General features: G+C 62.9%; 93 protein-coding genes and 6 pseudogenes (2 of these 99 only partly in view). 29 read left to right on the plus strand and 70 right to left on the minus strand.

Going from position 1 to position 115343, the window contains the following annotated elements:
- The 3 genes from W823_RS49440 to W823_RS49450 all read left to right on the plus strand — a co-directional run.
- Positions 1-381, plus strand: the end of a protein-coding gene (locus W823_RS49440) for an SDR family NAD(P)-dependent oxidoreductase (RefSeq protein WP_023960782.1). It extends 399 nt beyond the left edge of the window; the window shows 381 of its 780 coding nt (coding positions 400-780); its start codon lies off the left edge, out of view; the stop codon is at positions 379-381.
- Positions 382-421: 40 nt separating this feature from the next.
- A complete protein-coding gene (locus W823_RS49445) occupies positions 422-1285 on the plus strand; it encodes an alpha/beta fold hydrolase (RefSeq protein ID WP_023960784.1) in 864 nt (287 codons plus the stop codon).
- A gap of 147 nt (positions 1286-1432) precedes the next feature.
- Complete coding sequence (locus W823_RS49450; RefSeq protein ID WP_023960786.1) at positions 1433-2077, plus strand: TetR family transcriptional regulator; 645 nt, start codon at positions 1433-1435, stop codon at positions 2075-2077.
- Positions 2078-2149: 72 nt separating this feature from the next.
- Here W823_RS49450 and W823_RS49455 read toward each other — a convergent pair whose 3' ends face one another.
- From W823_RS49455 to W823_RS0130120, 7 genes and pseudogenes are all read right to left on the minus strand, one after another.
- Positions 2150-3649, minus strand: a complete 1500-nt coding sequence (locus W823_RS49455) for an aldehyde dehydrogenase (RefSeq protein WP_023960788.1) — start codon at positions 3647-3649, stop codon at positions 2150-2152.
- A gap of 13 nt (positions 3650-3662) precedes the next feature.
- Positions 3663-3782, minus strand: a pseudogene (locus W823_RS57840) (SDR family oxidoreductase); the annotation flags it as partial.
- A gap of 193 nt (positions 3783-3975) precedes the next feature.
- Positions 3976-6402, minus strand: coding sequence for a CaiB/BaiF CoA-transferase family protein (locus tag W823_RS49460; RefSeq protein ID WP_023960792.1), 2427 nt, complete (start codon positions 6400-6402; stop codon positions 3976-3978).
- 1 nt (position 6403) lies between these two features.
- On the minus strand, positions 6404-7855 hold the full coding sequence (locus W823_RS49465) for an aldehyde dehydrogenase (protein ID WP_023960794.1): 1452 nt from the start codon (positions 7853-7855) through the stop codon (positions 6404-6406).
- 54 nt (positions 7856-7909) lie between these two features.
- Positions 7910-9052, minus strand: coding sequence for a transporter (locus W823_RS49470; protein WP_051406622.1), 1143 nt, complete (start codon positions 9050-9052; stop codon positions 7910-7912).
- A 37-nt stretch (positions 9053-9089) separates the two neighbouring features.
- A complete protein-coding gene (locus W823_RS0130115) occupies positions 9090-9521 on the minus strand; it encodes a Zn-ribbon domain-containing OB-fold protein (protein ID WP_031332899.1) in 432 nt (143 codons plus the stop codon).
- Entirely contained in the window at positions 9514-9837 is a 324-nt protein-coding gene (locus W823_RS0130120; RefSeq protein WP_031332900.1) for a hypothetical protein, read from the minus strand. The genes W823_RS0130115 and W823_RS0130120 overlap by 8 nt, the downstream gene beginning before the upstream one ends.
- 144 nt (positions 9838-9981) lie before the next feature.
- On the opposite strand from W823_RS0130120, the gene W823_RS49475 reads away from it, so the two are divergent.
- Entirely contained in the window at positions 9982-10785 is an 804-nt protein-coding gene (locus W823_RS49475; protein ID WP_031332902.1) for a crotonase/enoyl-CoA hydratase family protein, read from the plus strand.
- 17 nt (positions 10786-10802) lie between these two features.
- On the opposite strand, the gene W823_RS49480 is transcribed toward W823_RS49475, so the two are convergent.
- The 8 genes from W823_RS49480 to W823_RS49515 all read right to left on the minus strand — a co-directional run bounded on the left by W823_RS49480 (position 10803) and on the right by W823_RS49515 (position 19164).
- Positions 10803-11408 (minus strand): TetR/AcrR family transcriptional regulator, encoded by a 606-nt coding sequence (locus tag W823_RS49480; RefSeq protein ID WP_023960798.1) that lies wholly within the window; start codon positions 11406-11408, stop codon positions 10803-10805.
- Positions 11409-11608: 200 nt separating this feature from the next.
- Complete coding sequence (locus W823_RS49485) at positions 11609-13126, minus strand: class I adenylate-forming enzyme family protein (RefSeq protein ID WP_023960799.1); 1518 nt, start codon at positions 13124-13126, stop codon at positions 11609-11611.
- Between the two features lie 182 nt (positions 13127-13308).
- A complete protein-coding gene (locus tag W823_RS49490) occupies positions 13309-14472 on the minus strand; it encodes an acyl-CoA dehydrogenase family protein (protein ID WP_023960801.1) in 1164 nt (387 codons plus the stop codon).
- 67 nt (positions 14473-14539) lie between these two features.
- On the minus strand, positions 14540-15487 hold the full coding sequence (locus tag W823_RS49495) for an acetyltransferase (RefSeq protein ID WP_023960803.1): 948 nt from the start codon (positions 15485-15487) through the stop codon (positions 14540-14542).
- A 31-nt stretch (positions 15488-15518) separates the two neighbouring features.
- On the minus strand, positions 15519-16697 hold the full coding sequence (locus tag W823_RS49500; RefSeq protein WP_023960805.1) for an aromatic ring-hydroxylating dioxygenase subunit alpha: 1179 nt from the start codon (positions 16695-16697) through the stop codon (positions 15519-15521).
- A gap of 110 nt (positions 16698-16807) precedes the next feature.
- Entirely contained in the window at positions 16808-18037 is a 1230-nt protein-coding gene (locus W823_RS49505) for a cytochrome P450 (protein ID WP_023960807.1), read from the minus strand.
- A 19-nt stretch (positions 18038-18056) separates the two neighbouring features.
- Positions 18057-18287 carry a ferredoxin gene (locus W823_RS49510; protein ID WP_023960809.1) on the minus strand — a complete coding sequence of 77 codons (231 nt, stop codon included), beginning with the start codon at positions 18285-18287 and terminating at the stop codon, positions 18057-18059.
- Between the two features lie 7 nt (positions 18288-18294).
- Entirely contained in the window at positions 18295-19164 is an 870-nt protein-coding gene (locus W823_RS49515; protein ID WP_023960811.1) for an SDR family NAD(P)-dependent oxidoreductase, read from the minus strand.
- A 468-nt stretch (positions 19165-19632) separates the two neighbouring features.
- Here W823_RS49515 and W823_RS49520 point away from each other — a divergent pair, with 468 nt between their 5' ends.
- The 4 genes from W823_RS49520 (at position 19633) to W823_RS49535 (ending at position 25985) form a co-directional block, all read left to right on the plus strand.
- Positions 19633-21111 (plus strand): acetyl-CoA acetyltransferase, encoded by a 1479-nt coding sequence (locus W823_RS49520; protein WP_023960814.1) that lies wholly within the window; start codon positions 19633-19635, stop codon positions 21109-21111.
- Positions 21112-21277: 166 nt separating this feature from the next.
- Positions 21278-22468: an ABC transporter substrate-binding protein gene (locus W823_RS49525; protein WP_023960816.1), complete on the plus strand. Its 1191-nt coding sequence runs from the start codon at positions 21278-21280 to the stop codon at positions 22466-22468.
- A 74-nt stretch (positions 22469-22542) separates the two neighbouring features.
- Positions 22543-23250 (plus strand): ABC transporter ATP-binding protein, encoded by a 708-nt coding sequence (locus tag W823_RS49530; protein WP_023960818.1) that lies wholly within the window; start codon positions 22543-22545, stop codon positions 23248-23250.
- The gene (locus tag W823_RS49535; protein WP_031332904.1) at positions 23247-25985 is read left to right on the plus strand and encodes a branched-chain amino acid ABC transporter permease/ATP-binding protein; all 2739 of its coding nucleotides are present in this window, start codon (positions 23247-23249) and stop codon (positions 25983-25985) included. The genes W823_RS49530 and W823_RS49535 overlap by 4 nt, the downstream gene beginning before the upstream one ends.
- Here W823_RS49535 and W823_RS57435 read toward each other — a convergent pair.
- The 11 genes and pseudogenes from W823_RS57435 to W823_RS49570 all read right to left on the minus strand — a co-directional run bounded on the left by W823_RS57435 (position 25932) and on the right by W823_RS49570 (position 38848).
- Complete coding sequence (locus W823_RS57435; RefSeq protein ID WP_369792644.1) at positions 25932-26561, minus strand: SDR family NAD(P)-dependent oxidoreductase; 630 nt, start codon at positions 26559-26561, stop codon at positions 25932-25934. The two genes, W823_RS49535 and W823_RS57435, sit on opposite strands and share 54 nt — an antisense overlap.
- A 2-nt stretch (positions 26562-26563) precedes the next feature.
- A complete protein-coding gene (locus W823_RS49540) occupies positions 26564-28087 on the minus strand; it encodes a class I adenylate-forming enzyme family protein (RefSeq protein WP_023960822.1) in 1524 nt (507 codons plus the stop codon).
- Positions 28084-30246 (minus strand): molybdopterin-dependent oxidoreductase, encoded by a 2163-nt coding sequence (locus W823_RS49545; RefSeq protein ID WP_023960824.1) that lies wholly within the window; start codon positions 30244-30246, stop codon positions 28084-28086. The genes W823_RS49540 and W823_RS49545 overlap by 4 nt, the downstream gene beginning before the upstream one ends.
- Positions 30243-31871: an FAD-dependent oxidoreductase gene (locus tag W823_RS49550; RefSeq protein ID WP_023960826.1), complete on the minus strand. Its 1629-nt coding sequence runs from the start codon at positions 31869-31871 to the stop codon at positions 30243-30245. Before W823_RS49550 ends, W823_RS49545 begins: the two co-directional genes overlap by 4 nt.
- Complete coding sequence (locus W823_RS49555) at positions 31871-34123, minus strand: molybdopterin-dependent oxidoreductase (RefSeq protein ID WP_023960828.1); 2253 nt, start codon at positions 34121-34123, stop codon at positions 31871-31873. The genes W823_RS49550 and W823_RS49555 overlap by 1 nt, the downstream gene beginning before the upstream one ends.
- The gene (locus W823_RS49560) at positions 34120-36258 is read right to left on the minus strand and encodes a molybdopterin-dependent oxidoreductase (protein ID WP_023960830.1); all 2139 of its coding nucleotides are present in this window, start codon (positions 36256-36258) and stop codon (positions 34120-34122) included. The genes W823_RS49555 and W823_RS49560 overlap by 4 nt, the downstream gene beginning before the upstream one ends.
- 21 nt (positions 36259-36279) lie before the next feature.
- The gene (locus W823_RS58470) at positions 36280-36522 is read right to left on the minus strand and encodes a hypothetical protein (RefSeq protein WP_200866403.1); all 243 of its coding nucleotides are present in this window, start codon (positions 36520-36522) and stop codon (positions 36280-36282) included.
- A pseudogene (locus tag W823_RS57440) lies at positions 36494-36704 on the minus strand (AMP-binding protein); the annotation flags it as partial. The gene W823_RS58470 and the pseudogene W823_RS57440, both read right to left, overlap by 29 nt.
- A 245-nt stretch (positions 36705-36949) precedes the next feature.
- Positions 36950-37126 (minus strand): hypothetical protein, encoded by a 177-nt coding sequence (locus tag W823_RS57445; protein WP_369792645.1) that lies wholly within the window; start codon positions 37124-37126, stop codon positions 36950-36952.
- Positions 37119-37262 carry a hypothetical protein gene (locus W823_RS58210; protein ID WP_161634033.1) on the minus strand — a complete coding sequence of 48 codons (144 nt, stop codon included), beginning with the start codon at positions 37260-37262 and terminating at the stop codon, positions 37119-37121. The genes W823_RS57445 and W823_RS58210 overlap by 8 nt, the downstream gene beginning before the upstream one ends.
- A gap of 263 nt (positions 37263-37525) precedes the next feature.
- Entirely contained in the window at positions 37526-38848 is a 1323-nt protein-coding gene (locus W823_RS49570) for an oxygenase MpaB family protein (protein WP_023960837.1), read from the minus strand.
- 202 nt (positions 38849-39050) lie between these two features.
- Between W823_RS49570 and W823_RS49575 the strand changes: the two genes are divergently transcribed.
- Both W823_RS49575 and W823_RS58990 read left to right on the plus strand, forming a co-directional pair.
- On the plus strand, positions 39051-39857 hold the full coding sequence (locus W823_RS49575; RefSeq protein WP_023960839.1) for an SDR family oxidoreductase: 807 nt from the start codon (positions 39051-39053) through the stop codon (positions 39855-39857).
- 5 nt (positions 39858-39862) lie between these two features.
- Positions 39863-42115 carry a TetR family transcriptional regulator gene (locus W823_RS58990; RefSeq protein ID WP_255326278.1) on the plus strand — a complete coding sequence of 751 codons (2253 nt, stop codon included), beginning with the start codon at positions 39863-39865 and terminating at the stop codon, positions 42113-42115.
- Positions 42116-42133: 18 nt separating this feature from the next.
- Here the strand turns inward: W823_RS58990 and W823_RS49585 are convergent, their stop codons facing one another.
- Complete coding sequence (locus W823_RS49585; protein ID WP_031332909.1) at positions 42134-42898, minus strand: SDR family NAD(P)-dependent oxidoreductase; 765 nt, start codon at positions 42896-42898, stop codon at positions 42134-42136.
- 158 nt (positions 42899-43056) lie between these two features.
- Between W823_RS49585 and W823_RS49590 the strand changes: the two genes are divergently transcribed.
- Positions 43057-44370 carry a TetR/AcrR family transcriptional regulator gene (locus W823_RS49590; RefSeq protein ID WP_031332910.1) on the plus strand — a complete coding sequence of 438 codons (1314 nt, stop codon included), beginning with the start codon at positions 43057-43059 and terminating at the stop codon, positions 44368-44370.
- Between the two features lie 18 nt (positions 44371-44388).
- On the opposite strand, the gene W823_RS49595 is transcribed toward W823_RS49590, so the two are convergent.
- From W823_RS49595 to W823_RS49640, 12 genes are all read right to left on the minus strand, one after another.
- A complete protein-coding gene (locus W823_RS49595; RefSeq protein WP_031332912.1) occupies positions 44389-45480 on the minus strand; it encodes an ABC transporter ATP-binding protein in 1092 nt (363 codons plus the stop codon).
- Positions 45481-45642: 162 nt separating this feature from the next.
- Positions 45643-46329 (minus strand): hypothetical protein, encoded by a 687-nt coding sequence (locus W823_RS49600; RefSeq protein WP_023960847.1) that lies wholly within the window; start codon positions 46327-46329, stop codon positions 45643-45645.
- Positions 46330-46378: 49 nt separating this feature from the next.
- A complete protein-coding gene (locus tag W823_RS49605; RefSeq protein ID WP_023960849.1) occupies positions 46379-47338 on the minus strand; it encodes an MlaD family protein in 960 nt (319 codons plus the stop codon).
- Entirely contained in the window at positions 47335-48309 is a 975-nt protein-coding gene (locus tag W823_RS49610; RefSeq protein ID WP_023960854.1) for an MlaD family protein, read from the minus strand. Before W823_RS49610 ends, W823_RS49605 begins: the two co-directional genes overlap by 4 nt.
- 47 nt (positions 48310-48356) lie before the next feature.
- The gene (locus tag W823_RS49615; protein WP_235189611.1) at positions 48357-49253 is read right to left on the minus strand and encodes an MlaD family protein; all 897 of its coding nucleotides are present in this window, start codon (positions 49251-49253) and stop codon (positions 48357-48359) included.
- Positions 49254-49401: 148 nt separating this feature from the next.
- Entirely contained in the window at positions 49402-50415 is a 1014-nt protein-coding gene (locus tag W823_RS49620; RefSeq protein WP_369792646.1) for an MlaD family protein, read from the minus strand.
- On the minus strand, positions 50400-51398 hold the full coding sequence (locus tag W823_RS49625; RefSeq protein WP_235189612.1) for an MlaD family protein: 999 nt from the start codon (positions 51396-51398) through the stop codon (positions 50400-50402). The genes W823_RS49620 and W823_RS49625 overlap by 16 nt, the downstream gene beginning before the upstream one ends.
- A gap of 14 nt (positions 51399-51412) precedes the next feature.
- Entirely contained in the window at positions 51413-52030 is a 618-nt protein-coding gene (locus W823_RS58995) for a hypothetical protein (protein ID WP_235189613.1), read from the minus strand.
- Entirely contained in the window at positions 52006-52491 is a 486-nt protein-coding gene (locus W823_RS59000) for an MlaD family protein (protein WP_235189614.1), read from the minus strand. The genes W823_RS58995 and W823_RS59000 overlap by 25 nt, the downstream gene beginning before the upstream one ends.
- Before the next feature lie 4 nt (positions 52492-52495).
- The gene (locus tag W823_RS49635) at positions 52496-53278 is read right to left on the minus strand and encodes an ABC transporter permease (protein WP_235189624.1); all 783 of its coding nucleotides are present in this window, start codon (positions 53276-53278) and stop codon (positions 52496-52498) included.
- 86 nt (positions 53279-53364) lie between these two features.
- A complete protein-coding gene (locus W823_RS0130140; protein ID WP_023960864.1) occupies positions 53365-54270 on the minus strand; it encodes an ABC transporter permease in 906 nt (301 codons plus the stop codon).
- Between the two features lie 120 nt (positions 54271-54390).
- Complete coding sequence (locus tag W823_RS49640) at positions 54391-55779, minus strand: aldehyde dehydrogenase family protein (protein WP_023960866.1); 1389 nt, start codon at positions 55777-55779, stop codon at positions 54391-54393.
- Between the two features lie 192 nt (positions 55780-55971).
- On the opposite strand from W823_RS49640, the gene W823_RS49645 reads away from it, so the two are divergent.
- Entirely contained in the window at positions 55972-56787 is an 816-nt protein-coding gene (locus W823_RS49645) for an enoyl-CoA hydratase/isomerase family protein (RefSeq protein WP_023960868.1), read from the plus strand.
- Here W823_RS49645 and W823_RS49650 read toward each other — a convergent pair.
- From W823_RS49650 to W823_RS49660, 3 genes are all read right to left on the minus strand, one after another.
- The gene (locus W823_RS49650; RefSeq protein WP_235189615.1) at positions 56774-58108 is read right to left on the minus strand and encodes a TetR/AcrR family transcriptional regulator; all 1335 of its coding nucleotides are present in this window, start codon (positions 58106-58108) and stop codon (positions 56774-56776) included. The genes W823_RS49645 and W823_RS49650 overlap by 14 nt on opposite strands.
- A 39-nt stretch (positions 58109-58147) precedes the next feature.
- Positions 58148-58966 carry an alpha/beta fold hydrolase gene (locus tag W823_RS49655; protein ID WP_023960870.1) on the minus strand — a complete coding sequence of 273 codons (819 nt, stop codon included), beginning with the start codon at positions 58964-58966 and terminating at the stop codon, positions 58148-58150.
- A gap of 76 nt (positions 58967-59042) precedes the next feature.
- Positions 59043-59777, minus strand: coding sequence for a nitroreductase (locus W823_RS49660; RefSeq protein ID WP_023960872.1), 735 nt, complete (start codon positions 59775-59777; stop codon positions 59043-59045).
- 156 nt (positions 59778-59933) lie between these two features.
- On the opposite strand from W823_RS49660, the gene W823_RS49665 reads away from it, so the two are divergent.
- From W823_RS49665 to W823_RS49680, 4 genes are all read left to right on the plus strand, one after another.
- Positions 59934-61253 (plus strand): oxygenase MpaB family protein, encoded by a 1320-nt coding sequence (locus W823_RS49665; RefSeq protein WP_023960874.1) that lies wholly within the window; start codon positions 59934-59936, stop codon positions 61251-61253.
- Positions 61250-62398 (plus strand): CaiB/BaiF CoA-transferase family protein, encoded by a 1149-nt coding sequence (locus tag W823_RS49670; protein WP_023960876.1) that lies wholly within the window; start codon positions 61250-61252, stop codon positions 62396-62398. The genes W823_RS49665 and W823_RS49670 overlap by 4 nt, the downstream gene beginning before the upstream one ends.
- Positions 62399-62535: 137 nt before the next feature.
- On the plus strand, positions 62536-64563 hold the full coding sequence (locus tag W823_RS49675; RefSeq protein WP_023960878.1) for an NAD(P)/FAD-dependent oxidoreductase: 2028 nt from the start codon (positions 62536-62538) through the stop codon (positions 64561-64563).
- Between the two features lie 33 nt (positions 64564-64596).
- The gene (locus W823_RS49680) at positions 64597-66450 is read left to right on the plus strand and encodes a long-chain fatty acid--CoA ligase (protein ID WP_023960879.1); all 1854 of its coding nucleotides are present in this window, start codon (positions 64597-64599) and stop codon (positions 66448-66450) included.
- Positions 66451-66534: 84 nt separating this feature from the next.
- On the opposite strand, the pseudogene W823_RS49685 reads toward W823_RS49680, so the two are convergent.
- The 4 genes and pseudogenes from W823_RS49685 to W823_RS49700 all read right to left on the minus strand — a co-directional run bounded on the left by W823_RS49685 (position 66535) and on the right by W823_RS49700 (position 71442).
- Positions 66535-67679 (minus strand): annotated as a pseudogene (locus W823_RS49685) (acyl-CoA dehydrogenase family protein).
- Complete coding sequence (locus tag W823_RS49690; protein WP_369792653.1) at positions 67676-68818, minus strand: acyl-CoA dehydrogenase family protein; 1143 nt, start codon at positions 68816-68818, stop codon at positions 67676-67678. Before W823_RS49690 ends, W823_RS49685 begins: the two are co-directional and overlap by 4 nt.
- Positions 68819-68960: 142 nt before the next feature.
- On the minus strand, positions 68961-69287 hold the full coding sequence (locus W823_RS49695) for a hypothetical protein (protein WP_023960883.1): 327 nt from the start codon (positions 69285-69287) through the stop codon (positions 68961-68963).
- Positions 69288-69474: 187 nt separating this feature from the next.
- Positions 69475-71442 (minus strand): phage holin family protein, encoded by a 1968-nt coding sequence (locus W823_RS49700; RefSeq protein WP_023960885.1) that lies wholly within the window; start codon positions 71440-71442, stop codon positions 69475-69477.
- Positions 71443-71481: 39 nt separating this feature from the next.
- Between W823_RS49700 and W823_RS49705 the strand changes: the two genes are divergently transcribed.
- A complete protein-coding gene (locus W823_RS49705) occupies positions 71482-72261 on the plus strand; it encodes an MBL fold metallo-hydrolase (protein ID WP_255326280.1) in 780 nt (259 codons plus the stop codon).
- Between the two features lie 47 nt (positions 72262-72308).
- Here the strand turns inward: W823_RS49705 and W823_RS49710 are convergent, their stop codons facing one another.
- Together W823_RS49710 and W823_RS49715 are read right to left on the minus strand one after the other, a co-directional pair.
- On the minus strand, positions 72309-74024 hold the full coding sequence (locus W823_RS49710) for an alpha/beta-hydrolase family protein (RefSeq protein WP_023960889.1): 1716 nt from the start codon (positions 74022-74024) through the stop codon (positions 72309-72311).
- A 190-nt stretch (positions 74025-74214) separates the two neighbouring features.
- On the minus strand, positions 74215-74901 hold the full coding sequence (locus W823_RS49715) for a CPBP family intramembrane glutamic endopeptidase (protein ID WP_023960891.1): 687 nt from the start codon (positions 74899-74901) through the stop codon (positions 74215-74217).
- Between the two features lie 304 nt (positions 74902-75205).
- Between W823_RS49715 and W823_RS49720 the strand changes: the two genes are divergently transcribed.
- The gene (locus W823_RS49720; protein WP_038254021.1) at positions 75206-76891 is read left to right on the plus strand and encodes a GAF domain-containing protein; all 1686 of its coding nucleotides are present in this window, start codon (positions 75206-75208) and stop codon (positions 76889-76891) included.
- Positions 76892-76896: 5 nt separating this feature from the next.
- Here W823_RS49720 and W823_RS49725 read toward each other — a convergent pair whose 3' ends face one another.
- Positions 76897-77544, minus strand: a complete 648-nt coding sequence (locus W823_RS49725; RefSeq protein ID WP_031332930.1) for a response regulator transcription factor — start codon at positions 77542-77544, stop codon at positions 76897-76899.
- 304 nt (positions 77545-77848) lie between these two features.
- On the opposite strand from W823_RS49725, the gene W823_RS49730 reads away from it, so the two are divergent.
- The 5 genes from W823_RS49730 to W823_RS49750 all read left to right on the plus strand — a co-directional run bounded on the left by W823_RS49730 (position 77849) and on the right by W823_RS49750 (position 84909).
- Positions 77849-78232 carry an SHOCT domain-containing protein gene (locus tag W823_RS49730; protein WP_023960897.1) on the plus strand — a complete coding sequence of 128 codons (384 nt, stop codon included), beginning with the start codon at positions 77849-77851 and terminating at the stop codon, positions 78230-78232.
- A 51-nt stretch (positions 78233-78283) separates the two neighbouring features.
- Positions 78284-80920: a LuxR C-terminal-related transcriptional regulator gene (locus tag W823_RS49735; RefSeq protein ID WP_081729857.1), complete on the plus strand. Its 2637-nt coding sequence runs from the start codon at positions 78284-78286 to the stop codon at positions 80918-80920.
- Positions 80921-81116: 196 nt separating this feature from the next.
- A complete protein-coding gene (locus tag W823_RS49740) occupies positions 81117-82499 on the plus strand; it encodes a DUF2252 domain-containing protein (RefSeq protein ID WP_023960902.1) in 1383 nt (460 codons plus the stop codon).
- A 69-nt stretch (positions 82500-82568) separates the two neighbouring features.
- Positions 82569-83210, plus strand: a complete 642-nt coding sequence (locus W823_RS49745; RefSeq protein ID WP_023960904.1) for a hypothetical protein — start codon at positions 82569-82571, stop codon at positions 83208-83210.
- A gap of 37 nt (positions 83211-83247) precedes the next feature.
- Positions 83248-84909, plus strand: a complete 1662-nt coding sequence (locus tag W823_RS49750) for an MFS transporter (RefSeq protein ID WP_051406639.1) — start codon at positions 83248-83250, stop codon at positions 84907-84909.
- Positions 84910-84973: 64 nt separating this feature from the next.
- On the opposite strand, the gene W823_RS56780 is transcribed toward W823_RS49750, so the two are convergent.
- From W823_RS56780 to W823_RS49790, 9 genes and pseudogenes are all read right to left on the minus strand, one after another.
- On the minus strand, positions 84974-85279 hold the full coding sequence (locus tag W823_RS56780; RefSeq protein WP_023960908.1) for a three-helix bundle dimerization domain-containing protein: 306 nt from the start codon (positions 85277-85279) through the stop codon (positions 84974-84976).
- Entirely contained in the window at positions 85257-86723 is a 1467-nt protein-coding gene (locus tag W823_RS49755) for a hypothetical protein (protein WP_023960910.1), read from the minus strand. Before W823_RS49755 ends, W823_RS56780 begins: the two co-directional genes overlap by 23 nt.
- A gap of 158 nt (positions 86724-86881) precedes the next feature.
- The gene (locus tag W823_RS49760) at positions 86882-88222 is read right to left on the minus strand and encodes a diacylglycerol kinase family protein (RefSeq protein ID WP_023960912.1); all 1341 of its coding nucleotides are present in this window, start codon (positions 88220-88222) and stop codon (positions 86882-86884) included.
- A complete protein-coding gene (locus W823_RS49765; RefSeq protein ID WP_023960914.1) occupies positions 88219-89937 on the minus strand; it encodes a SulP family inorganic anion transporter in 1719 nt (572 codons plus the stop codon). Before W823_RS49765 ends, W823_RS49760 begins: the two co-directional genes overlap by 4 nt.
- 11 nt (positions 89938-89948) lie before the next feature.
- On the minus strand, positions 89949-92693 hold the full coding sequence (locus tag W823_RS49770; RefSeq protein WP_369792648.1) for a cation-translocating P-type ATPase: 2745 nt from the start codon (positions 92691-92693) through the stop codon (positions 89949-89951).
- 36 nt (positions 92694-92729) lie between these two features.
- Positions 92730-93569 carry a polyphosphate kinase 2 gene (ppk2, locus tag W823_RS49775; protein WP_051406640.1) on the minus strand — a complete coding sequence of 280 codons (840 nt, stop codon included), beginning with the start codon at positions 93567-93569 and terminating at the stop codon, positions 92730-92732.
- A 27-nt stretch (positions 93570-93596) separates the two neighbouring features.
- Positions 93597-94033, minus strand: a pseudogene (locus W823_RS49780) (hypothetical protein).
- Between the two features lie 153 nt (positions 94034-94186).
- Positions 94187-94471: an SHOCT domain-containing protein gene (locus W823_RS49785; RefSeq protein WP_023960919.1), complete on the minus strand. Its 285-nt coding sequence runs from the start codon at positions 94469-94471 to the stop codon at positions 94187-94189.
- A gap of 16 nt (positions 94472-94487) precedes the next feature.
- Positions 94488-94931, minus strand: coding sequence for a DUF6325 family protein (locus W823_RS49790; RefSeq protein ID WP_023960921.1), 444 nt, complete (start codon positions 94929-94931; stop codon positions 94488-94490).
- Positions 94932-95805: 874 nt separating this feature from the next.
- Between W823_RS49790 and W823_RS49795 the strand changes: the two genes are divergently transcribed.
- Positions 95806-96636, plus strand: a complete 831-nt coding sequence (locus W823_RS49795) for a WS/DGAT domain-containing protein (RefSeq protein WP_161634034.1) — start codon at positions 95806-95808, stop codon at positions 96634-96636.
- On the opposite strand, the gene W823_RS49800 is transcribed toward W823_RS49795, so the two are convergent.
- Complete coding sequence (locus tag W823_RS49800) at positions 96619-98223, minus strand: MFS transporter (RefSeq protein ID WP_023960925.1); 1605 nt, start codon at positions 98221-98223, stop codon at positions 96619-96621. The two genes, W823_RS49795 and W823_RS49800, sit on opposite strands and share 18 nt — an antisense overlap.
- 98 nt (positions 98224-98321) lie before the next feature.
- Here W823_RS49800 and W823_RS49805 point away from each other — a divergent pair, with 98 nt between their 5' ends.
- Positions 98322-99005: a TetR/AcrR family transcriptional regulator gene (locus W823_RS49805; RefSeq protein ID WP_023960927.1), complete on the plus strand. Its 684-nt coding sequence runs from the start codon at positions 98322-98324 to the stop codon at positions 99003-99005.
- A gap of 527 nt (positions 99006-99532) precedes the next feature.
- Here the strand turns inward: W823_RS49805 and W823_RS49810 are convergent.
- The 3 genes from W823_RS49810 to W823_RS49820 all read right to left on the minus strand — a co-directional run bounded on the left by W823_RS49810 (position 99533) and on the right by W823_RS49820 (position 102851).
- The gene (locus W823_RS49810) at positions 99533-100909 is read right to left on the minus strand and encodes a glycosyltransferase (RefSeq protein WP_023960929.1); all 1377 of its coding nucleotides are present in this window, start codon (positions 100907-100909) and stop codon (positions 99533-99535) included.
- On the minus strand, positions 100906-101847 hold the full coding sequence (locus W823_RS49815) for a hypothetical protein (RefSeq protein ID WP_235189616.1): 942 nt from the start codon (positions 101845-101847) through the stop codon (positions 100906-100908). Before W823_RS49815 ends, W823_RS49810 begins: the two co-directional genes overlap by 4 nt.
- 65 nt (positions 101848-101912) lie before the next feature.
- Positions 101913-102851, minus strand: coding sequence for a WcbI family polysaccharide biosynthesis putative acetyltransferase (locus tag W823_RS49820; RefSeq protein ID WP_031332947.1), 939 nt, complete (start codon positions 102849-102851; stop codon positions 101913-101915).
- A 131-nt stretch (positions 102852-102982) separates the two neighbouring features.
- On the opposite strand from W823_RS49820, the gene W823_RS49825 reads away from it, so the two are divergent.
- Positions 102983-104074, plus strand: coding sequence for a glycosyltransferase (locus W823_RS49825; protein WP_023960935.1), 1092 nt, complete (start codon positions 102983-102985; stop codon positions 104072-104074).
- Positions 104075-104155: 81 nt separating this feature from the next.
- Positions 104156-105016: an LLM class F420-dependent oxidoreductase gene (locus tag W823_RS49830; protein WP_031332950.1), complete on the plus strand. Its 861-nt coding sequence runs from the start codon at positions 104156-104158 to the stop codon at positions 105014-105016.
- A 71-nt stretch (positions 105017-105087) separates the two neighbouring features.
- Here W823_RS49830 and W823_RS49835 read toward each other — a convergent pair whose 3' ends face one another.
- From W823_RS49835 to W823_RS49845, 3 genes are all read right to left on the minus strand, one after another.
- Positions 105088-105318 (minus strand): hypothetical protein, encoded by a 231-nt coding sequence (locus tag W823_RS49835; RefSeq protein WP_152538129.1) that lies wholly within the window; start codon positions 105316-105318, stop codon positions 105088-105090.
- A gap of 127 nt (positions 105319-105445) precedes the next feature.
- Positions 105446-106084 (minus strand): HAD family phosphatase, encoded by a 639-nt coding sequence (locus tag W823_RS49840; protein WP_031332953.1) that lies wholly within the window; start codon positions 106082-106084, stop codon positions 105446-105448.
- A gap of 49 nt (positions 106085-106133) precedes the next feature.
- Complete coding sequence (locus W823_RS49845) at positions 106134-107969, minus strand: long-chain fatty acid--CoA ligase (RefSeq protein ID WP_031332955.1); 1836 nt, start codon at positions 107967-107969, stop codon at positions 106134-106136.
- Positions 107970-108210: 241 nt separating this feature from the next.
- Here W823_RS49845 and W823_RS49850 point away from each other — a divergent pair, with 241 nt between their 5' ends.
- Together W823_RS49850 and W823_RS49855 are read left to right on the plus strand one after the other, a co-directional pair.
- The gene (locus tag W823_RS49850; protein ID WP_023960945.1) at positions 108211-108918 is read left to right on the plus strand and encodes a YoaK family protein; all 708 of its coding nucleotides are present in this window, start codon (positions 108211-108213) and stop codon (positions 108916-108918) included.
- 184 nt (positions 108919-109102) lie between these two features.
- Positions 109103-109899 (plus strand): annotated as a pseudogene (locus W823_RS49855) (crotonase/enoyl-CoA hydratase family protein).
- Positions 109900-109908: 9 nt separating this feature from the next.
- Here the strand turns inward: W823_RS49855 and W823_RS56785 are convergent.
- The 5 genes and pseudogenes from W823_RS56785 to gltB form a co-directional block, all read right to left on the minus strand.
- The gene (locus W823_RS56785; protein WP_023960947.1) at positions 109909-110394 is read right to left on the minus strand and encodes a hypothetical protein; all 486 of its coding nucleotides are present in this window, start codon (positions 110392-110394) and stop codon (positions 109909-109911) included.
- 30 nt (positions 110395-110424) lie between these two features.
- On the minus strand, positions 110425-111306 hold the full coding sequence (locus W823_RS49860; protein ID WP_023960949.1) for an acyl-CoA thioesterase II: 882 nt from the start codon (positions 111304-111306) through the stop codon (positions 110425-110427).
- Between the two features lie 363 nt (positions 111307-111669).
- Entirely contained in the window at positions 111670-113088 is a 1419-nt protein-coding gene (pyk, locus tag W823_RS49865) for a pyruvate kinase (protein WP_023960951.1), read from the minus strand.
- Positions 113089-113206: 118 nt separating this feature from the next.
- On the minus strand, positions 113207-114712 hold the full coding sequence (locus W823_RS49870) for a glutamate synthase subunit beta (protein WP_023960953.1): 1506 nt from the start codon (positions 114710-114712) through the stop codon (positions 113207-113209).
- Positions 114705-115343: pseudogene (gene gltB / locus W823_RS49875) on the minus strand (glutamate synthase large subunit); it runs 3932 nt beyond the window's last position. The gene W823_RS49870 and the pseudogene gltB overlap by 8 nt, the downstream one beginning before the upstream one ends.

Here is a 115343-nt window from a genome sequence, read left to right on the forward strand (position 1 = left end):
CAGTCGTGTGCCAGGGTGATGAAACCAGGATCGAGCATCGTGAACATCTCGAGCATGCTCGGTCTGGTCAAGTCAGTGTTGCCGCAGGCCGCGTACGCGTCGAGCAAGGCGGGATTGATCGGATTGACCCGCGATCTGTCGCACCAGTGGGCGCAGCGCAAGGGCATCCGTGTCAATGCCATCGCCCCCGGCTTTGTCGACACTGACATGATCGCGGAGATGGACTCTGACACGCTCGCAGAGTTCCTTCGGGGATGTTCGTTGGGTCGAACCGCCACCCAGCAGGAGATCGATGCGGCTGTGGTCTTCCTCGCGGGTCGCGGCGCCGGTTACATCACCGGTTCGACCCTCGCCGTCGACGGCGGCACCTCGGGACACTGACTGCGAGCACACCAAGGCATGGCACGAGAGGAACCAGGACATGCAGACGACAGACAGCCAAATACAACTACCCGGGGACGGCATCGACCTCGCCGCCGACAGGTGGGAACCGGCCGGAGCCAGCCGCGGCGACGTCTTGCTGCTCCATGGTGGCGGCCAGACGCGGCACTCTTGGCAGAACACCGGCATTCGACTGGCCCAGCACGGCTGGACTGCGTATTCGATAGATGCTCGCGGTCACGGTGGCAGCGGATGGTCGGATGACGGCGACTACAGCAGCTCCGCACATGCCCGTGACATACGTTCGGTCGCACGAGCCCTCGGCAGCAGCCCTGTTCTCGTCGGGGCCTCCATGGGAGGTCTGGCAGCACTCACCGCCCAGGCGGACTATCAGCTCGGCCGGGCGCTGGTTCTCGTCGACATCACGCCGAAGGCGGAGACGGCGGGACTCGAGCGTATTCGACAATTCATGGAATCCGGCCTCGACGGCTTCGACACCCTCGCCGACGCCGTCGATGCCGTTGCCGCCTACAACCCTTCCCGCACTCGGCCTCCGCGTGAAGAAGGGCTGCAAAAGAACCTCCGTCGGCGTGGTGGCCGTTGGTACTGGCACTGGGACCCCCGGCTGCTCGAACACAAGGACAACGGACCGGACCTGGCTGCCGCGCGTGAGCTTCGAGCTCGCCGCGCAGCAGAATCGATCACGGTGCCCACGCTGTTGATCCGCGGCGCCCAATCCGACGTGGTCAGTGACGACGGTGCTCAAGACCTGCTCAAGAGCATCCCCGGGGCGCGGCACATCGACGTCAGCGGCGCCGGCCACATGGTCAGCGGCGACGACAACGACGTACTGAGCCAAGGATTGGTGGAGTTCCTCGACAGCGACGTGCCGCCCACACGGTGAGAGCCCGCACCCACCCCACCTACCAGCTAAAGGTTTTGGCCACCATCCCTCGGCGACGTCCTGGCCGGATCTGGTGGTGGGAAGGACTAGTATTCCTAGGCATGCAATCTGCCCGCGTCACTTCCCCCTCGCGCGAGTCTGTCTGACATGCCTCGGCCATCAACACCGCTCATCAGCCGCGCTACCGTCGTGGAGGCCTCGCTGGAGATCATCGACGCTGACGGACTCGAGGCCCTGAGCCTGCCGCGCATCGCCAAGCAACTCGGTGTTCGCGCTCCTTCGCTCTACCATCACTTTTCGGACAAATCAGAGATCTTGTCCGCCGTTGCCCGACATATCGCCGGTGCCGACGTTGCGCGTCCCCGGCGGAAGCCGGGACCCAACTGGCCTGAGTATTTTGTTCAGCTCGGGTTGAATTTTCGACGCGCCATTCTGCGGCATCGCAACGCTGCGCCGCTGCTCCTGAACTATCTGCCCCGGGACGTTCTCACCGGGAGTTACGAGGAAGTGGCGCAGTTCTTGCTCGACTCCGGAGTTCCGATCGAACTGCACGTCCAAATCCTGGACGGCATGGAGACCATCGCCATCGGAGCGGTGATGATGGAAGCCGTACGCAAACAGAGCACGCGATCCACCATCTTCCCCAACGTGGACAAGCATTCTCAGCCGTTGTTGACCGAGGCGCTGGCAGCCAACGAGTACACGTCCAAGCAACTCTTCGAAGAGATGATCCGCAGTTTCCTGCACGGCATCATGCGCGATCACGATCTCGGTATCGCCGAACCCGCCTAGTCGGTCTCGAAATACCAAAGCGGCGGTACACACCGACAAGTGGTGTCTACCGCCGCTCGGCGATGCCAGGTTCTAACCGGACGTGGGCGCCGGCATGTGAACGGTCTTGATCTCGAAGAACTCCTCGAGACCTTCCACACCGCCTTCGCGACCGATACCGGACTGCTTGTAGCCGCCGAACGGCAACGTGAAGTCGATGATGGCCGCGTTCACGCTGATGGTGCCGGTCCGAACCTTCTGTGCCACCTCGAAACCGTGATCGAGGTCTTTGGTGTAGACCGCGCCGGAGAGTCCGTAAATGGAATCATTTGCGATGGCGATGGCGTCGTCTTCGTCGTCATACGTGATGACCGAGATGACGGGCCCGAACACTTCTTCCTGAGCCACTTTCATGTCGTTGCGGACGCCGTCGATCAGAGTCGGCTCGATGAAGAAGCCCTGTTCGATGCCGGCCGGGCGTCCTCCGCCGAGAACCACCGTCGCGCCATCTGCCTTGGCCGACGCGATGTAGCTCTCCACCCGGTCGCGCTGCCGCTCCATCGCAAGTGGACCGAGGAAGTTCGTCTGCTCCCAAGGATTGCCCATCGGGATGGCGCCGTAGGCCGCTTTCAACGCTTCCACAACTTCGTCATGACGCTTGTGCGACACCAGCACCCGCGTGAGAGCAATACATGCCTGCCCGCTCTGCATGCAGCCGCCCATCGGAAGGGATTGCAGCACATCGTTGATATCGGCGTCATCGAGGATGATCGCTGCCGATTTGCCGCCGAGCTCCAGCGAGACCTTGGCGACCCGGTCTGCTGCCAACGCCATGATCCGGCGGCCGGCCAAGGTACTGCCCGTGAACGTGATGTGGTCGACCTCCGGGTTGGTGACCAATGACTCCGACACCTCGCGATCAGCGCACAGGACACTGACCACACCGCGCGGGATCAGCCCCTCGGCCGTGAGTTCACCGATGATGTCGGCGAAGACCGAGGTGGACAGTGGCGCCTCGGGCGCGGTTTTGAGGATTACAGAGCATCCTGCGGCCAGAGCTGGAGCGACCTTGAAGGCCACCGTGCCGATCGGGCCGTTCCAGGGAATGATCGCTGCGACCACTCCGGTGGGCTCCTTGAGGATGCGAGAGACTCCCCCATCGCCGCGGGTTCGATCCTCCCGCGTCTGGAAGCTTCTCGCCTCGGCAGCCACTGCCCGGAACAGGCCACCGACCATCTGCTGGGTCATGGTGCTGACCACGACGGGGATGCCGACCTCGACCACCCCGATCGGGACGAGTTCGTCCGCGCGCGCCTCGAGGCGGTCGGCGATCGCGTCGATGACGTCGGCCCGCTCGGCCATGGACTTCGAGGACCACTCGCCCGAATCAAACGATTCGCGAGCAGCTTTCACGGCAAGGGCGACGTCTTCCACTGTGGCACTGCGAATCTTGGCAGCGTTCTGTTCGGTCCATGGATCGACCAGCTCGATCCAATCGTCTCCGGTGGAGTTCACCCACTCGCCGCCGATGAACACCTGTTCGCGATCGGCGATTCCCGGTACGGAGTCGGCGGCGGTTTCGGTGATGGTCATGTTGCTCCTTCGATCAGCGGTTGTTGTAGCCGGCGTCGACGGGAAGGGTCACGCCGGTGACGTAGCGGGCCTCGTCGGAGGCCAGTAAGACGATCGCGTTGCTGATGCCGACGGCTTCGATGAGTTCGACCGGCCGCACCGGTGATGAAGGCGACCTTGCCCTCGAGTCGTGTCATTGACAATCCTCTTTCGTTGGCCCCGTCGCCTTCTGTCATCGTAAACCTACTGCCTATTGGTTTATGGCCGTTTTCTCGGACGAACTCGAGAAATCGCAGATTTTGTTCTCCCCTGCGTCCCTTGCCTCCCGCACGCGACAACCGGGCGGGCTACGGCCTTCTCGTCGTCACTGAAGCGTCCAACGGAACTGCGACCTGCAGCACTCCGCTCGCGATGAGTTTTTCTATGTCATCGTCGTCGAGGCCGAGTACTTCGGCACAGATCTGCCTGCTCTGCTGACCGGCAAGCGGCGCCTGGCGCAGCGGTGGGTCGGGTATGTGCCGAAACCTCGCCACCCGAGTCGCGGCAGGCAGTTCCGCGGGCAGTAGTTCGTGGGCCAACCGGCGGTAGGCGTCCCGTGCCGTCAGCTGTGGATCCTCGAGCAAGTCGGGTAGGCGGTGCATCATTCCTGCGGGAACTCCTGCTGCCTGCATCCGAGCCGTCACGTCTGCGGGCGAACGCATTGAGATCCATTGTCCGAGTGCTTGATCAATCCGGTACCGGTCCTTCACCCGCCCGGAGGCGGATTCAAGGGCGGTGTCCGAAGCCAGATCCGATCGACCGATGACCTCGCACAAACGGGGCCATTGCGAGTTCTCGACCACTGAAACAACACACCACTCGTCGTCCCCGGCACAGGCGTATACACCTGCCGGAGCAGCGTGGGGATTGCTGTTCCCCGGCACGGTCACCGTCCCCGGCGACAGCGCCTCGGTCACCAATTGCACGCCCAGTTGCATCAGGGCGGTGTCTGCCTGAGCGACCTCGATCGCTCGGCCCCGACCCGAGGTGACTCGCTCGATCAACGTTGCCAACACTGCGACCGCGGAAACCTGCGCGGCGATGTGATCGGGGTAGACAGTCGAGCCGTCACAGAGTGATTCGGCGTCGTCAGGGTAACGCCACAGCGCAGAGACCCCGCACGAGGCCCGTACCAGCGGCCCGTATCCCAGCCGGGGGCGCCACGGGCCCGAACTCCCGAAGGCGCTGCCCTCGGCAACGATGATGCGAGGATTGATCGCTGACAGATCTTCGTACGACAGACCCATCGCGTCCAGCGTTCCCGGCTTGAAATTGGCCAGCACCACATCTGCCTGCGCGGCAAGCCTTTTGAACAGAGCCAGACCATCCTCGGTGCGCAGGTCCAGTCCGATGCTGCGCTTGTTCCGGTGACCCCAGGCCACCGAGGCCGCCAGTGCTGAGCCGCGTTTCGACTGTCGAAGCCCGTCGGGGTAGTTCGCGTTCTCCACCTTGATGACGTCCGCACCGTTGTCGGCGAACTGCCGACTGAGTTCAGCACCGAACACGATCACGCCGAGATCGAGGACCCGCAGTCCGGCCAACGGTGCCGCCGACCGACTCGTGGTCGCCGGTGGCTCGGCCCTCAGACCCTGCACCAGCGGGAGTGCACGGTTGTGTTCCCCCAGTGAGGGTGCCCGGCGGGCGAACCCGACCCGGAGCCCGTCGATCGACACGTAGCCCGACGGGATCGTGGCGCGTACATCGGGCGCGATCTCGGCGTCGACCAGCGACCCGGCCTGCGCGAAGTGTTCGGCGGTCAGCACTTCGGCAAGTGTGTGGACCCCTCCGACCGGAACTCCCCTGCGCGCCCCTTCGGCGACCAGCTCGGCCTGCGTGTGGTCGGCGAACAACGCGGCGATGAGCGGACCGAGTCGGTCCGCCGCGGCGAATCTGGCCGGGATGGTGTCGTATTTCGGGTCGGCGAATGCTGCGGGCTCCCCCAGCCATTCGAACATCCCGCGCCATTGCCGCTTTGCGAGCAGACAGATGCGCACGTGCCCGTCGGCGCAGGGGAAGACCGGGTAGAAATTCGCGGCGTCGGGGCGGCCGCGGGGATAGTCTTCGGAGCGACCCGCTGCTGCCGACCCTTGTGTACCGAATCCCGGATCGAAGCCGTGGACGGCGACCTCGTATGCCGCGATGTCCACCACGTCACCGACGCCGGTCTCCAGCCGTCTGAAGTAGGCCAACAACGCCGACCACGCGGCATGAACTCCGACGGCCCCCTCGATGAGCCCGGCGGGCGGTAGCAAGGGCTCCCCACCTGGCGCGCCGGACCGCGACAGCACACCACTGAGTGCGTACAACGTCGACTCGGTGGCGATCCAATCGCGGTAGGGCCCCGTCTGACCGAACCCGGTGATCGACACGTACACCAGAGCGGGGTTCACAGTGGCGAGGTGGTCCGGTCCCAGGCCCAGGTCGGTCATGGTGCCGGGCCGAGCTGATTCGAGCAGGATGTCGGTGTCGATGATCAGATCCCGGAGCTGATCACGATCAGCAGCTGCCGACAGATCAAGTGTGATTCCGAGCTTTCCCGCGTTACGAAGCGCGAAAGGGATGCTCACACCGTCGATCATCGGCGGCGCCTGTCGCGAACTCGAGCCGTTCGGTGATTCCACCCGGATCACCTCGGCGCCGAGATCGGCGAGGTACCGGCCACAGGATTCACCGAGTCCCTCGACGAGATCGAGGACTCTGATTCCCGACAGCGGACGAGCCGCAGTGTTGCCCATGTCAGCGTTCCTTGAAGTACACCGACTTGGCTCGGGAGTACGGGGCCAGGCCTTCGGGCCCCAGCTCCCTTCCCAGGCCGGAAGCCTTGACACCGCCGAAGGGCGCGGCCAGCTCGAGGGCGTAGTGATTGACACCCACCGTGCCCGTCTCGATACGGGCGGCCAGCTCGTAACCGTGCGCCTCATCTGACGTCCAGATCGTGCCGCCGAGACCGTATTCGGAATCGTTGGCGATCGCCACCGCATCGTCCTCGGTGTCGTATGGGGTGATGGTCAGCACCGGGCCAAAAATCTCTTCCTGGGCGATGATCGCGGAATTGTCCACGTTCACGAATACTGTCGGCTCCACGAACCAGCCCTGAGGCTGGTCGGTGGGCACACCGCCGCCCACCGAGATCTGGTAGCCGGCAGCGCGCCCAGCCTCGACGTATCCCAGGACACGTTCGCGTTGTGTCGCGCTGACCAGAGGTCCGACATCGGTGGTGCGATCGAGTGGGTCGCCCACCCGCAGTCCGCGAACGGTCTCGGTGACCGCCTCGACGACATCGTCGTATCTGCTTCGAGGCGCCAGTATTCGCGTACTCGCGTGACAGGTCTGGCCGTTGTTCACCAGCGATACCTCCGCCAACCCGGCCGAGAATTCTGCCAGGTCCGCATCTTCGGCGACGATGGCGGCGGATTTCCCGCCCAGTTCGAGTGTGACCGGTCGCAGCAGCCGACCACAGGTCTCACCGATGGCCCGGCCCGCTGCCGTCGATCCCGTGAACGCGACTTTGTCGACGCCCGGATGCGCGACCAGGTGCGCGCCGTCGTCGCGCCCGGCAGGAACGATGTTCAGCACACCCGGCGGCAGGCCGGCCTCGTCCGCGGCATCAGCGAAGATGTATGCGTCCAAGGATGTTTCGGGCGCCGGCTTGAGTACAACGGTGCACCCGGCGGCCAATGCCGGGGCAATCTTCATCATCGCCAGTGGCTGGGGGTAGTTCCATGGGGTGATCGCTGCCACCACACCAACAGGTTCTCGCCGGACCACTGTCCGCCCACCGAAAAGCCCGGCCCGGGTCTCTGAGGCGTCGGTCCCGCGGATCAACCCTGCGTAGTAGCCGAGCATCGCTGCGGGGCTGTAACCGTTGACGCCGATCGACAGTGAGATCGGCATACCGTTCTCCCGACTGACCAGAGACGCCGTTGTCTTCGCCCGCGACTTCAGTGCCCCGGCGAACCTGTCGAGCACGTCCGCGCGGTCAGCGTTGCTCAATGCCGCCCACGGGCCCTGGAGCGCCGACCGGGCGGCAGCGACCGCCGCGTCGATATCTGCTGCGCCGCCCAATGCCACCGAGCCGAGCACCTTCTCGGTGGCTGCCTCGACGACGTCGCTGTGTGATCCCTGAATCGGACGCACCCAGCGGCCTCCGATGAACAGGTGGTTGCGGTCGAAACTGTTGCTGATCAATGGGTTTTCCGTTTCCGATACACGAGGTGGATGGCGATACTTCGGCGATACCTGTCAGAGCACGTCGCGGTGCGCGAACAGCGTCGAGGACACCAGCGGTGCCATTGGTCCCCCGATGAAGAGCGAGGTCTGGGCACCGGCCACCTGATTGGTAGACGTTCCACGGATCTGCCGCACCGCCTCGACCGCCAGGCCCATCCCGTTCACGAACGAATCGGCGATGTTGCCCCCACTGGTGTTCACCGGCAGCTTGCCGATGCCTGCTGTGAGGTTGTCGACGGTCATCACGTCCCCTGCCGCAGGCCCGCCGGGAACCAGCCCGTGGTCGATCAAAGCGGCCACGGCGGGTCCGCTGAAGTTCTCATAGACCTGGACCACATCGACGTCCTCCGGCCCCAATCGCGCGCTCTGCCAGAGCCTGTCGGCGACTCCCGGACGACCGCCCGCGCCGGCGAAACCTGCCGAGACATACTGATCGTCGTTGTCGATGATGGATGAATAACCACCGGGCGCACCCTGGGCGCCGGCGAGTAGATACGCCGCGTCCGGACGGATCGATTCGGCGCGCTCGGCCGACACCACCAACAGAGCAACTGCGCCGTCACTTTCTCGCGAGCAATCGAACAGGTGGAAGGGTTCGGCGATCAGCCGGGAGGACTCATATGTCTCCGCATCGAGCGGCGTTCCATAACCCTGCGCGGTCGGGTTCTGCTGCGCGTGCCGATAGGCCGCCAACACCAAGGCGCGCAGGGCTTCCCGCGGTACACCATCATGCTCGAGCAGACGCTGGGTGCGCAGGGCGCAGATCTGTGCCGGTGATCCGACACCGTGCGCCAGATAGTGCGACCCGTAGAAGTACTTGGCGTACCCGAGTCGGCCGGTGTCGGCCTGAGACATGGCCCGGTAGACAACCACACAGTCCGCCTGACCGGTCGCGATCGCCAACGAAGCGTTGTTCAAGGCAGCGGCGACACCACCACCGCCGCCGCCCCACATCATGTTCGACCACTTCACGTCATCGACCATCAGCGCGCCGCCCAGCATTGCGCCGTCCTGCCCTCCTCCGGCGTAGGACACGAATCCGTCCACCTCGCGGGGCGAGATCCCGGCGTCGGCACACGCGTCGACGATGGCCTCGAGCGTCATCCGAAACTCACCGTGCGGCGATTGTCCACGCTTGTAGTGTTTTTCGGACATTCCGACCACCGCCGCGCGCCGCGGAGTTCCACCGCACTCATACTGCTGTCCTCACATCGGCCCGACGCCAGCGCAACAGCGGCCACGTAGAACCTTCGTCGTGTTCGAATTCACCGGCCACGGTGTCGCCGATGCTGATGTTCTGCGTCTCGTCGCCGAGCAGGATTCCCAGCACGCGACGGTTCCCGGCACCCGGCAGTTCGACGAGCACCGTGATGTAGGGCGTCCGATCGGCCAATTCGGTGATGAACGGATACCAGCTGCGACTCCAGCTGTAGACCCTGCCCACCGGTTCGACCTCTTCCCACAGCGGATCGAATGCATGGCAGGACCCGCACATCCATTGCGGACCCCAGATCCACTCGGCGCACACCCCGCATCGCTGCAGCAGGAGCTTGCCCTCCAGCAGGCCATCCCAATAGGGCTGATCGAGACCGTCTGCCGACGGGCCCCAAGGTTCCTCAGTCATTGCCAGCGACCCCGGGCACCGCGAAATTGCCCAAGGACGCGGCCTTCCAGGCACCGTCACGGAGCTCCCAGGTCGAGCGCAACCCGATGGCGCCTTCGTCGGCCGTCACGTAGACTGCTTCACCGATCCGGAGGTCACCCTCGGCACGAGCGTCTTTGATCTCATATGAGAGCACTTTCCCGCGGGGCACTTGGACACCTTCGAAGACGGCAGGGATGTTCGCCTGCACCATGTCCGCCAAGGCAGCTTTCATGTCACCCGCGGCAACACTCTCGACATGCTTCACGTAGAGATCCCTGAACTCTGGCACGCTCACCTATTCACTCCTTCGCACCCGCACCGCGGATCGATCGCCTGTGAGTTAACCTTATGCCTATAGATAAATTGGGTCAACGCCCTGGTTCCGTCCACGCGATCTGGGTATGGTGCGGGCACACCGACATCCGCGAGAGGAGTGCTGATGAGCACCGAGTCGAACGAGGCCGTACGAGTCGAGTCACGAGGTCACGTCCGGATCATCACGATCAACCGTCCGCAGACGCGTAATGCAATCAATCGGGAGGTCACCGACCTTCTCGGACAGGCGCTGCACGACGCCGACGGTGACGAAGACATTCGCGCCATTGTTCTCACCGGCGCCGGGACGGCCGCATTCTGCGCAGGCGCCGACCTCAAGGCACTCGCGGCCGGCGAGCGTATCGATGCGACCGATCGGGAAGCCAGACGATGGGGTTTCGCCGGCGTCGTGGAGCATCCGATCAGTACGCCGATCATCGCTGCGGTCAACGGATTCGCGCTCGGCGGAGGTACGGAGCTGGTCCTCGCGGCCGATCTCGCAATCGCGGTCGACACCGCGAAGTTCGGACTGCCGGAGGTCAAACGCGGAATCTACGCGGCCGCCGGCGGCGCATTTCGACTTGCCAAGCAGTTACCCCCGAAACTCGCGATGGAGTACGTGCTGACCGGGGAATCGATGAATGCCGCACGCGCGTATGAACTCGGCTTGATAAACCGGGTGGTGGCGGCGGAGGAACTGCTCCCGGCAGCGATAGAGCTCGCCGAGCAGATCGCGGCGAATGCCCCGGTAGCCGTTCAGGCGACAAAGCGGCTCGCGCGCGGGATCATCGACGGCGACATCCCGGACGAGCGGGCCGCCTGGGACGCGAACAAGGTCGAGGCTCGAGCGGTGTTCAGCAGCGCCGACGCCGCCGAGGGGCCCCGCGCCTTTGCCGAGAAGCGGGATCCGGTGTGGTCAGGCCGGTGAGTCCGGCTCGACGGAACTCACGGCCGAAGTGAAGGGAGCACAAACGTCCTGATGAGTTTGCGGTGCCCAGGATCATCGGCATTGCTGAAGTCGAGCCTACCGACCAAGATGAACTGCAGCAGAGCAAACCACTCGTTGATCTCGTCGATGCTCACGTCTGTCCGGATCTCGCCCCGCTGTTGACCTTCGAGCAAGATGGGCTCCCACATCTCCCGCGTGAGCTTGGCAGCGAGATCCGAGCTTCCCACCAGAGCTGTGGCCAGTTCCATCCGCTCCGGGCTGACCAGGATCCGAACGATCGGATCGCGACGACCGTTGTCGATGAGGAAGATCAGACCTTCCACGATTACGTCGTCGAATGTCGGCTGGCTCTGCACGAATTCGCGGGCACGAGCGAACAGCAGTCGCGAGCGCATCTCGATCAACGCCGAGATGAGTGAATCGCGATCCTTGAAGTAGCGGTACACCGTCGGTCTCGACACACCCGACTCCCGGGCGATGTCGTCCATGGTGGTCTTGTTGATTCCGTAACGGAGAAACACCGACTGAGCCGCCATCAGTATCTGCGACCGGGCCTCATCGATGTCCGCAGACAGAACGATCCCGGTTTTGCGGCGAGCCATGTCGCTCCTTGCCCTCGACGCGGCTTTCGCACCGCTCCAATACAACTGTCAGAATTCGTCCATCATCTCATGATGGCTTGACCAGTGGCCCACAGCCAGTGCCGATGACCTGATCAACGTCAAACATGCGCAAACGGCGAGACCCGACAGGTCTCGCCGTTCGAACGATCTCCACCGGCCGTCACCGCGACCGGATCAGATCACCTGATCTTGTCGAAACGAGTGTTCACGTCGCTGTACTCCTTGCGAATCGCCAGTTTTGCGAGCTTTCCACTCGGCAGCCGCGGCAGCGGGGTATCTCGGATCACGACGTAACGCGGCACCTTGTAGTCCGAGACCAGCGTGTTGCAGTGTTCGATGATCGCCGCCTCGTCCACACCACCGGAGACGCTGACGATTGCTGCCGGCGTCTCACCGAAACGTTCGTCCGGTGCTGCGATCACCGCAACCTCTTCGACTCCATCGATCTGTGAGATCACCCGCTCGAGTTCGACGGGAGAGATGTTGATGCCTCCGGAGATGATGAGATCCTTGAGCCTGTCCACGAATTGCACCCGGCCTTCGGAGTCCCGGGTTCCGAGGTCCCCGCTGTGCAACCAGCCGTCCCGAATGGCCGCCGCCGTGGTCTCCTCATCCTGCCAATAGCCTGGCGTCACGAGCGGGCCACGGACGACGATCTCGCCCTCCTCCCCCGCATCAGCGAACGTCCCATCAGATCGCATGACCGTGACCTCGGTGAAAATGTTCCCCGTGCCGCATCGATCCGGGTAATCCATGGCCTCGTCACGCAAGGTGGCAGTGGCGACGCCGCCGGCTTCTGTCATCCCGTAGATCTGCCGCAGGAGTACACCCTTGTCGGCCCATCGCTTCAGCAGCGGCGTGGGGACGGCGGCTCCACCGACGATTGCCGTCAGCAGCGAGCTCAGGTCCGCATCAGCGAACTCCGGCGCGCGCGAGATCGCCTCGAAGATCAGCGGCACACCGAAAATCGCTTTGACCGAATGCTTTTCGATGAGCTGCACTGCTCGTGCCGGATTGAGCTCTCGCTCGACCACCAGGGTTCCACCGAGAACGGTGGTGATGAGCAATCCATAGACCAAGCCCGGGGTGAACGCCAAAGGCAGCACGAGGAGCGTGGTGGTCTGCGGCCGGAATCCCGGATCGGTCAGCGTGTTCTCCAGCACGATGTTCAGCAACGTGCGGTTGGTCAGGATGACGCCTTTCGACACACCCGTCGACCCGCTCGTGAACAGGATGGTCGTCGGTTCGTCCTCGGGGAGGTCCACCCGGAAGTCGTCGTCGGCACCCGCGCGCAGCACCGCGAGGTCACCGAACCCGACGATGTCGTACGGTTCGCCCAGCGAACTGGCAGCCGACGCCTCGGTACGCAAGTCCTCCGCAGCAACCACTTTGGTGATCCCTGCGTCGTCTGCGACCTTGCGCAACTCTGCCGGCTTGAGTCGACTGTTCAGTGGCACCAGCACCGCACCGGCCTTGAGAATGCCCAGCGCCATCGCAGGCCACTCAAGCGAATTGGCCCCCAGCAGGCCGACCCGATCACCGGGTGTGACGCCTTCATCAACCAACCTGCGTGCAATCCGGCTGGTCCAGCCCGCGAGTTCGCGGTACGTCACCGACTCGTCGTCGACGATGATCGCGCTCCGGTCGCTTTCTGCCCGCGACCACCAGTGCAGAGCCGATCCTATTGTGGCGGCCATGTGTTCTCCTCGAGGTTGTGCATCGGCAACGTGACGCAGAGTGCGTAATCGAATTCGGCCGATACGGATCGGGTGTCCGGGTACGGAAAGCGCCCGAATTTAACTACAGTCAATAGTTTACGAAGTGGCGTAGATCACTGTCAAGGCTCGATCCGAGCCGTCGCAGCTGAAGTTCTGCCAGGTCAAGAAGCGGCGGGCGCGGCAAACAGATCACGTTGGATGATCTCCTTCATGATCTCGTTTGTGCCGCCGTAGATGCGCTGGATCCGGGCATCAACAAATGCCCTGGCGACGGGATACTCCTTCATGTAGCCGTATCCACCGTGTAATTGGACGCCGGCGTCTACCACATCCCACTGCAGCTCGGTGGCAGCGAGCTTTGCTTTTGCCGCGTCGACAACACTCAGCTCACCTCGATTGTGCTGCCGCACGGCGCGATCGAGAAATGCTCGCGACAGATCGATACGGGTCGAGAGGTCCGCGAGCACGAACCCAGTGTTCTGGAACTCCGAGATCTTCTTGCCGAAGGCGGTCCTCTCGGTGACGTAGTCAACCGTCCACCGTAAGACCGCCTCGGCCGACATCTGGGCCGCCAGCCCGATTCCCAAGCGCTCGAGGGGGAGGCTGTCCATCAGGTGCCCGAACCCACCGCCGATGTCGCCGAGCACGTTGCACTCGGGCACCCGGACGTCCTCGAAAACCAGCTCCGCTGTGTCCTGAGCAGCCAGCCCCACTTTGTCGAGCTGCCGGCCGCGGTGAAATCCGGCCATCCCGTCCTCGACCACCAGCAAGGTGAAGCCCCGCGACCCTGCGCTGGGATCCGTGCGGGCCACAACGATGACCAGATCTGCAAGAATTCCGCTGGTGATGAAGGTTTTCGAGCCGTTGAGAACCCAATCGCCCCCGTGCTTGACCGCGGAGGTGGTGATTCCACGCAGGTCGCTGCCGGTACCGGGCTCGCTCATGGCGATCGCACCGATGGATTCCCCAGAAGCGAAGCCTGGCAACCAACGTGCTCGCTGCTCGTCGTCGGCCAGGCGCAACAGATAGTTGAGCACGATGTCGTCATTGGTCGAGAACCCCGACTGGAGCGAAGCCGCGCCCACACGCGCGAGCTCCTCGATCACGACAACCCGGAACCGATAGTCCTGCTCATCGGCTCCGCCGAATTGTTCGGGAATCGACAATCCCAGAAGCCCTAACTTGCCCGCCGCACGCCATGTGTCGCGATCGATCAGTCGTTGTTCGTCCCACCGTGCAAGATTGGGTACCACCTCGCGCTCGACGAACCCACGCACCGTGTCGCGGTACGCTTCGTGATCGGCTTCGAACAGGTCGGACTGCATGATTCTCCTTGCGATACAGCTGAAATGAGTTGTGTGTGGTCAAGGCAGGGCACGGCTGTGTTCGAGCTCAGAGGCCGAATCGGACGTCGGTACGATCGTGCTGGAACCGGGTCAGCCGACACGCGTTGACCAGCTCGGCGTTGTCCGAGTCGACATACGCGATGACGCCTTCGAGTCCGGCATTCGCGGCCTCGATGAACGCTGATGTCAGCAGGGCCCTGGTCAGGGCTGGTTCGTCGTTCGCCGGATCACGCGAAACATACTCCACCACAGCACATCTACCGAATTCCATCGAGATGACGGGCTTTTTGTTTAATGTGACTGCGCCGACGACCGACCCGCCGCCGTCCACGGCGACCAGAACGGTCTTGTTGTCGTGGTCCAGATCGCTCAACAGGCCCGGGCATGGCATCGCTGCCCCCTCCGCGCGTTCGACGAACGTTGCCAGAGCCCTGACTTGTTCCGGGCTCGTCCCCGCTGGACTCACCCGTGAGAGAGGCAGATTGTCGTCGAATGGTTCATCGACCAGCCGAATCAACTTCCACATCCGTTTGGTTCGCGGAATGAAGTGCCGGTCCGAGAGTCGGCCGGCGGCAGGGTGATTGCCCTGGGCCCAGGCTCGCAGCGACCGGGCACCACTTCCCAGCCAGCCACCTTCCGCTCCGACGTCGAGACCAGCCCGCTCCACGAAGAGCGTGACCACCCCCAGGGACCGGAGCTCGGGTGCCACCACGAGTTGGACGTCACCCACGCCGTGGCGATCGATGACCATACGCAGCACGCCGGCGAGGCATTCGGGATCTTCGTCCTCACCCGCACGCGTTTGGCGCGCGAGCATGCGAATCAACAGCAGCTTCTTGTTGGCATCCGGTTGCTTGATGTCATTTTCCACATCGGCGAAGTCGATCCCTGAGAACTCGGCCTCCGAATCATAAGCAACGGCGGACTCGAGGAGGTTCCGCACTTCCGTCAGTTCGGAGTCGCCGAGCTCGGTATGCCACTGATATGTGATCATCTCCGCGCACCTTCGGATTTCGGAGCGTCCATCACCTGGCTGCAGTACCGTCGGCGATCAGCTTCTTGACCTCGCGCCGGAAGACCTGATTGGCCACCTCGTTTCGGCCCAGCATCATCTTGCCGGCATTGGCGCTGCCCATTCCGATCTGGGACTGACGCAACAGTGGAAAATCCTCTTGGTGCAGTACCGCCAGCAGGATGTCCCAGTTCTTGTTCCATCGCTTGTTCCAGTGTTCTTCGGTGAATCCACTCACCTCGACCTTGGGCACCATCAGCCTCTGCTCCATCACCGACCGACCCGGATCTGTCGGGTGAGGTCGGAATGTCAACAGCTGGAAGTGATCCGGCTGCCGAAGTAGCGTGCTGTTGGGCAGCAGAAAATGCGTTTCCGTGACGTACTTGTCGAGCAACTCGTCGCCGGGGTCCTCTTCGAGCCAGCGGTCGATCGTCTTGCGAGGTGCTATGAATCGGCAGTGCCTGCCGAAGTCTTCGAAAGCCATCACGTTCGTGTGGATGATCTTTCCGGCGGTGTTGGGGTGGGCGTACTGGATGTGGTAACCGTCCAGGAACGCGTCCTGCATGATCTTCCAGTTGACGGGTTCGTCGAAACCTGCCGATCGGAACGAGACGAGCTCCGCGAGTTCGTAGCCCGCCAAGATTTCGTCCATCTCCGGACCGAGCCAGGACGCCACGTTGATCTGGGCGTCGGCGTTGTCCACGATCCACACGAAGCCGTGACGCTCCTCGGTGGGCAGCTCGACCAGCCCGTGCTCGGAGCGATCGACTTCACCAAACGTCGAATCCCGTGTGATCGCCCGGAGTGAACCGTCGGGGTCGTACGACCACCGGTGGTAGGCGCACGAGAAGATTCTGCAACGCCCCTTCTCCTGCTCCTCGAGCAGCGCACCCCGGTGGCGACACAGATTGACGAAAGTGCGTACGCTGCCGTCCTTCTGCCGGACCACCAGGATGTTGTTGCGCGGCATCTGCAGCGTCATGAAGTCGCCGGCCTTCACCAATTCCGACGAATGGGCGACGATGGACGGAACCCGCCCGAAAACCTGGTCGCGCTCCTGCTTGGCAAGCTGGGGATCGGTGAACTCTTCGGGCGCAAAGTCGACGATGTCGTCGAATTTGTCGGTCGTCTCGTTGCGCAACAGCTCCAGGGCCCGACGTATGCGGTCCTGGCGCGGTAGTGAAGTGGTCATGTGATCCTCCCGATCGCAGGGTGCAGCGAGTGCAGCAGCACGCGCCGGCTGGGCTGACGATTTAAATCTACAGCCTTTAGTTTAAGCGGACAAGTCTCCGGGCGGTCCGGTCAGGAACCCGGTGTGAACGTGATCGGCAGACGGATACACCCGCGAACCTGGCTCGCATGCAGGATCGGTGGATCACCGTCGACAAGCCGATAGTCGGGAATCCTGCGATGCAGTTCCTCGAGTGCGAGTTTGAGTTCGATCCGAGCCAGATGCGACCCGATGCACCGATGCGGCCCACCCCCGAATGACAGATGTCGGTTGGGGTGACGCTGGATGTCGAGCTCAGCGGGACTGTCGAACTCCTCTGCGTCGCGGTTGGCACCGCAGAGCATCAGGATCACCTGGTCGCCCTCAGCAATGTTCACGCCACCGAGCGTCGTGTCTTTTGTCGCACGCCGGCCCGGGATGACCGCGGCCTCTATCCGGAGGATCTCTTCGACCGCCGAGGGGATCAACGACGAGTCAGCGATGATGTCCTGGCGCTGCTCGGGATTGTTGACGAGATGGATGATGCTCCACGCCAGCGAACCCTGGACGGTGTGCAGGCCACCGATGAGAAGCAGGAAGAACATGCGGGTCAGCTCGTCGTCCGTGAGCAACCGCGGACCGTCCTCGAGGTTCACCTCGGTGTGGACAAGCGTGGACGTGATGTCGTCACTGGGGTTGACCCGGCGCTCTGTCACCATCTTCTGGAAGTAGCCCAGCATCTCCATGCCCGCGAGTGCCCGTGCCTGGTTCGACTCCTCTTCGGTTCCACCCGGCTTCCCCATCAACATGACGTTGGTGGCTTCGGTGAAGACCTCGGCATCGTCGAGCGGCCAGTTCATGAGGGCGAGAAAGACCCGCGTCGGCAGTTCGTGGGCGAACTCGCCGATGAACTCGGCTTCACCCCTGGACTCGAACTTGTCGATGAGTTCATTGACCACGACGCGGATGCTCTCTTCGAGCTCTTTCATCCGGCCGGGACTGAACAGTGGCTGCATCGCCTGGCGGTATCCGGTGTGGTCAGGTGGGTCGATCTCAACCGGGATGAACTTGCCGAACGACTCATCGGTGACGAGGTTGTTGGGGTAGCTCGAGAACGTCTCCGGGTCGCGGAGTACCTCCTGGATCTCCCGGTACTGGGTCACGATCCAGTGTCCGCCGTGTGCGGTCGAATAGACTACCGGCCCTTTACTTGCCAGCTCGGCAACCTGGGCCTGCACGGTGTCGACAGGCTGAGCAATGGACTGATCGTAGATGTCGAAGTCGACGACCAGGTCGGCCGGAGCTTGTTCAACTGTTGTCATGGGTTCCTCGGTTGTTTGTTCAGGCGTGAGACGTGCGTCGAGGCACGAGATCAAGTGCCCGCTCGGGGCAGACCGCGACGGCATCGCGGGCGGAATCGATGGTGCCGGGACCGATGTTCGGGTCCAGGATCACCGGATAACCTTCGTCGTCGCAATCGACGAGTTCTGGCCTTGTGCCATAACACATCCCGTGACCGGCACAGGCCTTTCGATCGACCTCGAGTGTGAACGCCGATTCGTCGGCTGACATCGGCGTCCTAATTCTCCACCGGCTCCGGACGAAGATCTTCGTCGAACCACATTCCGACGCGGGCCAGGGTCCCACCATCGGTTGCGGGCAAGACCACACCCGACATGTAGGCGGAGTCGTCGGAGATCAGGAACAGAGCCGCTCTGGCATTGTCGAGCAATGACGGCGGGCGATTGAGTCGAAGGGAAATCGGCGATACCACGGGATCCCAGGGGCCGGAGACCTCTTCGTAGGACTGGCCGACGACCGGTTCGCCCGCTTTCATCAAGAAGTTCGGCGACATCCCGTGCGTGGGCGCGATCGCGTTGACCCGGATGCCGTACTTACCGAGGTCAAGACTGAGGCCACGCACCAGCGCGTTGACTCCGGCTTTGGTCGCCGAGTACATCGAGATGCTGTGGTAGGCAAGCAAAGACGCGGCTGACGATGTGGCCAGAATGGTTCCGCCGCCGTTGGCACGCAATGCGGGCACGGCGGCCTGTGCCGTGTAGATGACACCGCTGAGGTTCACGCCGCACACTGCATGCCAGTCGTCTTCGGTCAGGTCCTGGAACTCAACCTGCTCGCCTCCGGCGACCGAGGGAACTCCGCCACGCGAGACGATGCCGGCATTGGCCCAGGCCACGTCCAGTTTTCCGAAGTGCTCCACCGTCTTGTCGACAGCTGCGACGATCTGACTCTTCTGCGCCACGTCTGCAGTGATCGCAATGGCCTCGCCACCCTGCTGCTCCACCAGCTTGGCGGTGTGTTCGGCCCGTTCGGAGTCGATGTCTACAACGGCGATCTTCGCGCCTTCACCCGCAAAGAGTTGCGAAGCCTGACGGCCGAGGCCCGACCCCGCTCCGGTGATGAGTACAACCTTGTTTTCGAGCTTCATGTTGACATTCCTCTGTCGTTGGGACGGGCCCACGACGACGCGGGCCTCATCTTCGATATGCGCGGCGCCGAAGGGGCATGTGGTCGGCGCCGGGTGCTGCCCGCCGTAGTGGCCTAGATCACTTTTGGCTGACATCGCGAAACCTTACTCCCATAGGTTTGAGACGTCAATCGCGATTTGTCATCTGCTGCGGACGCACAAACGACCAGGCCAAGGGCGTATCGACGCAGATGTTGACGCCTTTCGCGCGTCGCATGCCACCGAGTCTAAGAACATTGAGACTAAACTCGTTATTTGTAACAGAGTCACAGCGCCACACGGCTCGAGAGGGCGATCGGGAGATACTCACGCTGCATTGGTGGCCGAGCGCACAATGCTCACAAGCCGAGAAGTAAACTCATGCCATTAGTTTTACAGCAGCCGAGCGACGGTGCTGCTCGACCCGCAACACAACCTCGGAGGTTGACGATGGCCATTGACCCGACCACGCCGGTGCTGATCGGCTACGGACAGGTGAATCAGCGCGATGACGCCTCACCCTTACTCGAACCGGTCGACCTGATCGCTGCAGCGGCACGCGCCGGCACCTCGGAGTCGGTGCTACAGGCGGTGGACTCGATCCGGCTCGTCCGAATGCTGTCGTGGCGCTACCGCGACCCTGGCCTGTTACTCGGCCAACGACTGGGGGCTGAACCCACAACCACCGAGTACATCGGCGACGGAGGCAACGGACCCCAGACCCTGCTCAATCGAGCATGCATGGACATCACAGCCGGAAAGTCGAACGTGGTTCTGATCGGCGGTGCCGAGACCTGGCGAACCAGGATGCGCCTGAAACGACAGGGACAGCGACCGGACTGGACACGGCAACCTGACGAGCTCCCCAAGGCGCAGAACACTGTGGGTTCGGTGCCGATGAACGGCCCCGCCGAAGATCAAAGCGGGCTTGATCGGCCCGCGCACGTCTATCCCTTGTTCGAACAGGCGATCAGACTCGCGTCGGGCCGCACCTCGGCCCAGCACTCCCATGCCATAGCCGAGCTCTGGTCGACCTTCAACGCGGTGGCTGTCGACAACCATCACGCCTGGGTTCGCACGCCCTTCACCGCAGAGGCGATCGCGACGCCGTCCCCCGACAATCGACTCATCTGCGACCCGTACACCAAGCTGATGAACTCGAACAACTCCGTCGAACAGGCGGCTGCGCTGATTCTCACATCGGTCGCCACAGCCCGATCACTCGGTGTGTCGCAGGACAACTGGATCTTTCCCGTCGCGGGCACCGATGCTCACGACACCTATGCGATCAGCGAACGCCATCGACTGGACAGGTCTCCTGCCATCAGAATCGGGGGTCGACGAGTCCTGGAGTTGGCCGGCGTCGGAATCGATGACGTCGACTTCGTCGACGTCTACTCCTGCTTCCCGTCGGCTGTGCAGATCGCAGCCGCGGAATTGGGCCTACCGATCGACGCACCCGACCGCCCGTTGACAGTGACCGGCGGGCTCAGCTTTGCCGGCGGGCCCTGGAACAACTACGTCTCGCACTCGATCGCGACGATGGCCGAACGTCTGAGGGAGAATCCTGGAAGCAGCGGCTTGGTGACCGCCAATGGCGGATACCTGACCAAACACGCCTTTGGCGTATACAGCAGCACGCCGCCCACCGATGGATTCCGTTGGGAGGACGTGCAATCGGACGTCAACCGGCATCCGACGGTGGTCGCCGACCACACATGGGTCGGCAACGCCACAATCGAATCGTGGACCGTCGCCTACGACCGGGACGGCGCGGCGAAAACTGGTCTGCTGGCGGTGCGAACACCTACGGGCGCGCGGACCCTCGCTGCGATTCACGACGCAGACCAGGTCCGGCACCTCCTCTCATCCGAACCGGCTGGGACGAGCGTCGAAATCAGCGAAGGCAGAACAGCGACTCTCAATTGAGGCACTCAGTGCCATACACCTACTGACATGAGTCAAAAACTGGCCTGTCAGAGAATTATTGATCAAAGACTATCCAAATTAAAACTAATGCCTGTAGGCTTCGCTCTCGTCACATGGTGACGTACACCACTCCGGACACATCGTCCGAAGATCAGGAGCGAAGAACATGCGTATCAGATCCGGAACCCTCGTCATCGCGGCCAGCGCCAGCTTGGTGCTGGCACTGGCCGCCTGCGGCGACGACAGCTCGAGCGACGACCCCACATCGTCCAATCAAACCTTCACCGGCGACCCGGTCACAGTGATGACCATCGCCCCTGTCGACACCGCCGCCATCAATCAGCCCGAGATCCACGACGCGGCCAAAGCTGCTGCGGCGTCGATAAACAACGCCGGCGGCCTGAACGGACACGAAGTCAAGGTCATCAACTGCAACGACGGCAACGACACGAACAAGGCCGCCGAGTGCGCACGCCAGGCCGTTTCGGAGAACGTGGCCGCGGTTCTGGGCGGTTTCACGACCAACGGGGCCACCATCAACCCGATTCTCGATGAGGCCGGTATCCCCTGGATCGGTGCCCCCGGCTTCTCGCCGAATGAACTGGCGGACAAGAACTCCTTCCCTCTGCTGTCCGGCGCCCCCACGTTCGCCGGCATTGCCGCCAAGGCAGCCAAGGACGGTTGTGCTTCCGTCGCGACCGTGCTGTACGACACCCCGACGACCGGCAAAGCTGTCGACCTGATCAACCTCGGACTCACCGCCGCCGGTAGCAAACCTGCGACGAACATCAAGGTCCCCACGACGACAACTGACTTCGGCAGTGTCGCCAAATCGGCCGGCGAATCCGATTGCGCCATCATCGGACTGCCCAACGATCAGACTGTCGCGGTCGCAAAAGCGGGTGAGAGTGTCGGGGTCGACACCCGCTACTACATCCTCTCGGGAGGATTGAACGACACAGTGCTTTCCCAGGCGGGCAAAGCATTCGAAGGTGCGGGGTCGGCGAGCAACTTCGTCGTCGCCAGTAACCCGGTCTGGGACGAAGCCAAGGCATCCACCGACGATGTGGATTGGACCGGTCCTTACAACCAGGACACGTGGGCCTCTTACAAGGTGTTCGCCGAAGTGATGGCGGCCCAGCCCGAGATCACAGCGGCAACGGTCACCGCAGCGATGAATGGCGCCAAGGACATCGACGCGGGCGGGCTCATGGCTCCGGTTGACTTCACCACCGAGTTTGCTGTTCCGGGACTGAACCGGGTCTTCAACCGAAACGTCGTCTACATAACGGCCGACGGCGGGGAGGTCGTCCAAGACGGCGGCTTCGAAGACCTGGGTCCCTTCTTCGGTCAGTAGCAGTCCCCGCGGTGCGGCCCCGCCTTCGAACACTGGTGGGGCCGCACCTGTTCTCCAGCACAGAAAGCAAGCCAATGAGCACAACCGCCACCGCCGCACCCGCGGTGATTCTCGACAACCTGACAGCTGGGTACGGCGGGACCCCGGCCGTCCACGAACTCGACATCCAGGTCGAACCCGGCCAGATCGTCTCGCTGCTCGGTGCCAATGGCGCCGGCAAGACCACCACACTGCTGACGATCGCCGGTGAACTCGCCCCGATGGGCGGATCCGTACAGGTACTGGGCGACCCGAAGCGTCGCAGTCTGGATCATCGCGCCCGGCACGGGCTCGGCTATCTCACCGAAGAACGCTGTGTCTTCATGAACCTGACGGGGCGAGAGAATCTTTCGCTGGGGCGAGGCTCCGTGGCCGCAGCTCTGGAGTACTTTCCTGAGCTACAGGAGCACCTCGGAAAGAAGACCGGTCTCATGTCCGGCGGGCAGCAACAGATGCTCGCCCTGGGCCGCGTACTCGCCGGGAAACCGAAAGTGCTGCTGGCCGACGAACTCTCGCTAGGACTTGCGCCGCTGATAGTGCAGCGACTGCTCAAGGTCCTACGACAGGCGGCCGACAGTGGCGTCGCGGTGGTCTTGGTCGAGCAGCATGTCCGGCACGCCCTCGAAATCGCCGATCACGCGTACGTTCTGCGCCGCGGCCGAGTGGTACTCGACGGCCCCGCGGCTGACCTTCGTAGCTCAGCAGATGAAATCGCACAACACTACTTGACCGGGGAATCATGATGGAGATACTCACTTTCGGCTTTCTCGGACTGGGCACCGGCTCCGTCTACGCCCTGTTGGCGATGGGTTTGGTTCTCATCTACCGCGGGTCCGGCGTGATCAACTTCGCTCACGGCGCATTCGCACTGTTGGGTGCGTACGCGGTGTTCGAACTGCGCACCGAGGCCGAACTGCCGTTTTATGTCGCGCTCGCGGTGGCCATGATTGTCGTGGCAGTGACGGCGATCCTGGTGCACTTCTTGGTCATGCGTCCCTTGCGCACGGCGAGCCCACTCGCCAGGGTGATCGCCACCCTGGGTGTGCTCACGCTCGTGACACAGGCGGTGTTGCTGAAGTACGGGGCTGAACAACGCACCGTCGACGTTCCGGTGTCCACCGACTCGATCAGCGTCACCGACGACCTGCTCATCGGTAAACAGAACCTCTACCTTCTCCTCATCACGGTGGTCTGCGCAATCGCCCTCGCTGCGATCAGCAACCGCACAAAGGTCGGCCGGGCACTATCCGCCTCGGCCGAGAACCCCAGGGCTGCTGCGGCCCTCGGCTGGTCTCCCGACATTCTCGCCTCGCTGACGTGGGGCCTCGCCGGGGCCCTCGCCGCCGTCGCTGGTGCGTTCTTCCCGGCGACGTCGTCAGGATTCATCTCGGTCACCCAGATGAGCGCCCTCATCATCGGTGCGCTCGCCACCGCACTGCTCGCCGAGTTCAGGTCCTACGCGCTTGCCGTGGTGGGCGGTCTGCTGATCGGGATGGGACAAGCGCTGGCCACCAGGTACATCGACCAGACCGGTGTCGCAGATGCGGTGCCCTTCATCGTGATCATCGTGGTTCTGGTGGTGCGCGGTCGTGGTCTGCCCGTGCGCGGCATGATCACGGACCGGCTCCCCCGAGTCGGCACCGGCCGGATCCGCCCGGTGTCGGTCTTGATCGCAGCTGTGATCGCGGTGGTGGTCGTACGTTTTGCCGTTCCAGACGACTGGCAGCCGGCGATCATTGTCTCCATCACATTCGCCATCGTGGGACTGTCCGTGGTGGTCATCACCGGATACGCCGGACAACTCTCGCTGGCCCAGTTCGCACTGGGCGGCGTTGGCGCCTACGCCGCAGGCCGTCTGGCCGCCGCACAAGGCTGGCCGATGGAACCGGCTCTCGTGGCCGGCGTCGCGGTCGCCATGGTCGTGGGCTTTGTCATCGGGCTACCGGCCCTGCGCACACGCGGTGTCAATCTAGCGGTGATCACCTTCGGGCTGGGCTTCGTCATCTACCAACTCGTGTTCGCCAACAGCGATTACACGGGCGGCGATGCCCAGACCAAGATCGACTCCCCTACCTTCCTCGGTCTGAACGTCGACCCGGTCACCAATCCGGCCAACTACAGCACCATCTGCCTTGTCGCGCTGGTGGCAGTGGCCCTGATCGTGGCCAACCTGCGCCGCAGCCGTGTCGGGAGGCGACTACTCGCCGTCCGGACGAACGAGCGGGCGGCAGCAGCGGTGGGTGTCAACGTCTTCCAATCGAAGTTGTACGCCTTCACCATCTCCGCAGGCATTGCCGGTCTCGGAGGCGCCCTGTACGGGTTCAGTTACTCCACGATCCTCTACCAACAACTGTTCCCCTCCGACATGTCGATCAACGTCCTGGTACTCACCGTGATCGGAGGTGCAGGCTACGTTCTCGGGCCAATGGTCGGCGCACTGTTGGCCACCGGCGGAATCGGGGTCCTCTTCTTCGGTGACGCCACCACCAGCGCTGACTCCGGTTTCGTCAAGTACCTACCGCTGATCACCGGATTCCTGTTGCTTGTCACGTTGATCGGCAGTCAGAACGGTATCGTCGATCGGGCGCAGACGCTCTTGACCGAACTCTGGCGGCGAGTGCCAGCCGGGCGTCACACGTCTGCGGCAGAACCTCATCCCGCCCCGTCGACCGGAGTCAAAGCGCAGGTCACGCCACATACGCTCGAGATCGATGGCGTCACACAGCGTTTCGGGGGCTTCACAGCCCTCTCCGATGTGTCGATGATCGTCGGTCCCGGCGAGGTCGTCGGATTGCTCGGCCCCAACGGTGCCGGCAAGACAACGTTGATCGATGCAGTCACCGGTTACAACCGGATCACCGCGGGATCGGTTCGATGGGACCAGCAGGACATGACGTCGTGGTCGCCCCACCGACGCGCCCGCGCCGGCCTGTCGCGGTCGTTCCAGTCGCTCGAACTGTTCGACGACCTGACCGTTCGCGAAAACCTGCTCGCGGCGTCGGATTCTCGGGATCTGTTGGCGTACGTGACCAACCTCTTCTACCCGGGGCCATCGCGGCCGACCGACACGGTGCTGGCAGCCATCTCCGAACTCGGCCTCACCGACGTGCTGGACGTGCGAGCCGAGGAACTCTCCTACGGGCGGCGGCGGCTGGTCGCGATCGCCCGCGCCGTGGCCACGAGGCCGTCAATCCTTCTGCTCGACGAACCGGCAGCCGGCCTCGACGAAGAAGAGAGCCGCGAGGTCGGACATCTCATCCGACGCCTGGCAGACGACTGGGGTATCGGAGTACTACTCATCGAACACGATGTGCCGATGGTGCTACGTACTGCCGACCGTATTCATGTCCTCGACTTCGGTCAGACCATCGCCGCGGGCACGCCCGACGCGATCCGAAGCGACGACGCGGTACGCGCAGCGTACCTAGGAGAACCTGCCTCGTCGACGGAGGACGAGGCAGAAGTCATACACCGGTAGGGCCGCCGAGCCAGACGCCGATCTCCTCGCCCGATACGTGGCTTCCATTCTCGCTAACCAAGAAAGACACCATGGAAGCCACGGATTCGGCGGGGATCTCGGGCCAATGGCGTACGCTCCCGTACCTGGCGACGGCCTGCGCTCTGCGGCGGGGCTGCTGACGAAGACCATTCTCCCCCAGCCTCTGTCGTACATCGCAGGCAGTGCCGCATGAGTGCAGTAGAAGGCTCCGCTGAGATTGACGGCGATCACCCGGTCCCAGTCCGCCGGGGACATAGACCGTGCCAAGCGCGTGACATTGATACCCGCGTTATTCACCAGGACGACGGGTGGGCCGAGGGTTCTTGTCGCCTCTGAGATCAGTTCTGCGGCCGCGGCCGCATCGGACACGTCAGCTTTGATCGCAGTGGCCCGGCCCCCACGGTCGACGATCGACTCGACCACCTCATGAGCCTGTGGCGCGCTCGAGGAGTAGTTCACCGCCACCGCGAACCCATCGGCCGCGAGCCGGCGGGATATCGCTGCCCCGATGCCACGACTCCCGCCGGTGACGACCGCCACTCCCTTTTCCACCACAGTCAGCGGACTTTCGAATACGTCTGTGGCACATCCGAGTATGTCTGCCGAAGGCTCGGTTTGGAGATCTTCCCACTGGCCATCCGCGGCAAGGGGCCGTCGGTGAACACCACGTACCTCGGTACCTTGTAGTCGGCGAGATTCTTGTTGCAATGCTTGACAACATCTGCCTCGGTCAGACCGTCGACCCTTCTGATGATCACGGCCGGTGTCTCGCCGAACTTGTCGTCGTCCACGCTGATCACCGCAACTTCTTCGACACCCGGCAGCAGGCTGATCACGTGTTCGATCTCCGCCGGGGAGATGTTCAGCCCGCCGGAGATGATCATGTCCTTGAGTCGATCGACGAACGTGAGATAGCCTCTCTCGTCCAGCTTTCCGAGGTCACCGGTGCGTAGCCAACCATCGACCAACGCGGCTCGCGTTGCTTCGTCGTTGCGCCAGTAGCCCGGCATCATGCCCGGACCGCGTAGCAAGATCTCACCGGGCTCATCGGGGGCGCAGTCCTCGCCGTCCGCATTCACGACCCGGATTTTTGTGAAGATCCCACCCCACCCACATTTGTCAGGATGTGCGGCAGCCTCGTCACGGGGCATCACCGTCGCCGATCCCCCGATCTCCGTCTGCCCGTACAACTGCCGCAACTGCACGCCTCTGGCCAGCCAGGTGCCGACCAATGCCGGTGACACGCGGGCACCCCCGACGTGTGCGGTGGTCAGGTGACTCAGATCCGCCTCACCGAAGCCGGGCACCCGGGAAATCTGCTCCCACAGGATCGGTGGTCCGGTGAAGGTCGTCGCGCGGCTGTCCACCAACACACGTAGTGCAGCCACAGGATCGAATCCGGGCTGCAGGAGCAGGGTTCCGCCGTGAAGCACGGTGCGAGCAATACCCCAGATGATGCCTCCGGCGGTGAAGAGCGGGATCGCCATCAGCGGACGCAGGCCGTTCTGCTCAATCGGTTCCTGCATCGCCCACTGATGCATCATCCCGGCGATGGTGGCGTGGGTGAATATGACGCCTTTGGGGTCACCGGTTGTTCCGCTCGTGAACACGATCGCTGTGGGATCCGACAATTCGACCATCGGCGTGGGGGATACGGCACCGTTCGCGCTTCGCAGGGGCCGCACATCTTGCTCGAGTTCGGAGATGGCGAATGTGTCCCGAACGGTGCGAACTTCGTCGAGCCGGCTGCGCAATGCCGCCTCGCAGTAGATGACGACCGGGTCACAGCTGTCCACGAGAGCAGTGAGTTCACGTGCGAGGAACCGGTGATTGAACGGCGCCACGATCGCGCCCACCTTCATCGCCCCCAGCGCGGCCACACACCACTCGAGCGAATTCGCTGCCAGAAGACCGACGCGGTCCCCGGCCCGAACTCCCCTCGCCGTGAGGTCATGCGCCACCCCCTCCACCCAGCTGCTCAGTTCCCGGTAGGTCAACTCGTCGCCGGCAAAGTCGATGGCGACCTGTTCGGGGACGGCCCGCGCCCAGTACGACAAGGCATCGATCACAGTGCCACTCATAGGTTTCCTCCTGCTGCTGTCCGCGTGTCTCGTGACACCTCGACGTTGATTCCGGTCAGGTGTGATTGGTTGCTCAGCGGGTCGAAGGCGCCCGTACCGGTCGGTGCGAGTTGGTTGGCGTTCACGCCCGGGTGCCTGTGGGCGATGCCGAGGCTTCGAGCGGTGCTCTGACCCCAGCCATGGGTCATCGCCACCACACCGACCTTGAGGGTGTCGTCGCACACCAACATCGCGGTGACCTCACCGTACTGATTGCGGACACGGACCGTGTCGCCGTCGACGAGTGAGAGCCGTTGCGCGTCAGCTTGGTTCATCCACAACGGATTGTTCTGATGGGCGCCCTGCTTGAGTACCGACAGGTTGTGCAGCCAGCTGTTGACCATGAAGTTGGTGCGGCGCGTGATCAGCTTGAGCTGGCCGGCGGGTTCGGCCAGTAGCTCGGCGTAGATGTCGGCCGCAGTTCGCCGGGCAGTTTCGAACACAGCAGGGAAGCAGTCGATCAGGCCGTCCTCGTGTTGCACGGCGATGCTGAACACTTGGGACGGAACGGCTTCGGGTAACACCGCGGTCTGGCACGGCATCGTCTTCAACAGATCGACGGTCAGGCCGGAATCACGCATCACGACGTCGACGATCGCGAATGGATCAGGTTCCAGCTCATCGAGGAGGGTGACGACACCCATCTCCTGCAGGATGCGACAGAGGATCCACCAGTCATCGCGGCGCTCGTTCTTTGCTGGTACCACCGCGGGCGTGTACTGCACGTACGGTTCCATCGCCACACCCATGGTGTTCAGGAAGTTGATGTCTTCGCGTTCGAGCCAATCGGTGGCAGGCAGCACATAATCCGCCATCTCGCCGGTCACGGTGCGATACAGGTCGATGGTGACGATCAGTTCGAGCTTCTCGAAGGCCTCGCGCAGTCGCGCTCCCCCACTGACCGAGAGCAACGGGTTTCCCGACACCACGATCAAGGCACGGATGGGGTCGTCGGGGTTCTCGATGAAGTCCGGGAGCAAAGCTGCGGGCAGGTCGCCGCCCACGGTGCGCATGGTGCCCAGCGGGCCGGTGAAGAACGGGTCCGTGCGTCTGCGTTTCGAGTTCTGGACCACGTCGGCGACCCCGCGCGAGTAGATGTTGCCACCGCGACGCCCGAGGTTACCGGACAGCAGGCTGAGCATGTTCAGCATCCAATAGGCCAGCGCACCTTGCCGTCCCTGGTTGACCCCGGTGGCCATGTACACACTCGCGCTCGGTGCTGCGCAGAACTCGTCAGCGACCTGCCCGATCCGCGAGGCGTCGATTCCGGTGACCGCGGCGACTCGCTCGACCGGGTATTGCGCAACAAAGTCGAGCAGCTCATCGACCCCGTGCGCGTGACGCTCCACCTCTTCGCGGTCGAATCCGATACGGAAGACGATCTCGTGCAGTAGCCCGGCAAGGAAATAGAAATCGGTGTCGGGCTTGATCAGCAAGACTTCTCCGGTCCCGGGGCCTGCGGACTCGATCTGCCGCGGATTGACGAACAAGACTGTCCCGCCACGCTTTGTGACGCTTCGTATCTTGGCCATCGGGTCCGAGATATGGATCAGCGTCATGTGCGACACCTGAGGATTGCTTCCGAGGCATAGAAAGTAGTCGGTGTGGAGCAGGTCAGGTATCGGATGCGCCATCGACGCCCCGTAGATCGCCTCGCTGGCCGCGTATTTGGCCGAGGTGTCCTGTGTCCCCGCACTGAAGCGCATCCGGGTGTCGAAACCGCGGGCGATCGAGGCCGAATTCGCGTAGTAGGCGCCGTTAAAGGCCGACGGGTTGCCCTGATAGACAGCGACGGAGTTCCGTCCGTGATCACGACGCAGCTGCAGCAGCTTCTCCGCGATCTCCCCCACCGCGTCATCCCAGCCGATGGGCTCGAAAACACCACGGGCCGCACTGCGCGGATTGGTCCGCTTGAGGGGTCTGTCGACCCGGTCCGGATCATCGTGGACCTGCAGGTAGTGGATTCCTTTGTGGCAGGCGAATCCCTTGTGCACGGGATGTTCGACATCCGGTTGCAGGCGCACCACCGCTCCCGCTGAGACATCGGCGAGCAGACCGCATCCCGGTTCACAGATCCGGCAGAATGTATGCACCTGCTTCGGCGGGTCGTGCGCACTCATCGGGCCGCCGAGGCAGCGACCGCTGCCGCCGCCCGCTCATCGACGATCTTGACTCGTGGTCGACCGGCCTCGCGACCCCGCTCCCGCTCGTAGCGGTCGATGTGTCGCCAGTCCGCACCGGTGAGTGCGTCCGGACAACGTTGCTGCACAAGTTTGTTCAGATCGTCTTGCGTTGCACGCGGGCGGGCGAGGAGTCCCCGGCGGTGATCATCGAGCAGGGCGGCCACTGTTTCGGCTGCGCAGTATCTATTGGTGCCGATCACCCCGGTTGCCCCGCGTTTGATCCAGCCCGCGGTGTAGTGCCCCGTGACGGTGTTACCCGTAAGCGGTTCCACCACCCGCCCTTTGACGTTGAGAACCGTGCCGGTTGCGGAGTCGAAGGGTAGGCCGTCGATCGGGCGACCGTGGTATCCGACCGCCCGCAGGACCAATGCGCAGTCGATCCGGCTCGTGATCGCGCTGACGGTGTCCCTCACCTGCACAGCCTCGACGCGCTGCGACCCTATGATCGCTTCTGGGCTGAGGCCGAAGCGAAAGACGATTCGCCGGTTGCCCGGCGTCGTCGGCCGTCGCGAGTACTCGGCGAGGATCTGCAGTTTGATCGGAGCATCCGGTCCTACCGTCAGCGGACCGTCCACGATCACGTCGATCCCGGGCAGCGAGCCCAGTGCCAGGAGTTCAGGCGTTGTGCAGGCGGCGAATTCGGGTCCTCGGCGGCCGAGGACCACCACCTCTTCGACCTGGCTGTCTGCCAGCATTGCGAGCGCGTGGTCGGCGATGTCCGTCCGCCTCAGTGTTTCACCGTCGGAGACCAGGATTCGCGCAACGTCGAGCGCCACGTTGCCGTTGCCGACGACAACCACGCGCTTCGTCGACAGGTCGAAGGCTGCGTCAGCCTGGTCGGGATGGCCGTTGTACCAGGCGACGAACTCACGCGCCGAGTCGCTGCCCGGTAGATCTTCGCCGGTGATACCCAGACGTCGGTCGCTCGATGCTCCGGATGCGTGGATCACCGCGTGGTGATGAGCCAAGAGCTCCTCGTGACTCACGTCCCTTCCGACGTCGACACCCAAATGAAAGGTGAACCCGGTTCGTCTCGCGGTGCGGTTGAAGACCTTGTCCACAGTCTTGGTACGCCAGTGATCCGGCGCCACGCCGAACCGAACCAGCCCGCCTGCCACCGGAAGTCGCTCGAACATCGTTACCTCCGCAACGATGTCGCGGCGGGCCAGCAATTCCTCGGCCGCGTAAAAGGCAGATGGTCCTGATCCCACAATGGCAACCCGCAAGGCTTTCGTATCCTCGACACCGGAGGTCGCGAGCGTCAGTGGCAGCGGCTGCACGTGCGCGACCGAGCCCGTCGGCCGTGGGTTCCGATCGAAGTAGTCGGCGTTCATCTCGCGGTACCGGTCGGCGTCGGGTGCGGTCGAATCCCCGGGCACGATCGCGTCCACCGGGCACACGTCGGCGCAGGCTCCACAGTCGATGCAGGTGGCGGGGTCGATGTAGAGCATCTCGGTGCGCACGTAGTCGCGTTCCGCGGGAGTGGGGTGAATGCAGTCGACCGGGCACACCGCGACGCACGTGGCGTCGTTACAGCAGTTCTGGGTGACGACGTAGGCCATCAGGGATGCTCCTCGCTCAGTCGGGTCACGGTGACCGGGACTCCGTTGAAGATGGGTGACGAGGTCAGTGCCTCGAGTCCGGCGGTGTCGTCCACCAACGCGTTGTAGTTGCTTCCGGGAACGGCGGCGGACCGGCTCGTCCGCAGGCCCGGTCCGCTGTGTCCCCATCCGTGCGGCATGCTCACCACGTCGGTCCGCATCGCGGCGTCGACCCGCAGTTCGGCGAACACTGTGTTCGTGGAGGACGTGACGGCCACCCAGTCCCCGTCTACGAGGCCGCGCACCGAGGCGTCGTGGGGGCCCATCATCAGTGCGCACTGTCTTCCGTCGGGCTGCGGGAGAGCATTGTGCAGCCACGAGTTCATGCCCCGACGCTGCCGCCTGTTGATCAGCAGGAGGCTGTTGATCTGGCGGTCCACCGATGCTCGCAGCCGCGGCAGGTCGGCGGTGATCATCGAGGGCACCAGGTTGATCCGGCCGTCCGGCGTACGGAGAACCTCCGGCAGCCGAGGGATCAGCGGACCGTAGTCGATGCCGTCCGGGTTGCGTTCCAGGAGTTCGAGAGTCAGCCCGCCGGGCTCGAGACCGAACCGATCGCCGTAGGGGCCGCTGCGCAGTCTCAGGTCCAGCAGTCGAAGCGGCCCACGACGTGACCCGACTGCAGCTGCCGCCGTATCCGGTTCGCAGCCGGCGAGCTTCGCCGCACGGCGGGTGGCGATCATGGCCACCTCGTCGTCGATTTCTTCGACATCCCGGCCGGGGTATCCCCTTGCTATCGCCGCCAGACGTAACAGGATCTGCCACTCGGCGTGTTCGTTGTCGGCGAGGTCCAGCATCGGCGGGGTGTATCGCGCGACGTTCCGGATCTGGAAATGCGCCAGGGTCACATCATGGTGGCCACGGGTCACCAACGGCGGCGGTGGCAGGATCACGTCGGCATGGCGCGTCGTCTCGTTCACGTAGCAGTCGATGGACACCATGAAATCGAGGGCACCGAGCGCCCGCTCGATCGCGGCACTGTTGGGGAGCGAGCGCGCCGGGTTGCCCGCGAGAGTGATCAGAGCACGCGTCCGGCCGGGTCCCGGCGTCAGGATCTCCTCGGCGAAACACACGCCGGGCAACTCCCCCATCGCTTCCGGCAGATCACGCACCCGTGAACGCCACCGGTCGAACATGAACTTCGGCGGTCTCGACACCGGCCACGTGTTCTGACCACCCGCCGGCGGTAGCGAGAACATCGCGCCTCCAGGTCGGTCCAGGTTCCCGGTGACGATCGTGAGTACCTCGACGAGCCAGTTGGCGAGAGTTCCGAACTCCTGCATGCAGGTACCGATCCGGCTGTGTGCCACCGCCGTTGGTGAACCGGCGAACCCGCGAGCAACCGTGCGGATCAGTTCCGCATCGATGCCGCAGGCCGCCGCGACCACATCTGGTTCGTAGTCGCGAGTGAGGGCGAGAAAGTTGTCGAGACCGTCCACCGTCTCGGGCATCCGATCGGGACGGATCAGACCCTCGCTCGCGATGACGCAGAGCACGCCCAGCAGGAACAAGGCATCGGTGCCCGGTCGGATCGGAACATGAAGGTCGGCGACCTCGGCGGTACGGGTGCGGACGGGGTCCACCACCACCAGTGTGCCACCCCGCTCCCGAAGCGCACGTAGTCTCCGATCCATACCGGGCGCCGTCACAGTACTGCCGTTCGACACCATCGGGTTCGACCCCAGGACCAGGAAGTAGTCGGTTCGGTCGATGTCCGGCAAGCTCAGACCCAGGCCGCTGCCGTAGAGCAGCATGTGCGCCAAATTCTTCGGCCAGGTGTCGACGCTGGCCGGCGAATAGACGTTCCTGGTGCCGACCGCGCTGATCAGTTCACCCAGGTAGAAGGTGGCGTCGAGGTGGTGTGCGGCTGGATTCCCGTGGTAGATCGCGCAGCTGCCCGCGTCAGCGACGAATTCCGGCAGGCGCCTGCCTATTTCGGCAAACGCCTCGTCCCAGGTCGCTTCCCGGAATCCGCCGGTGGCGGTACGCAGCAGCGGCGTCCGGATCCGGTCCGGGTCGCCCTCGATCCGGCCCAGACCCAAGCCCTTTGCGCAGCTGTGCCCTGCGCTCAGCAGGTCTGCAGGATTCGGCGCGACACCGACGACCGTCCGTCCCTCGAGCTCCACCAACAGCCCGCAGGTTGATTCGCAGAGTGGACATATTCGTTGTCCGACAGTGTTCTGGGTGGTCTGGCTTTCGGTGGAGGTGGTCACGGCGTCCTTTGCTCGCGTTGCTCGGCCGACACAATCGCGACCGGTATGGCGGTCAGAGTGGGCATCGCGTTGATGGTCTGCACGCCCTGGCTGTGTCCGGTGAGGGCGTTGACGTTCGCTCCGAACTCGCCGTCGTTGTCGACGAGATCGCCGAAGCAGTGGGTGATGGTGACAGTTCCCCGATTCAGGGTTCGGTCCACTCGCGTGCGGGTTCGCACACTTCCCGACGACGACCGGACCTCGACTTCCTGGCCGTCGCGAAGACCCAGGGCGGTGAGATCATCCGGATGAACGGCCACTGGATTGATCCCGCCGGGGACCAGCCCGGGGACCCTGGTACCGGTCGAGTTCACCGCCTCGCGTATTCGTCGTACGGCCATGCGCAACGGATAACTCTGTGAGACAGTCGATGTCGTCAGGGCCGACTGTAATTCTGCTGCGACGTCGTCGGGCATCAGTGTCAGCCGGTGTCCGACCTTGCCCGCTTCGGGCGGACCGACCACGACATCGCTACGGCCGACCAGGTGTCCGTGAGACGCGGCCACCAGCTCTGAGAACGGAACTCGTCCCCGTTCGGCTGCCATACAGAGCAGGTCCTCCGATGTCGGAGGTTTCTCGGGGTCGAGGATCCGTCCCGCGAACTTTACCGGCTGCCCCGAGGCGGCCGCCAGGTCGAAAAAGAACCGCCAGTCGTCGATCACATCGGACGGCGGCGTCAGGACGGCGGGTGTGAACTGAGCAAATGGGCTGGGAAAGAACGGTTCCATGATCATGGTGTGGTCTGCACGCTCGTACATCGTCGTCGGAGCGATCACGTAGTCGGCGAGCCGCGCGGTGTCAGACATCCAGGGATCAATGCAGACCAGCAAGTCGAGCGACCGCAGTGCGCGCAGCGTCTTCTCTCTGTCGGGCAACGCCACTGCCGGGTTGCCACCGGAGACGATCAGCGCGCGAACACGATCGGGGCCGGGTTCGAGGATCTCGTCGGCGAGGATGCCCGATGGCAGCTCGCCGCGTATCGCTCGCAGTCCCCCGATTCGGCTGCGGAAGCCACGGCGGTACGCACGCTCGGCCGGTGCCACCTCCGCCCGCGGCGGCCGGGGCCGGGTGAGGACCGCGCGGTCGTCGGCCCGCTCGCCTTCGCGCAAGTATCTGCCGCAGACGACGTTCAGTGCCGCTAACAGATGCTCGGCCAGGTTCGAGTGCGGCCCCATACACACACCGGTCCCGCTGGTTGCCATCCCACGCGACCGACCCGCGAAGATCCGGGCGGCGTGAACGACCTGATCGGCCGGTACGGCGCAGACTTGTTGGACAACTGTCGGAGTCACCTCGGCGACCGCGGCGACCAGCTTGGGCAGATCCTCGACGTACCTTGAGCAGAACTCGTCGTCGTGCAGGTTCTCCGCGAGAATCACGTGGAGGAATCCGGCGAACAGAACGGCGTCGGTGCCCGGTCGCGGGGCCAGGTGGATGTCGGCCAAGGCGGCGGTCTCGGTGCGGCGCGGATCCACGACGATCAGCCGGAGTCCGCGCCTGCGTGCCGATCGCAGAGTCCACGAGGGATTCTGGACGACCGCCCCGTCCCCATCGCCGCCGTTACCCGAGACGACCGGGTTGGTTCCCGCGAGCAGCCAGACATCCGCGTCCTCGAATCGCTGCCTCCCGCCCAGGTAAGACCCCATACGCTCGGCAACAACCCATTTGGCAGATTGATCGATTGTCATCGTGGAGAACAGCTTGTGGGATCCGGTGCCCCTAAACCACGCTCGGGCCATCAGCGGGGTGAGCGCGGCGAAGTTGTGTTGCGTCCCGGTGAACATCGCCACCGAATCCGGGCCGTGTCGCTCGACCACAGCACCGAGCCGCACCGCGATGTCGCGGATCGCCTGTGCCGCTGCGACCGGAACATGGGTTCCTTCGTCGAGTCGGCGCATCGATGAGACCAGCCGGCCCGGTCCATGCGCGAGATCGCCACCGCGCCGCCCCTTCGGACAGGTGTAGCCACCAGAGATCGGGTGTTGGGTGTCGCCGAGTATCCGGTTGATCCGGCCGTCCTCGACATCGAGGAGAACACCACAGGACGATGCACACAGACGGCAGTACGAAACGTGACGAGATGTCCTCGGACGCATGATCTCTTCTCGATCGAACCGTCAGGCCTGCGTCGGTATGCCCTGGACCACGAGAGCTTCACCCGGAACCGCCGGGAATCGCTGCCGCAGTATTGGCTTGGCCAATTTTTCCGGAGAACGTCCGCGGCAATGGTTCGCCGAGCATCGGTCGTCCCGGACACCGATGACGGCGAGATCGACCAGACCTTCTATTCCGTGCAGCGCATTCTCGATCTCCGCCGGGTAGACATTGACACGTCGCCAGAATGACATGAGCGAGTTCAAGCCGGTTCAGCATCATCACGCGACGCGATCGCCTTCACGCACACCGCGTACCGCCAGCCCGCGCGCCAGCGCGTCGGTGATCGCGTCCACCTCGGCCCAACTCTGCGAGTGTCGCCGAACACGATGGCCTGCTGGGCCGATCGCGTCTTGCCCCAGAATCGAGTCAGGTCTGCCATGTTCATCTACGTGCTCCTCGTCATCGGCCGATCCACGGGCACGCCGCCGGCGAATGTGACTGCGCTCACCACCTCGACCAAACCTAACATCTGTAGGTAAAACGGCGCAAGGTCGGCCGACGACTGTTACGCCGGAGCCAAAGGCTGCAACGCAGCACGAAAAACGGACACACGCAGTGCCTTCGCGTGGATGTGTTTTTGTTGCTTTCGTTCAGCCGGTCGTGATCATCACGCCCGCGTCGGTCTACGCATCAGTCCCTCGCTGCCCCGAAGGCGCCGACAGTGCACAACACCTCCCCGGTGTCTGCGCCGAACGTCGGCGGCAGAGCAGGGGCAAACGTTTCGCCCGCAACCCGCACCGGACTGACGACGAACCCGAGCTCGCCCGCCTCCCGGGTGATCGACCCGATCTTGGTAACGTCAGGCAAGGCACTCGAGCTCACTCGCGAACTCTGGGAACCGGTTCTTGCGGCGGCCCCAGAACGTGGCGAGTTGCGCTCCGATCTTGATCTGGTCCTGCTCTGCGAGTGGATTTCCCAACTCGAGATGCTCTACATCAGTCAAGGAGACGAAGCTGATGGACTCGACCGATTTCGAGAGAAACTGACGAAATTCTTCGTCCCGGCCCTGCTGCCCCGGTGAGCCACGGCAGCGACCTCAGTCAAATGGTCAACCGCAACGTCCGTCGACACCACTGTCGACTGAGACGTCATGCAGGAAGGCGGGTCGAAAACCTGGGTCCGTTGTTCGTCCAATAAGCGTCTCTGGAAACGAACGCCGTTCTGGCGAGACGGCGACTGCCGCGGCCTCGCCAGAACGACCAACAATCAACTGAGTGTCAGAGGATTTCGGCGGGGCACCTTGCCCTTGTTGGCCGCGATATCAGCGGTCAAGGTTTCCGGGTCTGCCACTTCGGCCGATTTCCCGTCACCTTCAGGAACCGCGATGGCACCCTTGAACACCTGCAGGGTCTTGAAGGCCTTGGCCTCATCGTCATGTGGAAGCAGGCGTGACACCTTGTCGAACGCCGAGACCAGCGGACGAACCGCAGGCAAGGCAAACCGCCACGGCGTACGTTCCACACCCAGCATCTCGGTCACGTATTCGGGCTGCCAGGTTTGGATCAGTCCCCACGCCAGATGTCGGCGACGCTCTGTGGTCATGAAGGCCGCGACCGGTGCAGGCAGTATCTCGACGTCACCCGGTGGCTTCTCGGTGCTGTACTCGATGATGGTCTTGACCACGTCGCGACAGAGATCGTCCGCAGGTAACTCGATGAGCTTGTGAAAGTTCACTTTCATGCGCGCGTCGTCGGGGTTGGTGTGTAATACCGCCTCTGGCACTCCGATCACCCAACCCACGTAGCGACACAACGCGAAGATGTCCTCTTCTTCCCTGTCACTGATCCTGATCCCCGAAGCGCGCACACCATCGACGAACTGCGTGCCAAACTGCCCGGCCTGGGTGTTCATCGAGTCCAGATTGCTGATCGGAAGACCCCATGCCTCCCAATCCCAATGTGGCGAATGGCTGAGCGTGTGGCGCACGGCCGCGTGGATCATTCGAACCTTGGCGGTGAGCCGGAATCCGTCCTGATCCCGCTTCATGCCGCCCGGGGTGTGGGCGGCAACCACGTAGCGGAAGCTCTCGGTCAATCGTCCACCCACCGCACTCGCATCCTTGAGGCGCCCGCTGAACAGCACTGGTCGTGTGGAGCTGTACATCGAGAAGCCGGCACCGATGGACGAATACGTCAACACCATCCCAGCCACCGACCCCACGCGCCAGTATGCGACTGCGCCGCGGTACAGCTGGTCGAAGTCGACCCAGTCAGGAATATGGTCGAGTTGTTCGAAGAGCCCAATCAAACCGTCCGATGGGTCGCCCAACGAGTCGATGCCGTGATCGAGGGCTTGCTCGAACATCTTCCACGTCGCGTTCTTGGACTTGTCCTTGAAGTCGAGAAATGCGCGGTACGCGTGGTCGTCACCCAGTAGGGCGTGATCAGTCATGCGTTCGGTGTATTCGCGGCCGTACTTGGACAGGGCTTCGGCGCGATTGTTGATCCGACCCAGATCGATCCCGCGGGGCAGACCGTTTGGAACATCGAGCGAGCCCTCGCGTCGGGGCGCCGATTGTGTGGTTGTCATGTTCTTCCGAACTCCTTGTGCTGGTTCATCTCGAGTCCAACGGGCCGGCCGAAGAGTCGATGTCCGTTGAGGTATGTCTTCGTTCCATCAGCGACGGTAGCTGTGGCGCAGAACACAGTCAATGTGTCCGATCGTATTGTTCGAACACGGTGTATGGTCGCGGTGACACGAGACTGTCTCAGCCCCCTACCCGAGGACCCTCATGGACACCCCAGCAACAGCAACCATGTTCGACGTATCCGGACGCCGGGTCCTCGTGACCGGCGGAAGTCGCGGTATCGGGTACATGATCGCGCGGGGATTCGCTCAGGCCGGTGCGCACGTCGTCGTGTCCTCCCGCAAACCGGCTGCCGTGAAGGACGCCGAAGAGCAGTTGTCCGAATATGGTTCGGTCACTGGAATTGTCGGAGACGTTTCAACCCCGGAGTCAGCACGCGAACTCGCCGGCGAAGTGCTCGGCACCGGACCAGAACTCGACGTGTTGGTGAACAATGCGGGAGTCACGTGGGGTGCCCCTTTGGAGGATTTCCCCGACACCGGCTGGGACAAGGTGATGCACACCAACCTCGAGGGCGTCTTCCACCTCACCGTTGCACTGCTTCCCGGATTGCGGCGGTCCGCGGATCAGTCCGGTAGGTCGACCGTGATCAACATCGGCTCCACCGACGGTATCAACGTGCCTGAGATGGACAGCTTCAGTTATGGCGCCAGCAAGGCTGGGCTGCACCATCTGACCAGACACCTGGCGAAAAAACTTGCGGCCGAGTCGATAACGGTGAACGCGATTGCCCCCGGACCGTTCGAGAGCCGGATGACGAAGTTCGTGATGGACGACCCGGTAGCGCTCGACCGGGTCACGGGCTCCATTCCGCTGGGCAGACTGGGCCGTCCCGACGACATCGCGGGACTGAGCATCTTCCTCGCTTCGGCGGCCGGACAGTACCTCACCGGGACCATAATCCCGTTGGACGGCGGTGGTGTCGGCTGCGGTGCCGCCAGGCACGGCTGACAGGGATGCGAGCCAGGCGGCACACAACACCACTGCGCGGGCCCCGCACCTCCGATGCCACGGTGGCGGCATTTTTCAAGGTGACGGAGAACTTGTTGGCGACAAAGTCATTCCAAGACATCACTGTTGCCGAGATCATCACGCATACTCCACATTCGCGATCGAGCTTCTACCACCACTTCGACAGCAAGGTCGACGTCCTGGTCGCTCTGGCCGCATCGGTGCTCGAGAACGCGTATCGCGGGCCCGGGCTCTGGGATGCCGAGCCAGGCGCCCCGAGAGCAAAGGCAATGCAGGCCAGTATCGCGCCAACCATCGCCATGTGGGCTGATCATGGCAATGTGATCGGGGCGGTCATCGAGCAGATGCACACGACGCCGGCCGTGGCGCAGGTATGGAAGGGGACGTTCACCCGGTTCGTGACCGCGGTATCGGCGCAGATCGCACAACACTGGCTCGGCGAGCAGATCCCTTACCGCGCGTCACCGGCCACGATGGCGACGATTCTCGTCTGTGGCATCGAGCGGACGTTCTACGTCAGCAGCCGCGGACTCGACGGCCGCCTACCGAAACCTGACTCCGCCGTAGAGGCAATCGAATGGCTGACTCTCACAGCCGTTCACGGCCGCGGGCCACAAACTGCGGCCCCCGAATCCACACAGCAATCTCGGCGAGCAATCCCGGCCGAGGCCGAATCGTCTGCCCCCGCCGAACAGCCCGATTCCACAGCGGGTTCGATCCTTGACGCTCTGCGCTCGTTGCTTCTCGAAGCTCCGCTCGACAAGGTGAGCGTCGCGAGAATCACCGAACGAGCGCAGGTTTCCCGGTCGACGTTCTACTTCTATTTCGACAACAAGGACGCGGCGTTCGCTGCGCTGTATCGCGGCTTGGCTGAGGCCTCCGCCGCCGGGCTACGACGGCTCCGCTTCATCGACCGCACGAACGCGTCACTGGTCGAGTCCACTCTGACGGAGTGGCTCCGGATCGACGACCACGCCGTCGCCATCATGCGAAGTGCTCTCCATGAATGGCCACGACGAGCCGAGCTTCGCGCGGTCTACCGAGAAGGCATGTCGGCAATGGCCGACATCCTCGAGCTGATCCTGATCCAAGATCGCGCCTCCGGCGTAGCCCTCGACGGCCCGCCACCGGATCAGTTCGCCGCGGTACTGCTCTGGACTGTCGAAAGATCGATTGCCGGCGCGCTCGCCGGTGAGGATCATCTGGGTGATCTCGCGCACGTGATCGCTTGTCTGAGCGCCCTGCTCACGTCGGCCATCTACGGTCGATGGCAACCCTCCACCGAAAGGTATTCCATGCGCGCAGTAGTGATCCCCGAGTTCGGTGGCCCCGACGTCCTGGCGGTTCAGGACATCGCCGTCCGGCCGGCGGCTGCAGGCGAGGTCCGAATACGGGTGCGGGCGGCTGCGGTGAATCCGACCGACATCGCGACGCGCAGCGGTCTGGTGGCTGCCGCATACGCCGATTTCACTCCGCCTTACATCGCCGGCATGGATGCGGCCGGGACCATTGAATCGGTGGGAACCGACGTCGATCGATTTCAGGTCGGCGACGAGGTCATGGCGATCGTGATGCCACGCCGCCCTGAAGGTGGGGCACATGCCGAGCTCATCGTCGTACCGCAGGCCGCGGTTGCGCCGGTCCCAGAGGGCCTTTCGATCGAACAGGCTGCCATGTTGCCGATGAACGGGCTGACCGCCTTGGAGGCACTCGATGTCCTCGATCAGCCTGCTGGAGCAACGGTAATGGTGACGGGCGGCGCCGGTTATCTCGCCTCTTTTGTCATCGTCCTCGCGAAACGATCGGGACTCCGAGTCATCGCGGACGGGAATCCTGCAGAGCACGAACTGATCCGCAGCAGAGGCGCCGATATCGTTGTCGACCGCGGAGATGAGGTGGCACAGCGTGTTCTCGACGTGGTGCCGGGTGGGGTCGACGCTGTCCTGGACACCGCGTTGATCGGTTCGGATCTGTTCCTGGCCATTCGCGACGGTGGCGTCTACGCCACGGTGCGAAGTTTTCGCGAGCAGGCCGGCCGCGACATCTCAGTCCGGGAAGTATGGGTTCGGGCCCGACTCCTGGACACAGCTGGTCTGGAGGAACTGAGTTCTCTGGCCACCGCGGGGGCTTTCGACTTCCTCGACGTCGCGGCCGCTCTCGCCCCCGAGAACGCTTCGGAGGCGCACCGCCTCATTGAGGCCGGTGGCCTGCGAGGGCGCCCGCTCATCGTCTTCTGACAAGGGGCGCCCACGCGCTCACATCGGCGATGCGGTGAATCCGCCATCGAGCACATACGTCATCCCGGTCACCCAGTCACCGTCGTCCTCCGCGAGATGGGTCACCGCGCGGGCCACGTCTTCCGGAACACCGAGTCGACCCTGGTTCGCTGTGAAGAAGGCGTGCGCATCCACACCCCCTGACGCCTCCTGGAAGGCTTCCATCAGGTCATCGGACAGCGCTGTCTTGACGAACGCCGGGGCAACGCAGTTCACGCGGATGCCGAGGGGTCTGAGTTCGACCGCAGCTGTTTTGGTCAAGTTGATGACAGCAGCTTTTGTCGCCGCGTACCCGCCGATCATGGGCATGCCATTGGTACCGGCCGATGACGCAACATTCACAATCGACCCGCCACCTCGGGCGGTGAGGTACGGCAGCGCCGCCCGGATGCCGTTGAACACGCCCTTGAGATTGACATCGATCATCCGGTCGAAGTCTTCGGACTTCATGTGGGCTATGGGAGCCAGGACCGCTATGCCGGCATTGTTGACAAAAACATCGAGCCCGTCGAAACGCTCCGCGGCAGCGGCAATGACACCTTCGAAGGCGGCGGCGTCCCGAACATCGACGGCCAGCCCTACCGCGTTGTCGCCGATCTCGTCAGCGAGATCCTTCGCTGCTCCTTCGTCGATGTCAGCGATCGCGACACGAGCACCCTGCGCGGCGAAGCGCCGGGCGATGGCGGCGCCGATCCCACCTCCTGCACCAGTCACCACTACAGACTTCTTCTCGAATGAACTCACGACAATCCTTTCCCGGTCTGAACTCGCTATACACGTCAACCATACAAACCGACTGAACAATGTGTACGCAATTGGAACAACCGTAGATGCCTGCGATGCCGCCTCTGCGATGCGCGTGTGTCCAGTCATTGTGTCCAGACATTCGCTATTCTCGGGACGTGAGCAATAACCCCGTGGCGCGACGCCGTCCCCGTGCCCATGACGGCCAAACGAAGGCCGAGGTCGCAGTTTTCGCAGCAACCGAAGAACTGCTGACCGAGTCGTCGCTCCAAGACATCACCGTGGCGCAGATCATTGCTCGCGCTGGGGTGTCCCGCGCAAACTTCTATCACTACTTTGCGTCGAAGTACGACGTACTGATCGCCATGCTCTCCCGGTTCTTGGAGGAGACCTACTCCGAGGGGCCGTGGCAAGCCGAGCTCGGCAAATCTCGCGCCAGGGCCATGGACAAAACTCTGCGTCGCACGATCGAGATGTGGTCCGAACACGGTGCCGTCATCTGCGCGGCCATCGAACACATGCACAGTGAGCCCGCCCTTGCTGCAGCGTGGAATTCGACACTAGAGAAGTTTGTCTCTGCAATCGCCGAGCAGATCACGTACGAACGTGCAAACGGCAATGCGCCAGAGGGGTTTCCCGCAGACACCATTGCCGCGATGCTGGTGTGCGCGCTTCAACGCACTTTTTATGTCGGAACCAGAGGACTGGACGCTCGGCTTCCGAAACCCGAATCAGCAGTCGATTCCATCATCGAACTCGTCTTCGCCGCAATCTACGGCGCTCAGCGACCAAAAAGTCGGCTGCGCCGACGACCCCGTGCGGAACGCGTCAAAGCCCCCGCGCAGATGGCCCAGTCACCGGAGGCGTCAGATAACGAGACACCGCTGCCCGAAGGCGATCCCGGCACTGCCGCCGTGATCCTCGACGCGACCAAGAGCCTGCTCGCCGAAATTTCACTCGACGACTTGAGCGTCGCCAAGATACTGGAAAGATCTGGCATATCCAGGGCGACCTTCTATTTCTATTTCGGGAGCAAAGAGGCTGCGTTCATTGCACTCTTCCAGGAGATCGCCGCCTCCATTGCCGACGGGTTCTCTGCGCTCGCGGCGATGGATCGATCAAAGCCGGCGAAGGCCGGTGCTCTGGTTCAGAACTGGCTGGATCTCGATCCGGGATCTCTCGCGGTGGTGCGGAACGCCATCCATGAGTGGCCGAGACGGCCCGATCTGCGCGGCCTCTATCTCAACACGGTCGAAACGATGGCTAGCGCCCTCGAATCCGCCATCGAAACCGACCGCGCCCTCGGTCTGGCGCTCGAAGGCCCACCGGCGGACGAACTTGCAGCGGTCCTCATCTGGACGATCGAGAGAAGCTACGCGGGTTCGCTTGCCGGCGAAAAACATTTGGAGGACGCCCCCACCGTCGCTGCAATGCTCGGAAACCTCCTCGTGGCAACAATCTACGGACGCTGACCCAGGAACCGACCGCACTCAGGCAGGCGCAGCCCGATACGACGGGAGCTGTTCGGTCTGGGCGTGTGAGCCTGAATAGTGTTGTCGGGTCGTGCGGTAGGCCTCGCGCTGTGTTGCCTGCGCGGCCTCCTCGACCTCAAAGCTCTCCTCGATCGCGCGTTGGGCGGGCTCGGGCAGGGTGTGCAGGATCTCGCGGACACGGGCCTGGCGGCGTCCGACCGCCTTGCGCTCGGGCAGTCCGGGTGTGGCCTGCAGCTGCGGGACGATACCGCGGACATCTTCCGCGGTGCCACCGTCGGAGTGGCCGGCATCGACCATCTCCTGCTCGCGGCGTTGCTGAGCGTCGTCCTTCTCCTCGGACATACCGATGGGTCCGATGCGGCGACCGTTGAGGAACTGATCGACCACCGGCTCGTCCGAGGTCAGCAGCACCTCACGCGGACCGAACATGACCAGTTCTTTGCGGAACAGCATGCCGATGTTGTCCGGGACGGTACGGGCGACCTGGATGTTGTGGGTCACGATCAGGATCGTGGCGTCGATCTGCGCGTTGATGTCGATCAACAGCTGCGACAGATACGCGGTACGGACCGGGTCCAGACCGGAGTCCGGCTCGTCGCACAGGATGATCTGCGGGTCCAAGACCAGAGCACGGGCCAGGCCGGCGCGCTTGCGCATACCACCGGAGATCTCACCGGGAAGCTTGTTCTCCGCGCCCGTCAGACCCACCAACTCGATCTTGTCCATGACGATCTGGCGGATCTCGTCTTCCTTCTTCTTGGTGTGCTCACGAAGAGGGAAGGCGATATTGTCGAACAGGCTCATCGAACCGAACAGAGCGCCGTCCTGGAACAGGACACCGAACAGCTTGCGGATCTCGTACAGCTCGCGGCTGGAACATTTGGTGATGTCGGTGCCGTCGATGATGACCGAGCCCTGCTCCGGATGGAGCAGACCGATCAACGACTTCAGGAACACCGACTTACCCGTACCCGACGGGCCAAGCAACACGCTGACCTCACCCTGGGGCAGGGTCAGCGACACATCACGCCAAATATTCTGCGAGCCGAACGACTTCGTCAGATTCTCGACACTGACCTCAACACCCACTGAAATGTCCCTCTCGAAGTTCTTCGATTCGTTCTCTTGCAGATTGGTCTGCCAATTCACCCAGGCGGAGACCCATCGGATCGCTCACGAGGCGCGACCACACAGAACGCTTGGATTTGGGAACAATCCCGTTGCCCGTGATCAGTGACACCCTCCGGCCGCTTATTTGGGTTGCGCTGCTGGATCGACCGCAGGGTCAGTGCCGCTGATTTCGGTGATCACCCAGTCATTTTTGCTGTCGATGCTCATTTTGTACGTTGCCGTCGACTCGATCCCATCCGGTGTCTGGGTGTTCTTGGTCATCACGTTCACAAAGGCGACCACCTGATACACCCCGTCGGTGACGGATTCGACTTTCGCGGTGATTGGAGTTGCCGTGGACGTCCATTGCAGCGGTTGGATCAACTGTTCCATCGAGGTGGCAGCTTGGGTCAACCGATTGGCCAACTCCGGCGAGGTGCCGGCGGTGAGCCTCCCTCGCCATTCCTCAGGGTTCGCGAAGTTCATCTCGGCGGCACCGGTCGCATAGTCGATCGAGATCTGTTCTGCGCGAGCATTGTCGGCCTGGGCCTGTTGGAAGCCGTCGAGGTCCGAGGACTTCGACTGCAGCTGCCACGCGAGCACAATGCTCAACACGACAAGCGCAGCAACCACCAGCATCGACAGCAGCGTCTTCAGGCGGATCGGGCGGTCCGCGAACCTGGTCACAAGGCCCGAACTGTCACGATCAGGTGACGCGGCCTCCGATTCCGGTGAGGAATCGGTCCGCTCCTGTGGTTGTGCTTCGGATTCCGCTTCAGTCGACGCTTTGGTTTTGGCGATGTCGACCACGGATGTTCCCTTTGTCATTTCTGCCACCTTCCTTTTGTTGTCGTGAGTTCTGCGGCTACGGCGACGATCAATTCGCACCGACCGGGATGGTGACCGTCACCGCTCCGGGTGGCGACGTCGCCGCCAGAACGTTGTCCAGCAGGCGGCCCATGTCGACGGTTCTCAGCGACGCGGCCCCCGCAGTGGCGGCCGGCAGCAGGTTCACGCCGATGATGTTGAGATCGGCAGATGTGATGTCGAGGAATGTCTGAAGCTCGGTGAACAAAGGGCTGGCACCGTCGCGGATGCCGGCGAGCAGCGGACCCTTGATCGTTGCATCTCGCACGGAGTTCAGCAGATCTTGAAACCCCGTGCCGAAACCCGCCATCAGGGGTGCGGTTTCCCGCAGGTTCTCCGATATTCCACCGGTCTGCATCAGCAGAGGCTGCAGAGTCGCGAGCAGCGTCACCAGATTGTCTTGCTGGGTGGTGAACTCGTCTGCGAGATACGTACCGGCCCGATTGAGGTCGCCGATAACGCGCACGTCGTCAGGAAGTCCCACGTCCAGGGTGTCGAAGATCCCCTGTACCTGATCAGGATCGACTTGCTCCAGGATCTGGGTGAGCTCCTCAGACAGTTCTTTGAAGGTGGTGGGTGTGGAAACCCGCTCCGGCGCAACAGCATCACCATCGCCCAAGAACGGTCCGTTAATCGTGGCGGGTAATACGGAGACATATGCCTCGCCCAATGCAGACAGGTTGTCGACGCGGAATGCACTGTCCACGGGTATCTTTCGCTCGTCCTCGTAATTCCACTTCACGTCGACGCCCTCAGCGGATGGTTCGAGTCCGGTCACGTGGCCGATCGCCACTCCGCGCAACAACACTCGAGAACCGACCAGGAGACCGTTGGTGTCCGGCACCACCATCGACGCCGTTCGGGTACTGCTCAAGGAGTCCACGTGCAGCCCGACCCGGGTCATGTAGAACAGCGAGGAGACCGCGAGCAGGACCATCGCGAGTACCGAGATCTTGGTCCGAGTGATCATCGCACTGCCCCCAGCATCCGCAGAATTGTTGTCGCATCACCGATCAGTTGTTCACCGTCGTCAGTGCGCACCGACGTCACGTTGACCGACGGGTTCTCGGCAAACGGCAACACGATCGTCCGTAGGAAATTGCTCAGCTGCGTGGTCGCCTCTGGCGCCCGGTCCCAGGTACCCCGGCCTGCTTCGGCGGTCTCGGCCAGCGAGTTCAGCATCGGGATGAGCCAGAGCCCGCCTTCGAAAATGCTTCCGACCGAGGGCAACAGCGTACTGATGTGTCCGACCAGTGACTTGGCGACCCGCTTCCAGTAGTACACGCCTTCGTCGCCGAAGACGGCTCGAAGCTGGTCGGAACGATCGGTGACCGACAGGGCGACTCCATCGAGGCCCTCCAGCATCCGGTCGATCTCGGTGGTGTTGCCTGCCAGATCTTTCAGGTCGACGGAAACCACCGAAGCAAGCTTCCGGAGATCATCGGTGGGCGGCATCGTCTTGTTCAGTGTTGCCATCGTGTCCTGCACCTTCTGAATGCTGCCTCCGTTGACGAAGTAGGCCAGCACCGCAATGGTGTCTTCCAGCTGTGGCGGCGATGTGGTCCGTTCAACCGGCACTACTCCGCCGTCGGACAGGAACTGTCGGTCGGTACCCGGCGCAATATCAGGGGTCAAGGCGATATAGGTATCACCCAGCAAGGTGTTCTGCCTGATGATTGCGCGCACGTCTGCGGGCACTTTGATTTCGTCGGTCAGGCCGACTGTGACATCGATCCCCTCGTCGCCCGGCTGGAGATCTTGCACTTGCCCAACCCTGAGTCCATTCATCATCACATCGGCGCCCGGCGGCAGGTTCAGTACACTGCTGAACTTGAGCGTCGCCTCGTAGTCACTGCTGACACCCGCCCTGACCGAAGGCAGTTCGTTGGGTCCGAACGAACAACCCGCTGTCACCACCGCCACGATGGCGGCGACTGCCATTCCGACTGCTCTTGTCATCATTTTCCGGTCTGTCATCCTGTGGTCGGTCATCGTTGGCCGGCTGTCTGCAGAATCAGGTCCAACACGCTGGCCGCCGCCGCCGTGTTGCCCCCAACACTCACTGTCGGCGCCTCATATGGCACCGAGAGACCGCCCGCCGAACCTTGCTGATCGAGTACGGCGGCAATCGAGGGCACCGTGGCATACAGCTCGTGTAGATCTGGTGCTCTGGTCGCCGCGAGGTGGATGACGTCGGCAACTCCTCCATGCATCAGCGGCCAGAGGTCGTCGCCGTAGTTGCGCTGGATGTCATAGATCACCGCAACAAGCCACCCGACCCCGCGGTCGAATCGAGCGACGTCACCGAACAAGTCCGTGCCCAGACGGGCGACCGAGGGCATCTGGTTGAGGATCGACGTGATCTCACCCCAGTGCGCGAGAGCGTCCTCGGTCAGTGGAGCCATGTTCATGATCGAGGAGCCGATGTCTGCCGTGACCTGTTCCGGGTTACGGGCAGCCGCGGCGGCCTGCCGCATCATCGCGTTCGCATTCTCCCCGGTGCCGGCGAGAGCCTTGTCCAATCCTGAGATGGCACCTTGTACGGTGTCTTCGTCCGTGGCAGACAATGCCTCGATGAAGTCCGAGGCGGAGCCGGTGATCTCGGAAATGCTTTTCGGCGTGTGGGTCCGGTCGAGTGCAATGCACGCACCGGGCTCGAGGGTCGGTCCACCGGCGTAATTGCCAACGAGTTCCAGGCTGCGATCGGCGAGCAACGATTTCGAGCGCGTCACAACCTGTACGTCGGCAGGAAGGTCACGACCGCCGTCGAGTTCGAACGAGACCTTCACGTGGTCACCAAGGGGCTGAATCGAGCTCACCGTACCGAGCTGGTACCCCATCTGCGTCACGGGGTTTCCCTCGTAAAGACCTATCGAGTCGGTCATCTGGGCACAGTAGCCAGATCCTCCTCCGGCCGAAGCCGCTGATGCTGTCGGCACACCCACGTACCGCGCGGTGGTCACCCCGGCGCCCACTGTGACAACCACGGCCGCCACCGCCACAATCCTCTGGGCCTGTTTCGAAAGGGTCATCTCAGCACTCCCGCCCCGGAATCGGTACACACAGCTGCGATGTCCACAGCTTCCCGCCACCGAACTGCTTCATCCCCTCTGGACCCAGCCACTGCTCCATCTGGCCGCGCAGAGACTGCAGATTGTCGATCGCCGGCCCTAGGTTCTGCTGGATGTCGGCGACCATCGTCTTGAGATTCTCGACATGAGTCCTCACCAGGTCCGAGTTCTGAAGATAGAACTCGCCGAACGGCGCGAGCTTGGATAGTACGTTGCCCAGCAACAGGTATGCGTAGTTGAACCCGGCAGCGTTGTTCAGATATGTGTTCACCACGGTGTCGATCTTCGTGATCAGCTCGAACACGAACTGACGATTCGCTTCGAAGGTCCTCAGGTATTCGCTTGCCAACGAGGCGATCTGGTCCACCTGCCAACGTTGGCGTTCGAACACACCGGTGATGCTGTCGAGTCCATCGACGATCGAGCGCAATGACGTCGAATTGCTGTTCAAGGCATCCGCGACCTGGTCGAGATTGGCCTGGACCTGGGTTGCGTCGACCTCGTCGGTGACAGTCGGCGCACTTTGCAACACATCGCCGATCGAGTACGGAACGCTGACACGATCAGTGGAGATGAGCGCATCGGACGCCTGTTCGGCGCCTCGGGGCACAAGACTGATGGCGTAACCACCCACCGGCGTCAACATCCGGACCTCCACGCGGGTTTGGTCGCCGACAAAGGTCGAATCCTTCACACGTGCAGCGACTCTCACAGTATTTGGCTCGATCGATATGTCCGACACCTTGCCGACACTGATCCCCGCAATTCTCACGTCCTGACCCACTGTGATGGCCGATGCGTCGGTGGTCTCGAACGTGATGGTCTTCTGATCCGGCGGTCGCATGTACACCAACCCGAACGCCGTCAGAACGATCACGGCCACGACAACGACGCCGATACCGAGGACCACGTCATTCGCGAACATCGACCAGATACGCCGTACGCGCCCGGTACCACGACTCATTTCGCGTTGCACAGGACCACCTCGCTTCCGGCCAGCAGGACGCTGACATCTGTCGGCAGTTCGGCAATCCCGTTGCTGCACTTCGTGGACGTGCCGGCCACTGCCTGCGGCAGTTTCAACCCGGCGAGTGCCCCTGGCAGGAGTCGCAACGACCCCGCCGCTTCCGAGATCGACTCGAAGGCACCCTTCAGCAGGACGTTGATGTCCAGATCCTCAGAGATACCCAGCGCGACCAGGATTCGTTCTATCGGTTCGACCAGAGCCGGCCCGGTCGACGCAGTCTTGGGGAATTCGTCGAGAACAGTCATCGCGTTTGTCATGGGGATATCCACGGCCTCCAAGAATCCGACCACCGCCTCGGAACGGCCGCCCATCACATCGGAGATCCTGCTCATATTGGTGATCAGAGTCGAGATCACCTGCTGTCGGTCCTCGGCGAACTCCGCGAGCTTCTGGGTACTGTCCAGCATCGGACCGAGGCCCCCTCCATCGCCTTGCAGCAAGCTGATCGCGTTTTCCGTGAAGGCATTGATCTCGCCTGTGTTCATCGTCGACAACACCGGTTGAAGTCCGTTGAACAGCTCCGTGATGTCGTAGGAGGGATTCGTCGAGTCGGTTGACAGATGCGACACCCTGCGTCCATGGCCCTCGCCCTCGCCCAACTCGACGTCGATGTAGCGCACGCCCGTGAGGTTTTGATACTTGATCGACAACGTCGACGTATCGGTGAGCTCCAGGTCATCTTCCATCGAGAACTCAACCGTGGCCACAGCACCCTTGGGAGACTGCTTCAACTCGACAGCCGCGACCTTTCCCACCCGAAGTCCGTTCATTCTGACGTCCCCGTTCTCCCTCAGTCCTGAAGCGTCGGAGAAATCGGCCGAATACCCGCGGGTCTGCGCGTCGACGGGGTTGCGCATGGCGTTGACGACAAGAATGAACAAGAACACCGTCGCCGCCGCCACGGCGATGAGCTTCAATGCGATGGGTAGCATGCCATTTCGCCTTATCATCGGCTTCCTCCACCTGTTGCGAGTGCACCTGAGCGCTGCAGCGGCCCAGCGAGACCCGGCACGTCGTCCAATACGACTCGCAGTTGCAACGTCTTCTGCTCGGCGGTCCCGGTGAACGCGGATTCGACTTGCGCCACTGCCGCGATGAGCTTGTCGATGGTTGCCGGCCCGATGATCGCCGGGAGTGGGTCGGTCAACGACTTCAACAATTGCGTCAAGGGGACGAGTTCAGCGTCGTGTGAGGCCAACAGCGCGCCTGCCTTACCGAACAGATCGCTGGCGGCGAGTTCGAGAGCCTTGTCGGTTTCGTCCATGAACGCGTCGTCCACGCCGATCGATCCGTCGGGACGCCGGTTGTATGCACTGTCGTATATCGAGTACAGGGCGCCGGCCGCCTCCCTGCTGAACGCCGGGAACTCTGCAAGCACGTCGTTCATGCGATTCATCAGGACGCTAGGCAACTGCCGTTGCGCTCTGGCCACCGAATCGGCCACCACTATGCCGGTGCGGATGAGCGGCGCGAGACCGTCGGCGTACTGGATCACCTTGTCGAGACTGGAGATCATCGACTTGGTCAGTGTCCCGTCGATTACGAGAGATCCCTGCTCCAACATCGTCGACATGGTGAAGTCGGGCGCGAGGAGCGGCGGATCACCTGTCCCTCGGCGAGCGGCACTCCATCGGACGCCGACGCCAAGTTGACCGCGGTGATCCCGAAATAGTTCTCGGGCCTGAAGTCGACCTCGACGCTGTCGGTGACCAGCTCGGCACTGTCGCTTTGCAGGACCACCGCGATGGTCACTGCATCGGCATTCTTGGCGGAGACCTCGGTGACCGACCCCACCTCGGCGCCGTGTAGCAAGACCTTCGAACCGGGTTTGACACCGGGGCCCAATGCGGGGACGACGAACTGAACCCGAGTTCCCGTTGGTGCCGTCACCTTGGGGTACACCACCGCGCCGATCAGCACGGCGAGAACAATGGCCACCGCTGAGACTGTCCCGGCCACAGCCAGCGCACGCTTCTGCTGACGCGAGTCGCCCCGCACGAAATCCTGAAATGTATAAACTGCCATGTCGTCAGCCCTTGAACGGGAGGTCGGGATTGAGACCCCAGATGGCCACTGTCATGAGGAAGTTCAGCACCACGATTGCAACCAGGCTGGCCCTGATCGCACGCCCGGACGCCGCACCCACACCGGCGGGACCACCGCTCGCGAAGTACCCGTAGTAGCAGTGGATCAGCGTCACCACCGCGCAGAACACAAGAGCCTTTCCAACAGATGCGAAAAGGTCTGGGATGCTCACGAATTGCGCGAAGTAGTGGTCGTACGTGCCCGCCGGCTGATCGTGGAACAGCTTGATTATCAGGCCACCGGTGATGAAGCTGACCACAATCGCCATCAGATAACCGGGGAGGACCACCAGCATGCCGCCGATGAGCCTGGTCCCGACCACGAACGGAATTGCCTGCAGACCCATCGCCTCGGTGGCATCGATTTCCTCGGAGATCCGCATCGCGCCGATTTCCGCGGTCATTCGGCAGCCGGCCTGTGCGGCGAACCCGATTCCCGTGATGATCGGCGCGATGACACGTATGTTGCCGAACGAACCGATGATTCCGGTCAGTGCACCGAACCCGAGAAGATCAAAAGCCATGAATGCCTGGATTGCGACGACCGCGCCCACTGCTGTGCCCAGAAAGAACATCAAACTGATGACGCCACCGTCAACGATCAATGATCCACTGCCCCATGCCATGTCATTCATGGTCTTGGTCGTCTGTTTGCGGTAGTGCCGCACGGTCTTGGGCAGAAGGGTCAGGGTCTTCCAGGTGAAGAGGACGATCTGACCGAGTTCCATGGTGGTATTGCGGATGCTGGTCTGGACAGCTCCCAAGGCACGTGCCGGTATACCGGAGATCGTGTGGGTATCAGGAGTCGTCACCATCACGCCAACCTCGCCGGGAAGAACATGGTCTGCAGCTGACTCACCAGCAGGTTCGTCATGAAGATGCAGAACACGCTGAGGACCACGGAGGCGTTCACCGCGTTGGCCACACCCTTGGGTCCACCCTTCGCCTCCAGGCCTCTGAGGCTGGCGATCACCACAACGATGACGGCGAAGATCAAGGTTTTGACCACTGAGAAGACAAGATCGACCGGTGTCGCAAACGCGCCGAATGATTGCCAGAAGCTCGCCGGCACAACTCCGTTCACGTTCGCCGAGATCGTGAGTCCCGCGCCGACGCCGGCCGCGATGATCATGATGCACAACGCCGGCGAGATGGCGACCATGGCTATGAACCTGGGGACAACCAAACGTTGCACCGGATTGATACCCATCACCCGCATCGCCTCGATCTCTTCTCGGATTGCCCTGGCTCCGAGGTCGGACGCGATCGCGGACGCTGCCGCCCCACTCATCAACAAACCAGCCGCCATGGGGGCGCCCTGCCCGACAACACCGAGCCCGCTCGCTGCACCTGCCAGCGAGTTGGCCCCCACCTGATCCATGACACCGCCGACCTGGACCGACACCTCGGCACCGATCGGTACCGCCATGAGCAGTGCCGGTAACGCGGTCACCTTGAACAGCTTCCACATCTGCTCGAGAACCTCGCGGACCGGCAGACGTAGTCGGAAGGTATCGACCACAGCGAACGTCACGATCTCGGCCGCGAGGCGAGCTGACCGGCCGATCGTTCCGAGACTCCGTAAGACGCGATCGTTGAATACGGTCTGCGCGCGGCGTGACGCGCGTCCCGGCAGGCCGGTCACCCGCCGCCCAGGTCGACCGGGATCATTCGGAACCGGCAGTGGTTGTTTCACCCCGGTCAGTGTCGAGACGCTCATTGTCGGGCACCCCGCTCGGAACTCGTTGTGGTACTGCTCATCTGATACGAGATGATCTCCCACCCCTTCGGTGTGTACTTACTGATTGGATCCCCCGACCCAGTCGTTCTCCGATGGAGATCACCCCATCGTGCGCCGCAATATTCTCTGCATCAGAGGGCTGTAGGGCGGGTAGGTCAGGCCGAGGTCTGGACGGCTGGGCTTGCGCAAGATCGCCTTCTGGTGGCTGAACGTGTCGAATCCGTATTTGCCGTGATAGTTGCCCATTCCGGACTGACCGACACCGCCGAAGGGCAACTCTGGCACCAGGAGCTGGTAGAGCAGGTGATTGATGACAACCGAACCGGACGAGGTGCAACGCAACACCTCATCTTCGACTGAGTTCGACTCGGTGAAGAGATACAGGGCAAGAGGTTTGGGTCGTGCATTCACGTAACGAATTGCTGCGTCCAGGTTCTCGACGGAGACAACTGGGAGAATCGGGCCGAAGATCTCTTCTTGCATCAACGGCGATGTCGCCTCCGGATCGGTGACCAACGCTGGGGTGATCGTCAACGCCTCCCGATCGATCACTCCACCCGATCGATGACCACCGTGGTGTTCCAGTAGACCTGCCAGACGATCAAGGTGGCGCGCATTCACGATGTGGGTGGTATCGGCCGCTGCCGCCTTCGGCAGCTCCTCGAGAAGAAGCTCCACCAGACGGGGTCGCGCTGATTCCTCGACGATCACGTAGTCCGGCGCAGTGCATGTTTGCCCCGCATTGATCGACTTGGCCCACGCGATCCGGCGGGCCGCCACGGCCAGGTTGGCATCGGCCGCCACGATGACCGGGCTCTTGCCGCCCAGTTCCAACGTCACCGGCGACAGGTGCTGCGCACACGCTGCCATGACCGCCTTTCCCACGGTGGTCGAACCGGTGAAGAAGACGTGATCAAAGGCGTGCTCGAGGAGTTGCTTGCCCACCTCGACATCACCCACCACAACCCGCACGGCTTCTGGGTCAAGGTAACGAGGCAAGCGCTCGGCGAGCACCTGCGCGGTCGACGCCGAGATCTCCGACGGTTTGATCACCGCCGCGTTTCCCGCCGCCAGGGCGCTGACAAGAGGATGCAGGGTGAGCAGGAGCGGAAAGTTCCAAGCACCCAGGATCAGCACGACCCCCTTGGGCTCGGGGACCGACCAGGCTTTACCCGGCATGGTGGAAGCACCCATGCGAACCGAGGTCGGCTTCATCCAGCCGGCCACGGATTTGAGTGAATGGCGGATTTCGTGGCGAACCGGGCCGATGTCGGCCATGAACGTCGCGATTGCGCTTCGTCCGAGGTCTGCCGTGACCGCTGCGGTGAGAGCGTTCTCGTTCTCGTCGATGAAACGCAGAAGACCTTTGAGTTGCGCTCGCCGCCACGACAGGGATTTCGTCCGAGCGCTGTCGAAGGCCTTCCGCGCACTCGAGACGTCTGCCTCGACCGTCGTCGTCACGTTCGGTGCCGGGGGCGCGATGGTCATCGAGGAACTCCTGTTCGAAGGCGAGACGAGACGGCGGGGACCGCCGGCAATGTGCACGAGTGGCTCACACCGAGGTCGTGCATGACGAGGACCATACGTTGTGTTCATACGTGATGTCAATCACTCGCCGCCGCGCTCGCTAAACCTAAAGACATTCTGTTCATACAGACTAGGGCCATCTACTGTGAGGCCATGACTGATTGGGAAATCTCTTCGCAGACCGACGTCCTCGACATTCGTAGAGCCGGCCACGTGATGTGGCTGAGGATGAAAAGAGACAAGGCGCTCAACGCATTTGACGCCGCCCTGCAAGATGAATTACGTTCCGCCGTCGACATCGCCGCAGCCGACCCGAACGCCCGATGTGTCGTATTGGGCGGCGTCGGCCGAGCATTCTCCGCCGGTGCCGACATCGATCTCGAAGGTGTCAGCCCAACCAGCGTGCTCGGACCACGAACAGAATATGAGTTACGGATGCGCTATAACCCCATTGTCCGGGCTTTACGCTCGATGCCGAAGCCGGTGGTCGCCGCAGTGAACGGTCCGGCTGTCGGCGTCGGGTGTTCGTTGGCACTGGCGTGTGATCAGGTCATCTGTGGACGATCGGCAACCTTTACGATGGCCTTCGCGAAAGTAGGGCTGACTCTTGATGCCGGTGCATCGTTGCTACTCGGAGCACGCGTCGGATTCGGGCGGGCGTCGCGAATGGCGTTCACAGCCGAGTCGATTGATGCCGAGACCGCGAAAGAGTGGGCGATGGTCGACGAGGTCGTGGATGACGATCGCCTCGAAGACTCGGTCACACTGCTCGCCGAAAAGCTTTCGCAGGGCCCCACTCGCGCTTTCGCCGCGATCAAAGAGGGGCTGAACACCGCTCTGTTACCCCAACTCGACGCGGTGTTCGAGTACGAGGTCGGCGCACAAAGTCGACTGGTCGATTCGATGGACTTCCGTGAGGGCGTCGACGCCTTTTCGAACCGGCGACGACCCACGTTCACCGGCCTGTGAACACGTCACCGACGACCATGGATCGCATCCGAAAGAAATTGTGCGAGCATTTTTTCACACCCGCAAAGTCCCGCAGGTGTTCTTCGTCGGCCAACGAGCCCGCCACAGTGCGTTCGATCATCCAGATCAACGTCGCGGCGTACTGCGGCGCCGGCGGCCATGAAATCGCGTCGCCGCGCGTTCGTGCCGCGACGATGATCGTCTCCAGATGCCTGGCCAAAGTCGCGACCGCTGACAAATAGATGGTCCGTAGCTCGAGACGGCGGGGCCACTCGTGCACAGCATTTCGGATCACTGTGGTGGTCATCTCATCCAGATCGAGCCAGTGCTTGAAGGCCTGCGCAGTCCGACCTGGGCTGTCGCTCGCGGATCGGTCGTCGCCGGCGATCTCGGCCATCTTGACCACCATGTTTTCAGCGGCCACCGAGAAGAGGGCCGCGAAGGCATCATCTCGGCTACGGAAGTAGAAATAGAACGACGCCCGTGACACCGATGCGTGATCGATGATCTTCGCAACGCTCAGTTCAGCGAGCGTGTACGTCAGCAGTAAGTCCCGCATCGCGTTCAAGATGCTTTGGGCGGTCTCTGAATGTTCGCGGACCGCCCTCTCGTCGGCCCGGACTTCATCTGAGGCATCTGCGCCCTCAAGCTGCGGTTGAACTGGCTCGACCATGGGGCCGATCTTGTCTTGACGTCCGCCATAGATCGCGACTTCGTTGAGCGCAACGAGTGAGTCGACAACGCTTTCTGGTGTCGGCAGTTGCAGGTCCAGTCCACGGGAGCTCACATAGAGGGCGCGTTCGACTCCGCAGATCAACATTGCGGCCACCATGTCCGCCGGTGGTCCGTCAGGCGCACGACCAGTACGTCTCTCGTGTTCGATCTGCTCGGCAACTGCTGCGTGGAACCGTCGATAGGTGGGTTGCCACGCTCGTGCCACCGCAGGCTCGCCGTGCATGTGCTCAACGACGGCACAGATCACCGCGCCGTGCCGCGACCACAGGCGCAATGTGTGATCGAGACTCGCCCCCATGGTGCGCGCCCGTCCCCGCCCCGGTGAACTCTCCCAGGGCGGATTCTGCGCATAACCCTCATCGAACAGACGTGCCAACATGGCAACCAGTACCTGGTGCTTGTTGGCAAAATAATGGTAGAAGTTCGCGCGAGACAGACCACCGAGTTCAAGGATCTGCGCAACGGTCAGCTCCTGCAGCGACGTCTCGCTCAGCAGTGCAGCTGTTGCCTCGAACACCGCGCGTTCAGCGGGCGATGTGCCATCGAACTCTCGAGGCCGCTGCCTACTGAAGGCCTCCTCGGTCATCGGCTTACCTTATGGCATGTCTGAACATCATGTCCACCTTCACCCTGTAGGCACCTGGGCCCGTAGTGCGAGGAGAAGCGCTTCGTCGAATTCATCAGGCTTTTCCAGCATCGGGTAGTGGCCACAATCCAATTCGGTCAACCGACTGCCCAACTGGGCACTGAGCCATCGCGCTCCGCGTACCGACAGAGCCGGGTCAGCAAGGCCCACGATCTGACTCACCGTTGTCTCCATACCGTCGAGCACATGTACCTGATCCGTGCACAGCAGGGTCCGCATGGCAGCAATACCCGCCCAACTCGGGGTCTGCAGCGAGATACGGTGCAGCCAGTCGAGTACCGCCGGGTCCGGTGGCGATTTGAAGGGATCACCGACCGCGCTGCGACGCAACCCGATTCGGTTGCTGTTCTCGCCGGCGATGATCCGTTCGAGCGGGGCGTGGAAGGGCACACCGAACGGAAAGTTCTCGGTCCGAGACGCCGAGACCCCGTTGGAGGCAACCAGTACGACCGACCTGACCCGACCCGGCGAAATGGACGCCATGCGGAGTGCCACCATTCCACCGAGAGACCACCCGATGACGTCGGCACTGTCGATGTCGAAAGCGTCGAGCACTGCGAAGGCGTCGCGGCCCAACTGCTCGAGGTCGTATCCACCAAGCGGGGCGTCGGATTTACCGTGTCCCCTCATGTCCATGGCCAGCACCCGGCGACCCGACTCCGCGAGAATCCTGATCTGACGGTCCCAGACCTCGGAGCTGAGACTCCACCCGTGAATGAGAAGAACCGGAATCCCCTCCCCCACGCTCTGCACATTGATCTGCAATCCCCCTGGGATGTCGACCATTCGTTCAGACATTCCGATCTCCGTTCCTGAGCGAACGCACCACCGGTACGACGCAGTGTGGATGTGAAAACTGGCAGCCGCCGAATGGTCAGCGAACGAAGGTGGCCACCTCGCCGAGAGACTGGCGTTCGGTTCGATAGGAGTTGACCGGGTCGACGAGATCCGGATATCCAAAAGAGATTCCCAGTAGAATCTGACGCTCGTCGGGGATGTCGAAGAAATCGCGAATCGTTGGTGCCTGCGCTGCCAGCGCAGCCTGCGGCACTGTTGCTATTCCCATGCTGTGAGCCGCCAGCAAAAAGTTGCTCACGAACAGACCGCAATCCACGGCCCCATAGGGGCCGAGGGCCCTCTCCGTCGTGATGATCGCGACATGCGGTGCACCGAAGAAATCGAAATTCTTCAGCATCTGCTCACCCGATGCCGCCCGATCCCCCTTGGCGATCCCGAGACTCTCGTACAGCTGCCACCCGCTCTCCCGACGCCTCTCTTTGTAGACGCCCTCGTACGAGGTCGGGAAGTCGATGTCCGGTTCCTGTCTGACCTGCCGCAGGATTCGTTCACCGATGGCCTGTCGTAGCCGCTCCGTGGCGGAACCCTCGGTGATGTGCACGTGCCACGGTTGCGTGTTGCACCACGATGGCGTCCAACGGGTGATCTCCAGGATGCCTTCGATGTCGGACCTGGGTACCGGATTTCTATCAAAGGATCGACAGCTCCATCGTCCTTCGAGCAGGTCCCGAAGCACCGCTGTCGAGCTACCGTCCGCGTGCAGGTCGTTTCTCGCCTCCGCACGGGTGCCCAATCCTGAACTCTTTGACACATCAACCTCTTCCGACTCGAACCGGCCTGATCAACCCCTCGTGCACGACGCTCTTGGCGCTGCATACATTGAGTGTAGACATAGTGTTCAGTCCAGGTCTACCATCGGTGTTACGGCCATCACACAATGCGGCCACGACCGCGGAGAGAGAGCCCGATGACAATCACCGAACCAGAAACCGCGAAAGCCACCTTCCCAGGTGATCTCGATGTACCCAGCGGCCTTCCCAAGGGAATCGATCTCGGACGAATTGCGAATCGTGACAAGGCGATAGCCATGTACGGCCATGACTTCGTCGCCAACCTCACCGACCACGCGCTACTCGCCGACGACTATGCCTATCGGGCGATGCTCGAGTTCAAGGACAAGTCGAGCAACTCCAGTTGGCGCACGTTCGACGTCGCGCTCGAAAACGGTATTGACGCAGTCGACGAGCCGGGCCCCGCGATGGTCGACTTCTTCACCCAGCTCGAGCGTGTCCCGGACTGGGTAGACCACGACCAGCTCTATCGCGGTGCTGTCGCTTTCTGGCGCGCCGGGCCGGTCGTTCCGCCGATCCTCGCGTGGGCAACCATCGCCGGCGGTTTCTCGATGTACAGCGCTACCCGACCCGTGCTGTTCAGCGGCAGACTCAAGCATGCCGACAAGGTCGGTACCCGACTCATCGAGAGCTTCCGGTACGTGGTCGCCGCGTACACGCCAGGCGGGATGAACCGGTTCGAGGAGGGGTTCCGCCTCACCGCCAAGGTTCGAATGATTCACGCCGCAGTTCGGCACAGCCTCAATCAGTCAGATGCCTGGGACTGGGAGAACTGGGGAATCCCCATCAACAATCTCGACAGTATGGAGACACAGGCCGGGCAATTCGGCGTGAAGTTCATCGATGCGGTGCAGAGCTCAGGAATACGGTTCAGCGACCGCGAGATAGAAGACATCTTCGCCCTCAGTCGCTACGTCGGATACGTGATCGGAGTGCCCGAGGAGATCTTGCACACCGATCCCGACGACGCACGGAAGAAGTCCGATCTACACACCTTGATCGAGCAGCCGCCGGATCAGCTGTGCCGCGATGTCGTGCATTCCGTCATCAAATACAGCGTCGAGCATCCCCCCGGCGATGTCGAGGTTCTACCTGGACCGATTGCCAAATTCATGACCACCGACCGTCGGTTGTCGCTCGCCTACGGGATGCTCCATTCCTGGATCCCGGCAGATGTCATGGCGGCACTCGAAGCCGAGCGGACGCCGTGGCGGGCAGTGCTTCCCGCGATCAGACCACTACTGGCCGCGACGGACCGCATCGGTCGTCTGTTGCCCCGCGACGACGAGAAAAAGGCGTTTGCCATGTTGCGCCAGTTCAACGACGCGATTGCCATCCCTGAATCCGAAAAGGCGCGAGCAGTGGCGGTCCCCGACGAAGTCCACGCCGACATCGTCGCGAACAAGGGTGGTATGCCGACGGTGGCACGCCGTTGACCACCACCACACCACCGCTCGCGGGCATCCAGATCGTCGAGCTCGCCGGTATCGGTCCCGGCCCCTTCGCGGGCATGCTCCTTGCGGATCTCGGTGCCGAGGTGATCTGCGTCGATCGTCCCGGCGGAAACCCCTGGGCCGTCAGCGGTCACGGCATCATGTTCCGCAGCCGCAGACACCTCGCGGTGGATCTGAAAACCCCCGAGGGCGCCGAAATCGTGCGCCGGTTGTGCCGCGATTCCGATGGGATCATCGAGACGTTCCGGCCCGGTGTGGCCGAGCGCCTCGGTGTCGGTCCCGACGACTGCCTGGCCATCAATCCGAACCTCGTCTACGGACGGATGACCGGATGGGGACAGACCGGACCGCTGGCGTCGATGCCAGGTCACGACATCAACTACATCGCCCTGACCGGCGCTCTTCATGCCATCGGCCGACGCGACCAACCACCCACGCCCCCACTCAATCTGGTCGGAGACTTCGGTGGCGGTGGGATGCTGTTGGCCGTTGGCATGCTCGCCGGAATCCTCTCCGTCAGATCCGGTGGGAGCGGCCGAGTGGTGGACGCGGCAATGATAGATGGCGTCTCGGCCCTGATGGCGATGTTCCACTCGCTTCGAGCCGAGGATTCCTTCAGCGAGGACCGGGGCACACACCTGCTCGACTCAGGCGCCTTCTTCTACGACGTCTACCAGACCAAGGACGGCCGGTGGGTCAGCATCGGCGCGATCGAAACGGCGTTCTGGCAAGAGTTCTGCGACGTATTGGAACTGCCGCAGGTGGTACGGGACAACCAGTTCGAACAATCTCGATGGGACGAGTTTCGACAGCTGCTCGGCGATCGGATTGGCGAGTTCACGCGGACCGAGTTGGACGTGCTGTTCGAGGGCCGGAACACCTGCTACGCGCCCGTGCTGACGATGGCCGAAGCTGCGGAGCACCCGCACAACGCCGCTCGGGGAACGTTCGTGGACATCGACGGTGTATCTCAACCGGCACCAGCACCAAGGTTCGACGGGCAACCGCCGAGCCACCCCACGCCCCGTCGCGCGCCCGGCGCCGACAGCCGCAGCGTGCTCACCGACGCCGGGTACACGTCAGCGTCCATCGACCAGCTGTTCGATCAGGGCATCGTCACGAGTTGACGACTCGGCACGCGACGGTGGTCATCCGGGTTGGGGCGGATGACCACCGTTTTACGTTGTCTTTCAGGCCCTTTCACTTCTCGGAACATCCAAGTTTGTGATTGACGCCACGTCTGAACACACTGTATGGTCTGTACATGTCTCAGCACCACCCTGATGCACCTCAACCCGCACCAAGCGTCAATCCTGTCGGCAGTTTCGTTCCTTCAAGGGATTTCACCGATACCGATCTCGACCGAGCTCTCGCCGACGCCAACCTCCCGTACCTGCTGGGATCGCTGGCGCTCATCACGGGCGAAGACCGCTGGATCGAGGCCCCCTTTTTGCCGTCTGCACCGAAGGATCTGGGCAACAACGAGTCCGGCGGATTCGACGACGAGACCGGACGATCGATTCGTTTGGCCGCGAGCGCCATACTGCGTGATTGGCGCGATCATTCAACCGAGTTCCCGAGCGCTCCACCGTCCCCGGAACGCCTGTCACGGATTCTCAGCGTACTTCTCGCCGACCACCTGCCGGACGACTACGGCACACTCCTCGGTGAGGAGATGGGCATCTACGCCCGTCATACCTCCCCCACCGCTCCCGTGGATCCCGACTTTCGCGTCATCATCATCGGCGCGGGCATCTCCGGACTGGCGATGGCAGTACGACTAGAGCAATCCGGTATCGATTACCTCCTACTCGACAAGAACGACGCGGTCGGGGGCACCTGGCACGAGAACGTGTACCCCGGTTGCGGGGTCGACACTCCCAGCTACCTCTATTCCCTGTCGTTCGACCCGAAGCCCGATTGGTCCAGTCACTTTGCGCCGCAGGCGGAACTATCGGCGTATTGGAACGGCTTGGCCCGAAAGCACGGGGTGCTCGCGCACACCAGGTTCGGTACACAGGTGAGCACCGCCACGTACAACGAGGATGCGTTTGTGTGGCACGTGACCGTTCGCTCCACTGACGGCTCGGGGGACGAGGAGATCCTCACCGCCAACGCCGTGGTCAGTGCCGTCGGACTACTCAATCAGCCGAGCATCCCGGATCTTTCCGGGCTGGCGGAATTTGCGGGACCTGTGCTGCACACCGCCGAGTGGGATCCGAACCTGGATCTCACAGGCAAACGGGTGGCGGTCATCGGGACAGGCGCGAGCGCAATGCAGTTCGTCCCTGCGGTCAGCGAGATCGCCGACGAGGTCAGGGTGTTCCAACGCACGCCACAGTGGTCGATGCCGCATCCGTTGAAGGGCAAGAACGTCGACAAGTCGACACATTTTCTCAATCGCCACGTTCCCTACTACCTGGCCTGGCACCGCGCCGCCTTGTTCTGGAGAATGGGCGACAAGGTGTGGCGGTTGCTGCAGGTCGACCCTGAGTACCCGCATCTCGGCCGCGCGGTGAACAAAGCCAATGACCGCCTTCGCGCCGGTCTCACCGCATTCATCGAGCACGAACTCGACGGTCGCCCGGACCTGCTGGCCAAAGCACTCCCGGACTATCCCCCTTACGGCAAACGACTGCTCATCGACGCCGGCTGGTTCCGGACACTGCGCCGTGAGAACGTCGACCTCGTCACCGACGACATCGAACAGGTCACATCCAGCGGGGTCCGAACTGTCGACGGAACCGACTACGCCGCGGACGTTCTCGTGTTGGCGACCGGTTTCAAAGCCGTCGATGTCCTGGCATCTCTGGAAGTTCGGGGCAGAGCGGGTCGGACACTGAAAGAGGTGTGGGGCGAAGGAGACGGCCGGGCATACCTGGGAATCACGGTGCCTGGGTTCCCGAACTTCTTCTGTCTGTACGGCCCGAACACGAACACCGGGCATGGCGGGACGGTGATCGCCGGCACGGAAATGCAGGTACAACACATCACGGCATTGCTGGCCACCATGATCGACGACGACGTTGCCGAGGTCGAGGTACGGGCAGACGTCCACGACGCCTACAACACGGAGCTGGATGCGGCACTCGCGCAGACTGTCTGGGACTTCGGCGGTACGAGCACCTACTACCGGAACAAACGGGGGCGCATCGTCACCAACAGTCCATGGAAGTACATCGACTACTGGAATCGCGTACGCGAGCCGCGCCTGGAGGAGTTCTTGCTCACCAGGCGAGACCCTGCGACGGAGAGATCTACCGCGCCGGCCGGTCATGTCGACCAGATCTGATCACCACTCATTCGCTCAAGAGACGAGGTCTTCATGTCCGATACCATCGAAACACCCTTCTCAGCACCATCATCCGCTGCTCCCGGGGTCGGTGAATCCACTTTGGTCGCCGCCTTTCAGGCGACTGCAGCTGCGCGAGGCAATCACGTTGCGCTGGTTGCGTTCGGCGACGACGACCGAGCCCTGACGTGGGCCGAGTATGCCGCCACCGTCGAGGAGATCGCGACAGGTCTATATGACCTCGGCGTACGGCGCGGAGACACTGTGGCCCTCATGCTGTCGAACAGCCCCGAGTTCCATCTCGTGGACACCGCCGTGCAACATCTGGGCGCCACGCCCTTCTCGATTTATCTGACTTCGGCTCCCGAGCAGATCACCTATCTGTTCGACAACGCCGACAACAAGGTTCTGGTGGCCGAGACCCGATTCCTCGATGTCATCAGCCGCACCGAAACTCCCGGCCTCGAGACTGTTGTCGTCGTCGATACACAATCCGTGGAGGCCGCGGCGCCCGTGAGTGCCGCTGACATCCTCACGTTGGACGAGGTGCGTCAACGCCGACGTGCCGGCTTCGACTTCGAACAGACGTGGCGTTCGGTGCAATCGTCGGACTTGGCCACGTTGATCTACACCTCGGGTACCACCGGTGCTCCCAAAGGAGTGGAGCTCACCCACGCCAACCTGATGTTCGTGATGCACACCTGCAACCAACGGTTCCCCTTCGATGAAGACGGCGCGGCCATCTCCTACCTGCCGACGGCACACGCCGCCGACCGCGTCTTCTCGCACTACCTCGCGACGGTGACGGGATGGCCGATCACGACCGTGGCGGATGCCGGTTCGGTGTTCGGTGCGGTCGCCCAGGCTCGTCCGTCGTGGTTCCTCGGAGTACCCCGAGTATGGGAGAAGCTCAGGGCGGCTCTCCTGGCACGGTTCAACGGAATGCCCGACGCGCAGCGGGTCGGCGTGCTGGGCGCGCTCGACGGAGCGACCGAACGAGTGCAACTACAACAACGCCGCGACCCGGTCCCTGCTGATCTGGAGGAGGCCGCGGCACGGGCCGATTCTGCGATCTTCGGACCACTGCGCGCCCAGTTGGGTCTGGACCGCGTCTCGCTGCTCATGACCGGCGCCGCACCGATCGCGCCGGCCGTTCACGAGTTCTTCCTCGCCCTCGGCCTGCCCCTTCAGGAAGGGTTCGGTATGTCTGAGACAGGGGCTTTGGGCTTCACGAACATCTTGTCCGACATCCGGGTCGGGAAAGTCGGACTGGCGCAACCCGGTACGGAGGCGAAACTCGCTGCTGACGGCGAACTCTTGCTGCGCGGACCCCACGTGATGCGTGGGTATCGCAAAGATCCAGAGCGTACCGCTGCAGCCGTTGACGCCGAGGGATGGCTGTACACCGGTGACATCGCCACCATCGATCCCGACGGCTGGGTCAGCATCGTTGACCGGAAGAAGGAGCTGATCATCAACGCGGCCGGAAAGAACATGTCGCCGGTCAACATCGAGAGCAAGCTCAAGAGTGCATCGCCCCTCATCGGTCAGGTGTGTGTGATCGGCGACGGACGGCCCTACAACGTGGCCCTCATCGTTCTCGATCCCGATTCGGTCCGCACGTTCGCCACCGACCGCGGCCTCCCCGACGCCTCGCTCGCAGCGCTACTCAATGACCCCGGCGTCATAGATGCAGTTGATGATGCTGTTGCACAAGCTAATTCGCAGCTCTCCCGGGTCGAGCAGATCAAGACCTATCGACTGCTCGACGCGGAGTGGCTTCCCGATTCGGAGGAGCTGACGCCGACCATGAAGCTCAAGCGCCGTGGCATCGCCGCCAAGTACCAGGACGTCATCGAGGACATGTACAGCTCCACCGGAAGGTGAAGCATCACCACTGAACCCCCTCGACGGCTAAAGCCCCAGAACAACCGGTAATTCCGGTGTCTGGGGCTTTACTCGTCCGAGCGCTCAGAGACCGAGAGACCGCCCGACGATCTCCCGCATGATCTCGTTGGTGCCGCCATAGATCCGTTGTACCCGGGCGTCTCGCCAGCGCCGCGACACCTCGAACTCGTCCATGTACCCGTAGCCGCCGAACAGCTGAAGACATCGGTCGAGCGCCTCGAACTCCAGCTCGGTGGTCCAGAACTTCGCGCCTGCCGCGTCCGCAGCCGACAGTTCTCCGCATTGTGGGCCTTGATGCACCGGTCGACGAATACTCGCGCGATAGACACCTTCGTCGACAACTCCGCCAACGCGAACTTGTTGGCCTGGAAGCTTCCGACCGGTTTGCCGAAAGCCGTTCGATCCTTGCCGTATTCAACCGCAAGATCGACTGCGTATTCTGCGCTGGCCACCGCGACCACCGACATCGACAGTCTCTCCTGCGCGAGGTTTTTCATCATGTAGTGCAGCCCCTTACCGGGCGTGCCGAGAACGTTGTCGCCGCTGACGTGTACATCGCTGAAGAACAGCTCGGCGGTGTCCTGCGCTTTGCGGCCGACCTTCTCCAATTTGCGCCCACGCTCGAATCCCTCCTGGCCTGCCTCCACCACGAACAGACCGAACCCACCGCCGTCCTCGTCGGGAATCCGGGCTGCAACGATGATCAGGTCGGCCTGGATCCCGCTCGTGATGAAGATCTTCGAACCCGTGAGTCGCCAGTCGTCCCCCACCCGCTTTGCTGTGGTCTTGATCGCTCGCAGGTCAGATCCGGTGCCCGGTTCACTCATGGCAATCGCGATGACGCTGTCGCCCTGCACTATTCCCGGAACCCACCTCTGCTGCTGCTCGGTGTCGGCAATGTCGAGGTAGTAGGGCAGGACAATGTCGTTGGTGAGCGAGAACCCATCTCCGACGGTTCCCGTCCGGACCACTTCCTCGTTGAGGACCGCGTTGAACCGGAAGTCACGCAATCCACCCCCACCCAGCGCCTCGGGCGCGCTGAAGCCGACAAGGCCCTGCGATGCCGCCGACTTCCAGAAAGATCGATCCACCAGGCCCTCGGCTTCCCAGCGCGCCGTGTGGGGCACGGCCTCCTTCTCGAGAAAACCCCGCACCGAATCGCGGAACGCCTCGTGTTCGGGCTCGAAGATGTCGCGATCGAAACTCACAGACCCATACCCTTTCCGATGATCTCGCGCATGATCTCACTCGTTCCGCCGTAGATGCGCTGCACACGAGCGTCGACAAATGCGCGCGCGATCGGGTACTCGGTCATGAACCCGTAACCGCCGAACATCTGGAGGCACTGGTCGGTGACGCGACCTTGGATCTCGGTGGCAGCGAGTTTTGCCATGGCCGCTCGGTCGGGTGTCAGCCGACCGAGCACGTGCTCGCGCAGGCAGCTACGGACAAACGTTTCGAGCATCTCCACCTCGGTGCGAGCGCCGGCCAGTGTAAATCGGGTGTTCTGAAACGACGAGATCGGTTTACCGAATGCCTGGCGCTCGCGAACATAAGCAATCGCCAGATCGACTGCTCTGCCCGCCGACGCGGTGCTCGCGATCGCAATCGTCAGCCGTTCCTGCGCCAAATTCGATACGAGGGCCTTGAAGCCGCCGCCCAACTCTCCCAGCAGGTTTGTCGCCGGGACGCGGGCGTTGTCGAAGAAGAGTTCCGCAGTGTCCTGACCGTGCATCCCGATCTTGTCGAGGTTGCGACCACGCGCGAACCCCGGAGTATCACGCTCGACCACAAACAGCGACAATCCTCCATGTCGGGAGCCGGAGTCCGAACGCGCAGCAACGATCACCACGTCGGCGTTCACACCGTTCGAGATGAACGTTTTTGCCCCGTTGAGGACAAAATGATCGCCGTCAGCAACAGCAGTCGTCGCAATACCGGCCAGGTCCGAGCCCGTTCCGGGCTCGGTCATCGCGATCGCCGCGATCAGTTCGCCAGATGCCAACCCGGGCAACCATCGCCTTTTCTGCTCGTCGTTGGCGTACCGCACGAAGTACGGGATGCAGATGTCGTTGTGGAGGTTGATACCGAACGAGACCACGCCGGCACGGGCGATTTCCTCTGCGATCACAGCGTTGAACCGAAAGTCCTCGACTCCGCCACCGCCGTATTCCTCGGCGATCTCCATGCCGAGGAAGCCGTGGGTCCCCGCCTCGCTGAACAGACTGCGGGGCAGAATGCCTTGCTTCTCCCACTCGAGGTAGCCAGGGACGACACGGGAGTCGAGAAATGCGCGAAAACTTATACGCAAATCTTGGTGCTCGTCTTCGTAGACAGAATCTGAGATTGGGGCAATCGTGGTGGCCATCGCCATACCATACTAGTCGTCTATACACTTTGTATAGTGCTCCAGACAGGCCTTCAAGCATGTGTTGTTCGAATCTGTGACCGGCAAAGCGCAACGGCACCTATGACCGAGGCACCATCTGTCAGTCGAACTCGCCGGGAAATCGGTTGCGCAAGGCATTGATCTGTCGCTTCAGTTCCTCGATCTCTCGGTGCACTACTAAGGCGCGCGTCCTGTGGCGTTCGTGGTCGGCGGCCCACTCGAGTCGACGGATCCAGCCCTCGAGTTCTCGCGCGAGGTAACGCGCTTGGGCGGCATCGGCGTCCGCGCTTGGTGCGGGCCGCGACTCCAGATCTGATGGCGACAGGTAGTAGGACCGTGGCTGCAGACGCCGTTGCGTGATCGACATGATGCGCAAAGTCACCGATTTTCGGTCGACAGCAGGATCTGAATGCTCAACAGTCGTCATCGGCCACTCCTCCTCTGGACGGAATCCAAGTATCCGGGGACGGAACCGAGCTTTCTTCACCTTTTCAGAGTGACTCCGCTCGAGACTCGTTTGAAGGCAGGCGGCGTCAGGACGCAGCGGCCGCAGGCGATTCCGCATCAATGGGTTCAGCGATCAGAAACCGGAACTCGAGCTAACACCGCACATGTCAGTGGTGGTCTCGCCAGCCCACCAAGACGGCATGTACTGCCTCGGCACCACGGAGTTCCTCTGGAGGGGCGGGCAGGTCGGTCGGAAACATCAGAAACGGCTCGCTTTGTGGCCCGCCCATACCCCCGTGCGAGCCCACCTGGTTCTCGAAAGCCGCGACCTCGTCGGTGTCGGGCCAGTAGTTGCCCCCCACCATGATGTCGGCAACGTTGTCGAAGCTGTCGGTTCGGCGGATCTTGTCGAGTGCATCCTCACCGAACAGAGCGAGTGGGTCGGCACCTTCGACAACTCCCGTTTCGACGTCGACCGATCCGTTTGGGCCGAGGACCACCGACTCCATGGGCGAACGGGCTACGAGTAGGAATCCGATACCGGGATGCGCGCGCAAGGAGCCGAGAAGTTCCGGATGGTTGTCCTCAATGGTCGCGATGGTCGCGCGACCATCTATCCCAGGGAAACTGATCAGGCCCAGGTTTCCTGATCCGAGCACCACCGGGAGGCCTTCGTCCGCCGCTTTCTGCTGCGCGGGCTCTTTCGGTGATCGGACACTCGCCACTGCGTAATCGGCGCCTTCGCCGGACGGCTGCTCATCGTCAGTCCCAACAGACGCACCGGTACCGGCCAGTCGCATGACAACCTGCTCGAGGGTCTCGCCGTATCGCTGGAGAAACGTCGCTCCCTGGCTCTGCCCGTGATCGGACAAGATGACCACCCGATATCTCCGATCCGCCTGAGCGATGACGGCGACGAGCATCTGGATCACCTTGTCGATCTTGGTGAGGACCGCCAAGGTCTCGGGCCGTGAGACGCCGGAGTGATGCGATACCTCGTCGTAGCCGATCAGATCGAGGTAGATGATGTCTCGCCCCCGGATGAGGTCACCGACGACAGCAGCGGTTGTCACGTCGGTTGCCAGGACGTTGGCGAACGCACGGACAAGCGGATAAGTACCGCCGCGCCGAACCCGCGGACGGATGTCCGTGCGGCGCTGATGCCACGACTGGCGATACTCACGCTGGAGTTCGGCCACCATCCCCAGCACTGTGCGGAGCGTGCTCGAAGGGTCGCTGAAGTACGACGAATATCCTGCGCCGCCCCCGAGCCGGGCACCTTTGAGCCGACTCACGACCAGAACGTTGTCGTCGGCACCGCCTGTGAACAGATTGCCGCGGCTCGCACCACCTTTGGCCAGCAGACCTGGTGTCCCAGCTCGCTCGGCTTCGCGTTCCTCGTTGTCTCGCGGATTGCTGAAGACGGCGATCTTGCCATTTGTCTTGTCGTACCACCGGAACGCCGGCACATTGTGGTTGGAGCCGTGGAGAATGCCGAGCTGACTCGCGCCGGTCTGGCTGCTCCAATCGGTGTGCCAACGCATCAGTGTGTGAGTGTCGCGGACCATCGCGGCCAGGCCAGGCGTGACCCCGTCTGCGATGGCGCGCCGAAGAACGCCGTGCCCCAGCCCATCGATCTGGATGCACAGCAAGCCCGGCTCGGTGTGAACGGGCGCGTGAGTACGCCGAATGCGTTGTCGCCGAACCTGCATCAGCCGGTAGGCGGTATTCGAGCGCGACGCGATCGCACCGCCGACGACAGAGGTGAACGAAGACAGGAGAGCAGCTGTCACGACAGCGTCCCAAATGTTTTCGACGGAAGCCAGTGCGACGATGTTCAAGGTGAGGAGCATGATGACGCCGCTGACCAGAAAGACGAGCAGAAAGAGTGCGGCAGGCCCTATCCACGACATCAGCCTGATGATCACCGGCCACAGGACCGCGTTCAGTACACCGAAGACTAGCCCGACAGCCAGAGCGGACGGCAGCTTGGCCCATACGGTGTTGCCGGAGTTCACCGAGCTCAGGGCAATCCCGTCGAACAGCGCGTCCAGAAACAAGATCGCGATGGCCGACATTAGCCACAACGTCAGGAACTCGAGGAGAAGACCAAACAGCTTGGCTGTGGCGCGCATGGCATTCCCTTCGGCCTGTTGTCTGGGATCGTAATGTGCGTGGACGACTCACCGCGCAGAATCAGCGGCCCGACCTTGCGGTGGCTCGGGCATGCGACCGTGATGCTCGTCGACCGCGGCACCGCGGTGCTGACCGACCCACTGCTGACTGCGCGGGTCGCCCATCTCCGGCGTCGCCGCGGGCCGGTACCGGTTCTGTCCGCAGTCGACAACCCAGATGTTGTCCTGTTGTCGCATCTGCACGCCGATCACACGCATCTGCCGTCGTTGCGGCTGCTGTCCCAGCGGGTTCCGATTGTGGTGCCTGCGGGCGCTCCCGACGCACTGCCCGAACTCCGTAAGGTCGGATCGCGGTTGATCGAGGTGCGGGCAGGCGACCAGGTGGCCATCGGCGGGTTGTCCATCCTTGCTGTGCCGGCAGACCATGATGGCCGGAGGTGGCGCCATGGACCTCGGAACATCCCGGCGCTGGGGTACGTAATCGAGGGCGATCAACGCACCTACTTCGCCGGTGACACCGACTTCTACCCCGACATGGCCCAATGGGTGTCCGCCATTGATCTGGCCCTGCTCCCAGTGGCCGGGTGGGGTCCGACATTGGGTGCGGGACACATGGATCCGCCGAAAGCGGTGCGTGCGGCGGAAGCCGTGTCGGCCCGGCTCGCCGTGCCCATCCACTTCGGGACGCTGTGGCCGATCGGGATGGGGAGAGTTCGGTCGTCGCTGTTTCACGATCCAGGCGCCGAGTTCGTACGCTTGGCCACCATTGCCGGACTGCAGGCAACGGAAATGGTCCCTGGCAGCATGATCGACCTCTGAACCGAACCCGAGTCGCTGGCGCAGAACCCGGGGGTCGTGTGTCGGATCTACCCGTCCTCGCCTTTGCCCGCCAGCACGACACGGAGGCGATCGGTGTCCTGTGCGGTCCATCCTTCCGGCGAAAGGATGGCGACCCAAGCATCGGCGATGTCGACGACGTACTTGTGACCGTGCCCGTCAGGAACATTCGTTGAGACCGCCATGTCCGCCGCGACCTGCAGGAAGGTCACGAAGGGAAACCATCTCGTACTGTCGAGCACGTCGTACCCGCGATGCTCCTCGAGCCAATCCGGTTTCTGCAGAATGAGTTCCGGAGACCACCAGACGATGGGGTCGGAGGGATGTTGCAGGTAGATCATTCGCGGTCGGTCCCACGCGGTGTCCGGATGGGTGAGATCGACGGGGGCTTTCGCCCCGAACCGGACCGTCTCACCTTGTTCGTACACCGGCAACCACTCGGGTGAGCCCGGGTCGCGGTTCGTGGTCACATCGGTCCAGATGTCATTCGCGTTCGGTGGACCCGTGAACAGCACGCCGTCCGTGCGTGCAGCGATGTCGTCGACGCCACCGAACGCACTTTCTCCGCCGAAGGATCCGAGGCTCTCGCCCATCACCACGAGTTTGGGTCGTGACTCCGGCGGCAGCTTCTCCCATTTCTCGTACACGGCGTCGAACTGGGCCTTGCCGGCCTGTCCGGCGCGTTCGCGGTCGACGAGGAAAGACAGCCAACTCGGAAGGTATGAGTACTGCAAACCGACGATCGCTGTGTCCCCGTTGTACATGTATTCCAGTGTGGAAGCCAGGCTTTCGTTGATCCAACCAGTACCGGTGGTGGTGGCCACCCCGACCACAGCTCGATCAAAACCCCCGGCACGCTCGAGTTCGTCTGCGGCCAGCTGAGCGTTCTCGCGGATCGTGTCGCCTCCGCTCGCGAGACCGGCGTAGGCCCGGATCGGCTCAAGCGCGGGACGACCATCATTGAACTCCGACAACTCATCCACAGTCGGGCCTCTGGAGACGAATGCGCGACCCTGACGTCCCAATGAGTCCCACGAGACCAACGAACCAGGGCCGCCTGACCGCATGGTGGAGGACGGCGGATCATCACCCGCCTTGGTCTCTTCGTTGACAGCGGCAAACGAGTCGTTGAGTCCGGCCATGATCGTTCGAACAGCGATGCCGTTGATGATCGTGAACAGCAGTGCAACTGTCAGCACTCCGATGACCGCTGCGGATATCCGACGAGGAACCACACGACTCACCTTGCGCTCGACCCATCGAACAGCTCGCAGCAGCACCCGAGCCAGTGCCACTAGACCCACGAAGACCACTATCGTCACGACCGCCATGAGCACGTACCCGGATCGCGGGAAAGGCTCCGCGCTCATGAGGTTCCGCAATTCTGACTGCCACTTCGAGAACCAGACCAGCACCGCTCCGGTACCGACGATCGCGAGGACCCAGGCCACCCGGCGAACATGCATCTTCACCCTCGCAGGCGCCTCGCGTTGCACCAGGTAGCGCAGCAACTTGGATCCGAGAAATCCGATGACGTAACCGATTGCAGCCGATCCACCCGTCACCAGCCCCTGAAAGAATGGCCCGCGAGGCAGGAGCGTAGGCGTCAGTGAAAGCCACGCGAAAACAACGGCTATAACCAGCCCCCCGAAGGCATACCTGTCGGGCAGCCAGCGACGATAGAGCGGCGACCGGGTCGGGACAACGTCGCGCCCGTGCGCGCCGTTTGTCACCTCGGTCGGCACCCACAGAGTGTAGCCGTCATCTATTCATCGCGGCGGCGTTATCGATGTCCTCGACGCGCCAGCGCGAGCGAGTCGAACGTTCGAGGCGGACACCGTGAAAATCGTTGCTGGAACGTCATTTTGATACACATTCCTCGGCCGTTGTGTGTTTCTTTCAACTAAACGACCGCCCGCAGAACGCTTCTCGAGATCAGCCCGACAGTTGCCATGCGATCGCAGCGCCGAGCGCCCCAGTTCCGTTGAGGGCCCAGTGCAGAGAGATGGGCGCCAGCAGACTGTCGCTGCGCCGTCTGAGCCAGATGAACGCCAGGCCCGCACAGGAAGTGATGACCACCGCACCGACGATGCCGACCATTTTCGCGGCAAGTCCTGACCCGACCAGCTCGGTCAAACCCTCGTTACCTGCGGCGAGGCCCGTGGATGACGCGATGTGCCACAGGCCGAAAAGGATCGCGCCGACCACGTACGTGACGCGTGGGGATGCAATCCGTGTCAGTGACGAGTCGAGCGCGCCGCGAAACAGCAGTTCCTCCGGAATGACGGTCTGCAGAGGAATCACGACAAACGCACTCCACACTGCAAGCGCGACAGTGTCATATCGATCGGACAGGTAGAACGACCGGGTGAACGGAAGAAGCGCGCCACCGATGGCGATGACCGCGACGGCAATCACCGTCGGTACGGCGTACTTGAGGCCGCCGCTCACTTGGCCACGCGCCAAACCCATCTCGTGCCAGGTGAAGCCACGCCACCGCAAGTACGCAACAACCACGACCGATCCCATCGGAACTATCAGATAGGTGGCGTTGTCGATCAGGAAGTGAGCAAGCGCGTTGATGGTCAGCAGTGCCCCGATCACCGCTGCCGCGTCGCGCATCTTCGCACTGTAGCCCCGACGGGCGGGCGCGGTCCCGTCTTACTTCTCCTGGACCGGGCACTGATCTGACGGCACCGACAACGCATCTCTTTTTTAGCAACCGGCACTAACAATGCCGAATGGGCAAACTAAAAAAAGGCTTGTTGTCTCTTTGAATACCACGTCCACGGTGTCCATATCGGTGTCGCAAAATTGATTACCTCGCTACGCTGCTCCCACGCGTTGTTGATCTCGCAGCACGCGGCCCTGGGAGTTCGCGATGAAATCGTCGACCGAAAAACCGCCGTCACCGACGACTGGCCTCATGACCAGAACCCACTCGCGGCTCCGGTCCCTGATCGCAGAGGCATCCGAACAGATCGGGCGAGTGGCTGTCGCGGAAAACCGAACGGATGAACTCGTCGACGCGCTCCTCACGGTGGCGGCCGACCTCGATCTCGAAGCAACTCTGCGGTCGATAGTGGCGTCCGCGGTCACACTGACCGACGCCAGATATGGCGCACTCGGCGTGTGGAACGCCGACCGCACATTCGCCGCATTCATCCACCAAGGCATCGGCGAGGACACACAGGCCAGGATCGGCGCGTTACCGATTGGGCGAGGGTTGCTGGGACTGGTGGCCGAAACGCCCGGGGTGGTACGCCTCGACAACTTGACCCATCACAACAGTTTCATCGGTTTTCCACCGCACCACCCCCCGATGGCGTCGTTCCTGGGGTGCCAGATCCGGGCGGGCGACGAGGTGTTCGGCAGTTTGTACCTGGCGGAGAAGAATGGGCGCGGGCCCTTCACCGAAGACGACGAGAACATGGTCCGCACTGTCGCGCTGTCTGCGGCGATCGCGATCGACCACGCGCGCGTACACGCTGAAGCGCACAGTCAGTTGGAGTGGACCGAAGCAACCCGTGACGCGCTCACACAGCTGATGACCGGCGTCGAGGTGGGACAAGTCCTGTCGACGATTGCACGAAACCTGGTCCGTCTCACGTCCGCCGATACGGTCATCGTCGCGCAACCCCTGGACACCGAGCAACCCTGCGAAGCGGTGAGCGAGGTGGCGATCGCGGCGATCGCGGGCAACGGCGGGTCGATGTCGAATGGCCAGACATTTTCCGTGGATCTGTCGCTGCCCGGCCCCGCATTTGCCATTGCAGATCCAATGTCCGAGCACAGCGCAAGCCTGGAAGGCTACGTCAGCGTGTTCGGCGCAAGTGGGCCGGCCATGGTCGTGCCACTGAACACCGACCAATCGATCTTCGGCGTTGTACTCCTGTCACGCACCGAAGGGAGCACCCCGTTCACCCAAGAAACGTTGGTCAGCTCGGCCAAGTACGCCGATCAGGTTGCACTGGGCCTGTCGATGGCGGCCGAGGTTCAACGCAGTCGGAATCTCGAGGTCATGGCGGACCGAGAACGCATCGCTCGTGTTCTCCACGATCACGTGATCCAGCGCATCTTCGCGGCAGGGATGAGTCTGCACGGCACCCTGCAGCGGGCACAATCGCCAACGGTTCAGCGACGGCTGACCGAAACGGTGAACGATCTCCAGGACATCATCCAGGAGATCCGCACCACCATCTTCGATCTACAACCAGATGGGCACGAGTCGACACGTCTGCGACAACGAATACACGAGGTGATTGACCAGCAGACCCGTGACTACGCCGGACGAACGTTTGTGAGGATGTCCGGACCACTGTCGGTGGTCGAACCGCGACTGGCCGACAATGCTGTGGCCGTCGTTCGCGAAGGGGTGAGCAACGCAGTGCGCTACGCCAGTCCCGACACCATCACCGTCATCGTCTCACTGGACGACAATCTTGTGATCGAGGTTTCCGACGATGGTGTAGGGATGGGCGACGACGTGACCCCCGGAGGTCTGATCAACCTGCGCGACAGAGCCCGCGACCTCGGGGGCGATCTGATCTTCACCCCGAGAACAGCAGGTTCGGGTGTGATGCTGAAGTGGTGGGTCCCTCTGGACCCGTAGCAAAGTCAGCCCCGCGTCCTACGCTCATTCGCGAGCTTGGAAGCGTAGATCGCCGCTTGGGTTCGACGTTCCATACCCAGTTTGGCCAGGAGTCGCGAGACGTAGTTCTTGACGGTCTTCTCCGCCAGATGCATTCGCTCTGCTATCTGCCGATTGGTCAATCCCTCGCCCAGCAAGGTCAGCAGTGCGCGTTCCTGTTCGGTGAGGCCGTCGAGACGCCCGGCGGAATCGTGCCCGCTGCGAACCCGTTCCATGAGAGCTGCGGCGGCGCGATTGTCCAAGAGTGACTTGCCGGAGCCCACGTCTCGGATGGCCTTGGTCAGATCCATCCCGGTGATGTCTTTGACCACATACCCGCTCGCACCGGCCATGATCGCGTCGACCATCGCTTCGTCGTCGGTGTACGAGGTGAGAATCAGGCATCGCAGACTGTCGAGTTCGCTCAGCAATTCCCTGCAGAGGTCGATACCGCTGCCGTCAGGCATTCGAACGTCGAGCACCGCGACATCTGGTCTGAGCGCCGGCACCCGGACTCGTGCCTGGGCACATGTTCCGACATCGCCGACAACGGAGAGTTCGGAGTCGGAGTTGATCAGCTCGATCAGACCACGACGAACGACTTCGTGGTCATCTGCCAAAAACACTGAGATGATGATTGAACTCCTCGCGAGTGCCGGCACGAGCTGCCTGTTCAGTGTAGGGCTGGTGCGCCCCCTCGGGGGCGATGCTCCCCATCATTCAATTGAGTCGCCCCCTCGGATAGGGCCGAAGGTCATCAGTCAAATTAACTCGATATGGCGCTGCAAATCATGAGGAGTGGGCCATTCGGCCTGGATTCATGTGACTTTGTGCCCTGGCACCGGTCTCAGAACAGGTGATGAACTGGGCCCACGAGTCAAAGACACTTGTCGTTGTGCCTTCTCTCACCACGTCCGTCAAAACGAAGCGGGGCCAGAAATGTGGGATTCTTTTTGGGACTTCATGTGGTACACCATCATCATATTTGCTTTCGTTGCCTATCTGATGATCCTGTTCCACGTCGTGGGCGATCTCTTCCGCGACGAGTCGTTGTCCGGTTGGGCGAAAACAGCATGGATATTGTTTCTGGTCTTCATCCCCTACATCGCGTTGTTCGTGTACCTCATCGCACGTGGTAGCGGCATGGCGAAGCGATCGGCCGCCGCACACGAGGCCGCCCGTCAACAGGCGGACCAATACATTCGGCAGGCCGCAGGTACATCGCCTGCCGACCAGATCTCCACTGCCAAAGGCCTACTCGACGAAGGGGTCATCGACCGAGCGGAGTTCGAGCAACTCAAGAGCGCAGCGATGAGCGCTTAGAGGGCGGGCCGTGCCAGCCGGGGTTCTCAGTCGTGCCCACGCCGTCGGGAGGTGAACGGGTTGCCCCAAACGCACAGCGACATCCGTATTCACGGGAGCCGCACCCGTATACCTTCGCTGAACCGATCAATCGTCCACCGTCAGAGGCTGCTCGACATTCTTGATTGTTCGGTGGCGGATCCGCAACAACGCACGACATTGATCACGGGTCCCGCCGGGGCCGGGAAGACAACACTGCTCGCGGACTGGGCGGCTGCGCGCACCGACAGTGCCACTCCGCTGGCCTGGCTGACGATCGACGACGCCGACAACAGTGTCGAGGCGCTCTGCGCGGCACTCAGGCAGGCAGTCGGTACCGCTGTTCAGTCGTCCCGCTCGATAACGGGTTCGGAGATCACCGAGCCGGTGGACTCGGACCGTGAGGATATGAGCATCGGCTTGAGCGAGATACTCGACGCCAGCGGCCTGTGTGTGGTCATCGACGAGGCACATCTCCTCAGAGAACCCGCCCCGTTGGCGATGCTGGCCCGATTGTTGCGGTGGGCGCCCGATACCGTCCACTTTTTCATCGCCGGACGGTTCGAGCCCCCATTGGCCTTGTACCGGGCCCGTCTGTCGTTGTCCCTGACCGAAATCGATTTCACCGCTTTGGCTTTCAGTGAGTCCGAGGCCGCGGACCTCTTCCGGAACCAGGGCGCGGAAGTATCTCGGTCCGAACTGACATCTTTGATGCAGTGGACCGAAGGCTGGGCCGCTGGGCTACAGCTGGCGGCCTTGGCCTCCTCCCGCTCATCGTCCAGCTTCGTGGGTTCAGCCGACTTCCTGGGCGACGGCAGATCGCTCACCGACTACGTCGTGGGTGAGTTTCTCTCGGTGCTGAGTGGACCTGCACGGCAGTTGCTCGTGATGACCTCGATCCTGGAGACCTTCTCGGCCGACCTGGCCGTGAGGCTGTCGAGGAACAACAAGGCGCAGCATCTCCTCGATCAGTTGGCGCACAACGGGTTCTTGCTTCATCGATCACAGTGCCGAATGGTGGTGTCCTACCGCCTGCACCCTCTGATCCGACGACAGCTGCGGGCAGAGATCGAGCTACTCGATGAGAACCTTCGGCTGTCAATCGAAAGAGACGCTGTCACATGGCATCTCGATACGGGCCAACCCGTCGAGGCCCTCCGGTGTGCGATAGCCGCGAACAACGGTGAGCTCGTCCTCGACGTCATCGATCGTTGCGGGATCGAAGTGTTGATCTCCACCGGGGGACAATTGATCGAGATGCTTGATCCGGTTCCGGTGCCGATACAAAAGACGAAGGCGATCAGACTGTTGACGGCCTCCGCCCACATCGGCAACGGGGATGTCGCAGCCGCGTCGGCATTGCTCAAGATGATCGGCACCCGCACGAATCCAGATGCAACGGCCACCGAGAAATTGCTACACGAGACACTCCGGACGCAGGTGGTTCTCTGCGGAGAAGCGGTGTCACGATCAGATGTGGAAGTCGAGCTCGCTCACCTGGCAGGGCTTGTCGAACACTCCGGGTCAGAAATCTCGCCCGACGGGCAGGCATACATTCTCCTTCATGCCGCTGTCGCCGAGATAGTCCTGGGCCGACTCGACTCGGCCGAACGCAAGGTGATCGGAGCACTGGGGCGAGCGCAGATGTCTGGGTCGTCGGCCGCTCTGATGCATTGTTATGGAATAAAATCCGTGCTGTGTCTGCTACGGGGCCGATTGTCCAGCAGCCTGTCTGCGGTCGAGCAGTGTCTGGCGTTGGCCGTACGTATCGGCGCCACCCGGGCGATCACCCCCAGCATCGCAATCCTGGTCAGGGATTACACAAAGCACTTGAGAATCGAGCCCCTCCCCGCTCATCCCCCGTGCGAATGCATCGATCTCACCGGCAGCGCGTTCGGGTTCGTCTCGGAGGCGGCGATCAGGATGGCGGTTCTTCTCGTCGATCCGGGACCAGGTGCGGGCACCCGCGGGCGTCTGACGCCGAATCACCCACCTGATCGTGACCCTCTGCCGGCGAGCCTGCACGCGTTGCTTGCCGCAGAAACACAACAACTGCTCTTGTCCGGCGGCAACTACTCTCAGGCCCACCAGTACGCGTCGTATATGCGCACCCTGCTACCCGGGAACGCGGAGGGCGCAGTGCTTGCCGCGATGCACCGCCTCAGCGTCGGCCGAAAGGCCTCCGCCGATGCCGCGCTGGCTCCGGCACTCGACGGCCTGCCTTCTGCGCATCCTGTCAGCATGGTGTGGATACACCTGATGCACGCGGTCCTCATCGAGTCGGTTGATCCCAAACAGACATTCCAGGCGCTGATGACTGCAGTCGAATACGCTGAGCCTGAGCAGATCTCGCGGCCATTCTGGCTGTTGCGTTCGCCGATACGGTCGCTGTTGATACGCCACCGCGGCCGGTTCGGTGCGTCTGAGTCGTACGCCGTTCATCTTCGGTCGCTCATGGAAGAAGAGGCCACACCAAGTGTGTTCCTGAGTCCGCGGGAGCTGGACGTTCTACGCGAACTGGCCTCCTCTCGCCCGGCCAGTGTCATAGCCGCCGATCTGTCCATATCGGTGAACACCGCAAAAACGCATCTGCGTGGCATCTACCGAAAGTTGGGAGTGTCCAACAAGTGGGACGCCTTGACGGTCGCGCAGAACTCCGGGCTTCTATGAGTGCAGCAGGCGCGTGTTCACCCGTAACGGGTGAAGAACGTCGAGTGCCGAGTGCACACACTGGGGGTGCAGCCGCGCGATGGGAGCCGAAGATGTCATCGTTCCGTGGTCGTGATGGGCTCAAAGCCCCTGCTTCCCGGTCGATTGTCACCTGGCGTGCGGATTCAGATCATCCGACCGCAGAAAGACGATTCAGATGACTCTTTCAACCAACCATTCGAGTCCGGCGGACACGGCCACACCCGATCCGCCCAGACGCGGACGCGACGCCCGTCACCTCGTGCCGCGACGCGAACTGGGGAACTGGGATCCGGTGACGCGCGGCCACGATCCATTGCAGACCATCCTCGCGCAGAGCGCGATCCGTGCGCCCGATCTCCTGCCGATCCGTCACGGCCGTATGGGACATTCGCCATGGACGTACTACCGAGGCGCCGCTGCGGTGATGGCAGCCGACCTCGCCTCGACACCTCACACCGGGATCATGGTGCAGATGTGCGGTGACGCGCACGCGCTGAACTTCGGTATGTGGGAGTCCCCGGAGCGAAACCTGATCTTCGATCTGCGCGACTTCGACGAAACCCTTCCCGGGCCGTTCGAGTGGGACCTCAAGAGATTTCTCGCCAGTCTGGTCATCCTCGCCAGAGACAACGGGCTGTCGGATGCACACGGCCACAAAGCCGTCCGTTCCGGATACCGCAGCTACCGCAAGCACATCCGCAAGTATTCGGAGATCCCCCACATCGATGTCTGGTACAGCCGGATCGATGTCGACCAACTCCTCAGCTACGCAAAGAAGGACACCGAGGCGGATCTGGACGCGGTGATCAAGAGCAAGGCGCAGACACGAACAAGTCGGGGCGTGTCCAGGAAGTTGACCCAGGACGTCGGCGGCAGACGGGTGATCACCGAAGATCCGCCGTATCGGACTCACCGCCTCCAAGACGAGGCCGAAGCGATACTGCGCGAGGTGATGAGCAGGTACTACGAATCGGTGCCGGACCATCTCAGAGCCCTTCTCTCCCATTACGACACGGTCGACGCCGTCCGGCAGGTCGTCGGTGTCGGTAGCGTCGGCATGCGCGTGTTTCTCACGTTGCTCGAGGAGCAGCGCACGCAAGACCCTCTGTTCCTGCAGATCAAGCAGGCCGGCCCGTCGGTGTATGAGCAGTACCTCGGCAGCAGCCGGTACGAGAACCACGGTGCACGGGTTGTGCACGGACAACGTCTGATCCAAAGCGCAACTGACATCTTCGTCGGATGGACCTCGTTCTCGGACATGGACTTCTACGTCCGTCAATTCCGAGATGGCAAGGTCATCCCGAAAGGTGCGGGGGTGGCGCCGCAGCTGGCGCAGTTCGCGGCTGCGTGCGGGCACGCGTTGGCACGCGCGCATTCCCGGGGCGGGGACGCAGCAGCGATTGTCGATTATCTGGGCAACAGCGATGTGGTCGAGGACGTGCTGGTGGGCTTTGCCGCAGCTTACGCCGACCAGAATGCAGCCGATCACGCACAGATGGCGCACGCGATCGAGAACGGTGACATTCTTTCCGAACGGGGATGGTCCGAGATTCCATGAACCTCTGCCGCCCGCTACCCAGCTCTGGCCCCTCCCCGATGCAGGCCCTTGATCGCAGCGGAGACCCAGATGCCCGGGCGTGATCTGTACACCTGGCGCCCGGGCAGATCCGAGGCGCCGTCGAATCCCACAGATGCACCAGACAACCGGTGGGCCGGGGGGAAAGAACCGAGATGGCTGGTCTCGCTGACGCGTCGCAGCGGCGGCGGTCAGCTCTCACCCGAGAGGGCAAGCCAGCGGGTCTCGGCGTTCGCCTACGGCAACATCCTCGTGCTGTCGGTTGTGGTGGTCTCCGACGCCCACTCCGTGAGCGAAAGCATGGCCGCCTGGCTGGTGTTGGGCACCACGGTGTCGACCTTCGCCGCGCATATTTTCGCCCACTGGCTGTCACACGGGTTCACGGCCGGCCAGGACGGTCCCGAGCAAGCACTGAGGATCTCGTCGGTGGTCCGGGACGCGGTGCCCATCATCAGCTCGGGGACTGTGCCTTTCGTGATCTTGTTCCTCGGTTCGATCGATGTCATCGCCCTGTTCGATCCACCGGGAGCTCAGTTGTGCGCCGCAGCCGTGATCATCTTTCGGATCGCCGTGCTGGGCATCGTGGTCGAGCGGCTACGGGGAGGCGCATCGTGGAGGGCCCTGGTGTCGGGCCTGCTCGTCGCATCGTTGGCCACTGTCATCACCATCGTCAAGATCATCATCACGCACTGATCTGCCGACGCCGTCTTTCGGAGCGAAAGGAGTGACGATGTCCGTGCCCGTCAAACCCAGCGGTCCCAACTCGAAGATGACCGCCAGTTCCGGACTGGTACTCACGGTCCTGGCCGCCGGCCAATTCCTGATGACACTGGACAGTTCGGTGATGAACGTGTCCATGGCGACGGTTGCCAACGATCTCGACACGAGCATCACCGGCATACAGACGGCAATCACGCTGTACACGTTGGTGATGGCAACGCTGATGATCTCCGGCGGCAAGGTCGGCACCATCATCGGCCGTCGAAAGGCATTCGGCATCGGCCTGGTGATCTACGGCGCAGGATCCCTGACCACCGCTCTGTCCCCCAATCTGGCGGTCCTCCTCATCGGTTGGTCACTGCTCGAGGGGATCGGCGCCGCTTTGATCATGCCGGCGATCGTGGCTCTGGTCGCGGCGAACTTTGCGGCCGGAAAGCGCTCGGCCGCTTACGGCTTGGTCGCCGCCTCCGGAGCGATGGCAGTGGCTGCCGGCCCTCTGATCGGTGGAGCTGTGACAACGTTTGCGTCGTGGCGCTATGTCTTTGTGGGCGAGGTCGTCCTGGTGGTCGCGATCCTGCTGGTGCTGCGGCGCATCAATGAGGTCCCACCGTCGAAGGTGGGTCTCGACCTGATCGGTTCTGCCCTCTCTGTCGCGAGCCTGGGCATGATCGTCTTCGGGGTTCTGCGTTCGAGCCAGTGGGGCTGGGTGACGGCCAAGACCGACACACAGGTGCTCGGACTGTCGCCCGTCATCTGGCTGGTTCTCGCCGGGACGTCGTTGCTGTACGTGTTCCTGCGATGGCAGACCCATCTCGCGACGACCGGCGGCGAGCCGCTGATCGATCCAAAGTTGCTACGTAATCGTGAACTCAGAGGTGGGCTCACGATGTTCTTCGCCCAGTTCACCGTTCAGGCCGGGGTGTTCTTCGCTGTTCCACTGTTTCTGTCCGTGGTGCTCGAACTCAGTGCGCTCGACACCGGTATCCGCCTGGTGCCCCTGTCCGTTGCTCTGTTGCTGGCCGCCGCCGGAATCCCCAAGTTCAGACCACGTGCCGATCCCCGCCGGGTGGTCCGCCTCGGTCTTGTGTCGATGATCATCGGGATCCTGATCCTCGTCGCAGGTCTGGATCCGTCGGCCAATGCCGGGGTGGTGGCGATCCCCATGCTGTTGATGGGATTGGGATTGGGCGCGTTGGCCTCTCAGCTCGGCGCCGTGACCGTGTCGGCGGTCCCCGACTCCCAGAGCGCCGAGGTCGGTGGACTCCAGAACACCGCCACCAACCTGGGCGCGTCCCTGGGGACCGCCCTGATCGGGTCGGTGTTGATCGCGACCCTGACCACCTCGATCATCACCGGGATCCAGAACAATCCGAATGTCCCGGCACCCGTCAAACAACAAGCGACGGCAGAGATCGTCAGCGGTGTGCCGTTCGTTTCGGACACCCAGTTGAGCACTTCCCTCACGCAGGCCGCGGTTCCGCAGGAGCAGGCTCAAGCAATCATGGACTTGAACTCCGAGGCTCGTCTCAAGGCCCTGCGCGTCGCATTCTCGCTCGCTGCGCTGCTCGCGCTGGCCGCACTGTTCTTCACCGGCGGCATTCCCCGGGTGCCGACCGGCACACAGGCCCCGTCCGATGAGGGTGATGGCTCAACCCGCGAACAGCCTGCGTGACCTGCGAGGGTCCCGCCCTGCCGTCTCCACCACGCGGGCCCAGGTCGAACCTCGCGATGTGCTGTCAGGCCGAATAACGTGCCGCACCGAGTGAGGTTGACTGCTCGAGCCGTTCGACCATCGGGAAGTCGACAGTGGTAGGCGCGACGGCCGGCGGTGAAGGCGGCCGGGGTCCCTGCAGCAGTGCCTCACGAGCGCGCCGTTCGACCAGCAGCGGTATGAAGTCGCGAACGCGCGCGTCGAGGAAGCGGTCATAGATCGTCTGGACAAGCCGGTCGACATCGGCCGTTGCGATTTTCGGGTGAGAGTCCCCCAGCCGCTTGGCAACTGCGGCGATCTGCCGACGTTCACCGTCTGGTTTTGTGCCCATCCACCGATCCCTCCGTCGTGTCAAGATGTCCAGCGCCCGTTGTCGGAGGAACCTTTGTCGCAGTGCTTCTTTCAACGGTGCTCGATGAATCGTCCACCGGTGACGTCGATGCCGGATCCCCGAGGGCAGGACGTGCGATGAGTTCGACGACAAAGAGCGCGACCACCGCGATCAACACGGTCGTCACCACGACCATGCCAGAGGGATAATCCCAAAATAACAACGTGGCGATACCGGCCGCGACGATGACGAGCCGAAGCGGCATCCGGTATGTCGCCGCGTAGGTTTCGATCGGGCGGGGTGTACGCGCACTCCTGCCCCTGAAGGAGTCCACTGCATTTGAATACGCGCCGCGGATCGCAGTCGCAGACCGCGACGACCCGGTCAGATAACCGACCAGAGCGATCACGATCGCGACCACTGCCACAGCGCGGAGCGTCGACCGTAGTGGAACCAACAGCGCATCGATCAACGCCGCCGCCGATCCAGATGACAACACGTCGGCAGGCACCGCATCCAGATACATTGAACGGCCGATGGTCAACCCGATCGCCAGTAACACCATCGCCAGCACGACGGACACTCCGACGAGCGACACGGCACGTCTTCGTGAGCCGCGCGGAGCTGCCCATACCGCAGCCACAGCGACGAGCAGTGTGAGCCAGGGAAGAATGGCCGAAGCCTTGTCGAGTGTGGACACCGCGTTCTGGGTTCGGACGAGTTCGGGCGACCGGAAGATCACGAATGACTTGTTCACCTCCGGGATGCTGTCGGCGAACTCGAATCCACGTGACTGCAGGCGTTCTCGTACGTCCGCGACTATCGGACCCAGGGCGATGCTGACGGTCCCGGAGTCATCAACGACAACAGCGGCGCGATCCTCACCGGTCAGCAGCTTCACCAGCGCCTCGTGGGCCTGCCTGTTCGCTTGCACCCACAGTGTCTTGAATTGGTCTGAGGCCAAGAGCGATTGCACCGTTCCATCGATGAACGACTCTGCCTGCTCGGTCAGCACAGGGGCGAGTCCGACCACCGCCGGTGGGACGTTCGGCGCATTCTCGGTCAACGCGTTCAAAGCCTCCCGGGTGACCTTCGCGATTTCTGCGCGCTCCATGATGGCCGCAGTGATCTGACCCGCGAGTTCGTCCTGCAATGTGCTGTTGCTCGCCAGCGGTGCGACTGTCTCGATGTAGCGGTCGGTGTCGAGCACCTCACTGCGAGCGAAGCGGGCCAGCACCCCTGAGATGGCCAGCGCTGCAACAATGATCAACAGCAAGATGGTTGCCGTCCACCTCAGGGCGCGGTGACCCTCCGACGCACCGGTCTCCGCACCCTGTTGCCCACCGGATTGGTCGCGCTGGACGTCCGCGACCTGTCGGCGTAACCGCTCGAGTTCAGCCCGCTCGGTGTCATCGAGTGGAAGGTTTCCATTGGTAGCGACCATGATTGCCCCAGATCGTCGAGGTTGGTTGTCCGACGCGGACGACCAGCGCGCTCTACAAACCTTTCGCCCCATCTACCGGGCCCGCATCACCCCTTTGGGGTGAACATTCCGGGACGGAAGCAAGTTCTGGTGCCGGCATTCGCGACGGGGTGCAGATGTCACGAGATGGTCGCCACGCCACGACCCAGAGCAAGCCGCCTCAACTGCACCCAGTCGATCGGTGGCTCGGGGGGCCGGGCCGCAGGCAGATCACGCGGGAGCCTCACGCGCAGTGCCCCCGGCTCGATCGAGCAGCGAACGGGAGTGGCCAGCATCAAGGTCTCGCCGTCGACCCCTACCGGGACTTCGGGCGTATCGGCCTCGACGACGACTTCGGTTGCCGTGTGCTGGATCAGTCCCCTGGTTCTCGTGCGGCGCAGCAATCCGACCGCCTGCCGAGCGCTCGCGACAGAGATCGTCACCACGCCCAGGACGCCGCGGTCCAGCCGCGTTCGTCGACTGAGCCCTGCCAGATCACCTGTGCCATAGGGGTTGTTGCTGACCAGCACCGCTTGCGGTCCACGCACCTCCATGTCACCGAATTGTGCGGTCAGGCGCGACCCGGTGTGTTCGGCGAGGAGATCGGGCATGGATGAGAGCACGGTTGTCGCCTTGTCGTTTCTGTATGCCGGGCTGCGGACGATCTCGGCGTAGACCCCGAAGGACGCGTTGTTGACGAATGGCCTGTCGTTGATCCGGCCGAGATCTACCGAGATATCGACACCGTCTCGCAGCGCATCGAGCGACCGGCTCGGATCCTTGCGGTCAAGACCGAGGTCCATTGCGAAGTGGTTGCGCGTACCCGCGCTGATCACCACGAACGGCACCCGGTGCTCGGCCGCGACTGCCGCAACCAGGGCCTGGGTTCCGTCCCCGCCGGCGACGCCGAGCAGATCGGCTCCTCGTGCGATCGCATCCTGCGCCATCGCGGTGACGTCAACCGTCACAGGGCCTTCGAGCAACGCCACTTCGGCCCCCAACTCCTCAGCCTTTCGTCTGAGGTCGAACTTCGCGACCTTTCCGCCCCCGGAGTGAGGATTCATGATGAGGAAGGGCTTCTCGGCCACGACGGCTGAACGTGTCGGCATCCGTCCGGTGGTCGGATTGTGCAACGCCGCACGGGCACACAGCACCGCCATCAGGGCCAGTACACATGCCGCCATCACAGCCGCAAGCAGTTCCGCACGGATGAAGACGATCAACATGGCGAGCGGAGCGATCACCGCGATGGCGGTCGAGATCCACCGTAGGATGCCACGGCTGGCGAGAATCCAGTAGATCGCGGCCGTGGTCACGATGCTCGCACCCGCACCGACCAGTAAGACCCCGAGGGTACTGGCCAACCCGGCCCACAGCACTGGAACCACCACGGTGAGTACGGCGAACAACAACGCCGCCCTGGCCCACCATCGGCTTCCGGTGGTCACATTCTGCGCAGCCTGGTGCTGTTTGTTGATCATGGTCGCTCCGTTGTGTCACTGCTCTGCCCTGTTCGGTCGGCATATGCCTGTACTGCGTAGTCGAGTGTCGGGTAGAAGTGGGTGGCATCGAACCTGTCGCTCAGGCCGTACCGGATGAGCCGGTCCTTGATCGGTCCTTTCATCTCCGCGAAGACCAGCCGGATGTTCTTGGTCTCGAGGTAGGTGTCGAGGTCCACCAGCTCATCGACGGCAGTGGTGTCGAGTCCCGTGATCGGTTCTGCCGCAATCACAACCCATTCGACCGGTTGTGCCGCCTGCGATACGAGTGTGCGCACGTACTGATCGAAGATCTCGCCGTTGGCGAAGAACAGCGGGGCATCGAAGCGCACCAGGATCAGGCCCGGGATCCGGCGACCATCGGGATGGCGGTCCACGTCATGGAAGCCAGGGCGATCCGGGATCTGCACCAGTTCGGCGCGGTACGGCTGCCAGGCACGCGCGACGACGGCCACAAACGACAGACCGATGGCAACCAAGATGCCCTCGAGAACGCCGACGAGTGCGACGCCGAGAAAGGCCGCCACCGCGAGGCTGAACTCCACCGAACTCATTCGCCACATCGAAACCATGCCACCCACGTCGATCAACGCCGTGGCCGCAACGATGACCACTGCCCCTAGTGCCGCGTCAGGCAGGTACGTCGTCACCTCGGGCGCCACGAAGATGAATGCGAGTACGGCGATCGCGCCCACCGCACATGCCAATTGGGTCTTGGCGCCGCTCTGTTCGGCGACGGGGGTCCGAGATCCGCTGGCGGACACCGGAAATCCACCCAGGAAACCCCCCGCGATATTGGCTGCCCCGACTGCCTTCATCTCACTGCTCCCATTCACATCCTCTCCCCGTCGCGCCGCGAAGGTCCGAGACAGAACACCTGTGTCGGCGAAGGCGATGAGCGCGATCCCGGCAGCCGGACCGACAAGCCGGCCCACGTCGGCCCAGTCGACTCCGTCGAACGATGGAAGAGGTAGACCCTGCGGCAAGGCGCCGACCATCTCGATCTCGTCCGTCAATCCGAAGGCAACAGAGACGACTATCGCGCCGACGACGGCGACCAGGACTCCTGGTATCCGCGGCCACCACACACGGAAGGCGAGGATGACTCCGAGAGACGACACGCCGACGACGGTTGCGACAGGATCGGTGTCGCCCGCGAGCACCGCCTGAACGATCTCTTTGACCTCCTCGAGCAGACCGGATCCGTCGACATCGAATCCGAGCAGCTTGGGCAGTTGACCCACGATCACCACCAGCGCAATGGCATTGAGATAGCCGAGCCTGATGGGTTTGGACAACAGCTCGGTGACGAAGCCCAGTCGGAGGAAGCCGCCGACCAGCAGGATCACACCGACGAGGATCCCGAGGACGCCGGCGAGGGCCAGCGCTTCTTCGGGGTCGTCGGTGACGGTGAGAGGAATGACGGCGGCGGCGATGAGCGGGGCCAGCGACGAATCCGGCCCGAGGACCAAGATCTTCGATGGCCCGACCAACGCGTACATCAGCAAGGGCACGATCGTCGCATACAAACCGGCATACGCGGGCAGTCCTGCGGCCTCGGCGTAACCCATGCCTGCCGGGATGAGCAGGGCTGTCAACACCAGCCCCGCGGTCACGTCCGATCGCAACCATTGCCGTCGGTACGCTCGTGCGGTCACGACCCCGGGGAGTTTGGCGAGTCCCGCCATCCACGACATGATGGGCGCCTTCAGCGAATGGTTCGCGGGTTGACCGCCGCAGCGACCGTCATCGCGGGGCGCGGATCCGGAAGCCTACGCCGACGGATGAACTTCTCGGCCTCGACCACGACCGGGATGATCAGAGCCCAGCCGAGGCAAGCGAGCCACTGGCCTCCCGTCAACGGGGATGTCATGAGCAGGTCTTGAAGGAAACCCAGTTCCACGGCGCACACCGTCACGATCACCGGTATCGACAGCGTCTTCAATGCGCCGAGTATCGGCGCATCGAGGCCTGATGCGGGGTCACGGCGCATGACGAGTCCGGCGAACACCGAACCGAGAGAGAGCACTACAAAGGCCGTGGTCATCGGCACATTCGCCTCCGAGGTGCTCATCTCGCCAGGTGCGACCAGCATCGCGGCGAGGGTCACACCGAATTGCAGTACGCCGTAGAACACCCACTGCACCAACGCCTTCTTGTTGGCGATGGAGCTCCCAGGATCTCGAGGTGCCCTGCTCATCAGATCGTCGGACGGCGGATCGAGCATGATCACCGCCACCGGGAACAGCGTGATGAAGAAGTGCTGGAACAACACCATCAGCGGGGTCAGGGCGACCCCTTCGTTGATGTTGAACACACTCGCCGCCAGGAACAGCAGCACGAGCGAGAAGAGCTTCGCCATCTGGTACCGGATGTAGGAGACGATCTTCTCGTAGATGTCCCGGCCCAGTCGGATGGCGGTGATCAGCGTCCCGAAGTTGTCATCGGTGAGCACCATCTTGCCCGCCTGCTTGGTGACCTCGCTCCCAGAGCCCATCGCCACCCCGATGTCAGCCTTCTTCAGTGCCGCTGCATCGTTCACCGCATCCCCGGTCATTGCCACGATGGCACCCCGGTCCTGCATCACGCTCGCCAACCGGAGCTTGTCCTGGGGGGTGACCCTGCCGAAGACATGCAGGCGCGGGAGTGAATCGCCCAGTGCCTCATCGTCCATCGCCACCAGTTCGCTGCCACTGATCGCCCCTGGTCCCAGACCGAGCTGATCTCCGATCGCCGACGCAGTGATCGTGTGGTCACCGGTTATCATCCGGACCTCGATTCCGGCGGCTTGCGCAATGCGCACCGCCTCGACCGCGGCCGGGCGAAGGGGGTCGATGATGCCGACCATCCCCACAAACGTCAGATCCTTCACAAAAGACATCGGGTCGGACCGGACCTCGTTCTGCCGGCCGTCGAGTGACCGATACGCGAATGCCAGTACGCGAAGGCCTTTTTCAGACAACTGGCGGTTGACTCCGAACAGCTCCTCCCGAACGGTCTCGATCGAGATGTGCCGGCCGTCGGCTCCTACGGCGCCGCTACAACGGGCCAAGACCACGTCGGGGCCGCCCTTCACCAGTCCGACGAACTGGACGCCGCCGTCGACCGGAAGGTCGTGAAACGTTGCCATGAACTTGTACGACGAATCGAACGGCACTTCTGCCGTCCGGGGATAGGCAGCCCGCGTGCGGGGTGCGTCCACCCCCATCTTCGCTGCGAGCACAATCAGGGCGGCCTCGGTCGGATCACCCACGACCTCCCCTTCGTCAGACACGGTGGCATCGCTGTCGAGACACATCCCGTACGCGAGGAGCGTGAAGTCAGAGGGCGTCTCGCCTGCGACCTGCGTGATCCGCCCGGACTTGGTGTAGCCCTCGCCCTCCACCGTGTACCACCGGCCATGAAAATAGAGCGACCTGACCGTCATCTGGTTCATGGTCAAGGTGCCGGTCTTGTCCGAGTTGATCGCACTCGTGGCGCCGAGCGTCTCGACATCGGTGAGGTTCTTCACCACTGCGTTCGCCGATGCGAGCTGACGGGCTCCGAACGCGAGCATGGCCTGCACGAAGGTCGGCAGACCAGTGGGAATCGCCGATACACCCATCGAAATGCCCAGCAACAGAACCACTGTCAGACTCTGTCCCCGGAGAACCCCGATGACGACGATGAGCGCCACCGCCGACCACGCGATGAGGCCGAGCACCTTGGTCAACGTATTCAGCTCGCGTTGGAGCGGGGAACGTCGCGGCGTCACCGCCGACAACATCGACGCAATTCGGCCGATCTCGGTGTTCATCCCGGTTTCGGTGACAACCATCGTCGCGGTGCCACGAGTGACCGAGGTGTTCTGGAACGCCATGTTGGTGCGATCTCCCAGTGGAACATCGAAGACATCCAGCGCCTGGGCGTTCTTGGGCACCGGAGCGCTCTCCCCGGTCAGGGCGGCCTCCTGCGTTTCGAGCGTCGCAGTGGTCAGAAGCCGACCATCGGCAGGCACGATGTCGCCGGCCTCCAGCGCAACGATGTCTCCTGGGACCAGCAGCGTCGCATCGAGATTGACCAGCGTCCGGTCACGAACGACCCGCGCCCGCGGTGTGTGCATCTTTGCCAGCGCATCGATACTGTTGCGCGCCTTCATCTCTTGCCGCGTACCGAGGACGACGTTCAGGCCGACGAGCACAGCGACGACAATGGCGGTCGGCACCTCCCCGATCGCAATGCTGACCACCGCCACCACGATCAGCATGAGATTCATCAGGTCCTTGAACTGGGTCAAGGCCATCGACCAGGGTGAGATTGCGGGTGCCGACGCAATCTGGTTGGGACCGAACCGTGCTCGTCGCTCGTCGGCGTCGTGAGAAGTCAAACCCGCCAGCCGGTCTGAACTGGTGGCCGCGAGGACAGAGTCGGCCTCCTGTGCGTACCAGCCGACCTCTGTCTCAGAAGAGTTCATGAGAACCATTGCCGATGTACCTTCCGGATCGGGCCTTCAGTACGGCGTCGGTATCCAATGAAGCGGCTGCGTCGGCGTCTGGTAGCCGTGCGGCCGTTGCCGTTTGGGCAAGGAAATGTCCGGTCGCTTCACCGGCTCGTACGGAACCTGTTCCAGCAGGTGCTCGATGACATTCAACCTGCCGCGCTTCTTGTCGTTGCTGTCGACGACATACCATGGTGCCCAGCCGGTGTCGGTCAGATGAAACATCTCGTCTCGGGCCCGGGCGTAGTCGTACCAGCGACTGTATGATTCCAGATCGAGATCCGACAGCTTCCAGATCTTTCGAGGGTCGTCGATCCTGCTCCGCAGACGCGCAGTCTGCTGGGCTTCGTCCACCTCGAGCCAGTACTTCACGAGAATGACGCCCGATTGCACGATGGCATGTTCGACCATCGGAATGATCTGGAGGAAGTGCTGAGCCTCTTCCTCGGTGCAGAAGCCCAGCACCCTTTCCACGCCCGCACGGTTGTACCAACTCCGGTCGAAGATGACGACCTCTCCGGCGGCGGGCAAGTGCGGCAGGTATCGCTGCACGTACATCTGCGACTTCTCGCGCTCGGTCGGTGCAGTCAGTGCCACCACACGGAAGACGCGCGGGCTCACACGTTCGGTGATCGCCTTGATCACACCGCCTTTCCCTGCTGTGTCCCGGCCTTCGAAGACGATGCAGATCCTCGCACCGGTCGATTTGACCCACTCCTGGAGTTGGACGAGTTCGCCGTGTAGGGGCCGGATGAGGCGGCGGTACTCCTTGTTCTTCATCGGGGCGGGGGCGCCGGCCTCGGCAGTCGTGTCCGGATTGGTCCGATGATTCCTTTTGCCGTTCTTGCTCACGGTGCACACCCCCGCCGACGAAGTCGACTACAGGCGGTCCAGGCGTTCGGGATTCCAGGTGGTGACTGCCCAGATGATGACTACGTCGAGGGCGATCAACACGATCGACCACACCGGGTAGTAGGGCAACCACAAAAAGTTGATGATGATCGACACGCCCGCGATGACCACGGCACCAACCCGGGCCCACGTGCGCCCGTATACATACCGCAGCCGATGACCACCCCGATGAGCCCGAGAATCAAGACGATCCAACCCCAGGTGGTGAGGTCCAACTTGTACACGTAGTCGATACCCGCAACGAAGATCTCATCGTCCGCCAACGCTGAGATGCCCTGAAAAACACCCAGGACGGAAACGACGAGAAGAAGGGTCGCGGCAGCGAAGTTCGTTCCGGCCGCAAAGCCCTCCCTCACCGGATGGCGGTCACGTCCAGTTGTAGCTGTTCGCTCGGTCGAAGTCATCACAATCCTCCATCTGAGTGGGAATCTGTCGAGGTCAGTGTGCGTGGGTACTCGAGCGCTCTCCTCACCCTTTCGGGATGAAAGGCGCACTCTCGGTTGTCATTGCGACCCGGGCGGGTGAATGCCGGCGTTCAGGGCGTGTCCTGGCCGATGTCACGAAGCGAGTATCTTGGCTTTCTCGGCCGCGAACTCGTCCTCGGTCAGAACACCCTGTGCCTTGAGGTCGGCGATTTCCTTCAACGCGTTGATGCGATCCGTGCTGGTCGGTGTCGATACGCTCGGTGGCGGCGGCGGAGCCTGGCCGTACGGGCTGGGCTGCTGTTGGGCGGCTTGCTGGCTCCATCGCTGCCCCTGTCGTCGCGACACCCGATTCGACACGGATGTGGCGGTTCCCGCGATAACAGCGGTGCGAGCAACTCCTCGGAGTAGTCCTGGCATGGTGTTCTCCTAAAGGTCAGGCGTCAAGTGCGTCGAGAGAGGCCAAGATGGCCTGCGTCGGGATTCGGCCATTGGCCACCAGCTGGGCGCCACTGCGGCGCAGGGCCACTGCAAACGGCGCAGCCCAACGGTTTTCGTACACCAGAACGGCCGCGGTGGATCCCGGCTCCATCGCCGTGGCTGCCTCGTCGAGATCTGAGTGTTCGAGCAGACCGGTACTGGCTTCGGCGAACACCGTTATGTCGAGTTCACCACCGAGGCCGACCTCTTCGATCGCCATCCCCGACACAGAGCCGTCGAGCTCCTTACGAACGAATGTCAGGTCCAGGACTCTGATGATCTGCCGGTCGACGAGGTCGAGAAGCAGAGGGAGCGCCGAGCCGTCCGGGGGCCGGTCGGCTGGGAATTCGACCACGAGGTAGTCGATTGGACCTATGTCTTCACCGTCGTTTTCGGTCATGAGGGCCCTTCCGATTGCAGTGGGTCAGCTCGACAGCGTTCTGTCGAGCTGAGTTCCACCTTGGCAGTCTTCCGCAGCCGGTTCCTCACCCATTTCGGGTGACTCACTCAGTGTCCGCACCGATTCGACGCTGGGACGTGGCGACGTTCGCCGTACCGAAACGAGATGCCGGGCTCATGCCCGGGTCCTCACCTCGAGCGGACCTCGCGCTACCGACGATGCCAAACTGCTGCCACAACCAACCGCCTCGTTACAAAGTGCCAGGATGTGATCGTGACGATCATTTGAATCTTTCGTAGTGCCAACTCTTTTCACATCCTCCATACTTCACAGGTGTTGTGGTGGATTGATGATGGAGCTGCGATGACGTCGACGCATGCCTCCGCATTTGTTACGGGGTGGTCGATCATCGGTGCTGAGGGAACTCCCCTTTTCGCTGCGGGACGCGCGTGCGGGCACGCTGGGGTCTGCGAACAGATTGCTCGTCATGGTTGACAGCCGTGGGGTGAACTGTCCGCCCATGACGCCGCGTACATCTATTTCACCGGTGCTGCCACCGAGTCGACAGTGTTGTCGTGCATGCTCATCGCCGCCACCGACGGCCGACCGCTGGCCGTCACTGCCGATGGGGTCCGTGACTACATCACGCCCCGACTCAAGGCATCAGACATGTTCAGTGCCCGGCTGGTCCGGCTGCCCGGCGATATCGGGACGCCCTACTGGACCCGACAAGCCCAACTGAGCCTCGACGACCACATCACCGTCACAACGCATCGTCTCACGTCCACGCGCACACTCGGTAGCCCTCAAACACTGGCCCGCAACGCGTTTCAACACCGGATTCACCGGACCCCGCGCGACCACGATGTACGAGATGAAACTCGACGAAGTTCGCGCCATGAAGCGCCGCGTGCCCGGCGCCACAGTCAACACGGTGCTGCTATCGGTAATCGGTGACGCCGCCACCCGGTACCTCGCCGAGCACGATGAACGCCCCCAGACACTCTCAGCCCTGGCACCGATGTCCACCCGAGCGATCGTCAACGGACGCGAGGCACCCGCCAGTGGGTCGAATCAGTTCACTCCCCTGGTCATCGACCTGTCCATCAACGAACCAGATCCCGTTCGCCGACTGCGGCTCATCACCGAGTCCAGCAACCAGGAAAAGAACAGGGCCGAACAACTGACCTCGAGTGCCACCGCTCCACTCCTCGAAGTAGCGCCCGCCGCCCTATTGCGACTACTCGGGTGGCTCACCCGCCGACAAGCCTCCAGCCACGCCCGCAGGCCCCCACCCACTCGAGCCACCGCCAACATCATCGTGTCCAACGTCTACAACCCGAACCCGTCACAAACCATCTTCGGGCACCCCATCATCAAAGGCTTCGGCATCCAACCACTCACCCCGCTCTCGACCCTGGCCCACGCAGCGTCCAACCGAAACGACACCATCTCGATCTCCATCACCGCAGACCGTTCGGTCATGCCCGACCTCGACCGATACCGACAACTCCTCCACATCACCTACACCGACCACCGACCACCGAGCCGCCCTACAAGGCGAGAACGACGGCCGCAGCACGGCGAAACCAGAACCCGCCTACAACACGCCGGCCTGAACCGTCTGACCAGAGTTCTTCCAGCTGACACTGGTGCCGCAGCAGTCGACAACGCTACGGTTCGCCCGCTATCCGTCGACCACTGAGGGAGTTTCGGGCATTTTCGCCTTGTTCTCGACGTCGGGGTCGCCGCCGGTCGGTGCGGTGGGATGGGCAGGCAGGTAGATCAGGGTCAGCGCTGCCGCAACGGCCGTCACCACGCCCGCAACGAAGCAACCGGTGGTGAAGCCATCCACAAAGCTCAGCCGGGCGGTGTCGGCCAGGCGGGCCCCCACGTCGGCGCCGAGTTGTCCGAGCGTCGCCGCGGCCTGTTCCGACGCCGCGAGTGCCGCTCCCACCGACTCGCGTGCCGGTTCCTGTAGCTGCTCGGGTAGTGATTCAGTGTGCAGGTGGTCGCGGTACACCGACAGTACCACCGACCCGATGACTGCGACTCCCAGAGTCCCACCCAGTTCACGGGTGGCGTCGTTCACCGCCGAGCCCATGCCCGCCTTCTCAGGTGAGACGACACCCATGATCGCCTCTGTTGCAGGCGTACTCGTCAAACCGATACCCGCACCGAGCAACACCATCTGTCCGACAATGCTCCAATAGCCGGTGTCGATGGACAGTGTCGACGCCCACCCGAAGGCAGCGCTGAGCGACACCAGACCCAGGGCGACAACCACTTTCGAACCGATGAAGACAGCAAGACGCGGTCCGAGCAGCGAGGCGACCGCGATCGACAGTGCAACGGGCAGCATCCGAAGACCCGTCTCGAGCGCCCCGTAGTCGCGCACGGACTGAAAGTACTGGGTAACCAAGAAGATGAAACCGAAGAGCGCAAAGAACGCACTCGTGACGGCACCACTCGCAGCGGTGAAACGGAGGTTGGTGAACAGTCGCACGTCGAGCATCGGGTGCTCCACGCGGATCTCGTGCAGGACGAAGACCGCCAGGATGATTGCTGCGATGGCGAATCCGATCAGGGTCGGAACCGACGACCACCCGCGATCGGGCGCTTCGATGATCGAGTAGACCAACGCCCCGAGCGCAACGGTCGACAAGACCAGTCCCACGTAGTCGAGTGGAGGAGTGGCAGGGTCGCGGGAGTCGGGCACAAACCGTAGCGCGAATAGGAGTGTAGCCGCTGCGGCTGCGCCATTGAAGACGAGAATCGACCCCCACCAGAATGATTCGAGCAACGCGCCTCCGACCACCGGTCCGACCGCGACGGACAAGCCTGTTGCGGCGCCCCACAATCCCAGCGCCTTGACCCGTTCGGAGCGCTCGGTGAACACGTTGGCCAGGATCGACAGGGTCACCGGGTACACCATTGCTGCGGCGACGCCGGCCACCCCCCGCCAGATGATGAGCGTCGTGGAGTCGCTGCTCAGCGCACCTCCCATCGACGCGATCAGGAACACCCCGAGACCGATGAGCAGCAGCGGCCTGCGGCCGAAGCGATCGCTCAGTGAACCGCCCGCCAGCACCAGTGCCGCGAATGCCAGGTTGAAGGCGTCGACAATCCACAAAAGATCCCGAGTCGACGCACCGATCTCGGTTGCCAGAGTCGGCAGCGCAATGTTGATGATCGTCGTAGAGACGTTCACGACGAACACTGCCAAGCACAGTGTGATCAGCACGGCGGTTTTGTTGACGGCCCCGTTCGCGGACCGACGAAGAGTCAGCATAATGAAGTTATAGCACGGCGGCAGTAAGATTGGCGCTGTCTAAGCCTCGAGGCCACTCAGCCCAGAGGTCCATCACTGATCTGTGAAACCATGTCTTGGTGGCAAGCGCACGGGATGGACAGGGATCGGAGCCCAACGGCTCGGTGAGAGAACGCCTGATCCTGTCGACCGTGGATCTGCTGGCCGAGTTCGGGCCAGAGCAGTTGAAGGTCCGCACCATCACCGACGCCGCCGGAGTCTCGACCATCGCCGTATACCACCATTTCGGCGGGTTGAAAGAACTGCTGCAGGACGTGGTGGCCCACGGGTATGCAGACCTGGCAGCAGCCATGAGGGCCGCATCCCAGGCCGACGAAGACCCCGGCGTGCAGCTGTTCGCCATCGCCCTCGCGACCCGCAGCGTGGCCCAGAGCAACGCCCACCTCTACGACATGATGTTCGGCTTGTCGACGCGAGGCACCTATCGATACGTCGGATCCCCTGAGAACAAGACCGCCAGCGGATTCGCGACTGCGTACGCGGTGTTGGTTGAGGCCTGCGAGAGGTTGGCGCAATCAGGTCGAGTCTCTTTGAGCAACAGCAGCCAGATCGCGGCCGAGTTATGGAGTGCCGTACACGGTTTCGTCACCCTCGAGGTGGCCGGACACTTCGCCCACTTCGCCGACCCGGTATCCATGGTCTTGCGGCCCATGGCCGTCAATCACTTCGTCGGCATGGGCGATGAACGCGCCCGCGCCGAAGCCAGCGCCGAACGGGCCGTCCTGTGGTGGTCGCAGAGATAGCAAACGGCCGGTCGAGCCGGCCAATGTAACAGCCGGAGCCTACAACCAACGTAAGTTGTTCATCGGATCAATTCGTTGTAAGACAACCTATTTCAGTGCGTGGCGAGAACATGAACTGAACCGCTCACCACAGATGCGCCGTCGGTCACGCTCACCTGCCAACACATGGAGCCGGCGGGTCAGCTCAGACGCTTTGGGAGCACCATTGGCAGCCCGGTGAGTGGGTCGGGAACACTGCTGCGTGAACCGGCCGACCACACCTGGCTCGACGAGTGGGCACGCAGGATGGACACAAGCCCTAAGACTGGCGGTGGCCGGGCGCACACCCTTGAGCCTTAGCAGGAGATTGGATTCAGCACAAAGACGCCAACGATCGCCAAACTTCCAAGACGGTAGGTTCAGAACCCGTCCATTGCGGGTTCGAGTCGAACCTGGGGCACAAGACTGCCGCTCAGGGGGCGAACATCCGAGGACCTGCAAGACGGTCACGCCGCAGGCAAGGTGATCTTGCTACCCTGACCGCCGCGCTACCAACTCAACAACGGGTCTTCGTCGGCGACAACGATTCCGACACTTCCGGACTCGACGCGTCGGACTCCGAACAACATCTCGATCAGCTCCTCGGTGGTCAGTCCTGCTTCTTCCGACCATCGTCGTGACCTCTGCAGCGCACGCGACGACCACGTCGTCACCGACGCCGAGGACCCCGAACCGAATTCGACGTTCACCTGCCCGGCCGCACCCGGCGCCACCCCGGCAGTGAGGCAAGCGATGCTGTCAGCGGAAAAGACGACGCGGCCGGTCACCTCGACGACGAACCGGCACCGCGACAGCACATTCGGGTTCGGCTCGCCGAGACGGACACGGGAGTCATGAATACCCAGTTCGCGCAACAGAGCGCCGGCGTCGAGTCCGGTCAACCACACCGCAGCGTCGACGCCTCTGAGCACGCTGGACACCGTGTGCAACAACGACGGCGCAGTATGTCCATCAGTCGAGACCACGACGGCCACGTCCGGAATCAGGTACTGCAGACCGGTCGCTCTGGCTGCAGGATCGGTGAGCAACGGCGCCAGGGCCAGTGCTTCGGCGTTCTTCTCCGCCGCTCGGTCCGTCACCGGGCGCTCCGCCCAGTCAGGCCCGTCGTGCCAGGCGAGCGCTGCCGGTTCATGCGCAAATACGGCACCCATCATGAAGGCCCGGTTCGCCAGTTCCCAGTCCTCTCCCCCGTACTGCACAAACGACTCGTCAAAACCTCCGATGGTTTCGAACAGTCCACGGCTGCATGTCATCACAGCACTGAGCATGTACTTGTACCCGTCCCACCCGGGCGTCAGCAGGTTCCGGGTCCGTTCGTACCCGTCCACCAACCATTGCGGTTCGTGGGCGTGCCCTTGTCCGGTGTGCGCGTTGTCCGTCAACCATTCGCTTACCGATCCCGCATCCACCCGCGACAGGTCCGCGTGCTTACGCCTTCCGACGACGACGGTGTCCGGGGCCGCCGCGGGCAATCGGACGGCGCGGCGGATGTAGTCGGGGGCGGGCACCGTATCGGCATCAAGGAAGCACAAGATCGATCCCTTGGATGTCGACGCGCCGAGATTGCGAGCCGCCGCGGCACGAAACCCTTTGTCCTCCTGGCTGACCACGGTCACCGACAGCGTCGAGGCCCACTCGCCGACATCGGGTGCCTGCGCGGACCCATCGTCGGCGATCACCACCTCTAACCGATCTTGTGGATATGTTTGTGCCGTCAACGCTTTCAGCACGAGGTTCAGCTGACGTTGCTGGTTGTAGTAAGGGATGACAACACTCACCAACGGCGTATCCGACGAATACTCGACGAGGTCCCACCGGTTGTCGGGCAGGATCATCCGTCCGTCGTCGAGAGGAATGGCGCTCACGCACTCCACCGCCGCAGTAGCCGCTCGTACGTCGTTGCCACGTCCGCCGGCGTCGGGGATGGCACCGTCGAGGCATCGATCCAGGTGGCGTCCGGATCTGCCAAGCCATCCTCGATCGCAATGCGCAGCGAATCATTGTCATCGGGGTGGACGGTGACCACGCCGGGAGACCGTGTTGCCAGCTCTTCGGTGTAGGCGGTGTGCGGTACCAATGGCCGTCGGCCCGCTGAGATCCAGGCGTTGATGGAACCCGACGCAGACATGTGCCGGTGGTAGGCCACCGGCACGGTGATCTCGGCAGACCGTCGTCGCAGTTCGGCATCGGACAAGAACCCGGTGACCTCACAACGCCGCCCCATGTCTGCGGCAACCTTGCCCAATTCGTCGGCGAGGTTCTCGTGGCCGGCGGACGGACCCCCGAGGGCAACGAAGGCGACCGATGGATCGAGTCCCGCCATCGCCTGCAACGTTTCCACATGACCTTTACCCGGGTAAAGAAATCCCAAGACGCCTACCGTCAGTTCACTTGTTCCAGAGCGCTTTTCGGCACGGACGTCGTCGATCATGAGCGGTACCACCTCGACCATCATCGCAGCATCGATGAACTCTGCAAACAGGTCCGCTTCGTGGCGGCTCGACACGATCACGCCCGATGCAACTCGCGCGACAGCCCGATAGAACTCGACACGAGCAGGCATGGCCGCGCCGTCGGACGGCTGCGGAAGGTCGTGCAGGGTGACCGACACGGGCCGCCGCAAGCTCTCGATGATTGACAACACACCGCTTCGCGCCTCGGACGGCGTCCGTCCGAACAAGCGATCGGTGACGTGAAGATGGACAAGCGCGCAGTCCTCGAGGATTTCTCGAAACTCGGCCACTGGACCGTGCACATGGTGGAGCCGATGGTCGGCGCCTACTGCCACCGCTGCCTCGAACACCGAGTGCGCATAGCGAACAACCCCATGCGTCTGAGGTCCAACGGCGAGGTGTCCGATCGCTTCTCTCATGACAAGCCCAGAATCGAGATGAGTTCACGGTAGCGGTCGAGAGCTGCGTCGATGTATGCGGGATTGTCGATGTACCAGCGAATTTGTCGTTCGTGGACGTCTTCTTCGCTCAGCGATTCTCCATCCACACGCCACGAAAGCTGCGCGGCGGCATCGAGGCCCAGAGCGTCGATCACCCGCTGTTCCAGTGGCGCTCGAGTATTGCCCAGCAGCTCTCGCGCGGGTGCCTCGGGCACAGATGCTCCGAGCTCACCCAAGATACGGCCGGCAAGGGCGAGAAGCACCTTGTTGCCCGGGTGATTGATGGTGTGTGCAGCGTCCGCTCCGAGTCCGAGCAGAACATCGGAGACGGTGACGTCGCAATGTCGGCTCTCACGGGCCGCCAACTGCTCGACACTCCATCGGGCTGCTTCGCCAATGTTCTCGCGTGCGACATGTACATCCCAGTCGTCGAACGACTTTTGTCCGTCCCGTGCCGCAAGAATGGTTCTCAGGTCGTGATACGGAACGCCGGGCGGAACCGCAGCGGGGCTCGCAGGATGCCGAACGATGACCTGGAACGGGAACAGCCCACCGTAGCGGATCACCGGCCATGTGATGCGCTTCGCCGACGGCGCCATGTCGGCAAGGTCCGGACCGCCGATCGGCAGCCCGCGATATCCGCCGCGCACCGGCTGCGAAACGATGACCGCGGCCTCGCGGATGAGCGATTCGACCTGCGGGATGTCGGAGGCCTCGAGTTCGTGCACCGGCGGCACCCGGATCGTGCGGTACGCAAGATCAGGTGATCCCGACAGAACGACCCTCATCGCTTCGGCCTGACAGTTGCCCCACACGACCAGAATTTGCCGATCGTCGATTGTCTCGTTGTCGGCGACACCATAGAACTCGCCGTAGTGCCGGGTACGTCCGTCCACCTCATCCCTTCTGCTCACCGCCGCTTGACCCCGCATTTTGGACGGGCGCCGCGATAGTACTTTGATGTCAGGACGCATCTCCTCTCGAACAGCCGGGCCGGGGTGGCCACACCCCGGGTATCCGAAATGCCCATGGAGGAATCATCGACTTGATCACCATTGCCTCGGTCCCCACGGGACACCGGTACGTCACCCATCTCGACGCCGGCGATTCCCGGGTGACCCGACTCTCCGATCCGGTGCCCGAAGGCGCCGACAGCAACGATCCGTGGTGGCCACCGCGGTGGCTCGAACCCGCCTGGTTACGCGGTCACATCAACGACTTCGATCTGATGCACCTTCACTTCGGATTCGACGCGATCCCCGTCGATCTTCTCCGAGAGATCATCGATGTGCTGCACCATCACGACAAACCTCTGGTGTTCACCGCCCACGACCTGCACAACCCTCACTTCTCGGACAACACGCAGCACTTGGAACAGCTGGGAGTGCTGGTGCCCAGAGCCGACGAAGTCATCACACTCACCACCGGGGCAGCCAGCGAAATCTCTCGGCGCTGGGGGGTCGAGGCCACTGTCATTCCCCATCCGCACGTGGCCCCTCTCCCCTTGATCGGCCGGCCTCGTGAGGACAGGCCCGAGTTCGTCATCGGCATCCACGCGAAGAGCCTTCGGGCCAACCTCGACCCACTTGCGATACTGGACACTGTCGTTTCAACCGCGGCCGATCTACCGAACGCCCGAGTGCGGGTGGATCTCGACGCCCATGTCCTCGATCCTGGTGTCGACCAACGAACGGCCGACCTCGCCGCGATCATGACCGACTACGCAACCGGGCACAATGTAGACCTCAGGATTCACGACCGGTTCGACGACAACGAACTCTGGCAGTACCTGATCGAAATCGATGTCAGTGTGCTCCCCTACCGATTCGGAACACATTCGGGATGGCTGGAAGCGTGCTACGACCTGGGGACCGCGGTGATCGCTCCGGACTGCGGCTACTTCGCCGATCAAAAGCCATGTCGAACATACGATTTCGGATTGGACAGATTCGATCCCAGCAGCCTGACCGAGGCCTTGAGGGCCACACACGCCGAACGCGACAGCACACCGGCAGCCAGCAGAGCCTCGAGAGAAGTTGAGCGGCAGCGCATTTCGGCGATGCATGACACCGTGTACTCGCGTGCGCTCGAACAATACTCCACCGCGACCGGTCGCGCCGATCAAGCGATCGACTAGCATCGTGGACAGCAGATCTCGAATCACATCACGCGCTCATGAGCGCCGACGACGCCCTGGTGCGTCACCGAGGAGATGACCATGCAACTTGCAGGTGTAGGCGTTTGGAGTTCGCAGTTGCGCTATGGCGATGCAGCCGAATCCGCGGAAGCTGCCGCCGAACTGGATGACCTGGGATACACCGCACTGTGGATCCCTGACGTCGGGGGTCCACTGTTCGACGCCGTGGAGAACCTCCTCGGAGCCACGAGCAAAGCCGTCGTCGCAACGGGAATCCTCAACCTGTGGATGCACGAACCGGTGGACGTCGCCGCGAAATACCAGTCCCTGGTCTCCGCGCACGGAGAGCGCTTGTTGCTCGGAATCGGCGTGAGTCACGCTCCACTCATCGACGCGGGCGACCCGGGCCGATACAAGAAGCCGTTGGCTGCAACCAAGGCGTACCTCGAGGCTCTGGACGCGACAGAACAGCCAGTCCCCGTCGACGCCCGCGTCCTCGCCGCGCTGGGACCAAAGATGTTGCACTTGTCCGCAACTCGCGCGAACGGATCACACCCGTACCTGGTCACACCCGACTTCACCGCCCGGGCGCGCGAATCCCTGGGCACCGGCCCTCTACTGCTCCCCGAGCAGACCGCCATCCTGACCACGGACGCCGACCACGCCCGCTCGATCGGAACCGAGTGGCTGCGTAATTACCTCGCGCTGCCGAACTACGCGAACAACCTGCTGCGCTCGGGTTTCACCGATGACGATCTGACATCGGTCAGCGACCGGTTGTTCGACGCCATCATCGCGTGGGGCGACGAAGCCGCCATCGCCGCCCGGGTGCAAGAGCACCTGGCCGCCGGTGCCGACCACGTCTGTGTGCAAGTACTCGACACCGACCCCAAGGTGTACCCGAGGGAGCAGTGGCGTCGTCTGGCTCCGGCCTTGTTGTGACGCCGTGAGCAAACCCGTCCGGTCGTCGACGCGACGCCGAATCGTCAATGATCGGACGGGTTTCCGCTTTGTCAGTCCGGCGGTTCGCCGGTTGCCGACCCCTGCGCGGTACTGGTGTCACCACTCGGATCCGAGCCACTCGAATCCGAATCGCCGTTGTCACCGGGGTCGCTCTCGGTGATGGGTGGCCCTGCTTTGCCTGAGTCTGCGTGTTCCTGACTGATCTTCTCTTCCAGATCGTCGACGGTTTTGCCCGGCTCGTTGGTGCTGCCAGGCTGTTCGTTCGGAGGTGAATCGCTCATGCTGCCTTCCATTCGGTATGAACTCGACTGTTCCAGTGGAGGAGTCGAACCTCAGACGGGTACCCAATCGTGCGCATCAACCACATCACAGTGGCTGCCGGCGGGATCGAGACGCCCGTGCGCGCGTTCAAGCGAGTGCCGCGACGCGATCCTCGAGCCCGTCGAGATCGTCGAGCACAACAGCTGCCCCTGCGATGGCGTCCGGGGCCGGCGGGTATTCCGGCCGGGGTGCAGCGATGAGCACCAGTCCGGCGGCGGTCGCGGACCGCATACCGTTCGACGAATCCTCCACCGCAACACACTCTGCGGGCTCGAACCCCAACGCCCGTGCCGCCGAGAGGTAGACGTCGGGCGCGGGTTTACCCCTGCTGAGCTCCTCGGTCGACACGGTCACCGCAAAAAGGTCGGTCCATCCCGCCGACCGCAGGACAGCATCGATGAGTTGCCGGGGCGACGAGCTGGCCAGCCCCAATGGCCACCGCCCGGCACACCGTCGCACTGCGTCATCGGCGCCCGGTAACACCGGGAGCTGGTCCTCATACCGCTCGACCATCTTGTCGATCACGATCTGCGCCACCTCATTCGGTGGCTTGCCCACACCAAGGTCTTCACTCATGTACTTCGCCCACTCCGGAGTGCTCATGCCCATCAGTGCGGTCTGTGCCTCGTCGAGCCACCGACCGCCGTGTTCGGCCACCACGTCCCGGCGCACCTGTTCCCAGATGGGCTCGGAATCGATGAGCACACCGTCCATGTCGAAGATCATTGCTGCAGTCACTGCACCATCATCGCCTGCGCGATGAGACCGCGCGCGGTCACCCGAGGTCGATGACTCCGGCACCCGGCGGGTTCGAGAAGAGATCGACGATGGTGTCGGCATACTTGCCGGCAATCGGCTTGCGCCGCAATTTCATCGTCGGAGTCAGTTCGTCGCCACCCGGATCCCAGGCAGATGGCACGATCGCGAACCGTTTGACCTGCTCCACCCGCGACAACTTCGAGTTGCCTGCCTTCACTGCCAACGTGACCTCTTCGATGATCTCGGGGTTCTCGGCAAGATCCGCGATCTGCGCCTCGGGGATACCCAGAGCTTTTGCACGAGACGTCGCGACGTCGGGATCAAGGACCACCAAGGCGCTGATGTACGGCTTGTTGTCGCCGATCGCGACCACCTGGCTGATCAGCGACGAGGACGCTTTCACCGCGTTCTCGATCGTGCTCGGTGCCATGTTCTTGCCGGACTCATTGATGATGAGTTCCTTCTTGCGGTCGACGATTGTCAGGTTTCCCTCGTCGTCGATCTTGCCCACGTCGCCGGTTGCGAACCACCCATCGGCATCGATCGCCTCTGCCGTCTTCTCCGGCTTGTTGCGGTAACCGCGCATGACCATCGGAGCTCGGACCAGCACTTCGCCGTCGTCGGCCAGTTTGATCTCCACACCGTCCACGGGTTTGCCGACCGTGCCGACCTTCAGATTGTCCGTGGTCGTCTTCGTCGCAGCTCCGGTCGTCTCGGACAGACCCCACACCTCGATGACGGGAATGCCGATCCCGACGAAGAACTCGATCACCTCGGCCGGAATGGACGCCGCACCCGAGATGGCCACCTTCAGTTCGTCGAGTCCCAGCGCCGCACGGACTTTCGACAGCACGAGGGTGTCTGCCACGCGGTGCTGAGCAGCGAGGGTCTTGCCCCTCGGAGCGCCCGCCAAGTCGGCCTTGGCTGCACGCCGGCCCACGTCGAGCGCCCATCCCGCAAGCTTCTTCTTCACCGGGCTCGTCTCTTCGGCAAGCTTGCCTTCGATGCCGGCCTTCACCTTCTGCCACACACGGGGAACCCCGAAGAAGACGGTCGGCCGTACATCGGGCAGCGCTGAAGCGAATTCTCGCGGATCGGCCACCGAAGTGATCTGGATTCCTCGCATCTGGCTGGCACCGTGAGATGACACCCGATCGGCGATGTGTGCGGCCGGCAGGTAGGAGATGATCCGGTCGTCGAATCCGAACTGCAGTTCGTCGGCCACCGATTCCGCGGCGGAGATCACGTTGCTGTGCGTGATCTCCACGCCCTTCGGAGGTCCCGTGGTTCCCGAGGTGTAGATCAACGTGACCAGGTCATCGGATTCCACTGCGCGCCAGGAAGCTTCGAAATCGAACTCTTCGTCGCCCCGGGCTTCCACGTCTTTGAGTTCGATGGCACCTTCGGCCGGGCCGTCGACGGTGATGATGTGCTCGAGCGCCACGCCGGACTGTTTGATGGCGGGCATGAACACCTGCTCGGTGATCACGATCTTGTTCGCAGCGTCGGTGAACAGGTACTCGAGCTGCTCGGGTGCGCTGGTGTTGTACACCGAGAACGGGATTGCTCCCAGGTGAACGATGGCGGTGTCGACGAGGTGGAATTCGGGGCGATTGGTCAACATCAGGCCGACGGTGTCGCCACGGCTGACGCCGAGACGCACGAGGCCTCGCGCGATCGCCTCGACACGGTGCGCGTACTCACGCCAGGTGATCTCCTGGATCCCGCCCGGAGTGCGCAGCGCGACACGATCGGGGTGCATCTTGGCAGTCTGCTGAAACGCTTCGGCCGTGGTGTGCACCGCGACTCCCGAAGCGTGGTGAAAGACGACGTCGGTGGTGTTCTCGCTCATCAGTTCTCCCGGCGGTTGGTCGCGACGCATCATGAACACGGCTGTGATCAGAATCTAGCGCTGCCGCGCCGCTCCCGAAGGCGATTCGCCGATGACCCGACAAATCGGACAGCCGACATCCACCTGCAATGTGGCGACCACGACGCAACACCCCAGACAGACTGCCCGCGCCGCTTGGCACCCGGAGAGCGGGCCTCGGCCGTAACATCACCTCGGACAAAAGCTTCCGGGCGGGAGAACAATGCCGACGACCACGACGACAACGCTGCGGTTCGCTTTGCTCGTTACTTGCGCCAGTGGCTTCCTGGACTCGTACACATTCCTTGTTCGCGGCGGCGTGTTCGCCAATGTGCAGACGGGGAACGTCATCTTCTTCTTCATCAACCTGTCCGAACAGCACTACGCGGACGCTGTGGCGCGGATCTGGCCGATCGTCGCGTTTTTGCTGGGTGTCACCCTGTCCACCCACATCAAGACCGGACGTCTCGACTCGGTGGTGACCCATCCGATCCGATGGACGATGGGCATCCAGGCCCTGTCGTTGGCCGCGATCGGATTCGTTCCCGAGACGGTCCCCCACATGTACGTCACGGTGCCGATCTCTTTCATGGCCGCGATGCAGATCGAGCTGTTCCGCTCGATCGGCGATCTCAACTACATGGTGGTCGCGACCACCGGGAACTTGATGCGCACCGTCGAGTCCGCGTACGGCGTCCTCACCACCGGATCCGAGACGTCCAAGCGCGCGCTTGCCGTCTACTCCAAAGTCATCGGCTCGTTCTTCGTGGGCGCTGCGGTCGGCGCGTTCGCGACGGAGTGGATGGGTGTGCACGCCGCCTGGCTGCCCGCCGGCTTTCTTGCCGTCACCCTCGCCTTTTTCATTCTCGACGAGCGCGATACGAGTTCGGGACCCGACGAGGACGCCGGTCACGGCGCCGCGGCAGTGTGAGCCCGCCCACCACCGGCAGCCCCGGAGGGGTTGATGCCGGTCCATCGTGTCAGGGCCTCGGGCGTACCCTCGAAGCGAATACGCACCAAAGGAGATCCGAATGTCCTCGACCGATGCCCCCTCGCGACCCGCATCTCTGGCAATTGCCGCGGACCCTGAGACACGCCCCGCGGCTGACGATTCGGTGACCTACCGGGTGGAGAAGACACCATTCGGTCCCATCGCGCATGTGCAGCTCAACCGGCCCGACAAGCACAACGGACTCACTTTGCCGTTGCTCGCCGGACTCACCAGAGCAGCCCGGCAGGCGGCCAAGGACCGCACCCTGCGCGCCGTCATCATCAGTGGCGCGGGCAAATCCTTCAGTGCCGGACTTGATTTCGCCAGCCTCCAGGGCAAAGAGAAGAGCATCTACCGGAACTTCATCCCAAACCTTGTGAAGGCTCCAACGGTTTTCAGGACCCCGCATGGGAGTGGCGACGGGTTCCCGTCCCCGTCATCGCGGTGGTGCATGGCCATTGCTACGGCGGCGGGCTGCAGATTGCGATGGGAGCCGACTTTCGGTTCGCCACGCCTGACGCAGACTTTTCCGTCTTGGAGGCCAAGTGGGGATTGATCCCCGACATGTCGGCATCGGCCGCGTTGGCTCAACTCACCACCATCGACATCGCCAAGCGATTGACGATGACCGGTGAGATGTTCTCTGCCGACCATGCCAGGGAGATCGGACTCGTTACCGGCGTCGCCGAGGATCCGATGGCCGAGGCAATGGCCTTGATCGAGAAGATCGCATCCCGCTCCCCCGATTCGGTGGCGTCCACGAAGTCGTTGCTCGAGAAGACCTGGTCGCGCTCTCCCCGGTTCTCGTTCCCGGTGGAGCAGGTGCTGCAACTGCGGCTGCTGCGCGGCAAGAACCACGCCATTGCCCGGAAAGCCGGCATGAAGCGCACAACCCCGGAGTTCGTGGACCGCGAGCTCTGAGCCTTCCGCTCAGAACTCGAACGTGATGCCGCGTTCGAGTACGCCTTCGCTCGCCTCGTGCCGGACGGTTGTCCCGATCTCGACGACGTAGCGGCCGCGGCCCTCCGGCACCCCGGAGACCGCGAATCCGAGGCGGCATCGGTTGTCGGAGAGTTCAGGTGCGCCGAGCGTGCCCTCTTCCAGAATGGTGAGCTCCTCGTCGAGGATGCGGACTCGAGCACCGACCTTGAGGTCTTCGAATTCGCCTGTGCCACCGCAGATGTCAGCGGATGACACGGCATACTGACCGCCGGTGAGGACAACTTCGCCTTCGGCGGTGAAGTCGCGGCCTTGCACACCCCAGGCCATGGCACCGAGCGCGATGACGGCAAGCACAACACCGACGACGGCACTGACGATGATGATCGGTGTCCGAGTGCGCCGTTGCCACGTGCGGGGCGGCAGATCAGGTCCGGGCGCCAGCCAGTACTGCGGCGTCTGCTGCGCTGGATACATGATTCAAGTCTGCCTCATCGGCGCGTCGGGTCAGCCGCGTGGCGGGAAGTACTTGATGAGCGCTTCTTGGACCACGGTCGTCGCCAGCAATCCCTCGCGGGTGAAGAACCGTCCCGAAGCCAGCCCTCGCGAGCCGGCCGCGACCGGCGATTCACTTGCATACAGCAACCAGTCATCAAACCGGAACTCGCGGTGGAACCACATCGAATGATTGACGGTGGCGGCGAACAACCGGTCGATCCCCCAGGACAATCCGTGTGTTGTCAGGATCGAATCGAGCACTGTGGTGTCCGAGGCGTAGCAGAGCGCTGCGATGTGCAAAAGCGGGTCGTCAGGCATCTGGCCGTCGGTACGCATCCACACCCGGTTGTGTTCCAGGGTGTCGCCTGACTCGCGCACTTTCCACGTGGGGTCGTTGGCGAAGCGAATGTCGATGGGATGCAACGCATTCACGAACATGGCGATGCGATCTTCGAACCCCTTGAAGTGTTCACCGAGGGTGGGCAGGTCCTCGGGGTACGGCACCTCGGGGATCTGGACCGAATGCTCAAGGCCGGCCTTGTTGTCCTGGAAGGCGACCAGCATGGACAGGATCTCTTCGCCCCCCTGCAAAGCGGTGACCAAGCGATTGGCGAACGGTTTCCCGTCTCGCAGACGGGTGACGTGGTATTCCAGCGGTTTGGTCACGTCCCCGCCGCGGATGAAATGCGCATGCAGCGCATGCACGGGCGTGGGCCGAGGAACACTGCGTCCCGCGGCGACCACCCCTTGGCCGAGCAGCTGACCGCCGAACGTGCGAGGCCCCACCTGGGCAGGGTGGACACCGATGTAGACGTCGGTCTCGCGTTCCTCCAGATCGAAGAGAGCCAGCAGTTTGTTCAGGTCGGACGTCGAGCCGGGGGCATCAGTCACAGGACGAATGCTAGCTGAGCTGTGTCTGATGGCTCGCTCCGCTCGCGGGCTGGTGGCCCGGGTCACGCGCTCTTCCTTCGTCGACTCAGTCGCTGCGCTCCCTCGCTCCTCTGTCCAGAGCACGCGGGGCCACCCGCGACAATCACTCGCTTCGCTCGCTCACTCATTAGTTGCGAGGGGGCACAGCGACCGATTCGACCCGGGAGGTGTGGCCGAGCGAGGGAGCGCAAGCGACCAAAGCGAACCTGGGAGGTGTGGCCACGCGCGTTCTGGACTGACGATGAACGAGCGCCAGCGATGTGAAGAGGAGGGAAGAACGCGCGATGACGGCCACACCGACAAAGCGAGCGGAGCGAGCCAAACTCAGTGGTCGTCTTCACCGATCCTGTGCACATGGATCAGGTTGGTGGTGCCGACGGTGCCGGGAGGGGCACCGGCGACGATGACCACCTGGTCACCGACTTTGAGGCGTCCGATTTCCAGCAGCGCTTGGTCCACCTGGCGGATCATGGCGTCGGTGGATTCGACGCGCGGGACGATGAATGTCTCTGTGCCCCAGCTCATCGCGAGTTGGCTGCGAACCTCGGGCAGCGGGGTGAACGCGAGCAGGGGCAGTCGGGTGTGCAGGCGCGCGAGCCTGCGGACCGTGTCGCCGGACTGGGTGAACGCGACGAGGGCTTTCGCGTCGAGGCGTTCGCCGATGTCGCGGGCTGCGTAGGAGATGATGCCGCGTTTGGTGCGCGGGACGTGTGAGAGCGGCGGGACGTCGCGGGGTCCGCTTTCCACTGCCTTCACGATGCGGGCCATGGTCTGGACGGTTTCCATGACGTACTTGCCGACCGAGGTCTCCCCGGAGAGCATGACGGCGTCGGCTCCGTCGAGTACAGCGTTGGCCACGTCTGACGCCTCGGCGCGGGTGGGCCGCGAGTTCTCGATCATCGACTCGAGCATCTGGGTGGCGACGATCACCGGCTTGGCGTTCTCGCGGGCCATCTGGATGGCCCGTTTCTGCACCAGGGGGACCTCTTCGAGGGGCAGCTCGACGCCGAGGTCACCGCGGGCGACCATCACTGCGTCGAATGCCAGGATCACGGCTTCGAGGTTGTCGATGGCCTCGGGCTTCTCGAGCTTCGCGATGACGGGGACCCGGCGGCCCACGCGATCCATGATGGTGTGGACCAATTCGATGTCGGCCGGCGACCGCACGAAGGACAGGGCGATCAGGTCGACGCCGAGCTTCAGAGCGAACTCGAGGTCGGCTTCGTCCTTGTCGGACATCGCCGGCACCGAGACGTTCATCCCCGGGAGGGAGACGCCTTTGTTGTTGCTGACGGGTCCGCCTTCGGTCACCGTGCAGATGACGTCGTTCTGGTCGATGTCGGTGACGGTCAGCCCCACCTTGCCGTCGTCGACGAGCAGTCGGTCGCCGGGGCGGGCGTCGACAGCGAGTTGCTTGTAGGTGGTCGACACGCGTTCGGCGGTGCCTTCGCAGTCATCGACGGTGATGCGGACCTGCTTACCCGCGGGCCACTGCACCGGTCCGTCGGCGAACGTTCCCAACCGGATCTTCGGGCCCTGCAGGTCGGCGAGGATGCCCACCGCATGTCCGGTGGTGTCGGAGGCCTTGCGCACGCGGTTGTACATTTCTCGGTGGTCTTCGTGTTTGCCGTGGCTGAAGTTCAGCCGGGCCACATCCATGCCACTCTCGACCAACTCACGCACGCGCTCGTCGGTTGCAGTTGCAGGACCCAGGGTGCACACGATTTTGGTACGTCGATTCACTCCGCCGAGCCTAGTCCGCGACGGCGATCTCCTCCACGTAAGCACCCAAGACGTCACGTGAAATTACGTCGAACTCCGCCTTTGGCGCCGTCGCGGGTGCCGCCGCGGCAGTCCGTCGTCAGCGAACCGAGAGCGGAAGCGCCGCGGGATGAACCGGTGAGGGCAAATCCGATTCGCCCATCAGGAACTCATCGACACCACGCGCCGCCGCCCGCCCCTCGGCGATCGCCCACACCACCAGCGACGCCCCGCGGTGGGCATCGCCACAGACGAACACCCCGGGCGTGTCGGTCTGCCAGTCGCTGCCACAGGACAGCGCGCCGCGGCCGTTGGGGGCCAACTCGAGGTCGGTCAGCAACGTGGTGCGTTCGACACCCTCGAACCCGATCGCGAAAAGTGCCAATTCGCAGGGCATTTCGAACTCATCCCCCACCGGCACGACATTTCGTCTGCCGTTGTCGTCGCGTTCGACGGTGACCTCGGCCAGCACCATCGCGGTGACGTTGCCGTTGTCATCGCCAAGGAAACGTTGCACCGCAACCTGATATCTACGCTCGCCACCTTCGATGTGCGCGGCGGAGTCGCGCAAGATCAACGGCCACGTCGGCCAGGGTGAGAGGCTCTCGTCCCGTTCCGGTGGCAACTCGGGGTTGTAGTCGAGCTGGGTGACCGACGCAGCGCCCTGCCGGTGGGCGGTACCCAGGCAGTCGGCTCCGGTGTCGCCACCGCCGATGATCACCACATGTTTGCCGTGCGCGGAGATCGGTGTCGCGCCGTCGCCCTCACACTCGCGATTGGCGGGCACCAGATGCTCCATGGCGAGGTGGACACCGCCCAGCTCACGTCCGGGTACCTCGGGGTTGTCGCGGGCCTTGAGCGCGCCGACAGCGAGGACGACGGCGTCGTGACGGTCGCGGAGCTCGGCGACGGTCAGGTCTTCTCCGACGTTGCACTCGGTGACGAACTCGGTGCCCTCCCCCTTCATCTGGGCGATCCGCCGGTCGATGTCCGACTTCTGCATCTTGTACTCGGGGATGCCGTACCGGAGCAGACCGCCGATGCGGTCGTCTCGCTCGTAGACGGTCACCGTGTGACCTGCTCGGGTGAGCTGTTGCGCGGCCGCCAGACCAGCGGGACCTGATCCGACCACCGCGACCGATTTGCCGGACAGTGTCGCCGAGGTCTGCGGGACGACGAGTCCCTCCCGCCAGGCCTCTTCGGCAATCGTCTTCTCGATGCGCTTGATGGTGACGCTGCCGCCGGTGGTGGCGTGCGAGATGGACAGCACGCAGGCCGCCTCGCAGGGCGCCGGGCAGAGCTTGCCGGTGAACTCGGGGAAGTTGTTGGTGGCGTGCAGGCGGTCACTGGCCGCATCCCACCGGCCACGGCGCACCAGGTCGTTCCATTCGGGGATGAGGTTGCCCAACGGGCAGCCTGCAGATCCGGAGTGACAGAACGGGATTCCGCAGTCCATGCACCTGCGGGCCTGCTCGGAGACGTGCTGGTTCTCCTTGTCGGGGTCTTTGTCGACGTAGACCTCACGCCAGTCGTTGACCCGTTCGTACACCGGCCGGGTCGGGGCTTCGGTCTTGCCGACCTCCAGGAATCCGCGCGGATCAGCCACGAGCCGCCTCCATGATCGCAGCTTCCACGTCGCGTCCTTCCGCTTCGGCCATCCGGGCGGCGTCGAGCACCCGCTGGTAGTCGGTGGGCATCACCTTCGTGAACTTTCGGCTTCGCCGCGGCCAGTCGGCGAGCATCGACGCCCCCACCGCCGAACCGGTCAGCTCGACGTGTCTGCTGATGTGTTCGTGCAGAAACAGCAGGTCGTCGGGGTCCGGATTCTGCAGCGCCACCATCGCCTGGTTCACCATGCCCGGATCGAGCCGGTAGACGTAGGCGATGCCACCGGACATCCCCGCCGCGAGGTTGCGACCGGTGGGTCCGAGGATCAGCACCCGCCCGCCCGTCATGTACTCACAGGCGTGGTCGCCCACGCCTTCGACCACCGCGGTGCGCCGGAGTTGCGCACCGAGAACCGTTCGCCGACTCGGCCGCGCAGATAGACCTCGCCGCTGGTGGCCCCGTACAGGATGGTGTTGCCGGCGATGACCTGGTCTTCGGCGAGGAACAGGGCGTCGGGATGCGGCCGGACGATGATCTTTCCGCCGCACAGCCCCTTTCCGACGTAGTCGTTGGCGTCGCCGGTGAGGTTCAGCGTGATACCCGGCGGGAGAAACGCCCCCAGCGATTGG

This window comes from Williamsia sp. D3 (assembly GCF_000506245.1).
Lineage (GTDB): Bacteria > Actinomycetota > Actinomycetes > Mycobacteriales > Mycobacteriaceae > Williamsia > Williamsia muralis.

What these genes read in the sequence shown, in the direction of transcription:
- W823_RS49845 (WP_031332955.1), bottom strand. Translation starts at nt 107,969, where the DNA reads ATGAGCGAGAACACCACCGACGTCGTCTTTCACCACGCTTCGGGAGTC.
- W823_RS49535 (WP_031332904.1), top strand. Translation starts at nt 23,247, where the DNA reads ATGATGGAGATACTCACTTTCGGCTTTCTCGGACTGGGCACCGGCTCC.
- W823_RS49605 (WP_023960849.1), bottom strand. Translation starts at nt 47,338, where the DNA reads ATGATCACTCGGACCAAGATCTCGGTACTCGCGATGGTCCTGCTCGCG.
- W823_RS49635 (WP_235189624.1), bottom strand. Translation starts at nt 53,278, where the DNA reads ATGGAACTCGGTCAGATCGTCCTCTTCACCTGGAAGACCCTGACCCTT.
- W823_RS49745 (WP_023960904.1), top strand. Translation starts at nt 82,569, where the DNA reads ATGCCCGGGCGTGATCTGTACACCTGGCGCCCGGGCAGATCCGAGGCG.
- W823_RS49610 (WP_023960854.1), bottom strand. Translation starts at nt 48,309, where the DNA reads ATGGCAGTCGCCGCCATCGTGGCGGTGGTGACAGCGGGTTGTTCGTTC.
- W823_RS49560 (WP_023960830.1), bottom strand. Translation starts at nt 36,258, where the DNA reads ATGCGTCCGAGGACATCTCGTCACGTTTCGTACTGCCGTCTGTGTGCA.
- W823_RS49480 (WP_023960798.1), bottom strand. Translation starts at nt 11,408, where the DNA reads ATGGCTCGCCGCAAAACCGGGATCGTTCTGTCTGCGGACATCGATGAG.
- W823_RS49550 (WP_023960826.1), bottom strand. Translation starts at nt 31,871, where the DNA reads ATGGCCTACGTCGTCACCCAGAACTGCTGTAACGACGCCACGTGCGTC.
- W823_RS49575 (WP_023960839.1), top strand. Translation starts at nt 39,051, where the DNA reads ATGGACACCCCAGCAACAGCAACCATGTTCGACGTATCCGGACGCCGG.
- W823_RS49700 (WP_023960885.1), bottom strand. Translation starts at nt 71,442, where the DNA reads ATGCGCGCCACAGCCAAGCTGTTTGGTCTTCTCCTCGAGTTCCTGACG.
- W823_RS49470 (WP_051406622.1), bottom strand. Translation starts at nt 9,052, where the DNA reads ATGTCCGAAAAACACTACAAGCGTGGACAATCGCCGCACGGTGAGTTT.
- W823_RS49715 (WP_023960891.1), bottom strand. Translation starts at nt 74,901, where the DNA reads ATGCGCGACGCGGCAGCGGTGATCGGGGCACTGCTGACCATCAACGCG.
- W823_RS49665 (WP_023960874.1), top strand. Translation starts at nt 59,934, where the DNA reads ATGACAATCACCGAACCAGAAACCGCGAAAGCCACCTTCCCAGGTGAT.
- W823_RS49770 (WP_369792648.1), bottom strand. Translation starts at nt 92,693, where the DNA reads ATGAACTCTTCTGAGACAGAGGTCGGCTGGTACGCACAGGAGGCCGAC.
- W823_RS49755 (WP_023960910.1), bottom strand. Translation starts at nt 86,723, where the DNA reads ATGGTCGCTACCAATGGAAACCTTCCACTCGATGACACCGAGCGGGCT.
- W823_RS49515 (WP_023960811.1), bottom strand. Translation starts at nt 19,164, where the DNA reads ATGAAGCTCGAAAACAAGGTTGTACTCATCACCGGAGCGGGGTCGGGC.
- W823_RS49680 (WP_023960879.1), top strand. Translation starts at nt 64,597, where the DNA reads ATGTCCGATACCATCGAAACACCCTTCTCAGCACCATCATCCGCTGCT.
- W823_RS49490 (WP_023960801.1), bottom strand. Translation starts at nt 14,472, where the DNA reads ATGCAGTCCGACCTGTTCGAAGCCGATCACGAAGCGTACCGCGACACG.
- W823_RS49545 (WP_023960824.1), bottom strand. Translation starts at nt 30,246, where the DNA reads ATGAGTGCGCACGACCCGCCGAAGCAGGTGCATACATTCTGCCGGATC.
- W823_RS49675 (WP_023960878.1), top strand. Translation starts at nt 62,536, where the DNA reads ATGTCTCAGCACCACCCTGATGCACCTCAACCCGCACCAAGCGTCAAT.
- W823_RS49800 (WP_023960925.1), bottom strand. Translation starts at nt 98,223, where the DNA reads ATGCTGACTCTTCGTCGGTCCGCGAACGGGGCCGTCAACAAAACCGCC.
- W823_RS49505 (WP_023960807.1), bottom strand. Translation starts at nt 18,037, where the DNA reads ATGACAACAGTTGAACAAGCTCCGGCCGACCTGGTCGTCGACTTCGAC.
- W823_RS49790 (WP_023960921.1), bottom strand. Translation starts at nt 94,931, where the DNA reads ATGACCGAAAACGACGGTGAAGACATAGGTCCAATCGACTACCTCGTG.
- W823_RS49655 (WP_023960870.1), bottom strand. Translation starts at nt 58,966, where the DNA reads ATGTCTGAACGAATGGTCGACATCCCAGGGGGATTGCAGATCAATGTG.
- W823_RS49495 (WP_023960803.1), bottom strand. Translation starts at nt 15,487, where the DNA reads ATGATCACATATCAGTGGCATACCGAGCTCGGCGACTCCGAACTGACG.
- W823_RS49445 (WP_023960784.1), top strand. Translation starts at nt 422, where the DNA reads ATGCAGACGACAGACAGCCAAATACAACTACCCGGGGACGGCATCGAC.
- W823_RS49540 (WP_023960822.1), bottom strand. Translation starts at nt 28,087, where the DNA reads ATGAGTGGCACTGTGATCGATGCCTTGTCGTACTGGGCGCGGGCCGTC.
- W823_RS49740 (WP_023960902.1), top strand. Translation starts at nt 81,117, where the DNA reads ATGACTCTTTCAACCAACCATTCGAGTCCGGCGGACACGGCCACACCC.
- W823_RS58990 (WP_255326278.1), top strand. Translation starts at nt 39,863, where the DNA reads ATGCGAGCCAGGCGGCACACAACACCACTGCGCGGGCCCCGCACCTCC.
- W823_RS49640 (WP_023960866.1), bottom strand. Translation starts at nt 55,779, where the DNA reads ATGACCATCGCGCCCCCGGCACCGAACGTGACGACGACGGTCGAGGCA.
- W823_RS49840 (WP_031332953.1), bottom strand. Translation starts at nt 106,084, where the DNA reads ATGATCTTCGACATGGACGGTGTGCTCATCGATTCCGAGCCCATCTGG.
- W823_RS49765 (WP_023960914.1), bottom strand. Translation starts at nt 89,937, where the DNA reads ATGTCGTGGATGGCGGGACTCGCCAAACTCCCCGGGGTCGTGACCGCA.
- W823_RS49625 (WP_235189612.1), bottom strand. Translation starts at nt 51,398, where the DNA reads ATGCTACCCATCGCATTGAAGCTCATCGCCGTGGCGGCGGCGACGGTG.
- W823_RS58995 (WP_235189613.1), bottom strand. Translation starts at nt 52,030, where the DNA reads ATGTTGGAGCAGGGATCTCTCGTAATCGACGGGACACTGACCAAGTCG.
- W823_RS56780 (WP_023960908.1), bottom strand. Translation starts at nt 85,279, where the DNA reads ATGGGCACAAAACCAGACGGTGAACGTCGGCAGATCGCCGCAGTTGCC.
- W823_RS49600 (WP_023960847.1), bottom strand. Translation starts at nt 46,329, where the DNA reads ATGACAAAGGGAACATCCGTGGTCGACATCGCCAAAACCAAAGCGTCG.
- W823_RS59000 (WP_235189614.1), bottom strand. Translation starts at nt 52,491, where the DNA reads ATGGCAGTTTATACATTTCAGGATTTCGTGCGGGGCGACTCGCGTCAG.
- W823_RS49850 (WP_023960945.1), top strand. Translation starts at nt 108,211, where the DNA reads ATGCCGACGACCACGACGACAACGCTGCGGTTCGCTTTGCTCGTTACT.
- W823_RS49645 (WP_023960868.1), top strand. Translation starts at nt 55,972, where the DNA reads ATGACTGATTGGGAAATCTCTTCGCAGACCGACGTCCTCGACATTCGT.
- W823_RS49450 (WP_023960786.1), top strand. Translation starts at nt 1,433, where the DNA reads ATGCCTCGGCCATCAACACCGCTCATCAGCCGCGCTACCGTCGTGGAG.
- W823_RS49720 (WP_038254021.1), top strand. Translation starts at nt 75,206, where the DNA reads ATGACCAGAACCCACTCGCGGCTCCGGTCCCTGATCGCAGAGGCATCC.
- W823_RS49510 (WP_023960809.1), bottom strand. Translation starts at nt 18,287, where the DNA reads ATGTCAGCCGACGAATCGGCGTTCACACTCGAGGTCGATCGAAAGGCC.
- W823_RS49500 (WP_023960805.1), bottom strand. Translation starts at nt 16,697, where the DNA reads ATGACCACTTCACTACCGCGCCAGGACCGCATACGTCGGGCCCTGGAG.
- W823_RS56785 (WP_023960947.1), bottom strand. Translation starts at nt 110,394, where the DNA reads ATGTATCCAGCGCAGCAGACGCCGCAGTACTGGCTGGCGCCCGGACCT.
- W823_RS49830 (WP_031332950.1), top strand. Translation starts at nt 104,156, where the DNA reads ATGCAACTTGCAGGTGTAGGCGTTTGGAGTTCGCAGTTGCGCTATGGC.
- W823_RS49730 (WP_023960897.1), top strand. Translation starts at nt 77,849, where the DNA reads ATGTGGGATTCTTTTTGGGACTTCATGTGGTACACCATCATCATATTT.
- W823_RS49475 (WP_031332902.1), top strand. Translation starts at nt 9,982, where the DNA reads ATGAGCACCGAGTCGAACGAGGCCGTACGAGTCGAGTCACGAGGTCAC.
- W823_RS49525 (WP_023960816.1), top strand. Translation starts at nt 21,278, where the DNA reads ATGCGTATCAGATCCGGAACCCTCGTCATCGCGGCCAGCGCCAGCTTG.
- W823_RS49615 (WP_235189611.1), bottom strand. Translation starts at nt 49,253, where the DNA reads ATGACCGACTCGATAGGTCTTTACGAGGGAAACCCCGTGACGCAGATG.
- W823_RS49455 (WP_023960788.1), bottom strand. Translation starts at nt 3,649, where the DNA reads ATGACCATCACCGAAACCGCCGCCGACTCCGTACCGGGAATCGCCGAT.
- W823_RS49760 (WP_023960912.1), bottom strand. Translation starts at nt 88,222, where the DNA reads ATGATCAACAAACAGCACCAGGCTGCGCAGAATGTGACCACCGGAAGC.
- W823_RS49530 (WP_023960818.1), top strand. Translation starts at nt 22,543, where the DNA reads ATGAGCACAACCGCCACCGCCGCACCCGCGGTGATTCTCGACAACCTG.
- W823_RS49750 (WP_051406639.1), top strand. Translation starts at nt 83,248, where the DNA reads ATGTCCGTGCCCGTCAAACCCAGCGGTCCCAACTCGAAGATGACCGCC.
- W823_RS49570 (WP_023960837.1), bottom strand. Translation starts at nt 38,848, where the DNA reads ATGACAACCACACAATCGGCGCCCCGACGCGAGGGCTCGCTCGATGTT.
- W823_RS0130115 (WP_031332899.1), bottom strand. Translation starts at nt 9,521, where the DNA reads ATGACTGAGGAACCTTGGGGCCCGTCGGCAGACGGTCTCGATCAGCCC.
- W823_RS49795 (WP_161634034.1), top strand. Translation starts at nt 95,806, where the DNA reads ATGAAACTCGACGAAGTTCGCGCCATGAAGCGCCGCGTGCCCGGCGCC.
- W823_RS49835 (WP_152538129.1), bottom strand. Translation starts at nt 105,318, where the DNA reads ATGAGCGATTCACCTCCGAACGAACAGCCTGGCAGCACCAACGAGCCG.
- W823_RS49460 (WP_023960792.1), bottom strand. Translation starts at nt 6,402, where the DNA reads ATGGGCAACACTGCGGCTCGTCCGCTGTCGGGAATCAGAGTCCTCGAT.
- W823_RS49520 (WP_023960814.1), top strand. Translation starts at nt 19,633, where the DNA reads ATGGCCATTGACCCGACCACGCCGGTGCTGATCGGCTACGGACAGGTG.
- W823_RS49485 (WP_023960799.1), bottom strand. Translation starts at nt 13,126, where the DNA reads ATGGCCGCCACAATAGGATCGGCTCTGCACTGGTGGTCGCGGGCAGAA.
- W823_RS49695 (WP_023960883.1), bottom strand. Translation starts at nt 69,287, where the DNA reads ATGACGACTGTTGAGCATTCAGATCCTGCTGTCGACCGAAAATCGGTG.
- W823_RS49650 (WP_235189615.1), bottom strand. Translation starts at nt 58,108, where the DNA reads ATGACCGAGGAGGCCTTCAGTAGGCAGCGGCCTCGAGAGTTCGATGGC.
- W823_RS49785 (WP_023960919.1), bottom strand. Translation starts at nt 94,471, where the DNA reads ATGCCAGGACTACTCCGAGGAGTTGCTCGCACCGCTGTTATCGCGGGA.
- W823_RS0130140 (WP_023960864.1), bottom strand. Translation starts at nt 54,270, where the DNA reads ATGAGCGTCTCGACACTGACCGGGGTGAAACAACCACTGCCGGTTCCG.